The organism is Pantoea agglomerans NBRC 102470 (assembly GCF_001598475.1).
GTDB classification, from domain to species: domain Bacteria; phylum Pseudomonadota; class Gammaproteobacteria; order Enterobacterales; family Enterobacteriaceae; genus Pantoea; species Pantoea agglomerans.
Genome location: NZ_BCZA01000011.1, coordinates 56,807 through 139,865, shown reverse-complemented (window position 1 = coordinate 139,865; position 83,059 = coordinate 56,807). Strand labels below are relative to the sequence as shown.

The window sequence follows — 83,059 nt, the reverse complement described above, 5'->3', positions numbered from 1 at the left end:
GAGCGATACGAAGGAGCATACTGAAGTATGTGACGGAGTAGCGCGAGGGCGGCCAACGCAGCATCAGCACAAAAGACACAGGACAGAGCACAAAGAATTTGCCTGGCGGCTTTAGCGCGGTGGTCCCACCTGACCCCATGCCGAACTCAGAAGTGAAACGCCGTAGCGCCGATGGTAGTGTGGGGTCTCCCCATGCGAGAGTAGGGAACTGCCAGGCATCAAATTCGTTCCTTTTCCCCTGACAAGGAAAATAACAGGAACAGACGGCCATCAGCCCGTTGCTGACAGCTGTGAAAGAATCGGTGGAGCGGTAGTTCAGTTGGTTAGAATACCTGCCTGTCACGCAGGGGGTCGCGGGTTCGAGCCCCGTCCGTTCCGCCACCCTATTAGGGGCGTAGTTCAATTGGTAGAGCACCGGTCTCCAAAACCGGGTGTTGGGGGTTCGAGTCCCTCCGCCCCTGCCAGAAAACGATCCTTTGCTTCGGCAAAGGATTTTTTTTTGCCTTTAAAAAAGCAAAAAAGAAAAACCAGCTAAATCTAACTGGCCTCTGATCTTCCCTGCCTACTGTCCTGCCTGCAAATTCAGCTGTTTTGCCTGACCAGAATCGGGAATTTAAGCAACTGACGGATATGTGCCTGCTGATCGCTGTTCTGCAACCAGACAGCATAGAGCGGACGCACGGCGACGGGCGTATCCGGAATCACCATCAACTCACTGTACACACTCTGCCAGAAGTCCGGCAGAAATGCGCATGCTCCGGTGGTATGTAGCAGTTCACGGGTGACATGTGCCGACGTGGTGGTCAGTACCGGTACATCATCAGCCCCGGAGAGATAGCTCTGATGCTGATGAAAATCTGCTCCCCATTCCAGCTTGATATAATCATATTTTTCACGCTTCTCGCTCTGCCGGGCGCAGAAAAGCGCCAGTGAAATATGACCAATCTGCTGACTGGTTAACTCATCCATCTTAGGTGCTTCAGTGGTGATCAACAGATCCAGCTGGCGCTCATGGAGTTGCTTAACCAGCAGATGTCGTTGTGCCACGCGCGCTTCTAAGTGCAGGCTCTCCCGATTCTCGTAGAGCGTCTGTAGCCATGGCGTCAGATAAGCCTCCCATAGTGATGCACTGGCACCTATTGAAAGCTCATGATGCTGCTGAGTGTGAGAGACCTCCTTCTTCGCCATCATCCAGGTGCTCATCAGGCTTTCAGCATAGGGGAGCAGTCGCTCTCCGGCCGCCGTCAGACGTATGTTATTGCGATGCCGTGTAAAAAGGTTAACGCCAAGCTGATTCTCTAACTGACGGATGCGAAAACTGACAGCAGATTGCGTGAGGTAAAGTGCTTCTGCAGCACGCCCGAAATGGCGAGTTCTGCTCACTTCCAGGAAAGTTTTCAGTAATTCCGTATCCACAGCGTTCTCCCAAAAAATGTTTGTCGTATAGATTTAAATGTTTTGTTTTACACTCTGTCAAGCCTATCTAATACTCCGCGCCATTAACAGCACGGCATTAGAAAATCAGGAGCGTGTAACATGGCGGAAAGCTTCTCAACAGAGAATCGTTTCTTTGATAACAAACATTACCCGCGTGGTTTCTCACGCCACGGTGACTTTACTATTAAAGAAGCTCAGCTTCTTGAACGCCACGGTTTTGCCTTTAATGAGCTGGATTTATCAAAGCGTGAGCCTGCAACCGAAGAAGAACGTTTGTTTATTGAAGTGTGTCGTGGCGTGCGTGAGCCGCAAACGGAAGCTGAACGTGTATGGTCTAAGTATATGACCCGCATTAAGCGTCCTAAACGTTTTCATACGCTGTCTGGCGGTAAACCGCAGATGGACACCGTTGAAGACTTCACCGACAGCGACGATTAACAGAGAAGGGGCGAAAGCCCCTTTTTTATTGCAGGCTGTTATGCAGATGGATCATTAATCGATCTATCGTGCGATAGCTGAGAGCTTCCTGCAGATGATGCCGGGTGATGTCTGCTTCCCCGGCCAGATCGGCCAGGGTACGCGCCACTTTTAAAATCCGCTGCCATGCCCGTACAGATAAACCCAGCTTCTCCAGCACTGACTCCAGCCACTCCGCATCCTCTTTAGCAGGCTGACACCAGCGCATAATCTCTGCATTGTTTAAATGCGCATTTATTTTTCCTGCACGAGCCAGCTGAATGTCACGCGCTGCGACCACCCGATGACGAACCTGCTCAGATGCTTCCGCCCTGGCGCGCTGACCGCTGAGCATGCCGCTGGGGAGTAGCGGCACCTCCAGCGAAAGATCAAAACGATCAAGAAATGGGCCGGATAGCTTACTGAGATAACGCAGCACCTGCTGGGGTGAGCAGCGGTTATGCTGTCCCTGATAGTGTCCGGTTGGACTTGGATTCATCGCAGCAATCAGCTGAAACCGTGCCGGGTAGGTAACTTTTGCCCGTGCGCGTGAAATAGCGATGATGCCCGATTCTAATGGTTCGCGCAGGGAGTCCAGCACCTTGCGATCAAATTCCGGTAATTCATCCAGAAACAGCACGCCGTTATGCGCCAGGGAGATCTCACCGGGCCGTGGCAGTGAGCCGCCGCCAATCAGAGCATAGAGAGAGGCGCTGTGGTGAGGTGACCTGAAAGGCCGGGTGCGCCACTGTCGGTGCAGGGTATTGCTGTTCACCAGGCTGGCGATTGCCGCGCACTCCAGTGCTTCCTGATCGCTTAAGGAGGGCATGATGCCGGGCAACCGGGTAGCGAGCATGGTTTTACCGGTGCCAGGGGGCCCGATCAGCAACAGGTTGTGCCCGCCAGCCGCAGTGATCTCCAGTGCTCTGCGTCCTTGTTCCTGACCAATGATATCAGCGAGATCGTCAGCAGGTGCATCGCCCTGATGCTCAGGATATTGGGCTGTTGGTAATATGAGTTCATTGCGCAGAAAGGCGCACACTTCGCTGAGGTGAGAGGCAACCAGCGACGAGCCCTGACGGATTAGCCCGGCATCACACTGATTCTCAGCGGAGAGGACCAGCTGTCGTCCAGCCTGAATGGCTACCATGGCCGCTGGAATCGCGCCCTGTACACCGCACAGTGCACCGTCGAGTGCCAGCTCACCCAGAAACTCATAGTGTGTCAGCTTGTCGGCAGGAAGCTGCTCAGAGGCCACCAGAATGGCAATCGCCATAGGTAAGTCATACCGCCCGCCCTCTTTGGGTAAATCTGCGGGTGCCAGATTGATGGTGACGCGTTTTGCCGGGAAGGCAAAACCGCTGTTGATAATGGCGCTGCGTACCCGCTCACGCGCCTCTTTCACCGTGGTTTCAGGCAGCCCCACCAGCGTTAACGCAGGCAGTCCGTTACTGATGTGTGCCTCGATGGTCACCAGCGGGGCTTCCACTCCCAGCGCTGCCCGGGTCAGAACTTTTGACAATGACATACTCGCTCCTTGTTACCGTCAGTCTGGTGACAGCATCAAAGGAAAGCCAGGGCATCATCAGCACTATTCGGGTCATTGCACAACCTATCAGAAGTTTTTTCACAACCTGTTAAAACGCTGCGTGTCTGCGCGCAAATTCACCAAAAAATTATTACGTCAGTAAAGTGATGAATAATTATCATCATGTAATTATTTCTTGTATTACAAATTGATAGACCGCGATTTAGCGCCAGGCGCTAAAAAAACTCTGTAAAAAAAGTTGTGTCATGCCCCCTGACTATGATAACTCTGTAGGCATTACTTCGAACAAGCGAAAGAATTGAACAACACATGAAAGCCCTTCTACAAGTGATTAGCCTGGTCGTGATTAGCGTGGTGGTGGTTATTAACCTACCGTGCGGGGCAACGCTTGGAGAAAGAAAGGCTTAAAAATCAAGCCTCGAATCCGAAAAAACCCCCGCACCGAAAGGTCCGGGGGTTTTTTTTCGACCAGAGGAAATATCAGTAAATCCACAAGGAACAAACAATGAACAGTAGCATAAAATTCTGTTGTTCCGGTCAGGACACAGGAGAATAGCGATGACAGGTGCACAGTGGGTAGTTCAGGCTTTACGCGCGCAGGGTGTTAATACCGTATTCGGTTACCCTGGCGGCGCAATCATGCCGGTATACGACGCGCTCTACGACGGCGGCGTGGAACACCTACTGTGTCGTCACGAGCAGGGCGCTGTGATGGCGGCGATCGGTTATGCGCGCTCAACCGGCAAAACCGGCGTCTGTATCGCCACCTCTGGCCCTGGCGCGACAAACCTGATTACCGGCCTGGCAGATGCCATGATGGATTCGGTTCCGGTCGTGGCAGTAACCGGTCAGGTCACCTCGGCCTTCATCGGCACCGACGCCTTTCAGGAAATCGACGTGCTGGGCTTGTCGCTGGCCTGCACCAAACACAGCTTCCTGGTCGAATCGTTAGATGAGCTGCCCGCCATCATGGCAGAAGCCTTTGCGCTGGCGCAGTCAGGCCGTCCGGGTCCGGTACTGGTGGACATTCCTAAAGATATTCAGATTGCGCAGGGAGAACCTGCCCCGCATCTGGTTCCGGTAGAAGAGGGAAGCGCGCTGCCGCATCAGGCGATTCAGGAAGCACGCGCACTGATGGCGCAGGCCAGAAAACCAATGCTCTATGTTGGTGGAGGCGTTGGCCTGGCACAGGCTGTTCCGGCACTGCGCGCGCTGGCAGAAGAGACCGGCATCCCGGCAGTGGCCACCTTAAAGGGGCTGGGCAGCGTAAACCCCCACAGCGAGGTGTATCTCGGCATGCTGGGGATGCACGGTACTAAAGCCGCCAACCTGGCGGTGCAGAGTTGTGACTTACTGATCGCGGTCGGCGCCCGTTTCGATGACCGCGTGACCGGCAAGCTGGACACCTTTGCCCCCCATGCCAGCGTAATTCATCTCGATATCGATCCCGCTGAGTTAAACAAATTACGTCGTGCACACGTCTCTCTGCAGGGTGATCTCAACGAACTGCTGCCCGCCCTGAGTCAGCCTCTGCATATCAACGCCTGGCGCGATGAGATGAAAGCGCTTAAGGCCAGTCACCCATGGCGCTACGACCATCCGGGCGAAGCGATCTATGCACCGCTGTTGCTGAAGCAGCTTTCCGATCGCAAACCGGCCAATACCGTAGTGACCACCGACGTCGGTCAGCACCAGATGTGGACGGCGCAACACATGGCATTCAGCGCGCCAGAGAACTTCATCACCTCCAGCGGCTTAGGCACCATGGGTTTTGGTTTACCCGCCGCCATCGGTGCGCAGGTTGCACGCCCGGAAGATACGGTTATCTGTGTCTCGGGCGATGGCTCCATCATGATGAACATCCAGGAGCTGGGCACTATCAAGCGCGGCAAGCTGCCGGTCAAAATCGTGCTGCTGGATAACCAGCGTCTGGGCATGGTGCGTCAGTGGCAGCAGCTGTTTTTCGATGGCCGCTACAGTGAAACCAATCTGTCCGACAACCCCGACTTCCTCACGCTGGCCAGCGCTTTCAATATTCCCGGCCAGCGCATTACCCGTAAAGATCAGGTCGACGCCGCCCTTGATGCTCTGCTGAACAGCGAAGGTCCTTACTTCCTGCATGTTGCAATTGATGAGCATGAAAACGTCTGGCCACTGGTACCGCCGGGTGCCAGCAATGCAAACATGATGGAGAAAACTGTATGAACCAGCATCAATTGTCTATCGAAGCCCGTTTCCGCCCTGAAATATTGGAGCGCATTTTACGCGTAGTGCGTCACCGCGGTTTTCAGGTCTGTTCTATGAACATGGCCTCAGTCGCCAACGCAGAAAACATTAATATTGAAATGACCGTTGCCAGTCAGCGTTCCGTCGATTTACTGTCTTCGCAGTTAAGCAAATTGATCGACGTTGCATGCGTTCAGATTCAACAACAGACAACACAACAAATCCGCGCTTAGCCGCGAGAGGGAATAACAATGAGCACGAAGAAAGCAGACTTTATTTGGTTCAATGGCGAGATGGTTAAGTGGGAAGAGGCGAAGGTCAGCGTCATGTCCCACGCGTTGCACTACGGTACGTCGGTATTTGAAGGCGTGCGCTGCTACGACTCTCACAAAGGACCGGTTGTGTTCCGCCATCGCGAACACATGCAACGTCTGCACGACTCCGCCAAAATCTACCGCTTCCCGATTAAAAGCAGCGTTGATGAGCTGATGGAAGCGTGCCGCGAAGTCATCCGCGTGAACAAACTGAAAAGTGCTTATATCCGTCCGCTGGCCTTTGTCGGCGATGTGGGCCTGGGCGTGAACCCGCCAGACGGCTTCACCACCGACGTGATCATTGCGGCGTTCCCGTGGGGCGCATACCTGGGCGCTGAAGCCCTGGAGAACGGCATCGACGCCATGGTCTCCTCATGGAACCGCGTAGCACCGAATACCCTGCCAACCGCCGCTAAAGCGGGCGGTAACTACCTCTCCTCACTGCTGGTGGGCAGCGAAGCCCGTCGTCACGGCTATCAGGAAGGGATTGCGCTGGATACCAATGGCCTGATCTCAGAAGGTGCAGGCGAAAACCTGTTTGAAGTTAAAGATGGCGTGCTCTTTACCCCGCCATTTACCTCTTCAGCACTGCCGGGCATCACCCGCGATGCCATCATCACGCTGGCGCGCGATATGGGCATTGAAGTGCGTGAGCAGACCCTGTCGCGTGAATCTCTCTATCTGGCTGACGAAGTCTTTATGTCTGGCACCGCGGCAGAAATTACACCGGTGCGCAGCGTTGACCGCATTCAGGTCGGCGAAGGCAAACGTGGCCCGGTGACCAAACGCATCCAGGAGGCCTTCTTTGGCCTGTTCACCGGCGAAACCGAAGACAAATGGGGCTGGTTAGATCCGGTTAACCCATAATCAGATACAGCGCGGGCGTCATCTGACGTCCGCGAGCTTATTCTTACTGGAGTAAATAGAGTATGCCTAAGTACCGTTCCGCCACCACCACCCACGGCCGCAATATGGCGGGTGCCCGTGCCTTATGGCGCGCGACAGGAATGACCGACGACGATTTCGGCAAGCCGATTATCGCTGTGGTTAACTCATTCACCCAATTTGTGCCGGGCCACGTTCACCTGCGTGATCTTGGTAAACTTGTCGCCGAGCAGATCGAAGCGGCAGGCGGTGTGGCTAAAGAGTTCAACACCATTGCGGTGGATGACGGTATTGCCATGGGTCATGGCGGCATGCTGTATTCACTGCCGTCGCGTGAGCTGATTGCTGACTCGGTCGAGTACATGGTCAACGCCCACTGTGCTGACGCCATGGTCTGCATCTCTAACTGCGACAAAATCACCCCGGGTATGCTGATGGCGTCATTGCGCCTCAATATTCCGGTGATCTTCGTTTCAGGCGGACCGATGGAAGCGGGTAAAACCAAGCTTTCTGACCAGATCATCAAGCTGGATCTGGTAGATGCGATGATTCAGGGTGCCAACCCGAACGTCAGCGATGCCGACAGTGAGCAGATCGAACGCTCTGCCTGTCCGACCTGCGGCTCCTGCTCCGGTATGTTCACCGCCAACTCGATGAACTGCCTGACTGAAGCACTCGGTCTGTCGCAGCCTGGCAACGGTTCACTGCTGGCTACGCACGCCGATCGCAAAGAGCTGTTCATCAATGCCGGTAAGCGCATCGTAAGCCTGACCAAGCGCTATTACGAGCAGGATGATGTCAACATGCTGCCGCGTAACATCGCGAACAAGGCCGCTTTTGAGAACGCCATGATGCTGGATATCGCCATGGGCGGTTCCACCAACACCGTGCTCCACCTGCTGGCAGCCGCACAGGAAGGCGATATCGACTTTAATATCTCCGACATCGATCGCCTGTCACGCAAAGTGCCTCAGCTCTGTAAAGTGGCGCCAAGCACTCCGAAATACCATATGGAAGATGTGCATCGCGCGGGTGGCGTGTTCGCCATTCTCGGCGAGCTGGATCGTGCCGGCCTGTTCGACAGCAGCGCCCGTAATATCCTGCAGCAGACCATGCGTGAAACGCTGGATCAGTACGACATCATGCTGACCAAAGATCAGGCGGTAAAAGATATGTTCCGCGCGGGTCCGGCGGGTATTCGTACCACCCAGGCGTTCTCACAGAACTGCCGCTGGGACACGCTGGATGATGACCGTGCCGAAGGCTGTATCCGTACCCGTGAAAATGCTTACTCGCAGGATGGCGGTCTGGCCGTGCTCTACGGCAACATCGCAGAAGATGGCTGTATCGTAAAAACCGCAGGCGTAGACAAAGAGATCCTGACCTTCACCGGTCCGGCCAAAGTCTATGAAAGCCAGGATGACGCCGTTGAAGCGATTCTGGGCGGCAAAGTCGTTGCGGGCGATGTGGTCGTCATTCGCTACGAAGGTCCAAAAGGCGGGCCAGGCATGCAGGAGATGCTCTATCCGACCACTTATCTGAAATCGATGGGGCTGGGCAAAAGCTGCGCGCTGATCACCGATGGTCGTTTCTCTGGCGGTACGTCGGGCCTCTCTATCGGTCACGCCTCGCCTGAAGCAGCCAACGGTGGCACCATTGCGCTGGTCAAAGATGGCGACACCATCGAAATCGATATCCCTAACCGCGGTATCAAACTCGCCGTACCGGATAACGAACTGCACGCCCGTCGTGAAGAGCAGCAGGCACGTGGCGATGCGGCGTATACGCCGGTCAATCGTCAGCGTGAAGTCTCCTTTGCGCTGCGTGCCTACGCATTACTCGCGACCAGTGCTGACAAAGGCGCCGTCCGCGATAAGAGCAAGCTGGGAGGCTAACGATGGCCGAGTCTCAACCGCTACCCGAGGCGCCTTGTGGCGCCGAGTATTTGCGCGCAGTGTTGCGTTCACCGGTGTATGAAGTGGCACAGGTGACGCCGCTGCAGGTTATGGAAAAAATCTCATCGCGTCTCGGCAACACCATTCTGGTGAAGCGGGAAGATCGTCAGCCGGTGCACAGTTTCAAGGTGCGCGGTGCCTACGCGATGATTGCCGGTCTGAACGAAGAGCAGAAAGCGCGCGGCGTGGTGACGGCGTCAGCCGGTAACCATGCGCAGGGCGTGGCGCTCTCCGCCACTAAGCTGGGGATCAAGTCACTGATTGTGATGCCGCTGGCGACGGCAGACATCAAGGTTGATGCGGTGCGCGCATTTGGCGGTGAGGCTTTCCTGTTCGGGGCCAACTTTGACGAGGCGAAAGCCAAAGCGATAGAACTCTCTGAACAGCGCGGTTACACCTTCGTGCCGCCGTTTGACCATCCGGCCGTCATTGCCGGACAGGGCACGCTGGCGATGGAGCTGCTGCAACAGGATGCGCATCTCGACCGGGTCTTTGTCCCGGTTGGCGGTGGAGGTCTGGCAGCCGGCGTCGCGGTGCTGATCAAGCAGCTGATGCCGCAAATCAAAGTGATCGCGGTGGAGTCAGAAGATTCAGCCTGCCTGAAAGCAGCGCTGGAGGCGGGTCATCCGGTCGATCTGCCGCGCGTCGGGCTGTTTGCCGAAGGGGTCGCGGTGAAACGGATTGGCAGCGAAACCTTCCGGCTCTGTCAGGAATACATCGATGACATCATCACCGTCGACAGCGATGCCATTTGTGCCGCAATGAAAGATCTCTTTGAAGATGTCCGTGCTGTGGCGGAGCCCTCTGGCGCGCTGGCGCTGGCGGGCATGAAAAAGTATATCCAGCAGCACGGGATCAAAGGCGAGCGGCTGGCGCATGTGTTATCCGGGGCCAACGTCAATTTCCACGGCCTGCGCTACGTTTCTGAGCGCTGCGAGCTGGGCGAACAGCGTGAAGCGCTGCTGGCCGTAACGATCCCGGAACAGCAGGGCAGTTTCCTGCGTTTCTGCCAGACGCTGGGTGGACGGTCGATTACCGAGTTCAACTACCGCTACGCCGATGCGGACAAAGCCTGCATCTTTGTTGGCGTACGACTGACGCGCGGCGTGGAAGAGCGCAGCGAGATCATCAGCGAGCTCACCAGCGGCGGTTATCAGGTGGTCGATCTCTCGGATGATGAGATGGCGAAACTGCACGTGCGTTACATGGTGGGCGGACGTCCTTCTAAACCACTGCGTGAACGCCTCTTCAGCTTTGAATTCCCGGAGGCACCCGGCGCGTTGCTGAAGTTCCTGCAAACGCTGGGCACCCACTGGAATATCTCGCTGTTTCATTATCGCAGCCACGGCACCGATTATGGCCGTGTGCTGGCCGCTTTTGAACTTGGCAGCGATGAGCCACGCTTCGAAGAGCATCTCACCGATCTGGGTTACGACTTTCATGACGAAAGCCAGAACCCGGCATTCCGCTTCTTCCTGTCAGGCAACTGATTACAGCTGGCTCCAGAAAGCACTGATCAGCGGCTCTCCGAGCCGCTTTTTTTGCACGCAGATGCCGAGTTCGAACGGCGCAACCGAGTCAATATTCTCCAGTAGCAGCACGCGGTTACGCACCGGATCCGGGCTGTTTTCCAGCACCACATCCGGTAAAAGTGCAATACCGCAGCCCAGCGCCACCATCGAAACAATCGCCTCATGCCCCGAGACCGTGGCGTAAATCACCGGATTCGGGATGCGCTGGCGGCGGAACCAGAGATCGATACGTCGCCGTGCCGGTCCCTGCACCGGCAGGATAAACGGAATTTTTGACCAGTCGGGCTGCGGCTGTGTTGCCTGGGTACGAACGGCACAGGGCAGTGCAGGCGCGATCAACACCAGCGGGATCAGCCCCAGTGGCATAAAATCAATGCTGGCGGGCAGCGTTTCAGGACGGCCGGCAATGGCCAGATCGGCATCGCCGGAGTGCACTTTTTCCACCGCATCCGCGGCATCGCCGGTATCCAGTTTGATTTCGACCTGCGGATGTTCAGCCCGAAAGCGGTCGAGGATGGGCGGCAGATGACTGTAGGCCGCCGTCACTGAGCAGAACAGGCGCAGCTCGCCGCTGAGCGACGGACCGTTAAGATCCATCACATGGCGCAGTTGCTGATACTGCAACAGCGTCTGCTGGGCAAACTGGCGCAGGCGTTCGCCCGCTTCTGTCAGCGTCACGGTGCGGTTATCGCGCAGAAACAGCGCATGGCCGACATCTTCTTCAAGCCGCTGGATCTGGCGTGACAGCGTGGAAGGGCTGACGTGCATAGCACGCGCAGTGCGCCCGAAGTGGCAGCTTTCTGCCAGATGAAGAAACAGTTTCAGATCCCGTAAATCCATGTGCGCGTCGCCTCTGGGTGGTGTTGCATTTATTGCAATGTGACGTTGTTAATATATCAATTTAAGCAACAGAATTCCTGTCATATGATGGGGTCATTCGCGGCGCTGCATGACACGCCGTTCCTGAACAAAAAAAGCAAACACAACCTTACCGGAGTACCCATGGCTAACTATTTCAACACATTGAACCTGCGCAACCAGCTGGCGCAATTAGGCAAGTGCCGTTTCATGGCACGCGATGAATTCGCGGATGGTGCCAGTTTCCTGAAAGGCAAAAAAGTCGTTATCGTTGGCTGTGGTGCGCAGGGCCTGAATCAGGGTCTGAACATGCGTGATTCCGGTCTGGATGTGGCCTATGCACTGCGTGCTGAAGCAATTGCGGAAAAACGCCCTTCATGGCGCAAAGCGACCGATAACGGTTTCAAAGTGGGCACCTACGAAGAACTGATCCCGCAGGCTGATCTGGTGGTTAACCTGACGCCAGACAAGCAGCACTCCGCTGTAGTTCAGGCTGTTCAGCCGCTGATGAAAGATGGCGCTGCGCTGGGCTACTCGCACGGTTTCAACATCGTTGAAGTGGGCGAAAGCATCCGTAAAGATATCACCGTGGTCATGGTGGCACCGAAGTGTCCGGGTACAGAAGTTCGTGAAGAGTACAAACGTGGCTTTGGTGTACCGACGCTGATCGCGGTTCACCCGGAAAACGATCCAAAAGGCGAAGGCATGGCGATTGCCAAAGCCTGGGCAGCAGCAACTGGCGGCGATCGTGCTGGCGTGCTGGAGTCCTCTTTCGTTGCTGAAGTGAAATCTGACCTGATGGGTGAGCAGACCATCCTGTGCGGCATGTTGCAGGCTGGTTCACTGCTCTGCTTCGACAAGCTGGTGGCTGAAGGCACTGACCCGGCTTACGCAGAAAAACTGATCCAGTTCGGCTGGGAAACCATCACCGAATCACTGAAGTTTGGCGGCATCACACTGATGATGGATCGCCTCTCTAACCCGGCTAAACTGCGCGCTTATGCGCTGTCAGAGCAGCTGAAAACCATCATGGCACCCCTGTTCCAGAAACACATGGATGACATCATCTCCGGCGAATTCTCTTCCGGCATGATGGCGGACTGGGCCAACGATGATAAAAACCTGCTGACCTGGCGTGAAGAGACCGGCCAGACCGCGTTCGAAACCGCTTCACAGTATGAAGGCAAAATCGAAGAGCAGGAGTACTACGACAAAGGTGTGGTGATGGTTGCGATGGTTAAAGCGGGCGTTGAGCTGGCGTTTGAAACCATGGTAGACGCCGGCATCATTGAAGAGTCTGCTTACTACGAATCACTGCATGAGCTGCCGCTGATCGCGAACACCATCGCCCGTAAGCGCCTGTATGAAATGAACGTGGTGATCTCCGATACCGCCGAATATGGTAACTACCTGTTCTCCTTCGCCGCGGTGCCGCTGCTGAAAGAGTTCATGACCACGCTGCAGCCAGGCGATCTGGGTAAAGCGGTAGAAGGCACGCAGGTTGATAACGCGCAGCTGCGTGACGTTAACGAAGCGGTTCGCCAGCATCCGATTGAAACCGTTGGCCGTAAGCTGCGTGGCTACATGACCGACATGAAGCGTATCGCTGTCGCGGGCTAATTACCGTCATCACAGTTTTCAGCAAAACAAACCCCGGCTTGCCGGGGTTTTTTGTTGGTGAACAACGGCTGGACGGTTCTCTGTGAGACCGTGCCTGCACTGCTGTGAGACAGTGCAGGCACATGGAATACGGTCAGATCGGAAAGACGCAAAACCGCCATCCATGGCATGCTCGGCCCGCGCGATTACGCACCTCATCCCTGAGGTGCGCCCGTTTCCGGGCCAACGCTTTGCGTTGTTCAAAAACGCTCCCGGCGTTTTTGTCCCTGGCGCGGGACGCTTTCCTCTTCTGACCGTATTCCCTGTGCCCTTAAGCTTCTTTATTGCTGCCAGTATCAATACGCCTTTCAGCGAGGTCCGGTTTTTTCAAACAGAAAGCTAACCCGCTTAAGGCGTATGCTCCCTGAGCCTGTCGCCTGATATTGTTTAGCCCTTCAGAGCGATTGTACTCTGTGAGCCTGCTCCATAAAAAAACCCGGCAGCCGCCGGGTTTTCACTGACCTTCATCCAGCCGGATTAAACGTCATACAGCGTCTGATTACGCGTCTCTTTACAAGCGAGCAATGCAATCAGCGTCAGCACGGCCATCGACGCCAGATAAAGTCCCACCGCCTGCAAACCATAATGCGCATTCAGCCAGGTCGCGATATAAGGCGCAACAGAGGCACCCAGAATCGATGAGAGGTTATAAGAGAACGATGCGCCGGTATAACGCACTTCGGTCGGAAACAGCTCCGGCAGCAGGGCGCCCATCGGACCAAAGGTCAGGCCCATAATGCTCAGACCCAGCAACAGGAACGCCATCACCAGCGCCTGCGATCCGGAACCGAGCATCGCCGGGAACAGGAACGAAAACGCGATAATCATCAGCGTAATGGTAATCATCGTCTTGCGGCGACCAAAACGGTCAGCCAGCAAACCGGCAATCGGCACCATCACTCCAAAGCCAATCACCGCCAGCATCAGCATCCACAACATACTATTACGCGGAATACCCAGACCGGCCGGTGCTGCCGTAGTGCCGTAGCTCATCGAATAGACGGTCATGATATAGAACAGCGTATAGGTCGCCAGCATGATAAAGGTGCCGAGAATGGTGGCAGTCAGATGCTTGCTCAGCAGCGCTGCAATGGGCACCCGAACCTGCTTCTTCTCTTTCTGTACTTTGGCAAACACCGGACTCTCATGCAGCGAAACGCGCACATACAGGCCAATCAGCACCAGCACGGCGGAGAGAATAAACGGCACGCGCCAGCCCCACTGCATAAACTGCTCGTCGGTCAGCAGCCACGAAAGCAGCAGAAAAGTGCCGTTAGCGAAGAAAAAGCCAATCGGCGCACCCAGCTGAGGGAAGGAACCGTAAAGCGCACGCTTCTTCGCCGGGGCATTTTCCGTCGCCAGCAGCGCCGCGCCACCCCATTCACCACCCAGTCCCAGTCCCTGACCAAAACGCGCCAGCGCCAGCAGCAACGGAGCCATCACGCCGATGGTTTCATAGCCGGGCAGCAGACCAATCACCACGGTGGAGATCCCCATGGTCAGCAGCGAGGCAACCAGCGTGGCTTTGCGACCCACGCGATCGCCAAAGTGACCAAACACGGCGGAGCCAATCGGACGCGCGATAAAGGCGATAGCAAAGGTGGCCAGCGACTGTAGCGTCGCGACCGTGGCATCACCCTGCGGGAAGAAAATGTGCGGGAAAACAATCACTGCAGCAGTGGCATAAATATAAAAGTCGAAGAACTCGATGGCCGTTCCGACCAGCGAGGCAATCACCACTTTACTGCGTGAGTTAACCGGCGTGGGATCCTGCTGTTTGTCGAGCGTGTCTGTGAGGGAGGCTTGCATAACTGTTTCTTATTTGTAAATACAGACAAAGAATCTTACGCATCTGCCAGAGCGCATTCAATGAAGAAAACCCGCGCCGCGTCTGGCTTCAGCGGGCAAAAAGAGGATAATTTCTGAGGTGCGACGAATGTCGGGTGATACCGGGGTAATCCGGACGATATCTGGCGGGATACTCTACGAAAGGGCTAAATAAAAGTGACCCCTCAGCTATTCATCCTGTTATCTGGTTAAAAAATAGCCGAGGGGTGATATTTTCCGCTGTTGTTAACGGATTACGATGATTTGTGTCGTGACGCGCTGCCCGCTTCAGGCATTTGTGGGTCGTCTTTATATTTGGCGGTGGCGATCCACGCCGCACAGAACAGCGTCAGACGGGCGAAGAAGTAGAAAAACGCCATCAGGCCAAGCACGGAACCAAAGGCCGCACCAGAAGGCGAGGTCGCCAGCTTCGGCAGCGTCAGCGTCATCACAAACTTGATCACCTCAAAACCGATTGCCGCCAGCAGAGTGCCGCGGAACAGTGCTTTCTTACGCGGCTTGTGACGAGGCAGGATCCAGAAAATCCACAGGAACAGCAGATAGTTAGCCATAACGGAAATCGAGGTGGCAATAATGGTCAGGGCGGGCCGTAACCAGTCGATACCATCCAGTCCCAGTGCGCTGACGATCATTGCCTGCGCCGAACCGGCTACCGAGGTCAGCGACAGCGTAATCACCAGCGCCAGCATCAGACCGGTCAGCGACAGGAAATCGCGAATATAACGCTTCCAGATCTTCTCTTTGTCATCCGGTTTGCGTTCCCACACGTCGCGCGACTGGGCACGAATCGCTTCGCGCAGGTTACCCATCCAGTTAAGACCGGAGTAGAGCGCCAGCAGTAAACCGGTAATACCCACGGTGGCACGCTGCTGAATGGCGGTATTTACCGTATTCTTCAGCGTGGTGGCCAGCGTCGGGTCGCTGATGCTGCTGACGATTTTGTTGATGATATCGGTCAGCAGATCCTGGTTCGATGCCAGCACAAAACCCACGGCGGCAAACGACACCATCAGAATGGGGATCAGCGATAAAAAAGAGAAATAGGTAATGGCCGCGCCAAACTGGCTGCCGAGCCGATCGTTAAAGCGGTCAAGGGCGCGAATAAAATGCGCCACTGCCGGGATCGCCTGAAACCAGGCGGCAAAACGCGACACGCGCACTATCGAATGATCAACCGTCTCGTTGCCGGTTTTAATATCGATAAGCGGCTTTTGCGGCTGCGTATCCTGCGGGTTTTCCTGCTTGTCTGTCATAGACCTTCACTGTCCTGTTTATCATTAAAATCAAAGTATAGCCGCTCAGGTGACGTACTCCTGTAACACCTGACTCAGCCACTCCATAAAAACCCGCACGCGACGCGCCACATTGCGCCGGTGCGGATAGAGCAGGTGGATCGGCATCGGTCTGGCGGGAAAGCGATGCAGCACTTCTACCAGCTCGCCTCTTTCCAGTAATGTCTGAATTCCGGCGGCAGGCACCTGAATAATGCCTAACCCCGCCAGACAGGCGGCGCGATAGGTTTCGGTGCTGTTCACGGTGACCACACCGCCGGTGTGAACATAGTGACACTGCCTGCCATCAAAATATTCAAAACCCGGTGAGGCCTGACCCAGTTGCTGGCTGTAATGCACCATCGCATGCTGCGACAGCTCTTCCAGCCGGATCGGCATGCCGAAACGCGAAAGGTAGCCAGGGCTGGCGCAGTTGATCAAGGTATGGGTACCAATTTTTCGCGCAATCAGGCCAGAATCTTTGAGCTCACCGACGCGGATTACGCAGTCAAACCCTTCCCGGATCACATCTACCTGACGGTCGCTGCTGCTCAGCTCAATCTCTACGCCGGGGTAGTGCTGCAAAAATTCCGGCAGCCGTGGCAGGATAAAACTGGTGGCCATGGCCACAGACATATCAATCCGGAGTTTACCGCTGAGCGAGGCAGGCTCGTGCTGGAACAGGCTGTCCATATCGTCAATCATCGACAATAAATCCAGACAGCGATCGTAATAGACCAACCCGTCCTGGGTTAGTTGCACCCGGCGCGTGGTGCGATGCAGCAAACGTGTTGCCATTTGATTCTCCAGCGCCTGTATCTGCCGCGAAACGCTGCCTTTGGGGACACCTAAACTCTCTGCCGCGCGGGTAAAACTGCCCATTTCGGCCACCCGCACAAACACCTGCATTGCGTGAATTTTGTCCATGTTGTTCACCGATTGTTGTTTTTATTGAAACAGTGATGCGCATTTAACACTGTTTATAGATCAATAATTCGCGAATATCCTTAACCTGTGTTCAATTTTTCAACAGGTGCGAGAGATGAATCAGAAAGTGGCGTTAATTACCGGTGCAAACCGCGGTTTAGGCCGTAATGGCGCGTTAAAACTGGCGGCCAGGGGGACAGACATTATCCTGACTTACCGCAGCCATGCCGATGAGGCACAGACGGTGGTGAAGGAGATCGAGGCGCTGGGGCGACGTGCAGTGGCGCTGGCGCTGGACGTCGGCGAAACCGGTCAGTTCGATCGCTTTGTCGGCCAGGTGAAAGAGGCACTGCAACAGCAGTGGCAGCGTGAGCGTTTTGACTATTTAGTGAACAACGCCGGACACGGACACTACAAACCATTTACCGACACTACCGAGGCGGAATTTGATGCGCTGGTTAATGTGCATTTCAAAGGGCCTTACTTCCTGACCCAGAAGCTGCTGCCGCTGATCAACGACGGTGGCCGCATCCTGAATATCTCCAGCGGTCTGACCCGGCTGATCTATCCTGGCTCCTCGACCTATGCGTCGATGAAAGGGGCGATGGAAGTACTGACGCGCTACCAGGCGAAGGAGCTGGGCGAACGACGCATTCGCGTCAATATCCTGGCACCTGGCGCGATAGAGACCGACTTTGGCGGGGGCCGGGTACGCGATACTCCCGAGATTAACCATCAGATTGCCGGGCTGACGGCGCTGGGCCGGGTCGGACTGCCGGATGATATCGGCGACGCCATCAGCGCGATCCTCAGTGACGAAACCGGCTGGATCACCGCTCAGCGTATTGAAGCCTCAGGCGGGCAGGGGATTTAACCGCTGGTGGCGTCGCGGAAAGCACCCCGCGACGTCGCCGCCGCCTTTTACAGCGTAATGGTGCCATCGATGACGGTAACGGTATTACCGCCAATCCAGATGGTTTCACCATTAAAGGTTACGTTCACCCGACCGGCACGCTGCAGGGCAGTACCCTGACGCACGCGATAGGAGGTGGTATGGCCTGCGGCTGCAAAGTAACGCGCCAGACAGGCGTTGGCGCTGCCGGTCACCGGATCTTCGGTCAGGCTGCCATTTTCCACCAGCAGGCCACGCACTTCATACTGTTCATGCTCGCCCGAGGGCAAACGGCCAAAGGGCATCACGCCCGAGACACCCGCATGTTTAATCAGGCGCTGCAAATCGCTGACATTGGGCTGCAGCGCCAGCACGGCCTCGGCGCTGACCATCGGCACCAGCAGCCAGCGGATACCCATATCCACCACGGTCGGGCTTTGCGTCAGATCGAATGCATCGCTGTTTAAGGCGTTACCCATCAGCGCATCCTGCCATGGCATCAGGGTGGCAGCTGGCGCGGCAAAGGCCAGTCCGCCCGTCTCATTAATCTTCACCGTCACGTTACCGACGCCGCACTCCTGCACGATTTCACCCGGCGTACGGGTTGGCCAGCCCGCCTCCAGCAGCGCGTGTGCGGTGCCCAGCGTCGGATGACCGGCAAACGGCAGTTCGCCTTCCACGGTAAAAATACGCACCCGGTAGTCCGCCTCTTCATGTTGTGGCGGCAGCACAAAGGTGGTTTCCGACAGGTTAGTCCAGCGGGCAATCGCCGCCAGCTGGCTGTCGCTCAACCCCTGAGCATCCATAATCACCGCCAGCGGATTGCCATTAAAGGCTGCTGAGGTAAACACATCGACTTGCTTAAACGCGACCTTCATGATGACTCCTTGCGATTGGGTTCAGTGCGGCCTTTTCTCTGCCGGATGATTGCTTATAACAGCTAACAGCGTTATCAATAAGTTAAAGATTTTACCGGAGACTGTGAATGCTAACGATCCTGGGACGCGCCTCCTCAATCAACGTGCGCAAAGTATTATGGCTGTGTGACGAGCTTGACCTTGATTACCAGCGCGAAGAGTGGGGCGATGGATTCCGCTCAACGCACCTGCCCGAATTTATGGCACTTAATCCCAATGCGATGGTGCCGGTACTGAAAGATGATGACTTTGTGATGTGGGAATCCAACGCCATCCTGCGCTATCTGGCGAATGCCTATGGCGGCGAGTGGCTCTATCCTCATCATCCGCAAACGCGTGCGCCTGTCGATCAGTGGATGGACTGGCAGTCCACTGAACTCAACACCTCATGGCGCTACGCATTTATGTCGCTGGTGCGAAATTCACCGGCTCATCAGGATCCACGTTTGCTGGCCGCGGCCAGCAAAGGCTGGGCACACACCATGAGCATTCTCAATCAGCAGCTGGAAAAAACCGGTCGTTACGTTGCCGGACGTAATTTCACACTGGCAGACGTTCCGATTGGTCTGGCGGTGAACCGCTGGTTTGAAACCCCGCTCGAACACCCTGATTATCCGGCGGTACGCACCTATTACGAACGTCTGACTGAACGCCACGGCTATACCGTCTGGGGCCGCAACGGTACACCCTGAGCCTCGCCGCAGGATACTCCCGCCAGTTCACAGGCAATTTCGCCCGCGCGTCTGATCGCCCAGCTATAGCGCGCATCAAACGGATAGCAACATGAGAGGCGCAGTGCATGGTTGTAGCGCTCGCTCAGCGAATAGAGCGCGCCGGGCGTGACGCAAATCTGCTCCTGCAGCAGCCGATCAAACATCTCGGTGGTATTTACGCCGCCCGGTAACTCGACCCAGAAGACGAAGCCACCGCGCGGCAGCGTCGCGCGGGTGCCCTCCGGGAAGTAGCGGGCGATCAGCCCCCGCGCCTCATCCAGGTTGGCCGCGTAGCGACGGCGCAGCGTGCGCAGATGGTGGTCATAACCGCCGGAAGCAAGAAACTCCGCCAGCGTTTCAGAGAGCAGGGCGGATTCTGCCATCGACGACACCGCTTTCAGTCGGGCAATCGCATCATGAAAACGGCCAGCGGCGGTCCAGCCAATACGGAAATCAGGTGCCACGGTTTTGGTGAAGCTGGTGCAGTAGATCACCCAGCCGTCGCGATCAAAGGCTTTTACCGCGGGCGAGAGCGGCCAGTCGAACTGCAACTCGTCATACAGCCCATCTTCTATCAGCGGAAAGTGGTAAGTATTCACTAACTTCGCCAGCCGCTTCTTGTTCTCCAGCGACATGCCGCAGCCCAGCGGGTTCTGCGCGCTCGGCATCGCAATCAGCGCCTTAATTCGCTGCTCCTGAAGCAGCATCTCCAGCGCATCCAGCGACAGCCCATGCTGCGGATCGGTGGGGATTTCCAGCGCCTTAAGGCCCAGTGAAGCCAGCAGCGGGAAGAGGAAAAAGTAGGTCGGCGACTCCAGTCCGACGCAGTCGCCGGGCTGCGTGACCGCCCGCAGCGCCAGCTGAAGCGCCTCCATGCAGCCGTGGGTCAGGGTGATCTCATCGGCGGTGAGCGTCTGTCCGGCGTGCAGCGCCCGTCGCGCAATCTCCTCCCGTAAGCGCTCACTACCGGGCGGAAGCGCATAGCGCCCAATCATGTTCGGATGACGGCGCAGCAGTGAGGCAGTAATCCGGGCAATACGCGCCGCAGGAAACAGCTCGCTATCCTGGGGGCAGGCCAGGGAAATATTGATGTAGTCGGGATGGTTCTGCGCCGCAAATACCTTGTCGATCAGGTCGAGCTTGCTGCTGCTGGGGTCGCGTACCCGGGTTTTATGCTGACCATGGCGGGTCACGGCGGGCAACACGCCGCGCACGTAATAGCCCGACTGGGGGCGCGCCTCAATCAGCCCGCGATCTTCCAGCAACTGCCAGGCATTCAGTACCGTATTGACGCTGACCTGATGTGACTGGGCGACGCGGCGGATCGCCGGCAGGCGTTTGCCAGGTTTCAGCGTGCCCTGATGGATAGCCTCAGCGAAGCTGTCTGCCAGCTGCTGATAGAGCGGCTGTTCGGAAGTAGGAGCAAGGGACACAGTAGCCTCCGGAGTGGATGGGTACAATTGCAGTTAACAGGAACTGTAACCATAACAATAGTGATTTTGTGTCACTGTTACCATCCCTTTTGCCGCCGTAGCATAGAACTCTGTCTGTTTTCAGGAGAGTCACCATGCTCGATCCCTCTTTCTTCAGTTACGTTACCGTCATGTCGATTACGCCAGGCCCGAACAATCTGCTGCTGGCGACCTCAGGCGTCAATTTCGGCATGCGCCGCACGCTGCCGATGGTGTTTGGCATACTGGTAGGTTGTGCGCTGCAAACGGTGATCGCCGGCGTCGCACTGGAGGTCTTACTGCACTGGATGGCGGCGATTCGCCTGCCGCTGACGCTGGCAGGCTGTGCCTATCTGTTGTGGCTGTCATGGAAGATTTTCCGTGCGGCAGCACCTGAAGCGCGCAGCAAGCCGCAGCCCATGACGCTGCTGGGCGGTGCCTGTTTCCAGGCGATCAATCCCAAAGCCTGGCTGATGGCGACCAATGTGGCGCTGTTGTACAGCGCCAGCAGCGGCGTGCTGACGGTGATGATCGGCTTTATGCTGCTGAACCTGCCCTGCATTCTGATCTGGGCTGCGCTGGGCGATCGCCTGCGCAGCCATCTGCAGGTTGCCTGGAAGCGTCAGTTATTCAACAGCCTGATGGCGCTGTCGCTGGTGGCGACTACCATCTGGATGCTGACCGACGCCTTGCTGGCCGCTTAATCGGGTGCACCTGGTGCTGTGGCCGACGGCCATTTCCAGTTCTGCACCTCCGGCACATCTTCACCGTGTTCACGCACATAGCGATGATGCTCAGCGATGCGCTCCTGCAGATCGTCCAGCAGCTCAGGATGCGCATCGGCCAGGCCAGGCACGCGAAGAATCGCCTCCTGCGCCAGATGATAGCGGTCAAGCTCGTTCAGCACCGTCATATCAAATGGCGTGGTGGTGGTTCCCTCTTCATTGAAGCCGCGCACATGGAAGTTGCGGTGGTTGGTACGCGAATAGGTCAGGCGATGTATCAGCGTCGGATAACCGTGGAAGGCGAAGATCACCGGTTTATCCTGAGTAAACAGCGCGTCGAATTCCGCATCAGATTTGCCATGCGGATGCTGATCCTGCGGCTGCAGCGCCAGCAGATCGACCACGTTCACCACGCGGATACGCAGTTCGGGCAGCATACCGCGCAGCAGATCCACCGCCGCCATCGTCTCCATGGTCGGCACATCACCGGCACAGGCCATCACCACATCCGGCTCCGCATGCTCTGGGGTGGTGCCCGCCCAGCGCCACTCGCCCATGCCCGCTTCACAATGGGTTACCGCACTCGCCATATCCAGCCACTGCGGCGCAGGCTGCTTGCCCGCCACAATCACATTGATGCGGTCCCAGGTGCGCAGGCAGTGATCGCCAACCCACAGCAGCGTATTGGCATCGGGCGGCAGATAGATGCGCACAATGTCCGCTTTTTTATTGGCAACGTGATCGATAAAGCCAGGATCCTGATGGCTGTAGCCATTGTGATCCTGTCGCCAGACGTGCGAAGAGAGCAGATAGTTCAGCGACGAGATCGGCTTACGCCAGCCCAGTTTACGCGACACTTTCAGCCACTTGGCGTGCTGGTTAAACATCGAATCGACGATGTGGATAAAAGCTTCATAACAGTTAAACAGCCCGTGGCGGCCGGTCAGCAGATAGCCCTCAAGCCAGCCCTGACACTGATGCTCACTGAGAATTTCCATCACCCGGCCATCACGCGCCAGCTGCTCATCGTAAAGCTCAGTACGTTCCAGCCAGGTACGGCTGGTCACGTCGAAGACCGGCGTCAGGCGGTTAGAGGCGGTTTCATCCGGGCCAAACAGGCGGAAATTATCGCGGTTGCGCTGGAACAGCACGCTGAGATAGCGGCCCAGATGCTCAGTGGCCTGCGCCATCTGTGCGCCTGGCTCGCTGACATCGCAGGCAAACTCCGCGAGTTCAGGCGCATCCAGCTCACGGCGCAACAGGCCACCATTGGCATAAGGCGAAGACCCCATGCGTTTATCACCTTCCGGTGCCAGCGCCTGCAGTTCCGGCTTTAAGCGACCCTGTTCATCAAACAGGTCGTCTGGCTGATAACTCCGCATCCACGTCTCAAGGATCTGGCGATGTCCTTCATCTTCACGACAGGCCGCGACCGGCACCTGATGCGCCCGCCAGAAATCTTCCACTTTCTTGCCGTCGACCGTTTTGGGGCCGGTCCAGCCTTTGGGGCTGCGCAGGATAATCATTGGCCAGCGCGGCACCCCGGTGGTGGCTTTACCCTGGCGCGCCTCGCGCTGATAAGCGGCGATTTTACTGAAGGCACTATCCAGCGCCTCCGCCATCAGCGGATGCATTTTTTCAGGCTCATGCCCGCAGACGAACAGCGGCTCATAGCCGTAGCCACTGAACAACTGGTGCAAATCTTCATCGCTGCTGCGACCCAGCAGCGTCGGGTTGGCGATTTTGTAGCCATTGAGGTGCAGAATCGGCAGGACCGCGCCGTCACGTTCAGGATTCAGGAATTTAATGCCGTGCCAGCTGGAGGCCAGTGGACCGGTCTCCGCTTCGCCGTCGCCAATCACGCAGGGTACAACCAGTTCGGGATTATCGAAGGCCGCGCCAAACGCATGGGAGAGTGAATAGCCCAGCTCACCGCCTTCATTAATCGAGCCAGGCGTTTCCGGTGCCGCGTGACTGGGAATGCCCCCCGGAAAGGAGAACTGTTTGAACAGACGCTGCATGCCCGCCGCATCCTGCGTGATGTGCGGATAAATCTCGCTGTAGCTGCCCTCAAGCCAGGTATTCGCCACCATGCCGGGGCCGCCATGTCCTGGTCCGCAGATGTAGATCATATCCAGGTTTTGCTTCCGGATAACGCGGTTGAGGTGGGCATAGATAAAATTCAGGCCTGGCGTAGTGCCCCAGTGACCCAGCAGACGCGGTTTAATGTGTTCAGGCCTGAGTGGCTCACGCAACAGCGGGTTATCCATCAGGTAAATTTGTCCGACGGAGAGGTAGTTTGCTGCCCGCCAGTAGCGGTCGAGCAGCGTGAATTCCGGTGAAGCAGGGGAGTAAGACATGCAGTTTCCTCCTGATCGTGCAGCTAAAAGATGCCTTAACCCTAATAGAGAATGCCCGGATCGACCAGGTAACCGACCAATAAAAAAGGCCCCGCAGTGCGGAGCCTTTTTATCAATGGCGCTGAATTATTTGCCGACGACGAACGCGGTTTCCCGTCCTTCATCGTTTGCTGCCATCGGGGTAACCGGCGAATAGTCGAGCTGCAGAATCCGGCTGGTTTCGGCTAACACTTTCTCTGTCAGCGCTACGTCGCCGTTCAGCTTACGTCCCCAGGATGGGATCACCGCACGGATTTTGTTCTGCCATTCCGGCGAAGCCATCTGCTCAGGACAGACCTTGTGCAGCAGCTCCAGCATGATCGGTGCCGCCGTAGAGGCGCCAGGCGATGCACCCAGCAGTGCTGAAATCGAGCCATCCTGTGAGGCGACCACTTCGGTGCCCAGACGTAACACGGCGCCCTCTTTCTCATCTTTCTTGATGATCTGCACACGCTGACCGGCAGTCACTAAGCGCCAGTCCTCCTGCTTCGCCTGCGGCACATAGGCGCGCAGGGCGTCCATCCGGTCGCGATCGCTTTGCAGCACCTGATCCATCAGATATTTCACCAGATCAAAACTTTTCAGCCCCACTTTCACCATCGGCAGCATATTGCTGCTGTTCAGTGAGGTGAACATATCCATCAGCGAACCCTGCTTCAGGAACTTAGTCGAGAAGGTGGCGAACGGGCCAAACAACAGCACCTGCTTGCCATCCAGCACGCGGGTGTCGACGTGCGGCACGGACATCGGCGGCGCACCGACGCTGGCTTTGCCATAGACCTTGGCCATGTGCTGCGCGACGACCTGCGGATTTTCCGTTACCAGGAATGAACCGCCCACCGGGAAACCAGCGTAACCGTTGGCTTCCGGGATGCCAGCCTTCTGCAACAGCGGTAACGCCGCGCCGCCAGCACCGATAAATATTCTACCCGCCGTCAGTGTGCGACGCGTGCCGCTGTTCAGACACTGCAGCGTTACCTGCCAGCGACCGTCGGCGAGCTGCTTCAGCTCACGCACTTCCTGGCGCAGACGCAGCTGGAAATTCGCTTTCTTCTCTAATGAGGCGATCAGCTGACGGGTGATTTCACCGAAGTTCACATCGGTGCCCATCTCCGTCCAGGTCGCGGCCACTTTCTGGCTGCGGTCACGGCCATTCATCACCAGCGGGATCCAGCGGGCAATCTGCTGCGGATCTTCGGAGTAGGCCATGCCACGGAACAGGGTGCTTTTCTGCAGCGCCTTAAAGCGCTTGCGCAGGAAGTCGACATTGTCGTCACCCCAGACAAAGCTCATGTGCGGCGTGCTGTGAATAAAGCTTTTAGGGTTGCGCAGGTTGCCTTTCTGAACCTGATAAGCCCAGAACTGGCGGGAAATCTGGAACGATTCGTTGATCGTTACCGCTTTAGAGATGTCGATGCTGCCATCCGCCTGCTGAGGCGTATAGTTCAGCTCTGCCAGCGCCGCATGACCGGTGCCCGCGTTATTCCAGCCGTTGGACGACTCTTCGGCCACGCTATCCAGCCGCTCCACCATTTCGATGGACCAGTCCGGCTCTAAATCCTGCAGCCACGCGCCGAGGGTGGCGCTCATCACACCTGCGCCAATCAGCAGCACGTCAACGTCTTTGCGCTCCTGCGCGGTAGTAGTGGTGTCCTTTGCCATGGCACTCATCGCGAGCGCAAGGTTTACAGCTGAATTGCACATGAGGCGACATCTCCTCTTCTGTTGACCTGAAGCCCAACAGTTTTGCAGGCGAAATAGTCACGCTTCTTACGAGCGCGTTGCGCTATTTCTCAAAGGTTAAGTCTCAGGTATAGGGTTAAAGCGGTAATAACGCGTTAACTGCACGTTATGCTTTGTCATCTGAATATAACATTCTCGCATCTGAATTAAACATTTGTTTATTTTTTAAATGCAGAAATGATTCAGCATTAGAATTAATCATCAGGGCCAGCGGCGTATTAGGGGTTTTTTAGTGTGAAGTCAGTGGGTTAACGGAAATGGCATGTTGCTGAAAAGCCCCATGCTGGTGCAACGACGGAATGAATATGAACCGTGCGGAATTATTTAATCCGCTGAAATTTAGCGATTTATTATGCAGCAAGGAATAACGGGAATCGGGAGCAGAGCGCCTGAAAGGCTGCTTGTGTAAAAATAATGTTACATTTTTGTGAGTCTGAAAATGCGTGCACATCGGCGCACGCATCGGATTCACTTATGACAGACTGGCGCTGGCGGGCAACTTTTTCAGACTTATCGCCATGCGGTTGTAGGTGTTCATCAGACCAATCGCGATGTTCAGATCGACAATCTCTTTTTCACTGAAGTGCGCTTTCAGTGCGGTATAGCGGTCGTCTGGCGCACCCTGCTGAGCAATCAGGGTCAGGCATTCAGCCCAGTACAGGGCAGCCTTCTCTTTATCACTGAACAGCGTACCGGATTCCTGCCAGACCGAGGTCAGCACGATCTTATCCCAGCCCATGCCCGACTTATTCAGTGCTTTGGTATGTAAATCAATGCAGTAGGCACAGCCATTAATCTGCGATATGCGCAGGAACAGCAGTTCCAGTAAAGTGAGCGGCAGATCGGTTTGTGCCAGATAACTGTATACGCCGCCCAGCGCTTTCATGCCTGCCGGTGCTGCACTGTGAAAATCGATACGTTCGCTCATCTTATTGCCTCATTCAAGGTTGATAAGGCGATTTTCAGCCTTTCAATGGAGCAGATAAAGTGCCAAAAAATGAGAGTCTGACTGGTCCATCGCCGCTTTCCACGCTGACACTGCAGCGCGGCGCGTCACGTGGCCTCAGTGAACAATTGCGCCAGTTGATTGAACAGGCGATTGGTGAAGGACGTTTACAACCTGGCGCACGTCTGCCTTCCTGCCGCGATCTGGCGGCTCAGCTCGGCGTGGCGCGTGGCACCGTTCGCGCCAGTTATGACATGCTGGTTGATGGTCAGTTTCTGCAGGCCAGAGGCGCAGCGGGTACTTTCGTCAGCCCATTGCCGCCGTTAAAACCGGTCAATGCCGAGGCTGAACGCCAGCTGCTGGAGGGTGCAGAGGAGTATGAAGCGCCACCGCTGACCTTCCAGATGGGCATTCCTGCCAGCGATGCATTCCCGGCCAAAGTCTGGCTGCGCATTCTGCAGCGTCAGACGCGCATGCAGGTCAGCAGACCGGCCAGCTATCCCGATCCCCGCGGCAGCTTAGCGTTGCGGCAGGCGCTGGTGGCCTACCTGGCGGTGGCACGCGGCCTGCGCTGTCAGGCGGACCAGATTATTATTACCAGCGGCTATGCTGGCGCAATGGGGCTGATTGGGCTGGCAATGAATTTTCAGGGTAAAACAGCATGGCTGGAAGATCCCGGATTCTGGGTGGCGCGTCGTGCGGTTGAAGCGCTGCGCGTCACGCCGGTTGCCGTGCCGGTTGATGCCGAAGGGTTGCAGGTTGAGGCCGGGATTGCCCGCGCGCCGGATGCCGCTTTTGCGCTGGTCACGCCGGGACAGCAGGCGCCGCTTGGTATGACGATGAGCCTGGCACGCCGGCATGCCCTGCTTAACTGGGCCAGCCGCGCGCAGCGCTGGATTATCGAAGATGACTATCTCGGCGAGCTTCAGCCCGGCAATCGCGCCGCGCCGGCACTGGCCGCGCTCGACAGCCAGGGGCGGGTGTTGCACATCGGCACGTTCAGCAAGACGCTGACGCCGCAACTGCGTCTCGGTTTTATGGTGGTGCCACCCGCGCTGACGGCCCGATTCGGTGAGGTCTGCGCGTTGCTTTCGCCTGCCTCCTCCGGATTGCTGCACAACGCGGTGGCGGAATTTCTGCGGGATGGCCACTTTATGCGGCATCTGCGGCGCATGAAGCGCGTCTATCATGAGCGGCTGGAGCAGATGATCGCGGCGCTGCATCCTCACTTTCCTGACCTGCAACGCGCCGGGCTGGCGGTGATTGTCCGTTTACCCGCCGGTTCACCGGATCAGGTGATTGCGCAGCAGGCGGTGGAGTGGGGCATGGCACCGTCGCCGCTGTCGATCTGGTATCAGCAGGCGGATCAGCGCGGTGCGGGCCTGTTACTGGGGACGGCACATCTGCCACGTGAAGGTTATGCGCGCAGTGCCGAACGGCTAAAAGCGCTGGTCGATGCGCAGGCGGTCAGCCCCTGAACCAGCGACGCCAGACAAAACGGATAACAAAAAACTCCAGTGCGCCCAGCAGCAAAAACCAGACGCAAAACACCACCGTGTAGAGCTGATTCAGGTCCTGCAAATGGAACATCTGCAACAGATGCTGCGCTACCGTCACGCTAAAGGCGGGCGCGGGCAGCAGCAGCGCCGAGAGAAAGCCCAGCAGTAAAATGCCACCAGGCACGATCAACGTTTCAAAAGGGTTATTCATAACCGGTATCCCATATTTATCAGCCCGGCATTTTCCGGTAAACGGCGACACGGTTCAATGGTGGCGCGCTGCTTCGTGCGCATCCGGCATGCTACATGGCCAGAGAAATGGTCAGAAAACGCTTTGCTACCATCGACTTAGCGCGATTCATAGCGGATGATAAGAGTTATAGCCTTTGCTATACTTAAATCCCTGATTTTACTGTCTTTTTATCTTTGGGTTTGCATGGTAGACTGCGCCCACTTTTTCATAACTGAACACTTTGTGTGGTGAATTCAGCGTGAATTGCCGCTTTTTCGCCCCAGGTGAATAAATCATGACCTTTATTGCCACTTTAATTCTTGCGCTGGGCATGTCGATGGACGCGTTTGCTGCTGCTCTGGGCAAAGGTGCCACATTGCATCGTCCCGGTTTTAAAGAAGCGCTGCGTACCGGTCTGATTTTCGGCTCAATTGAAGCGCTGACGCCGCTGATTGGCTGGGCGCTTGGCCTGGCCGCCAGCCGTTACATCATGGCGTGGGATCACTGGGTTGCCTTCATCCTGCTGGCGTTTCTGGGTGGCCGTATGATGATGGAAGGCTTCCGTCAGACTGCTGTCGCAGAGCCCTGTGAAGCCCCGCAAAGCCATGGCTTTATGGTACTGGCGACCACCGCGGTAGCGACCAGCCTGGATGCGCTGGCTGTTGGTGTGGGTCTGGCTTTCCTGCAGGTGAACATCATTACTACCGCGCTGACCATTGGTGCAGCCACTACGGTGATGGCGACGACTGGCGTATTAGTCGGGCGCTTTATTGGTCCGATCCTGGGCAAATGGGCGGAAGTGCTGGGTGGAGTAGTGCTGATTGCCGTCGGCTCTACCATTCTGTTGCAGCATCTCGGCTACACCGCGTAGGGCTTTTGCACATAAAACCGCCATTTTTGTGATCTGGTTCAAATTTATTTGCTGTTAAAACGCACAGGAGCTATACTTTTTCGGTATATGTTCAACTAAATTTGAATCAGGTGTTCCATGAAACGTATTTTTAAACACGTGTTCCGCGCTTACGTTGAGACGTTCAAACACGTACCGCCGGGTGCCATGTACTAAGCACCCCGCAAGAAACCCTCGATAATCGCGGTCAGGGATCGACCTGTGATTATCACCTTTTCTGCTTTTTCTGCCTTTGCTTCTGCTGATTTAAACCCGCGTTTTTGCACTTCGGGTGCATCCTGTTTGTTGCTACTCCTCTCCTTCTGATTTTCCCGTTATGCGTCACTTTGAGCCAGAAAAGACGTTGCTGCAGTGATCTAATCTGCCCGGGAGATTTCCGGATGCCAGACAAAATGGCGGCATACCTTAAACAGGAAACAAGCACTTTTAATGGGTCACGGGATTGCCTGTGCCGAAACAAAGATTCACGGTTAACCCTGATGATTCTTCCTGAATATTTCAGTAAACCATTCGATAAAGACCCGGACCTTAGGCGGAAGATAGCGTCGGTCAGGGTAGAGTATAGAAACCGGTTTCGTCACAGTCGCATAACCCGATAATACTTCCTTCAGCTGGCCTGTTTCGAGGCAGGGCTTTAATGCCGTATATAATGCGTGAAGCATGCCGAGGCCCGCCACGCCACATGAAAGAAGGACGTCAGAATTGTTAACTCGTATGCTGCTTCCCGGATGCCGTGAAACAATTTCGCCATTCATGACAAATTTCCATTCCTGGATGTCCCGACTGTGTTCATTAAAAAAATAAATGGCTTTGTGATCTTTAAGGTCATCAGGCGTTAAAGGAGTGCCATATTTATCCAGATAAGAGGGTGCTGCACAGGTGACCATCTGCAGGCTGCCCATTCTGCGCGAAATAAAATTCGAATCAGCAAGCTCACCGAGGCGAATAACACAGTCCACACCTTCTGTAATTAAATGGGTCAGGCGATCTGAAGCGGTTAAGACTATTTCAATTTCAGGATATAAAGCCTGAAACTCGCTTAATTGTGGGATCAGGATACTGTGTGCCAGCGCCAGTGGAACATCAATGCGCAGCTGGCCACGAGGTCGCTGATTTGAAGAGTAAGAAGCCATGATATCGCTGGCATCACTCAGCAGCGTTTTAGCCCGCTGATAAATTTCCTCCCCTTCAACGGTCACACTCAGACTGCGCGTTGTGCGGTGCAATAGCTTAACGCCAAGCTTGTCTTCCAGTTGTTGTACGGACTTACTGACCGCAGGGCGATGCAGCTGCAAGGCGTCAGCGGCCCGGGTGAAACTACGGAATTCAACGACGTGAACAAAAATATCCATCAATTCCAGCATGTTCGAGCGCATCATTTAACTCCGCAAAAAATATTCCTGCCGAAATAGTGTATTGCGGATTATATCTCATTCCGATTGTTTCTCCTGCAGTAACACTGAAGTCCTTTTACGTGGCTTTTTACGCCCGCCTGCTTTTTTTATCATCACCCTATTCGATGCATACACATGGGAAATGACAAAATGAAAGCATGGTTACTGAAAGATTTTGGCCTTGAAAACTTAAAGCTTGAAGAGGTGGAAACGCCTGTACCTGGTCCGGGTGAACTTCTGGTTAAAGTTGGCGCGGTGTCTCTGAACTTCAGGGATAAGGCAATAGTAGAGGGCTTCTATGAGCCTCATCTGGTTCCAAAGCCACTGATTCCTGTCTCTGATGCCACGGGTACCGTTGTTGCCACGGGGCAGGGTGTGTCCCGTTTTAGCACGGGGGATCGCGTTAACTCGCATCTCTATTCACGCTGGTTAGAGGGTGAACCTGCGGCCGATGAGCCAGCATGGTGTATTGGAATGCCGTTACCCGGCGGGCTGGCTGAATACATGATTATTCATGAGGACAGCGCAGTTAAAGCGCCTGACAGCATGACCGATGAAGAAGCTTCTACACTTCCCATCGCTGCGCTTACGGCATGGTACTCGCTAATGGATATCGGCAATCTGCAGCCTGGTCAGACCGTGCTGGTACAGGGTACCGGTGGTGTATCGGTCTTCGCTGCTCAGATAGCGCATGCCTATGGTGCACGTGTCATTGCCACCTCCAGTAACGATGCAAACCTTGAGCGCATTAAATCACTGGGAGCCGATGAAGGGATTAACTATAAAAAATACCCTGAGTGGGAAAGAAAAGTGCTTGAAATGACTGATGGTAAAGGCGCTGACGTAACGATAGATGTCGCTGGGGGCAATGGCATCAATCAGTCAATTGCTGCGACAAAAGTTGCCGGTACGATTGCTCAGGTAGGATTTCTGGCCGGCCAGACAGCACAACTTGATTTGATGCCGTTAATTTTCCGTCAGACAACAATCCGGGGCATTGCGGTTGCACCACGCTCCTCGTTTGATCGGATGAATCCGTTCCTCAATAAACATAATATCAAACCCGTCATTGAACAGGTTTACAGCTTTAATGAGGCGGTTGAAGCCTTCCGGCACCTCTCCCGTGGTGCATTTGGCAAAATCGTCATTAGAATTAGTGACTGATAACGACTTTTTATTCCTCAATTCTGGCAGTTTTTACTGACTGCCAGATACTTTTTAATCCCACTCTCACCGCGTTAAACCCCTTCTCAAAGCGTGCTTATATTCCTTCTGCACATCGTCAAAAGGGCCGCTTTCTGTATAACCGCGACCGGCAGCGGTGAATTACTTTTGCGGGTGGATAAGGGACAATTTTCGCCCGGCAAAAACGCTCCTGTCTTAAATCGCATCGGCCACAAATTCAATAAATGTCCGTACTTTCGAATTGAGTGCCGAACGTTCGGTGACACAGGCATAGATATTCATCGGCAGGGACTCAATGGTGCTCTCGCCACTGTGACCTGACCAGGCCAAAGGCCTTAGCAGACCGCTGTCTATCAGTGGCTGAGCAACAAAACTTGCCAGACGGGCAATGCCGCCGCCGTTTACGGCTATTCTGGCGATGATATCAATATCATCGCTGATAAAACTGGGGTTGAGTTTTGCATTAACAGGCTGTCCGTTGACCATAAACGTCCATGGCAGAAACCGTCTGTCGGTGGGATAGCGGAAAACCAGGCAGGCGTGCTGGCTAAGTTCTCCAGGCGTCTGAGGCGTACCAGCGCGATCAAGATAAGCGGGAGCCGCACAGAATATAAAGGGTAACGATGCAATTTTTCTGGCGATTAGTTGATCATTCAGCTGTGCTTCGATGCGGATACTGACATCGACGCCTTCCAGGCGATGATCGACGTTGCGATCGGTACTGATCAGTTCAATATCTATATCGGGGAAAGACGCTTTGAAAGCGGGCATAAGGGGAGCCAGAACGTACCGACCAAACGCGGCTGTCGTAGCGATACAAAGTGGCCCCTGTGGTTTGGTTTCATTCGCAGCAGCCTGAGAGGCGAGTTCGATATCATGTGGGATGTGACGGACTTTCTCGAAATAGCGTTTACCGTTTTCCGTTAAGGTCATGCTGCGGGTGGTGCGCGATAGCAGTCGCACGCCCAGATGCGCTTCAAGACGGGAAAGACTCTGGCTGACTGCTGCCGGACTCATACCTTTAGCGCGTGCCGCCGCTGCAATACTGCCGTTTTCCACCACGCGGATAAAAGTGCTAATCAGCCCTAAAATGTCCATCGTATCCTCACCCGTTAATTCGTCACTTTTACTTAATAATGATTAAAGCATAACCGCTCTACAACCCCCCGCATAAGCTTGTTAAGTTAGCCACAGTCTTATCTACTTTTGTTAAACAGGATATTCAGATGACTGATGCTGCAACAAAAAAAACCTTACGAACCCGCTTGCCGGTGCGCACGACACCTTACATATTTGCGCTTTATATGGCGATCATCATGGCGTTCCTGATGAGTCTGGTCATCACGTTAGCCGAATTCGGAATGGGGCCTCATTACATGACAAATGTGATGAATGCTTACCGGGTCGCCATGCCAGCCGCTTTCTTTTGCATACTGGTTGTCCGTCCTGTTGTTATCCGGCTCGTAGGATTGACCGTTCACGGTCACTGAGACAGTCAGCATGCCCAAAATGGGCGGACAGGTAGGGTTTAGCCCGCTTCTCGCTCATCGCGGCAGGCTGCTTCTGCACCAGAATGGAGGCGGGTGGCAAACCTCCAGCATTTCAGATGCAGGGTGAGGGCGGGCAGGTCGTCCGGATACTGACCGGTATCAGGATGAAAGATACCGAAGAGCCGGGCGTACGATATGCAGCAGGTAAAGCTCACAGATGAAGAGGGCGATGACAGCGCTTCGCTGGCCGTGCGGAAATTTTTAGGCGATGTGACATTACAGGCTCTGTTTATTGTTAAGCATCAACGTTAAATCGGCACCGTCATTATGACAGGATTAGCCTGCTCCTCTTCGCACACAGCGGAGCCTGAAGCACTTCCTGAGCAGTCAAAATAAAACAGCCATTCAGCCATCTGAGCGTTTAAATGGTTAAAATAAATAAACATATACATTGCTAAATTATTATCGCTATGTCTTAATGCGTCATCGGTTTGGAACACAGACCTTATGAAAGCAGTTTTAGTAAAGTAGTCCTCAGTTCAAGTGTTATCCACAGATATCCTTCTTCGAGAGCCTCCTCCTAAGTGCCCAATAAGTAAATCTCTAACTACAGGCCATCTTCGCCGCTCTTAGTGGCTAATCGATTAAGGAAATATCTATGTCTAACAAAATGACTGGTTTAGTAAAATGGTTTAACTCAGATAAAGGTTTTGGCTTTATCACTCCCGATGATGGCAGCAAAGATGTATTCGTGCATTTCTCTGCTATCCAGGGTGATAACTACAAAACGCTTGATGAAGGTCAGAAAGTCTCCTTCACCATTGAAAATGGCGCCAAAGGCCCTGCAGCTGGCAACGTCACAGCGCAGTAAGCCGCGCTCATTATCAGCGATGCTTACAATAGCGATGAAGACATAAGTCTGAGCAGATAAGCTCTGCTGATAATAAAAGAAACCCGCCCAGTGCGGGTTTTTTATTGCCTGAAATTCGTATTATCTCTGGTCCGTTGACCTGCTCCACGTTTATCAGGCTACCCCGATGTTAATCCTCTCTTCATAAGCCCTGCCCGTGATGAAATGTTACGTTAAGCCATCGGGCAAAAGCCATAACGCGCCTTTTGAAATCAGCGATGCTCCCCTGAGGTGTATTACTGATTACCAGCAAGTAATCCATTTCTTTTGCTAACGCTGGATATCGGGCATTGAATGTAAAGCGATACTCCTCGGGTGTTTCAGTCACTGCCTTCCCGCTTACACCAGACACATCCCCCGCCAGAGTTCATCACCCGCAATGCCAGCGTCTTCTTAGGCGAAACCCCATACTTTTTCACACCATCGCGCGGATAACCCGCCTGCTGCCTGATCCCGACCTACACTGAATTATTCTCCCCAAACCAGGAGCAGCGGATGATCCAGAAGCATCGACGAAAACAGGCAGCGATTGTGGCAGGTGTTGGATTGGGTGTGGCGGCCACGTTATGGGGTATGAAACGCTGGCGGCAACTTAAGGAGACGCCGCCGGTGTCGCCGAACAGTCATCACGCCGGTCTGGCCGGTTATTATCAGCAGATTGGTGACTGGCGCATGTTTACCCGCGTTACGCCCAATGAGGATCAGGGACTGCCGGTCGTGTTAATCCACGGTCTGGTGATGTCGGGCCGGGCGATGGAGTCACTGGCGCTGGCGCTGGGGCGCGACTATCACGTGCTGGTGCCGGATCTGCCCGGTTTTGGCGCCAGCACACTGCCCCCTTCTGCGCCGATCATGTCGGTGGATCAGCTGGCGGATGCGCTGTGGCTGTGGTTACAGCATAACGGTTTCCAGCGCGCTATCTGGGTCGGCAATTCGTTTGGCTGCCAGATTCTGGCCGCGCTGGCGGTGAAACATCCACAGGCTGTAGCGGGACTGGTGCTGCAGGGACCGACGGTCGATCGTCATGCCCGCAGTCTGCCGCGTCAGCTCTGGCGCGACTGGCGTAATGGCCGGCTGGAATCCCGTCGTCCACCGGGGCCACTGGCCCGAATCGATTACGCCAAAGCGGGCCTGCGGCGCGCCTTCGGTACCCTGCGCGCCATGATGCGCGACCGCATTGAGCATCGCCTTACTTACATTAACGCACCCACGTTGCTGCTGCGGGGCTCGCGCGATCCCGTCTGTCCGGCGCGCTGGCTGGATGAACTCGCCGCCCTGATGCCGCGTAGCGAACGACTGACATTACGCGACGGGACGCACACATTGCACTACGTCTACCCGTGGAGTTTCTGTCACGCCATCCGCCCGTTCCTGGCACGTATCCAGCAGGAGGATCAACATGAGTAAACCACCAAGAGGGATTGCCCGCTTTGACTCTGCTGCCGCCATGCTGCTTGCGCTGGCCAATGCGCTGCACGACCGCCCCTTTGCCAGCCCCAGCCAGTCACCGACGCTGGATCGCCTGTTGCCGTCGCTTAACCGGCTACCGACCGGGCTGCGTGAGTGGGGCTATGCGCTGGGCGGCATGGCAGAAGGCATCAGCCTGCGCCAGGCGGGTGAACTGGATGTGGAAGGGATCGCCGAATGGATGGTGAGTGAATACCCGCAACAGGATTATCCGGCGGCCTTTATCGGTTCATCGAACGGTGCACTGGTGCATCTGGCGGCGGCGATGGGTGTGCCCTGGTTGCCCCAGACTTTTCTTTGCCCGGTGCGGGCCGCGAATAACGATCCCGATGACGCACAGACCAGCTTTGAGCAGGGCAAAGAGATTGCTGCCGCGCTGCTGGCTGCCTGGCCCCGGCTGGCGGTGCACCATATGCAGGACCCGAATCAGGATCGGCTGATGCTCGACCAGATGCGCTATTTCCGGCTGAAACTGCGCGAGCTGCCTCTGGCCTTTAACGAATTCCTGATGGGAAGTCTGCCCGCTGGCTCCACGCTGTTTATCAATCACTGCACCCGGCAGTGGCCGGTAACGCGCACCAGCGATCGTTCGTTTTTCCAGTTTGGTGCGCCGGGCGGAGCCAGCGAAAAAGAGTTTATGCAGGGTGGTCCGCGCGTGGCGGAATATCTGGCGCGCTATGGTGTTGATCGGGAACGCTGGACACCGCCGGCCATCACCGATCGGGTGCCGGAAGCGGAGTGGGGGCTGGATGGCTATCTGATCCCGCCGCTGAAAAAGCTGGCGGCGGCGCAGAACTGGAAGCTGATGGAGATTCGTTACGAAGATCCGGAGGCGATGAGTTATGTGGTGGCTGAGATCTACCGCGACTGGTATCTGGCGGCGGGAATTTTACCGACCCGGCTGACGGTGGACAGCTTCCTGTTGATGGACCCGTGGTGCACTCAGCAGCAGCAGGCGATTCCGTTCTGGCTGAGCTTCAGCAACGAATCCTCGGCCTCGGCCCTGCAACGCTTCCTGGAAAAACAGCCACCGTTCCGCAACATCGACATGATGCTCTTTTCTCACGGTACCGACAGCATCGGTCTGGCGGAGATTCACCGCTGGCGGGCGCTGCTCTCCCATGCACGTGATGAAGGCGTATTGATTGGCGTGGATGAAGAACGTTTCCCGCGTGATTTCGCGACGTTTGCCCGCTTCGACTCGGCGCTGCGTGAACGGGCGCCGCTGTTGCCACCTCCACCCGCGCTGAGCGCGGAGAAGGTGATGACGGGTATTCAGCGTTATGGTGCGAAATATGGGGTCACCCTGACGGCGCTGACGTAGCAGTCGCGCCGTCAGCCGTGATTATTCGCCGTCGGTGATCGGCTGGCGCACCAGCAGCAGGTAGGCGAGTGCGCCAACCAGCGTCACGCAGGCACAAATCATCAGCGCCATGCTGAACGATTTGGTGGTGTCGAGCACCCAGCCGGTGATGACCGGCGCGAACGAGGCGAAGATAAAGCTGGCGAAGTTCTGGATGCTGCCGACAGACGCTGTCATACGGGCGGTGACGTTGGCGTGGATCAATCCCCAGCACGACGTTCCGGCGAAGTGGATACAGAACAGCGCCATCCCAATCAGCGTTACCGCGCTGGTGGTGTTGGTCGCGCGGGTCACCACGGCGGTAAAGCCGGCGGACAGCAGCATCCCGCTGACGATGCAGACTTTGCGGGTTTTCACCGCGTTAAAGCCGCGACGCACCAGCGAGTCGACCACATAGCCATTCAGCAGCATACCCGCCGCACCGAACAGGAACGGAATCGCCGCCAGCAGGCCGGTACTTTTAAGATCGAGATGATAGGTCGACTGCAGATAGCCCGGCAGCCACGCGATATAGAGCCAGGCGGTGTAGTTGATGCCGCTGAAGCCAATCATCATTCCCCACATGGTGCGCTGCTTAAACAGGCCGCGCCACTCTTTGAAGCTGATCGGCTCTTTACGCGAGGCGACGCTGCCCGCCTGCAGATAGTGGATCTCTTCAGCGCTCAGGGTGTTGTTGTCGCGGTCGCGGTAGATCATATACCAGCCGATAGCGAGGAACATGCCGAGGATACCGATCGTGACAAACATGCCACGCCAGCCCATCACCAGCATCATCGCCGCCAGAATCGGCGGAGCCACCGACAGTCCAATCATCGAAGCCGCATTGAACATCCCCATCGGCATGCCGCGATCTTTAATGTTGAACCAGTCGTTGATCACTTTCACGCCGCACGGGTTCATCGGCGCTTCGCCAATGCCGAGGCCGATGCGCACCAGGATGAACTGGGTAAAGTTATGCACCAGGCCAGAGGCGGCCTGGAACAGCGACCAGATAAACATGCCAATGCCGAGCATAATGCGCGGCCCTTTACGATCCAGCAGCGCGCCGCACGGCAGTTGCGCCAGGCCGTAAGCCAGCGAAAAGGCGGAGAGCAGGAAGCCGATTTCGGTGGCGCTCAGCCCCATCTCCTCGCGGATGGTCATATTCGCGACCGACAGCGAGCTGCGATCCAGATAGTTGATGATGGCGGCGAACAGCAACAGCAGCATCGCCGTGATCTGAATCTTGCGGATACGCGGTGAACGCACCACGTCGCTGCGCATCGGCACGAAATCCTGGTCTGATGGCGTGTCGCCAGCTGCGCTGTCGCGGCCGGTTACTGAAGTCTTTTCCATTGCACTCTCCCGAAACTGGGTACTTATCGTTATGGTGAGAAGGGGTCTGCGCGCAGCGGCAAAAGGCCGCCGTGACGTTGCAGTCGAGACTAAGAGCAAAGGGTTAAGGATGTTGCAAAGATGTTTCTGAATCGTGCGGGAGCTAATGCTTTGTGGTTTTTAATCGGTTTTTAATTGTACTGACCGATTGAGCGCACCATCGAGGTTTTAGCGGTCGCCAGATGGTTATGTAATGCACAGAGGGCGTCGACATCCTGACGGCCAATCAGCGCGGTCAGAATCGCCATATGCTCCTCCAGCGCCACAATATTTCGCTGCTTGAGGTCGCTCTCATCCCACTGATAATGCGAGTGAAAGATCACCGAGATAATCTCCAGCGACTGATTGAAAAACGGGTTGTTGGCGGCGGATAAAATCAGCGAATGCATCTGACGATCCAGCGCGGCAAAGTGGCGATAGTTGCTGGCGATGGTATCGCGCATCGATCGGTGACGATCCAGCAGATCCCGCGCCTGAACCCAGCGCTCGTCGCCTGCGGGCAGATTCAGGAAGCGGCTCAGGGCGTGGGTTTCCAGCATCTCGCGCAGTTCAAACAGCTTCTCGGCGTAATCCTGGGTGAATTTTTTCATCCGCCACTGGCCGCGTCTGACCGGCTCCAGCAGGTCATAGCGCATAAAGCGCAGCAGGAATTCGCGCACCACCACCGGACTGACTTTCACCTGCTGCGCCAGTTGCAGCTCGCTGAAGGTATCGCCGGGCACCAGCTGCCGCTGATTAATCATATTAAAAAACATCTGCTCAAAGTGGCTGGCCTGCTGCTCAATCGGCGGCGTTAACGCGCTAAAACCGTCATCTTCGCGCGGATCGCGCACGATAACCCAGGTTTGATCCACCTTATCCAGCACGCCGCACTGATGCAGATAGTGCAGGGTGTGACGCACCGTAGTCCGGCTGATATTAAACATTTCCGCCAGTGCCGCCTGGGGCGGCAGCGGTGAACGAATGTGGTGCTGAGCGATGCTTTCCAGCATCTGGTTGATGACGTTCTGGCGCAAATTCTGGCTGCGGCTCATCTCACTCTCCGGTTTTTTATGCATTAAAAACCATTCAAAGCCCAAAAAAATCGCGGTGCTTCACACTTCCCGCAAACGAACACCGCAGCGCGTGCAGGATTCGCCATAACTGCCTGCAGGACAACCGGAGAATCACCATGACAACAATGAAAGCACTGGTCATCGCTGAACCACGTAAGATGGTATGGACCACCCGCGATATCCCCACGCCCGCCGCTGGCGAGGTAGTGATTAAAATCCTCACCGCGGGAATCTGCGGCACCGACATCCACGCCTGGTCCGGTAATCAGCCATTCTTCAGCTATCCACGGGTGCTGGGCCATGAAATCTGTGCCGAAGTCGTGGCGCCGGGAAGTGATGTGGAGGGCTTTCAGCCGGGCCAGCGGGTGGCGTTAATGCCCTACATCTCCTGCCTGCGCTGTGACGCCTGCCAGAGCGGCAAGACCAACTGCTGTGAGCAGATCTCAGTGATTGGTGTGCATCAGGATGGCGGGTTCTGCGACTACCTGAGCGTGCCGGTCAGCACGCTGCTGGCGGTGGATGATGTCGCGCCGGAAGCGGCTGCGCTGATTGAGCCGTTTGCCATCAGCGCCCATGCAGTGCGTCGTGCCGCAATTGTGGCGGATGAGCAGGTGCTGGTGGTGGGTGCCGGACCGATTGGGCTGGGTGTTGCCGCTATCGCCGCCGCCAGCGGCGCGCAGGTGGTGGTGGCGGATACCAGCGAATTTCGTCGCCAGCATGTTGCTGACCAGCTCGGCCTGGCGGCACTGAATCCGGCTGATGAAGCGTTTTACAGCGCGCTGCGCGAGGAGTTTGGTGGCCGTCTGGCGCTGAAGGTGATCGACGCCACCGGCAGCCCGGCGGCGATGAACAATGCGGTCAACCTGATGCGACACGGCGGCACTATCGTTTATGTCGGCCTGCACAAAGGCGATCTGGTGATCCCGGACAGTGAATTCCATAAAAAAGAGACCACCCTGATGGGTAGCCGCAACGCCACCCGTGAAGATTTCGATCGGGTGCGTGCGCTGATGGCCAGCGGCCAGCTGCGCGCCGAAATGATGCTGAATCACCATCTGGCCTTCTCCACGCTGGATGAAACCTTTGAGGCGCAAATCATCAACAACCGCGAGCTGATCAAAGGCGTGATTCATTTCGACCGGTAACGCGGCCAGTAGGTTCGCGTGGTTCAGGGCGCGGTGAGAGTCTGAAAGAAGTGCGCCCGCACCGCGTCAGCATCCACGCCAAGTGCGATACGCTGGGCGGTCAGGCCGTTAAAGGGATCCTGGCGGGAGGCCAGCGCGCTCAGCTTACGCACCGTCTGACCGCAGGCGATGCCCTCCGTGATCACCCGCAGCGGGCTTTCGGTCAGGGTAAACGCCTGTGGCAGAGTGAGCCACGCCACCGCCAGGGTGTCGTGCAGCGCCATACCCTCGAACCCCTCTTTCTCCAGGCTGTAAGCCAGGTAAGGGCGACAGATCGCACTCAGCACCGGCTGATTCAGACGCTGAACCTCATCGCCGCTGATCAGCACTTTGTGTGTGACATCCAGCGGGATCACCACCACATTCAGCGCCGAGGCGAGCACCTGATCGGCAGCATGCGGATCTTTCCAGATATTAAATTCGCTGAAGGGCGTCACGTTGCCACTGTGCCCGTCGGTGCCAAATGCGCCGCCCATGATCACCAGCTCTTTTACCAGCGGAATAATATCCGGCGCCTGATTAATGGCCGTGGCGATATTGGTCAGCGGACCAATCGCCACCAGGGTGATCTGATGCGGCTGCGCCCGCACGCTGTCGATAATAAACTGCACCGCGCCCGGCGCCTGATCGCTGCAGGTATTATCAAACGCATCGCCCAGCCCATCTTCACCGTGCAGTCTGGCAGGCGCAGAGGGTGGCAGCGCCAGCGGTCGTGAACAGCCGCGATAGACCTCCGCGTTAATCGCCATTTTCCCGCAAAACAGTCGGGCGTTTTTCACCGCCTGACCCACTGCCACGTTGCCGAAGACCGTGGTAATCCCCAGCAGATGCTGCGTCCGCGCCGCATAGGCCAGCGCAAAGGCGTCATCCACGCCGATATCGGTATCAAAAATCAGGGTACGCATAGGGTCTCCGCAACAGGCTGTAAACCATCAGCATTACTCCGTCTGTGGCGTGCGCGTCAAGATTTTCAGCCGCCATGACCTCACTGTTGCCAGCCTGAAACGGGCGTCGTATTATCACCGGCTCAAGGTGATGGCGTGCCACCTTTCCCAACTGCCGGTGGGCTTTACACCGGCTGATGACGCCTGACACTCAATCCTTTCGCGGGAGCTGAGGTGTCAGGCGCAGTTTATCTCTGCCTTTCCCCCTCAGCCCGGCGTCAATCTGCAATCAGGAGCAAGACATGTTGAAACCGTTATTGGCTGTGATGATCGGCGGCTCTGCCGGCTGTGTACTGCGCTGGCTCTTTGCGATGCGCTTTAATGCGCTCTTTCCCAATCTGCCACCTGGCACACTGCTGGTGAATCTGATCGGCGGTCTGGTGATCGGCGGCGCGATGGCCTGGTTTGTTCGCCATCCCGACATCGACCCGATCTGGAAACTGCTGATCGTCACCGGACTGTGCGGCGGGCTGACCACCTTCTCCTCTTTTACGGCGGAATTAATGGGGTTGCTACAATCAGGGAACTATTTCTGGGCGATGACCAGCGCGCTGGTGCATGTGATCGGTTCGCTGCTGATGGCGTTTGCCGGTTTCGCACTGGTTACGATGCTGAGCTGATCCGGCGAAGCGGCGCTTGTCATACTCCTTAAGAGGTAGATACTGTTTCAGGTTTTACGCCCGACCATCCTGCATGAACGGGCGCAGAAGCTGAACGTCACCGATTATTCCGGACGATTAAGGAGCCGAGCAATGCGAACTAACCCCACATTCCTTAACCTGGTGCTGTTAAACGGTGAGCCCGGCCAGAAACTTCAGGCGGCGCGTGACGCCGGTTTCGATCAGGTGGAGATCTGGCGCGAGGATGTCGAGGCGTGCGAGGGCGGTGCGGTGGCACTGGCTGAGATCGCTGCCCGGCAGGGACCTGGCTTTACCAATCTCCAGGTGCTGCGCGATTTCACCGGGGCACCCAGCGCGTTGCGCGGACAGAAGCGCGAAGAGCTGCGCCAGTTTATTCAGATTGCCCAGGCGCTGGGCTGCGACACCATTCAGGCGCCGGCCAGCACCCGTGAGGATTGCTGCGCCGACCAGATTGATGATGACCTGCGCTGGATGGCCTCTGAAGCTGCGCGCTACAACATGCGCATTATGTATGAGCCGATGGCCTGGTGCAGCGTGGATAACACCCTGCCGCTGGCGTGGCAGCGATTGCAGCGGCTCGATCAGCCCAATATCGGGCTGGTGGTCGATCTGTTCCATATCTGCGCGCTGGGCGGCGACGCCTCACAGCTGGACGGCATTCCAGCCGATCGCATCTATGAAGTACAGCTGTGTGACATGGCCGCCGTTCCCGCGCAGGATAAGCAGAGCCTGATGGCGATGGCAAAGCATCAGCGTCTGCTGCCCGGCGATGGCATTATCGACATTGAACGCTTTGTCGATAAGCTTAAAAGCGCGGGCTATCAGGGACCGGTGGGCATTGAAGTCTTTAATGATGCGCTGAAACGCCTGCCGCCTGAGGTTGCTGCCCGTCATGCCTGGCAGGCATTAAAGCGCTGCTGGGGTTAATCCTGTAAGCACTGCCCGATAAACGCGGCGGCGTGCATGGCACCCTGAGCGGAGATGGTGTGGCCGGTGGCGGGTTCAAATCGCGCTTCTACCGGCACCAATGCGGCCCTGAGTCGTGCTGCAGCAGATTCGCTCTCCTGCCACGGAATCACCTCATCGGCCTGGCCGTGGATCAGCAGCGCGGGCAGATGAGGCTGTGGCGTCAGCTCACCGTCAACCGCCAGACGACCCGAAAAGGCGACCACGCCCGCCAGCGGATAACGGCCAGATGCCAGCGCATCCAGCGCCATGATCGACCCCTGTGAAAAGCCGACCAGCACCACATCCTGCCAGCGGTCGGCGAAGCCGTGCTGTGCGATAACGTCGCTGAGGGTCGCGTCAAACGCCGCCCGCGCGGCCCGGACCCGGCCTGGCCGGTTCTCTGGCGTCACCTCCTCCAGGCTGAACCACTGCCAGCCAAAACCGGCGGTAAAACGTTCGGGCGCATTGGGTGAGGCAAAAATCACATCCGGCAACAGCGTCGCCCAGTGACGGCCAATCGGTGCCAGATCGTCGCCGTTACTGCCTACGCCATGCAGAAGAATTACCAGTGCTTTTGCCATTATTGCTCCTTTAAAGACCGTACTCACTCAGATCCGGGCCTGCCGGAACGATCCCGTTCGGGTTCAGTGCCTTGATCGAGTAGTAACCCTGTTTGATATGATCGATGCTGACCGTCTCACGCACGCCGGAGACTGACAGCATGCTCTTAAGATAGCGATTCAGCAGCGTATAGTCGCGTATCCGGCGCAGGTTACATTTGAACAGGCCATGATAGGCGACGTCAAAGCGAATCAGGGTGACGAACAGGCGAATATCGGTTTCAGTCAGCCGTTCACCCAGCAGGAAGGTGCGACCATCACTGAGCAGGGCTTCCAGTTCGTCGAGCTGGCTGAAGACGTCATTAAATGCCTGCTGGTAGCTGATCGATGTGGTGGCGAACCCGGCGCGGTAAACGCCATTATTCAGACGCGGATAGAGACTCTCATTCAGCGCATCAATCTCCGGGCGCAGCGCGGCGGGATAGAGGTCGATGCGGTTATCGGCCAGATCGCCAAAGCCGCTGTTGAACATACGCACAATGTCAGCGGACTCGTTGCTGACGATGGTGCCGGTTTTCTTGTCCCACAAGACCGGCACGGTGGCCCGGCCCGTGTAATCGGGCGCGACGCGGGTATAGATTTCATGCAGGTACTGCGCGTGATTCAGCGGGTCCTGCTGTGCGCCGGGAAAATTGCCAAAGCGCCAGCCCTGGGCACCGAGCTGCGGTTCAACCACCGTCACGCTAATCAGCGACTCCAGCCCTTTGAGCTTGCGGGCAATTAACGCGCGCGACGCCCATGGACAGATCAGCGCCACATAAAGATGGTAGCGATCCGCTTCTGCCGCAAATTCAGTGGAGCCATCGCTGCTGATAAAATCCCGGAAACCGGACGTCTGACGAACAAATCCGCCCTGTTTATCGGTCGACTGCACCGGGTGCCAGTCACTACTCCATTTGCCTTCTACTAACATCGCGCGACTCCTCTGTAATGTGAGAAGTAGCTTAACTGATGACTAAACGGCTGATAATCCGGTCATAAAGACAATCATTTCTTCCATTCTGGAAGAAATTACGCGGGCGGAAAACGGGTAAAGTGGCTCACCAGGAAGTCGATAAGCAGGCGCGCCCGGTGTGCCAGATGACGGGCGGGCGGATAAACCGCAAACAGGCCAAGCGGTGGCGTGTCAAAATTCTCCAGCAGCCGGACAATCTCACCGCGTTGCAGCGCGGGAGCTGCGATAAAACCGGGCAGCCGCGCAATGCCCAGTCCGGCCATCGCGGCCTGCAGGCAGGCTTCGGTGTTGGCGAAGCGCAGACGCCCGCGGACCGGTACGGTGACAATCTCGCCGCCGCCGCCGTCGCCGTCGCCGTCGCCGTCGGCAAACGGCCAGTGCCAGGGATCGCGAAAATTGGTGTCGATGATGCACTGATGCTGGGGCATCTCGCGCCAGTGCTGCGGCGTGCCAAACTGCTCAAGATAGACCGGCGAGGCGGCGATGCGCACATGCACCTCACCCAGCTTGCGCGCGACCAGGCTGCTGTCGCTGAGGGTGCCGATACGGATCGCCATATCAAAACCTTCATCGACGATGTTGACGGACCGGTCTGAAAAGCTGACATCCAGTTCAATCAGCGGATAGCGTCGGGCAAACGCCACCAGCACCTCAGATAACACCACAGTACCAAAGGAGCCGGGGGCGCTGATTTTCAGCCTGCCGGTAGGCGTGGTGGCGCTTTCACGCACGCTGGCATCCAGCGTCTCAAACGCATCGAGCAGGTTTTTGACCCGCTCATAATAGCTGCGCCCGACATCGGTGGGCGACAGGGCGCGCGTGCTGCGCTTAAACAGCTGGACGCCGAGCCGCTGCTCCAGCTTTGAAACCAGCTTGGAAGCCTGACTGCTGCTGGTGCCGAGACGTAACGCCGCCGCAGAAAAGCTGCCGGTTTCCAGCACCGTGACAAACATCCGGTCACAATCGAGTCGATCCATGGCGGTGTCCTGTGGAGATAAAGTCGCAGTATAGAAGCTGTGCTCCGCTGATGCAGCCTTCACTTTGCGTGCCTTAACCCTTTCGCTGACGCGGAAAACCTGCTTGACTGACTCTCTGCCCGACGTTCTCTGGAGTAATTCATGTCGCTGATTCACCTGACGTCACTGGCGGAGATCCCGGCCGCCGAGTGGGATGCGCTGTTGCCTGATGACCAGCCCTTTTTGCGTCACGCCTTTCTGCTCACGTTAGAACAGAGCGGCAGCGTGCGGTTAGAGGCGGGCTGGCAGCCCGATCATCTGCTGTGGCGGGAGGAGGGGGTGACCCGCGCCGCGCTGCCAGGCTACCGCAAACGCCATTCACAGGGCGAGTACGTCTTTGATCACGCCTGGGCGGATGCCAGCCAGCGCGCCGGGATCCGCTACTACCCGAAATGGCTGGGCGCGATCCCCTTCAGCCCGGTCAGCGGCGCGCGCCTGCTGGGCGAAACCGCTGCCGCGGCGCAACTGCTGTCGGCCCTGCCTGAGAGCCTGTTACAGCAGGGTTTAAGCGGGGCACATATCAACTTTACCGATGCGCAGGCTAACCAGTTGCTGGCCGATCAGCCCGACTGGCTCTCCCGGCTCGGCTGTCAGTATCACTGGCATAACCGTGGCTACCGCGATTTTCAGGATTTCCTGGATTCGCTGATGTCGCGCAAGCGCAAACAACTGCGTAAAGAGCGTGAGCAGGTGATGCAGAGCGGCTTTGAGTTTGACCGCTACCTGGGCTACCAGCTGCGCGAAGATCAGTGGGATTTTGTCTACAACTGTTACGCTAACACCTATGCGGTGCGCGGTCAGCGTCCCTATCTGACACGTGACTTTTTCAGCCTGCTGGCGGAACGCATGCCGCAGAATATTGTGGTGGTGATCGCCCGTTTACAGCAGCAACCGGCCGCGATGGCGTTTTATCTGCGGGACAGCAACGCGCTCTATGGCCGCTACTGGGGCTGTCTGGCGGAGTTTGACCGGCTGCACTTTGAAACCTGTTTCTATCAGGGAATGGATTTGGCTCTTGATGAGGGGCTGACGCGGTTTGATGCCGGCGCGCAGGGCGAGCATAAGCTGGTGCGCGGCTTCGAGCCGCAGATTACCCACTCCTGGCACTATCTGCTGCATCCCGGCCTGCGCGATGCCGTGGCAGATTTTCTGGTGCAGGAGCGGGAAGGCGTGCGCGGCTGGGCGGAAGAAGCACGCGACGCCTTACCCTATCGACGCGGCGATTAATCGATGCCGACAAAACCGCCGGTCTGATGCTGCCACAGCCGGGCATAGAGGCCGTTTTGCGCCAGCAGCTCGTGATGGCTGCCCATCTCGGCAATGCCGCCTTTATCCAGCACCACCAGCCGATCCATCTTCGCGATGGTCGACAGGCGGTGCGCGATGGCGATAACGGTTTTACCCTGCATCAGTGACTCCAGGCTCTCCTGAATCGCCGCTTCCACTTCGGAGTCGAGCGCCGAGGTGGCCTCATCCATGATCAGAACCGGCGCATCCTTCAGCAGCACGCGGGCTATCGCCACACGCTGACGCTGACCGCCCGACAGTTTCACGCCGCGCTCGCCCACGTGCGCATCCAGCCCGGTGCGACCCAGCGAGTCGGAGAGCAGCGGGATAAACTCATCGGCGCGGGCGCGGTGAATCGCAAGCTGCAGCTCCTCTTCGCTGGCGTCGGGACGACCATACAGCAGGTTTTCACGGATTGAGCGGTGCAGCAGCGAGGTGTCCTGCGTAATCATACCAATCTGGCTGCGCAGGCTCTCCTGCGTCACGGCGGCGATATCCTGATCGTCGATCACAATCCGCCCCGCGTTCAGGTCATAGAGGCGCAGCAGCAGGTTCACCAGCGTCGATTTACCGGCACCCGAGGGACCAATCAGCCCAATCTTCTCGCCAGGTTTGATGTCGAGGTTAAAGCCGTTAATCACCTGACGGCCACCGCCATAATCGAAGCGCACATCCTCAAAACGGATGTTGCCGCGCGTCACCTTAAGCTGCTTCGCCTGCGGCGCATCCTGCACGCTCAGCGGCTGCGCGATGGTTTTCAGGCCATCCTGTACCGTACCAATATTTTCGAAAATGCCGTTGACCACCCACATGATCCAGCCGGACATATTCACCAGGCGGATCACCAGACCGGTCGCCAGTGCAATCGCCCCGACGCTAATCAGCGACTGGCTCCATAACCACAGCGCCAGCCCGGAGGTCGAGACAATCAGCAGGCCGTTCAGCGCCGACAGGGTCAGATCCATGCTGGTGACCATGCGGCCGGCGTTCTGGGTTTTTTCGGTCTGCTCCTGAATCGCCTCACGCGCATACTGCCTTTCCAGATCGCTGTGGGCGAACAGCTTGATGGTGGCGATGTTGGTATAACCATCGACAATGGTGCCCATCAGCTTAGATCGCGACTCTGAGGAGACCACCGAACGCGCTTTAACGCGCGGCACAAAGAAACGCAGCGAGGCGCTGTAGGCCACCATCCACAGAATCAGCGGGATCATCAGCCGCCAGTCGGCACCGGCAAACAGCACCAGTGAGGTTACCGCGTAGATCAGCACGTGCCAGATGGCATCCACCAGCTGCACCGCGGAATCGCGCAGTGAACTGCCGGTCAGCATAATGCGCTGGGCGATGCGACCCGCGAAATCGTTCTGGAAGAAATTGAGGCTCTGGCGCAGCACGTAGTTGTGATTCTGCCAGCGGATCATGCTGGTCATGCTCGGACTGATGCTCTGATGCACCAGCATGTCGTGCAGGGCGATAAAAATCGGCCGCAGAATCAGCGCCACCGCCCCCATCCACAGCAGTATCGGCCAGTTATCCCGAAACAGGGTGGCGGGCGTGGAGTGATTGACCATGTCGATAATGCGGCTCAGATAGCTGAACAGCGACACTTCAATCAGGGCTGACGCCAGTCCCACTACCAGCAGTGCCGCGAAACTCGGCCAGACCTGCCGCAGATAGTAGAGGTAAAACGACCAGACCGTTGAGGGGGGCGAGTCGGTGGGCGCGTCATGAAAAATATTGATAAAACGCTCAAAACGGCGATACAACATAGCGATACTCTTTCCGTCCGGTAAAGAGCTACAGCTTAGTGCATGAACCCCGTTCGGCTAAAAGGAGAAAATATGGAAATCATTATTCGGGCACGGGAACCGCAGGATGCCGCCGCCTATCAGCGACTCTACAGTCATCCCGATGTCTATCCCTGGACGCTGCAGCTGCCGTTTCCCAGCGTTGCCACCTGGGAGAAAAAAATCGCCAGAATGGATGCTGAGGGGTTTATCGCCTTTGTCGCGGAGATCGAGGGCGTGCTGGCCGGTGAGCTGACGCTGTTTGTGGATAACAAGCCGCGCACCCGCCACTGCATCAGCTTTGGGCTGGGCGTGCATCCCGATTACGCCGGTCGCGGCGTCGGTGAGCGCCTGATCCGCACCGCGCTCGACTATTCCCGTAACTGGCTGGGGATTACGCGTATGGAGCTGGAGGTGTTTCACGACAACGAAAGGGCGCTGCGGCTCTATGAGCGGCTGGGCTTTGAGCGTGAAGGGGTGATGCGCCAGGCCGCCCTGCGCGACGGTCAGCTGCGCGATGTGGTGATGATGGCGAAACTGCTGCACGAGAAGTGATAACCGGAGCGGCAGCGCTGCCGCTCCGCTTTTCATTACGGATTTTTATTGCTGTATTGCTGCATGTTCTGCTGCGTTACCAGTTCAAACGGGATCCACTGGTGGGAATCGACTTTTTCCCCTTTGATCATCTGCTGCGCCACCTCGACCGATTTTTTGCCCTGACCCACGGCATCCTGGAATACGGTGACGGCCAGTTTGCCGCTTGCCAGGGCTTTCAGGCCATCCGGCGTGGCATCAATGCCGCCCACCAGAATGGTTTTCTTCGGTTTCGCCTGGGCAATTGCCATGGTTGCGCCAATCGCCATTTCGTCGTTGTTGGCGGCGACAATATCGATCTCTTCCCCGTTCGACAGCCAGTTGAGCATTAAATCCATGCCCTCATTACGCGAATAGTTGGCGGTCTGCTTCAGCACCACTTTCATGTCGGGATACTTTGCCACCACCTGCTCCACATCTTTGGTGCGCTGCAGCGCACCCGCATCGCTGAGGTTACCGATGATAATGGCGACCTTGCCACGATAACCCGCCTGCTTCGCCAGCGCTTCCATCTGCAACGTGCCCGATTCGCGTTCGTCAGAGCCGACAAACACCACGCCCGGCGGCAGGGTTTTATCGCCCGGCGTGCGGTTAACGTAGACCAGCGGAATGTGAGCCTGCTGCGCCAGCCTGGTCAGGGCAGGGGTGCTGGCGGAGTCGACCGGATCGACGATAATCGCGTCCACCCCGGAACTGATAAAGCTCTGCACCTGATCGGTCTGACGGCCCACGTCGCCGCGTGCATCTTCGAACTGCGCATCCAGCTGACGCGCTTTGGCCTCTTTCTCGATCGACTGGCGGATAATGGTCAGAAAGTTCTGGTCGAAATAGGCCATTGAGACGCCAATCTTCTCTGCCAGCGCCGACGTGGAAAGAGAGAGCAGACAGAGTATTGCCCATGCACGTTTTTTCATTGCAGACTCCCGAGGTTAACTAAGTGGAATAGATTTTTCATTTATTATAAAAATGGACAAAGATTATCATTTGCAGCTTATGAACAGTCGCCGGGTTTGACAACCGGCCCTTTTCACTCTTGCTAGCGCCGCCACACTTTGCCGTAAAATCGCCGCGTCATAGCTGCCAGCGCCGATGAAATCCTCGACGTGGCGCACACTCTGCGGCAGTCAGCCGCGGCTTTTTGCGCTTTTGTGCAGCATCGCACTGGCCTTTGTGGTGGTTGTCAGAAAACCGTTGAATCGGGCCTGACGATCTCAACATCCGCACAATGATCCATCGTTAGCCTCCTATCTATATTTCCTTAAGCGGGAAATCTCAGCGTTATTCCTGAAAAAAACCTCGTGGCGCAACCTGCCGCTTTTTAAGGAATTCAGCTCATGCTTAAAGACCAAATGACTCACCGGACGTCTCATGTGCGCATCTGGATCCTCTGCCTGATCCTCTTTCTGTCGGTCGTGGCTTATGCCGACCGTTCGATCCTCTCGATCTCCGGATCGGCAATCAAAGAGGAGTTCGGCCTGTCAGCGATCCAGCTGGGATTGATCCTCTCTGCCTTCAGCTGGGCCTACGTTATCGGTCAGATCCCCGGCGGGCTGTTTCTAGATCGCTTCGGGGCTAAAAAAGTGTATGGCGTCACGCTGGCGCTCTGGTCAGTCTCGACGCTGGCGATGGGATTCGTTGGCGAGTTCTCCAGCGGCATGACCGGCGCGCTGATGCTGATGTTTGGTCTGCGCTTTATGCTGGGATTGATCGAGGCACCCAGCTTTCCCGCCAATGCGCGCGTGGTGATTATGTGGTTCCCTGGCGCAGAGCGGGGACGGGCTTCATCGCTGTTCAGCTCGGCGCAATATTTTGCCGTCGCCATCTTCTCGCCGCTGTCAGGCTGGCTGGTGTCGCGCTTTGGCTGGGAGTGGCCGTTCTTTGTGCTGGGCGGCATCGGCCTGCTGGCGGTGTTTGTCTGGGCTGCCTGGATGCGCGAGCCGCGCAATCACCCTGGCGTGTCAGAGAGTGAACTGCGCCACATCGTTGACGGTGGTGCGCTGGTGGATATCGACTCGGCGCAGACGCTGAAAGCGCGGCCACCGGTCAGTAAAGCGATGTTCAGAAAGCTGCTCACTAATCGCATGCTCTGGTGCGCCTATCTCGGTCAGTACTGCATCATCGCGCTCAGCTACTTCTTTATTACCTGGTTTCCGATCTATCTGGTGCAGGCGCGCGGCATGAACATCATGGAGGCGGGCTTCGCCACCGTTGCTCCGGCGCTGTTTGGTTTTCTGGGCGGGATCAGCGGCGGCTACCTGTCAGACAAGTTAATCGCCCGGGGCTGGAGCGTCTCCTGGGCGCGTAAAACGCCCTATATCGTCGGCATGCTGATGGCGTCCAGTCTGGTGCTGGCGGCGATCATTCCGGGCAATAGCGGCATTATCGCCATTATGTCCTTCGCCTTTTTCGGTAAAGGCATAGCGGCCGGGGCAGGCACCTGGACGGTGATCAGCGACACCGCACCCAAAGAGGCGGTGGGCCTGGCAGGTTCCATTTTTAACGGCATCGGCAATATTGCCGGTTTCACCACGCCGCTGCTGTTCGGCATCATCGTCGGTCTGACCGGCAGCTACAGCATCGGGCTGGCGTTTGTGGCGGCACACTGCGTGGTAGCGGCCCTGCTGTTCCTGCTGGTGATGGGGCCGATTGAACGCGTTGGTGAAGAGAGCGATCGCCCGGCATCCTATAACAATCAGGAGAAAGAAGATGGCATTAAAGCAATGTAAGGTGCTGATCAGAGGGAAATTCCTGCCACCGCAGCTGATAGAGAACATTGAAAAGACGTTCACCGCGTTCCGGCTGTGGGAGGCGGAAGATGAGGCAGCCTTTCTGGCTGAGCAGGGCGCAGATATCGACATGCTGGTCACCAGCGGCAACGCGGTGATGGGCGCACCGGCCGCGCTGATCGCCGCGCTGCCAAACCTGAAAGCGATCTGCAGTAACGGCGTCGGTTATGACAGCATCGATACGGAAGCCGCCCGGTCGCGCGGCATTGTGGTGACCAACACGCCGGAGGTGCTCAATGATTGCGTCGCCGATCTGGGGATGGCGCTGCTGCTGGATGTGGCGCGCCGCATCAGCGAGGCCGATCGCTTCACACGCGCCGGTCACTGGACGCAGGGCCGCTTTCCGCTGAGCAGCAAAATCGGTGGCAAGGTGTGCGGTATCGTCGGGCTGGGCAATATCGGTCAGGCGGTAGCAAGGCGCGCGCAGGCGTTTGATATGGCGATTCACTATTACAACCCGCGTTCACGCCCCGATGTGCCCTACACCCGTCATGAGAGCCTGGTGGCGCTGGCGCAGCAGGCCGATTTTCTGGTGCTGACCCTGCCGGGCGGTGCCGCGACGCGCCACATTATCAATGCGGAAGTGCTGCAGGCGCTGGGACCGCAGGGCTATCTGATTAACATTGCGCGCGGCAGCGTGGTGGATCAGCAGTCGCTGGTGGATGCGCTGGAAACCGGGCAGATCGCCGGTGCCGGGCTGGATGTGTTTGAACAGGAGCCGCAGGTGCCTGACGCACTGCGCCAGCGCGACAATGTGGTGATCACGCCGCATATCGCCAGCAGCACCCGCGAAACCATGGCGGCGATGGCTGACCTGGTCTTTGAGAATATGCTGGCGTTTGCCCGTGGTGAGCCGGTGCTGACCCGGGTAGTGTAACCACAGCGGCGCCTTAACCCCCTGCTGAAACGGGGGCGAGGCAGGACGCCTCTCCTCTGACCACTCACCAGACCCTCACCTTCGCACAAAACAGCCTGAAGAAAATTTGTCCGGCTGCCGATATCACCTTACCACCCGCTGATATTAAAGAGTGATAGCGTGATAAAGCTGATTACCATTGATGAATTGCGCCCAGGGATGTTTATCCACAAGCTGGAGGTCTGGTGGATAAAAGACCAGCGCATTCATAATGAGATGCTGATCACCGATCCCCGACAAATCGCCATGCTTCGCACTGAAGGGATCCGCCAGCTCTGGATCGACCTCGATCGATCGGTGCAGGCGCCGATCGCCTCCACGGTCGCGAAGAGAACCATTGGCCGCACCCCGTTTTTCCAGGAACTGGATCAGGCACAGCAGATCTTTTTGCAGGGCAAACCGAAAGTGCTGGCGATGTTCAATGAAGCGCGGCTGGGCAACGGCCTGAAGCTCGATTATATGATGGATCTGGTGGATGAAATCGCCGGATCGATCACGCGTGAACCCTCCGCCATGCTGAGCGTGGCGCGACTGAAAAATCATGATGACTACACCTATCTGCACTCCATGGCGGTCTGCGGGCTGATGATTGCGCTGGGTAAAAAACTCGGGCTGGATGAGCAGGAGCTGCGTCGGGTGGGCATGGGCGGTTTACTGCATGATGTCGGCAAAGCGGCTGTGCCGCTGGCGATCCTGAACAAAGCGGGCAAGTTGACTGAAGAGGAGTTCAGGGTGATGCGTGAGCATCCGGTGGTCGGTGCGCAGATGCTGATAGAAGCCGACGCCGATGACGATCTGCTCGATATCACCCTGCATCATCATGAGAAATATGATGGCAGCGGCTATCCGCACCGCCTGAAAGGCGAGGCGATTTCGCTCTACGCCCGCATGGCGGCGGTGTGCGATGTCTATGATGCCGTCACTTCGACCCGCTCCTATCGCAACGGCTGGACACCCGCCGAGGCGATGCACCAGATGCTGAGCTGGCGCGGCCATTTCGACCCTGGCTTGCTGCACGCCTTCGTACGGACCATCGGCATCTATCCGGTGGGATCGCTGGTGCGTCTGGCCTCCGGCCGGGTGGCGCTGGTGGTGAAAGCGGGCGAAAAATCGCTGATGCGTCCCTGCGTGCATGTCTTCTGGTCGCTGCACGCCCAGCGTGAAGTGAAACCGGAAGAGCTCGACCTTGGCGACAGCTTCTGCACCGACAGCATTGTGGGCGCAGAGGACAGCACGCTGTGGGGTAACGTCGATCTCAATCGTATCTGGGCGCTGGAAGTCGCCTGATTTTTCGCCATTTTTACACTATTTTTACGCCCGCCCGCTGCATTTTAACCCCTTCTTTATACGCCTCCGCGCAAGCTAAGCCATAAATCCAATCCTCTGGAGGTTCCTGTGAGCGTGGGCGTAATAACCGGCATTGTGCTGGTGGTGTTGTTACTGGGCTATCTGATCTATGCCCTGTTAAATGCGGAGGCCTTCTGATGGCGGCCAATGCTTTTTTACTCATCGCATTCTATCTGCTACTGCTGATGGTGCTGGCGCAGCCGCTCGGACGGGGTCTGGCGTCGTTAGTGGCTGACAAGCCGGTGTTTGCCCGCCTGGAAGCGCCGCTGTGGCGACTGCTGGGCGCGCAACAATCGGACATGCGCTGGCCGCACTACCTGCTGGCGATTCTGCTGTTTAATGCGCTGGGTTTCGTGGTGCTGCTGGCAATATTGCTGATGCAGGGCGCGCTGCCGCTGAATCCGCAGCAGCTGCCTGGCCTGAGCTGGCATCTGGCGCTTAACACCGCCGTGAGCTTCGTCACCAACACCAACTGGCAATCCTACAGCGGCGAAAGCACCCTGAGCTATTTTAGTCAGATGGTGGGCCTGACGGTGCAGAATTTCCTCTCAGCCGCGACCGGTATCGCCGTGGCGTTTGCATTGATTCGTGGCTTCGCTAATCGCAGCTCTGCGACCCTGGGTAACGCCTGGCGCGACCTGACGCGCATCACGCTCTATGTCTTACTGCCTATCAGCCTGCTGATGGCGCTGTTCTTTGTCAGCCAGGGCAGCATCCAGAACTTCGCGCCTTATCACAGTTTCTCCACGCTGGAAGGCGTGCAGCAGACGCTGTCGATGGGGCCGGTGGCGTCGCAGGAAGCGATCAAAATGCTGGGCACCAACGGTGGCGGCTTCTTTAACGCCAACTCCTCCCATCCATTTGAAAACCCAACGGTGCTGACTAACCTGGTGCAGATGCTGAGCATCTTCCTGATCCCGGCGGCGCTCTGCTTCGCGTTTGGCGAAAGCGTGCGTGACCGTCGTCAGGGCCACATGCTGCTGTGGGCGATGACGCTGATGTTTGTGGCGGCGGTATCGGTCGTCATGTGGGCCGAACTGCAGGGCAACCCGCACTTCCTCCAGATGGGTGCTGACAGCGCCATCAACATGGAAGGTAAAGAGACGCGCTTTGGCATTCTTAACAGCAGCCTGTTCGCGGTTATCACTACCGCCGCCTCCTGCGGTGCGGTGAATGCCATGCACGACTCCTTTACCGCGCTGGGCGGCATGGTGCCGATGTGGCTGATGCAACTGGGCGAAGTGGTGTTTGGCGGCGTCGGTGCCGGTCTCTACGGCATGCTGCTGTTTGTGCTGCTGGCGGTGTTTATCGCCGGGCTGATGATCGGTCGTACCCCGGAATTCCTGGGCAAAAAAATCGATGTGTGGGAGATGAAGATGACCGCGCTGGCGATTCTGGTCACACCGGCGCTGGTGCTGATCGGTACCGCACTGGCGATGATGACCGACGCCGGACGCAGCGCCATGGCCAATCCCGGCATTCACGGCTTCAGCGAAGTGCTCTACGCGGTCTCCTCGGCGGCCAACAACAACGGCAGCGCCTTTGCCGGCCTGAGTGCTAACACGCCGTTCTGGAACCTGCTACTGGCTGCCTGCATGCTGCTGGGCCGCTTCGGCATCATCATTCCGGTGATGGCGATTGCCGGTGCGATGGCGGTGAAAAAAGTGCAGCCGGTGGGTAACGGCACGCTGCCAACCCACGGTCCGCTGTTTATCGGACTGCTGATCGGCACGGTGCTGCTGGTGGGTGCACTGACCTTTATTCCTGCTCTGGCGCTGGGCCCGGTGGCTGAGCATCTGCAACTTGTTCAGGGACAATCCTCATGAGTCGTCAACAACAGGCGTTATTTGACGCAGCATTGCTGCGTACCTCGGCCTGGGATGCAGTGAAAAAGCTCGATCCCCGGGTGCAGTTCCGTAACCCGGTGATGTTTGTAGTCTACCTCGGCAGCATTCTGACCTCGCTGCTGGCGCTGGCGATGCTGACCGGCCGGATCAGCGGCAGCGCCAGCTTTACCGGGGCGATTGCGGTCTGGCTCTGGTTCACCGTGCTGTTCGCCAACCTGGCGGAGGCGCTGGCAGAAGGGCGCAGTAAGGCCCAGGCCAGCAGCCTGAAAGGGGTGAAAAAGACCAGCTTTGCCAAAAAACTCTCAGCGGCGCGCTATGGCGCCGAGTGGCAGCAGGTCAGTGCCGATGAGCTGCGCAAAGGCGATGCCGTGCTGGTGGAAGCGGGCGACATCATCCCCTGCGACGGTGAAGTGATGGAGGGCGGTGCCTCTGTGGATGAGAGCGCTATTACCGGTGAGTCCGCACCGGTGATCCGCGAGTCGGGCGGTGACTTCGCCTCCGTCACCGGCGGGACCCGCATTCTCTCTGACTGGCTGGTGATCACCTGTAGCGCCAACCCGGGCGAAACCTTCCTTGACCGGATGATCGCCATGGTGGAAGGCGCGAAACGCCGTAAAACCCCGAATGAGATCGCCCTGACCATCCTGCTGGTGTCACTGACCATCGTGTTCCTGCTGGCGACCGTGACACTCTGGCCGTTCTCGGCATGGGGCGGAACGCCGGTCAGCATCACGGTGCTGGTGGCGCTGCTGGTCTGTCTGATCCCGACCACCATCGGCGGCTTACTGTCGGCGATTGGCGTGGCGGGGATGAGCCGGATGCTGGGTGCTAACGTCATTGCGACCAGCGGGCGTGCGGTGGAAGCCGCGGGCGATGTGGATGTGCTGATGCTGGACAAAACCGGCACCATCACGCTGGGTAACCGTCAGGCGACCCAGTTCCTGCCCGCGCCGGGCGTCAGCGAAGAGCAACTGGCCGACGCTGCACAGCTCGCCTCGCTGGCCGATGAGACGCCGGAAGGGCGCAGTATCGTGGTGCTGGCAAAACAGCGATTTAATCTGCGTGAGCGCGATCTCAGCAGCATGGGTGCCAGCTTTATTCCGTTCTCTGCGCAGACCCGCATGAGCGGCGTGAACGTGCAGGATCGACTGATCCGCAAAGGCGCGGTCGATGCGGTACGGCGCCACATCGAAGCGAACCATGGCCGTTTCCCGGCCGAGGTCAATGCGCAGGTGGAAGAGGTGGCACGCAGTGGCGGCACGCCGCTGGTGGTGTCAGAGGGCGCGAACGTGCTGGGCGTGGTGGCGCTGAAAGATATCGTCAAAGGCGGCATCAAAGAGCGCTTTGCCGAACTGCGAAAAATGGGTATCAAAACGGTGATGATCACCGGCGATAACCCGCTGACGGCCGCGGCGATTGCCGCGGAAGCGGGCGTGGATGACTTCCTGTCAGAGGCCACGCCGGAAGCCAAGCTGGCGCTGATCCGCCAGTATCAGGCGGAAGGGCGTTTAGTGGCGATGACCGGCGACGGCACCAATGATGCGCCTGCACTGGCGCAGGCGGATGTGGCGGTGGCGATGAACTCCGGTACCCAGGCGGCGAAAGAGGCGGGCAACATGGTCGATCTCGACTCGAACCCAACCAAGCTGCTTGAAGTGGTGCACATTGGTAAACAGATGCTGATGACACGCGGTTCGCTGACTACCTTCAGTATCGCCAACGACGTGGCGAAATACTTCGCCATCATTCCGGCGGCGTTTGCGGCGACCTATCCGCAGCTCAACATGCTTAACGTGATGCACCTTCACTCGCCAGCCAGTGCGATTCTGTCGGCGGTGATCTTTAACGCTCTGGTGATTGTCTTCCTGATCCCGCTGGCCCTGAAAGGCGTCAGCTACCGCCCACTGAGCGCTGCTGCGCTGCTGCGCCGCAACCTGCTGATTTACGGTCTGGGTGGCCTGCTGGTGCCGTTTGTCGGCATCAAAGCGATCGATCTGCTGTTAGTGTTTTCAGGCATGGCCTGAGGAGAGAAAAATGAGTCAGTTACGTCCGGCAATTTTACTGTTGTTGCTGCTTACGCTTATTACCGGCGTGGTTTATCCTTTGCTCACCACCGGTCTGGGGCAGTGGCTGTTTCCGTCCCAGTCCAGCGGCTCGCTGCTGGAGGAGGATGGCGTGGCGCGCGGGTCGGCGCTGATTGGCCAGAACTTTACCCAGCTCAACTATTTCTGGGGCCGCCCTTCAGCCAGTGGTGATAAACCTTATAATCCGCTGGCCTCAGGGGGCAGCAATCTGGCCGCCAGCAACCCGGCGCTGGACAAAGCGGTAGCCGATCGCGTCGCTGCGCTGCGGGCCGCGAATCCGCAGGCACCGGCCGCCGTCCCGGTTGAACTGGTCACCGCGTCAGCCAGCGGGCTGGACCCGGATATTTCGCCACAGGCCGCCCTTTGGCAGGCACCGCGTATCGCCGCCAGCCGCCAGTTGCCGTTGCCGCAGGTCGAGGCGCTGATTGATAAGATGACGCATCGTCCGCTGCTGCCATTCCTCGGCACCCCGACCCTCAACGTGTTGCAGCTGAATATGGCGCTCAACGAACTGTAATGGTGTTAAGAGCCTATCCCATTAGGCTATTTTATTTGTCAGTCTGAACCTGGGCAGTGCTCACACAGGCTGCTTTAGCAACCTGAACGCCCGTCAGGGCGGCCCTGAAGGGGCGAGCGCAGCGAGTCATCCTCACGTACTACGTGTACGCTCCGGTTGTTCCGCGCTGTCCGTGTCCAGACTGTCTGCAACAATTACGCCTACTGGCATAGGCTCTAAGGAAGCGATGAACCACGAACCCCAGCGTCCCGATCCCGACGCGCTGCTGCAGGCTAACCGCGAGACTCATCGCGGGCAGCTGAAAATTTACTTTGGTGCCTGTGCGGGCGTGGGTAAAACCTACGCCATGCTGCAGGAGGCACAGCGGCTGCGCGCGCAGGGTCTGGATGTCTTAATCGGCGTGGTAGAGACCCATGACCGGCCGGAAACCGCGCAGCTGCTGACAGGGTTAACTCTGCTGCCGCGTCGCGCAACCGGCCGCTCGCGTCATGCGGAGTTTGATCTTGATGCCGCGCTGGCTCGCCATCCGGCGGTGATCCTGATGGATGAGCTGGCGCACACTAACGTGCAGGGCTCGCGCCATCCCAAGCGCTGGCAGGATATTGAGGAGCTGCTGGAAGCGGGCATCGATGTACTGACCACCGTCAACGTACAGCATCTTGAGAGCCTCAACGATGTGGTAGGCGGCGTCACCGGCATTCAGGTGCGCGAAACCGTGCCCGATCCCTTTTTCGACAGCGCCGACGAAGTGGTGCTGGTCGATCTGCCGCCCGACGATCTGCGGCAGCGGCTGAAAGAGGGCAAAGTCTACATTGGCGACCGCGCGGAACGCGCCATCGAAAACTTTTTCCGCAAAGGTAACCTGTTCGCCCTGCGTGAGCTGGCCCTGCGTCGCACCGCCGATCGGGTGGATGATCAGATGCGCGCCTGGCGCGATCAGCAGGGACGGGAGCGCGTCTGGCACACCCGCGACGCCATTCTGCTCTGCATTGGCGACGACAGCGGCAGTGAAAAGCTGGTGCGCACCGCCGCCCGACTGGCGGCGCGGCTTGGCAGTGAATGGCATGCGGTCTATGTCGAAACGCCCCGGCTGCACCGGCTGCCGGAAGCGCGGCGACGGGCGATTCTGCGTACGTTACAGCTGGCGCAGGAGCTGGGCGCGGAAACCGCGACTCTCTCTGAGCCCGATGAAGCCGAAGCGGTACTGGGTTACGCCCGCGCGCACAATCTGGGCAAAATTGTCACCGGTCGTCGCCCGCTGCGGCGCTGGCGGCGTGACAGCTTTGCCGAACGGCTCGGCCAGCTGGGGCCGGATCTCGATCTGCTGGTGGTGGCGCTGGATGAGCCGCTGAAGGATGCGCCGCATCCGCTGCCGGATGGCCGCGTCACCAGCGAAAAATGGCGTATTCAGCTGCGCGGCGTAATGATGGCGCTGGTGCTCTGTATCCTTGTAACCGCCGCCGGACAGTCGGTGCTGATCGGTTTCGATCCCGCCAACTGCGTAATGATCTATCTGCTGGCGGTGGTGATCGTGGCGCTGCGCTATGGCCGCTGGCCGTCGGTGATCGCCACGGTGATGAATATCGTCGCCTTTGACCTCTTCTTTGTTGCCCCCACCGGCACGGTGGCGGTCTCCGATCTGCAATATCTGGTGACCTTTGGCGTGATGCTGGCGGTGGGCGTAATCGTCGGCAACCTCACGGCAGGCGTGCGTTATCAGGCGCGGGTGGCGCGCTACCGCGAGCAGCGGGCGCGCCAGCTCTATGAGATGGCGAAATCGCTGGGCAGTGCGTTAACGCCGCAGGATATCGCCGCCACCAGCCAGCGGGTGCTGGATGCCACGTTACAGGCGCGCTGCCTGCTGCTGCTGCCGGATGAGCAGGGCGAACTGCAACCGGTGGGCGATGCGTTACCGGCCAGCGAGCCGGATCGCGCGATTGCTAAATGGAGTTACAGCAAAGGCCAGCCTGCGGGTGCGGGCACCGATACCTTACCGGCGGTGCCTTATCAGATCCTGCCGCTGAAAAGTGGCGCGCACTGCCGGGGTTTGCTGGTGGTGGAGCCGCAGAACCTGCGTCAGCTGATGATCCCCGAGCAGCAGCGGCTGGTGGAAACCTTTACGGTGCTGATTGCTAACGCACTGGAACGGATGGCGCTGTCGCATAGCGAGGCGGCGTCCCGGCTCTCGGCGGAGCGTGAACAGCTGCGCAATGCGCTGCTGTCAGCGCTGTCCCACGACCTGCGCACTCCACTGACCGTGCTGTTTGGTCAGGCGGAAATGCTGATGCTCGACCTGGCCAGCGACAACTCAAAATATGTGCCGCAGGCCAGTCAGATCCGCGAGCAGACGCTGAGCACCATCCGGCTGGTGAGCAACATGCTGGATATGGCGCGCATTCAGTCGGGCGGCCTCAACCTGCGTGAGGAGTGGCTGGCGCTGGAAGAGGTGGTCGGCGGGGCGCTGAGCAGCATGGCACCATCACTGAAAGGGCATGAGGTCCGGCTCGATCTGCCGGACGACATCGTGCTGATCAAAGGCGACAGCACGCTGCTGGAGCGGGTCTTCACCAACCTGATTGAGAACAGCCTGAAGTATGCCGGTAACAGCGCACCACGCGGCATTCGCGCCTGGCGTGCGGCATCACGGCTGGAGATCTCGGTCTGGGATAGCGGACCGGGCATTGCCGAAGACGACTTAAGCCGGATATTCGATAAATTCTGGCGGGGCGACAAAGAGTCGGCGGTGCCGGGCGTCGGACTGGGTCTGGCAATCTGTAAAACCATTATCGAGAGCCACGGTGGTCAGATCTGGGCAGAGAACAGGGCCGAAGGCGGCGCGGCATTTCGTCTCTCGCTGCCGCTGCCGCCGGTCCCTGAAATTTCTGACGAAGGGCTGAAATAACTTCACAGTTGATCGGTTATACTCCCGGACCTGTTTGATTATTCGTGGGATTGTATGGAACGTTTTACCGAAAACCTGATGTATGCATCGCGCTGGTTGCTGGCCCCGGTTTACATTGGACTTTCGCTGGGATTGCTGGCGCTGACCATTAAATTTTTCCAGGAAATTTTCCACCTGCTGCCCAACATTTTCAGCATTGCGGAAAACGATCTGATCCTGCTGCTGCTGTCGCTGGTGGATATGACGCTGGTTGGCGGCCTGCTGGTGATGGTGATGCTGTCGGGTTATGAGAACTTCATCTCTAAGCTCGATATCGACGAAGATAAAGAGAAGCTGAGCTGGCTGGGCAAGATGGACTCCGGCTCGCTGAAAAACAAAGTCGCCGCCTCCATTGTCGCCATCTCCTCGATTCACCTGCTGCGGGTGTTTATGGAAGCGCGCAACGTCGAAAACGACAAGCTGATGTGGTACGTGATTATCCACCTGACCTTTGTGCTCTCCGCCTTTGTGATGGGCTGGCTGGATCAGATGTCGCGCAGCGATAAAAAACCGAAGTAACCTCTCTGGCGGCCCGCTGAGGCGGGCGCCTGCTTTACCCTTTCCGCTCTGCTCCCCCTGAACGACCCGCTGGCTGTGAGGCCGGACGCGTGCCCGCCAGCTGCGGCATCACCTCTTTGATCATGGCAAAAAAGTGTTGCAGCCTGGCCGGGTAGTAACTCGCCCAGGGATAGGTCAGCCACACCGGCAGCGGCGGTGCCTGCCACGCAGGCATCAGCTGAACCAGGCCGCCATCCGCCAGATCTTCCTGCACCGCCCAGGACGAGACGATCGCGGCTCCCATCCCCGCCAGTGCCGCTTTACGCACCGCATATAAACTGTCGCTGCTCAGCCGGGGCGTAATCGCCAGGTTCACCGGCTGGCCATCGTCAATCTTCTGCAACGCCACTTCGTTACGGTAAAAACTGGTCAGTGCCAGCCACGGCAGATCGCGCAGCTGTTCAACCCGCTCTATCGGTGGCTGCTGCGCCAGCAGGTGCGGGGCGGCCACCACAATACGTGGCACTTCTGCCAGCAGTATCGCCACCACCGAAGGATCGGTTGGCGCGCCGACCTGAATGGCGCAGTCCACATTCTCCGCCATAAAGTCGGGCGTGCGATCATTCAGCATCCACTCAATATTAAGCCGGGGGTAGCGGTGCAGATAATCCACCAGCGGGGCGATCAGCTGATCCTGGCCAAAGGCGTGCGGGGCGCGAACCCGCAGCGTACCGACCGGGTCATCGCTGGCCCCGGTCAGCTCATCTTCCAGCGCATGCCAGGTCGCCAGCAGCTGCCGCGCCTGGGCGTAGCAGCGCTCGCCATCATCGGTAAGCTTCAGCGCATGGGTGGTGCGCAGGATAAGCTTGAGGCCCAGCCGCTGCTCCAGGCTCTGCAGTCGGCGGCTGACGGTGGGTTGTGTCGTGCCGAGCTGCGCGGCGGCGGCGGATAAGCTGCCGCTCTCCACAATACGGATAAAAGTCTGCATCAGATCGATGCGATCGCTGCTGTTAGGATTGTTCATACGCACCACGTATAACGGTTTTGCCTGATGTCAGTCTACCGCGTATAACCGCAATGCGCTTTAATGGCAGGACGAAATGATGAGGATTACAGCATGTCAGCCATACAGACCCAGACTCAAAATGAACCGCTCTCTGCGCCGCTGGTGTTTACCCTGGCCGCCGGTGCCGGACTCAGCGTCGCGTCGATCTACTACAGCCAGCCGATGCTGGATATCATCAGCAAGCAGTTTAACGCCGGCATCGGCGCGGTCGGCATGGTGCCGATGCTGACCCAGGCGGGCTATGCGCTGGGCATCCTGCTGCTGGCCCCGCTGGGCGATCGCCATGACCGGCGCACCATTATCTTTATCAAAGGCTTAATGCTGGTGGCGGCGCTGCTGCTGTGTGGTTTTTCCGGTGGACTCAGCGCGCTGCTGATTGCCAGTTTTATCACCGGCCTGACCGCCACCGTGGCGCAGGATATTGTGCCCGCTTCGGCGGCGCTGGCGCCGGAACGCAGTCGGGGTAAAACAGTCGGCACGGTGATGACCGGGCTGCTGGTGGGCATCCTGCTGTCGCGGGTGGTCAGCGGGGTGGTGGCAGAGTATTTCGGCTGGCGCACCATGTATATGATTGCTGCGCTGGCGGTGCTGCTGATTACGCTCACGCTGTGGCGGGTACTGCCGCGTTTCGCGCCAGGCACCTCGGTGAGCTATCCGCGCCTGTTGCTGTCGCTGGTTCACCTGTGGCGTCACCATCAGACGCTGCGTCGTGCCGCACTGGCTCAGGGGCTGTTGTCAGTGGGTTTTAGCGCCTTCTGGTCGACGCTGGCGTTAATGCTCAGCGACCGCTTTCATCTGGACAGTGCCGTGGCCGGGGCGTTTGGTTTAGCCGGTGCGGCGGGTGCCATGGCGGCACCGCTGGCGGGCAGTTTTGCTGACCGCATCGGTCCGGCAAGGGTCACGCAGGCTGGCGCCGCGCTGGTGACAATCTCCTTTGCGCTGATGTTTCTGCTGCCGCTGCTGCCAATGCCAGCCCAGCTGGCGCTGATTGTCCTCTGCACCATTGGCTTCGATTTAGGGGTGCAGGCCACCCTGGTGGCGCATCAGACGCTGGTCTATGGCCTGGCGCCTGAAGCGCGCAGTCGCCTGAATGCGCTGCTGTTTACCGTGGTGTTTATCGGTATGGCCACCGGTGCGGCGCTGGGAAGTCTGGCGCTGGCACACTGGGGCTGGAATGGCGTGGTTGCGCTCTCGACCTTAGCCGGTGCCGCCGCGCTGGCGGTCCGCTTCGCCAGTCGTCACCTGAAAAACTGACACCTCGCCCGTCAAAAAATGTGCCAGGCTTATTCATAAACCCGAAATAATCTGGAGTATTATGAACTTTTTAGCCTGGACAGCAGCGACGGGCGGCCTCTTGCTGCTGATGTCGCTGGCTTCCGGTTGGATTCACCGGGGGCCAGTCACCTCATTTGGTCTGTTCCTTATCGCGGGCATGCTGTGCGGCCCGTGGGGATTTGATGTTATCCACATCGATATTGTTACCCATTCCGAAGCCGTGGCGCACATCACTGAAATCACCATGGCTGCCTCGCTGTTCATCACCGGCCTCAAGCTGCGTCAGCCGCTGCAAAATAACTGCTGGCACACCGGGCTGAAACTGGCTTTTCCCGCCATGCTGCTGACCGTGGCCGCGATGACCCTGCTGTCGCACTTCCTGGTGGGATTAGACTGGCCGATTGCACTGGCGTTTGGTGCCATTGTCGCGCCAACCGATCCGGTGCTGGCGAGCTTAATCTCGGTCAACGATGCGCAGGATGATGACTCGCTGCGCGTGGCGATCTCCAGCGAAGCGGGTATGAATGATGGTTCCGCGCTGCCGTTGCTGATGCTGGCGCTGCTGCTGTTTAATGGCGAAAGCCTGAGCGTGGCGATGCTGGGGCACTGGGGTGCGGTCGAGGTGCTCTGGGCAATTGGCGGCGGTCTGATCATCGGTTTCGTGCTGGGGCAGTTGATTGGCCTGCTGGCGACCCGACTTCGCAATGCCAATGGCGATGTGGCGCCCAATGATTTCCTGGCGCTGGCGCTGATTGCGCTGAGTTATTCACTGGTGGAGTGGCTGGGTGCCTCCGGCTTCCTGGCTGCCTTCGCCGCCGGGCTGGGATTACGCCGTGCTGAGATGGGCGTATTCCGTCGCCATCAGCCGGACGATCTCTCTGACGACGAGCGCGTGCTGCCCTCTGAAGCACTGGTGAACCCTAATAAACGCCTGGCGCATCAGGGCGACAACAATATGGTGAAGTCGATAGGGTTTGTAGTAGGCGACGCCCTCTCTTTTGGCGATACTATTGAACGTTTACTGGCGGCTGGCATGATGGTGGTGCTGGGCGTCACACTGGCGCAGCACTGGAACATCTACGGCGTGCTGATTGGCCTGGTGCTGTTTGTGGTGGTGCGGCCACTGGCCGTCTGGCTGGTGACGCTGCGCGCCGGACTGCCGCTGGGGCAGCGTCTGCTGATTGGCTGGCTGGGCATCCGCGGGATTGGCAGTCTGAACTACATCGCCTATGCCTGGACGCACGGTATGGAAGGCCCGCAGATGGAAATTATGACCAATATGGCGTTAACGCTGGTGGTCTGCAGCGTGGTGGTCCACGGCACCACCGTGTCGCCGCTGCTGAACTGGCGTCAGAAACGCCTTGAAGCCCTTCAGCGTAAGGTTTAACCCGAACTAACAGGAGTTAAGAATGAAAGTAACTCAGATAGTGTTGCTGAGCATGCTCGCCACCGGCAGCGCGCTGGCGGCGGACGAGGCTGACACTGAGCAGAATGTTTATGCCAGTCAGCTGTGCCATATTGTCAGCGGCGAGAAAAAGGTCGCCAGCGCGGATCAATATGTCGACCAGATGAAGTCCACCGTGGCGCGCAGTCAGTCGTCGTCGGCGATGAATCAGCCCGAGTTCGATGAAGAGTCCGCGCGTGAAGTGGCCAGTGCCTGGCTGCAGCTGGGTGATGATGAGCGTGCCAAACTGCGCGTTAACGAACAGCAGTGTGAGCAGGCCGTGATGGCGCAGTTCCAGCAGGAAGATTAACCGCATCGGATTAAATAAAAACGCGCCTGCCGGCTAATACTGATCAGTTAAGATTAAATTTATAAAGGCTGTCACGTTCAAACGTGGCAGCTTTTTTTCCGGGCGAGCGAGCCGCAGTGCGGGCCAGCGCACCTCTGCTGCTGCCGGGCCGTCCTCGCGCCGCTCACGCGGTACCTTCGGCTTTGACGCCGTGCCGACGAACCGTTCGGGGATCGGCCCTCCCTGGCCGGCCCCGACCTGTCCACGCTTCCCGGCGTGGACTTCTGGCCCGCCGTCACGCCTCAGCGCTGCGGATAGCCCTTTCAGCAGCAGAGGCGCTCAGGCCTCCACTCTCGTGCCCTTTTTAACAATACACACTGAAGTTTCAGAGCAGGCTGGGGCCGGGCAGGGGCAGGTAATCCGCAGCGCTGAACAGAATGAGTCTGCCAGGAGAGCCCGCAGGACGCGGGCGAAAGGCGGGGCGGCACAGGATGTGCCATCCCCGGCGGTCCGTCAGGCAGAGGAATGAAGTGAAGGAACCGCGCAGCGGCGCGAGGACCGCCAGCCCCTGCCCGGCACCAGACTGCGTTATCACCTGTCGCTTAACTGACTGACATTACGCCTGGCGGGCGCGTTTTTTTATGGCTTTTCAGGGGCCATTGCGTACATAATCGCCAGCCATGGCACCCGACTTGCATCTGTTGATTCTACTGCAGCCTGCCGCAACGGTTTGCTCACTCTTCTGGTATCACATAACAGGCATTATGATTACGCGTCGACGCTTTATTCTCGGCACGGGAGCGCTCGGGCTCTCCATGACCACCGGCAAAATATTTGCCCGCGATGACATTATTCCCCTCTGGCCGGACGATCCGCCCGGCGGCGGCGGCCCATCGGGCCAGTTGCATATTAACAGCACCGGTTCCTGGTCAAATATCGTCAGCCCGGCGATTCAGCGCTTTAAACCTGAAAATCCCAATGGCGAAGCGGTATTAATTGCAGCGGGTGGCGGTTATCGCTGGATCGGCATGGGACGCGAAGCCTGGCCGGTCGCGCGCTGGCTCAATGCCAATGGCTATACCGCCTATGTGCTCAGCTACCGGCTGCCGCATGAGAAGTGGCAGGCGGGGCGGCTGGCACCGCTGCAGGATGCGCAGCGTGCCATCCGGCTGGTGCGATCCTTTGAGCGCAAGGTGCATGTGCTGGGCTTCTCGGCAGGTGGGCATCTGCTGGGGCTGGCGGCGGCGCGTCCGGACTTTGAATCCTATCCGGCCATCGATCCGCTGGATGAAGTGGTGCCCAAAGTCGACAGCGTGGGTCTGATCTATCCGGTTATCACTCTGGAAGCGCCTTATCAGCACACCAATACCCATCTGATGATGGTCGGCAAAAATGCCACGCCGCAGGATGAGGCGAACTGGTCAGTGCAGAACTACGTAACCCGGCAATATCCGCCGACGTTTCTGGCGCAGGCCGAGGACGATCACACCTCAAATCCGTTTAACACCGAGCTGATGCGCGACACCTGTCGCCGTAATCGTGTGCCGGTTGAGCTGATTCAGATCAGCAAAGGCGGGCATGGCTTTGGCCTTGGCAAGGCGGGCACGCCAGCGGCGTTATGGGATCAGGCTTATGTTCGCTGGCTGGATCGCGTGAGCTGAGTTGCACTGGCGCGGTGCACGACTGCACCGGGGGATCCGTTCTCACCCTGCCTGGCGCAAGGTCACCAGATCGAAGGTGACCCTTTGTCCCGGTCCCGGTTAATGCTGCGCCCTCTGCCATCTTAAATCTCCCAATCCAGAGCCAGACCCAGCCCCTCAATATTGATATCAGTGGACTATAATGACAGATCAGGGCGCATTAATAACTCATTCTTATTTATCACGTTAACGAGGGTATACGGAGCTAAGGGGCACTCACGCTTATTTCTGACTCTGTATACAATAAGATGACAATTCCCTGCCGTTAGTACGATACGAAATAGCTTAATAAGGACTCTTTAATAATTATCTTAATAAACATACGGATCTGATTGATTCCCGGGTAAAGAACATTCCGATCTCATATCTTTTGCTTCTGTTTTTCCGCAATTACTTCGCTTTTTCTACCGATATATTGCCAGTTGATACAGATCAAAAATTGGCCAGAAATATCAGATCTTATGGATTATAAAAAAACTAATGAAAGCGTTGAAGCGGACGTTTTCGGATGACGCAATCGTCTTTCAATCCAAAGTGATTCTTCTTTTAAGCTTTGTTTTGGCCGATTCTGCTACAGATGGTCGTGATAAAACCCGTAAGTTTTGAACTAAAATAAAAATCCCACTTTATTGTCTTCGTTAACGTTAGATGATTTCATAACGGCCACGCATAAGAGGAGGAAAATCAGACAGCAATCCATCCTGGTCAGTTTATCGGTGGTTTCTGATTTATCTAAGAAATGTTTGAGATTTTCATTCCGGTGATGATAAGCAACAACAACCTATTGCATTCTGTCAGATGCGCTTTAAGGTCAGCCTGCTTCTCCGTCAAAATATGCTTATTTTATTATTATTTTTCTTAACGATGTGGCGAGGTGGATAGTCTGGATTTTAACACACAGCAAAGGGTTATATGCATGACCATCATTCAGGCATCGTTATAAAAGACAAGGAACAATAGAAAGGAGCGGCCAGTGCTTATTAAAAGTGATGTAAAAATAATGAAGTGATTTTTTAAATTCCGGGATAAAAGTTATTATCTTGTTTTTCATCATTGTTCTGGAGAACAACATGCTAACGGGTAATGAAGTAAATTTTATTGGCTATCTTATTGAAGGGAATGTGGTTTATTTACACAAGACAAAGCGGCTGATTTGTTTGAATGGACATGGTGAAGATATCATCCTGAGAAAAACCATGTCGCACGTATTAGAGTATCTTTTTGAAAATGCCACTATTGATGTTGTCACGGATTCGGAACTTATGGAGAACGTCTGGGATAAACATGGACTGAGTTCTTCTACGCAGCGGGTCTGGCAGGTTATGTCTAATTTAAAGTCGAAGTTCTTTTTTCTGGGTTTAAGTGATGATGTGATCCTGAGAGTTTCGAAGAAAGGCTATCTCCTCAAAAGCGACAGCGTGGAGAGGTTATTTAGCAGTCGTATCACTTCAGGCATTCATTAAGCACAGCGATAAATTCACTAACGATAATCCTGTGGAAATGGACGCCGGGCCTGTGAATATAATCGGTAGTCATTAAATAATTTCATATATAAATGGATTTAATTACTGTCGGTTCGGTTTTTTCGCTGTTAATCAGCCTGGCTCTTGCTGGGTGTTGATAATATGAAGAGAAACGCAGGTTTTACATTTCGCGTCAGCGGGCGCATTAATTTTCGTTGAGCGAAGTTGCAGGAAAAAACTGGCCCTGATGACCAGTTTTTCCCAATAGTATTTTGTTCGGGGAATTAACGCATCGTCACGAACTCTTCGGAGGCGGTCGGATGGATCGCCACGGTGTTATCGAAGTCCTTTTTAGTGGCACCCATTTTCAGCGCCACAGCGAAGCCCTGCAGCATCTCATCCATGCCGAATCCGATACCGTGAATGCCGACAATCTTCTCATCTGCACCCACACAGACCAGCTTCATGCGACACGGCTGACGATGCTGGGTTACCGCAGTGTACATGGCGGTAAATGACGATTTATAAACCTTCACCTGGTCGTCGCCATACTGTTCCCGTGCCTGCGGCTCGGTCAGTCCCACGGTACCAATCGGCGGATGACTGAACACCACCGTCGGAATATTGCTGTAATCCAGATGCTCGTCCGGTTTGTTGTTAAACAGACGCTCAGAGAGACGACGGCCCGCCGCGACCGCAACCGGCGTCAGCTCAACCGCACCGGTGTTGTCGCCCACGGCGTAGATGCCTGACACATTGGTGTTCTGGAATTTATCGACTTTGATATAGCCTTTGTCGTCCAGCGCGACGCCAGCGGCGTCAATATTCAGGGCATCGTTGGCGGGCTCACGGCCAATCGCCCAGACCAGGCAATCCACGGTATATTCGCTGCCGTTTTCCAGCTGCAGCGTCAGGCTACCATCGCCGTTTTTAATCACAGCTTTTGGAATAGATTCGGTGTGCAGCGCCGGGCCTTCGCTGTTCATCACTTCGACCAGCGTTTCGGTGAGCAGCGGATCGAAGCTGCGCAGCGGCGCGTGTTTACGGACGAACAGATGCGTTTCCGATCCCAGCGCGTTAACCACGCCAGCCAGCTCAACCGCAATGTAGCCTGCGCCGATGACCGCAGTGCGTTTTGGCAGCGCGTCCAGCTCAAAGAAACCGTCGGAATCAATGCCGTACTCTGCACCCGGGATAGAAGGGTGGACCGGACGACCGCCGGTGGCGATCAGAATATGGTTAGCCGTGATAATCTCGCCGTTGACTTCAACACTGTGCGCATCGACAAAGCGGGCAAAGCCTTTGATCACTTCAACTTTGTTTTTACCCAGCACGTTGTCATAGGAGTTGTGGATGCGATCGATGTAGGCGCTGCGGTTTTTCACCAGTGTGGCCCAGTCGAAGCGATTCACGGTGGTGTCGAAGCCATAATCCGGTCCGTAGAGATGGATCGCTTCGGCGATTTGCGCGGCATGCCACATGATTTTCTTCGGCACGCAGCCCACGTTCACGCAGGTGCCGCCCAGCTCTTTCGCTTCAATCAGGGCACATTTCTGGCCATACATAGCCGCACGGTTAATTGAGGCGATGCCGCCACTGCCGCCGCCAATGGCGAGATAGTCGAAATGTCGGGTCATTGAAGTATCCATCCGGTTGCATAAAAAATTGGGGTTGAGTGTAACGCTGCGGGTCGAAATGACGCAAAGTTTGCGCCTATGATTGTAATAGGGTTCTGTTTTTTCACTCGCTTACAGGGAAGCATACCATGCACCTTACTTTTCTCGGCACCGGCGGCGGTGCTCCCAGCCTGCAACGTAATGTCACGTCTATTGCTTTTACCCGTGCGCTGAGTGGTGAAACCTGGCTGTTCGACTGCGGGGAAGGCACACAATTACAGTTTATGCGCTCCAGCCTCAAACCGGGCAAGCTGGATAAGATTTTTATCACCCATCTGCATGGCGATCATATTTTCGGGCTGCCGGGATTACTCACCAGCCGGTCAATGGCCGGGCTGACCACACCGATGACGGTCTATGGCCCCAGGGGATTAAAAACCTTTGTTGAGACGGCGCTGTCGATCAGCGGCTCCTACACCGACTACCCGCTGACCATCGTTGAGATTGAGGCGGGCTGGACGCTGGACGACGGTGAGTTTCGTATCAGCGCCTGGCCGCTGAGCCATCCGGTGGAGTGTTTTGGCTATCGCATTGAACAGCATGACAAACCCGGCCTGCTGGATGCCGCCCGGCTGAAAGCGGAAGGGGTGCCACGCGGCCCGTGGTTTCAGCAGCTGAAGCAGGGTGAATGCGTGACGCTGGAAGATGGGCGGGTAATCAACGGTGCTGACTATCTTGGCCCTGCAACACCCGGCAAAACGCTGGCCATCTTTGGCGATACGGCACCTACTGAGGTCGCGCTGCAACTGGCGGCCAATGTTGACCTGATGGTGCATGAAACCACGCTGGAGGCCGCGATGGTGGAAAAAGCCAACGGGCGCGGGCACTCCACCACACTGCAGGCCGCCGAAGTGGCAAAACGCGCCGGAGCAAAACGGCTGATCGCCACCCATTTCAGTTCACGCTATCTGGCAAAAGACATGAACCGCCTGCTGGCGGAGTGCCAGACGATTTTTCCCTGCACCGAGCTGGCCTGGGATCTGGCGGTTTTTAACCTCTAATGATGCAGTGCGGGATAAGTGAAAAACAGCAGATGGGTCAGGTTAAGGCCAAAATGCAGGGCGGTCGCCAGCCATAAGCGGCCGCTCCAGTGCCACGCCAGCCCATATAACAGCCCGGCCAGGGTGGCGAAGATCACCAGCAACAGGCCGCCGCTCAGATGCACCAGACCAAACAGCAGCGCGCTCAGTAACAGCGCCGGGATGCCGCCCACTACCTGCTTTAATCGCTGCTGCAGATAGCCACGAAACAGGGCCTCTTCCGCCAGCGAAACAAAGAACAGGTTGGCGAGCATAAATGGCCCCAGCCAGTCCGGTGCATGTCGCTCAAACGCTAATCCGCCCAGTAATACCGCGCAGTACAGCAGCAGCGGAATGGCGGCGATCAGCGCCAGTGCGGCGGGTAGTCGATAGCGTGGTGGCGTGGCAGGCGCGCGAAACAGCGTCGGCAGGCAGGCCAGCAGTACAAAAGGAATAAGCGCTTTATCGAAGTTAAACCCGAAGCTGAAAGGCACGCTGCGCGGTCCGGCCTGCACATCCTCTGCCTGAAGGGGGTTATTAAAGCCTGGAAAAAGATGGAGGAGCAACCCGATGGCGATCAGCACCAGCAGCGCTTCGGTCACTATTTGTCGTCGATGATGGTCACGGTCATAAATACGGAGTGCCACCACAGCGGCGGTGCCGGTAAACAGCAGCAGCACCGGCCACGCTAACACGTCCTGATAAAAACCCAGCAGTGTGGTGAGCGCCAGTAATAATAATGCCAGCCGTCGGGCCGGTTGCAGCGCGGCTAGCGCGCCAGCCAGTATGATCCACATGGTAAAGACCTGGTACAACGCCGCCGCACCGATAGTGAGCGGCGTAGAAGACAAAGAGAGTTATTCGGGTACGATCTGGTTAACCGCGTAGTGGCCGGTACCCGCCGGAACCAGTTTCTGGTGCAGCCACGGCAGCAGGGTATTCATCTGCTGGGCCAGCTTCCACGGCGGGTTAATCACGATCATGCCGGAGGCGGTCATGCCGCGCTGATCGCTGTCGGGACGGGCCGCCAGTTCGATCTGCAGAATATTGCGAATGCCGGTCGCTTCCAGGTCGCGCAGCATATGTTTGATCTGCTGACGTAAAACCACCGGATACCACAACGCAAAGACGCCGGTGCCAAAACGTTTATGGCCTTCCTGAATCCCTTTCACCACTGCCTGGTAGTCGCTTTTCATCTCATACGGCGGATCGATCAGAACCAGACCGCGACGCGACGGCGGTGGCAGTTTCGATTTTAACTGCTGATAACCGTCGGCACGATCGACGCGGGCGCGGTCATCTTTGCTGAATTCGTTACGCAGCAGCGGATAGTCGCTGGAGTGCAGCTCAGTGAGTTGCAGTTTGTCATCTTCACGCAGCAGATGGCGGGCAATCAGTGGCGAACCCGGATAGTAGCGCAGCGTGCCGCTACGGTTCAGCGCACGAATCGCATCAAAATAGGGTTGCAGCAATTCCGGCGCATCGGGCTGCTGCCAGATACGTGAGATGCCTTCCAGATATTCACCGGTACGCTCGGCGTGCTCGCCGCTCAACTGGTAGCGACCTGCGCCCGCATGGGTATCCAGGTAGAAAAACGGTTTCTCTTTCTCTTTCAGCGCCGTGATGATCAGGCTCAGAACGGTGTGCTTCAGCACGTCGGCGTGATTGCCAGCATGGAAGCTATGGCGATAACTCAGCATTGTTTATCCTGTTGAATGTATAAGGTTTTAATTGATGGAAAATCAATTTATACCAATTATTACCTCACGTATTACCCACAGAACGACGCACAGCAACCGACGCAGGAAAAGCATGAGAATCCGCGATTATATCAGGGATGTCCTGTTGATGTGCCAGAAGCGTGATAACAAATCGGGATTACCGCGAGCCGCTCAGGGCGGGGCGTGTGGTTCCCGGCACGCAGTCACGGAAAGCGACCGCAAATCCTCCCCGACGCGCCAGCCAGCATTACGTGCATGAGATAAAAGCGTGCATCTTCCGTGCTGCTATTCGCGCGTTTCTTCCCCACCTCATCCTGGCTGCCATTGATTTTCGCTACACTAAGCCGCATGTTACTTAGATTGCGTTGCGCGACCCGCTGCGCCCCATACATCTATAAAGGACTGCGCTATGACCAATCCGCTACTGACATCTTTTACGCTCCCTCCTTTTTCTGCCATCAAACCTGAACATGTGGTGCCTGCCGTGACGGAAGTGCTGAGCCACTGTCGCGCAGAAGTCGAAAAAGTCGTGGCGCAGGGTGCCCCGTATACCTGGGATAATCTGGTTCAGCCGCTGGCGGAAACTGACGATCGCCTGAGCCGTATCTTCTCACCGGTCAGCCACCTTAATGCGGTGAAAAACAGCCCGGAGCTGCGTGAAGCCTATGAGCAGACGCTGCCGCTGCTCTCTGAATACAGCACCTGGGTTGGTCAGCATGAAGGGCTCTATCAGGCGTATCGCAACCTGAAAGAGGGCGAGCAATACGCTGCTCTGGATCTGGCGCAGAAGAAAGCGGTGGATAATGCCCTGCGTGATTTCGAACTCTCCGGTATTGGCCTGCCAAAAGATAAACAGCAGCGCTACGGTGAAATCGCCGCGCGCCTCTCTGAGCTGGGTTCGGCTTACAGCAACAACGTGCTCGATGCCACCATGGGCTGGAGTAAGCTGATTACCGATGAAAGCGAGCTGGCCGGTATGCCGGAGAGCGCGATGGCGGCGGCTAAAGCACAGGCTGAAGCCAAAGAGCAGGAAGGCTGGCTGCTGACGCTGGATATCCCAAGCTATCTGCCGGTCATGACCTACTGCGACAACGCTGCGCTGCGTGAAGAGATGTATCGCGCCTATGCGACGCGCGCCTCCGATCAGGGTCCGAACGCCGGTAAGTGGGATAACGGCCCCATCATGGCGGAAGAGCTGGCGCTGCGTCACGAGCTGGCACAGCTGCTGGGCTTCGACTCCTACGCTGATAAATCGCTGGCGACCAAAATGGCGCAAAGCCCGGCTCAGGTAATCGACTTCCTTAATGACCTGGCGGAACGCGCCCGTCCGCAGGGTGAAAAAGAGCTGGAGCAGCTGCGCGCCTTTGCCCGGAAAGAGCACGGCGTGACCGAGCTTAATCCGTGGGATCTCACCTATTACGGTGAAAAGCAGAAGCAGCATCTCTACACCATCAGCGATGAGCAACTGCGCCCTTACTTCCCGGAAGAGCGTGCGGTCGCCGGTCTGTTTGAAGTGGTGAAACGCATTTACGGCATTACGGCAAAGCAGCGTAACGACGTTGAGGTTTACCATCCTGACGTGAAGTTCTTCGATCTGTTCGATGAAACCGGCGAACTGCGCGGCAGCTTCTATCTCGATCTCTACGCCCGCGAACATAAACGTGGCGGTGCCTGGATGGATGACTGCGTCGGTCAGATGCGTAAAGCCGATGGCAGCCTGCAGAAGCCGGTTGCCTACCTGACCTGTAACTTTAACCGTCCGGTGAAAGGCAAACCTGCGCTGTTCACCCATGACGAAGTGATCACCCTGTTCCATGAGTTTGGTCACGGCCTGCACCACATGCTGACCCGCATTGAAGCGCCTGGCGTCTCCGGTATCAGCGGTGTGCCATGGGATGCGGTCGAACTGCCAAGCCAGTTCATGGAAAACTGGTGCTGGGAACCGGATGCGCTGGCCTTTATCTCGGGCCACTTTGAAAGCGGCGAACCGCTGCCGAAAGAGCTGCTGGATAAAATGCTGGCGGCGAAGAACTATCAGGCTGCGCTGTTTATCCTGCGCCAGCTGGAGTTCGGCCTGTTCGATTTCCGCCTGCATACCGAGTTTAATCCGGAGAAAGGCGCACAGATTCTGGAAACCCTGCGCGAAGTGAAAAGCCGCGTGGCAGTGGTTCCGGGTCCGGAATGGGGCCGTTTCCCGCACGCTTTCAGCCACATCTTTGCGGGTGGCTATGCGGCGGGTTACTACAGCTATCTGTGGGCAGACGTGCTGGCGGCGGATGCCTACTCCCGCTTCGAGGAAGAGGGCATCTTCAACCGTGAAACCGGCCAGTCATTCCTGGATAACATCCTGACGCGTGGCGGTTCTGAAGAGCCGATGGAGCTGTTCAAACGCTTCCGTGGCCGTGAACCGAAGCTTGATGCGATGCTGGAACATTACGGCATTCAGGGATAAGTCGGTTCGTGAAAATCTGTTTGATCGATGAATCAGGCGCCGGAGACGGCGCCTTATCACGTTTAGCGCAGCGCTGGCAGCTGGAGCATGATGAAGACGCACTGCTGGCGCTGGTGCAGACTCCGACGCACCTTGAACTGCGCAAGCGTGATGAGCCAAAGCTGGGCGGTATTTTTGTTGATTTCGTCAGCGGCGCAATGGCACATCGCCGTCGCTTCGGCGGTGGACGCGGCGAAGCCGTTGCCAAAGCGGTCGGCATCAAAGGGGGTTATCTGCCGGATGTGGTCGATGCCACCGCCGGGCTGGGACGTGATGCGTTTGTGCTGGCGGCGCTGGGCTGCCGGGTGCGAATGCTGGAGCGTCATCCTGTTGTCGCTGCGCTGCTGGAAGATGGATTGCAGCGCGGGTATCAGGATGCGGAAATTGGCCCCTGGCTGCGCGATCGCCTGACGCTGATTCACGCGGCCAGCGCACAGGCGCTGGGGGATATCACGCCGCCGCCAGATGTGGTCTATCTCGATCCGATGTATCCCCATCGCCAGAAAAGTGCACTGGTGAAAAAGGAGATGCGGGTATTTCAGTCGCTGGTTGGGCCGGATGAGGATGCTGACGCATTACTGGAACCCGCCCGCCGCCTGGCGAAGAAACGCATCGTGGTAAAACGGCCAGACTATGCACCGCCGCTGGCGGGTGTGGTAACGCAGGCTGCCGTAGTAACCAAAAGTCATCGCTTTGATATTTACCCACCGCTGGTCGGGGCTATATAGCCAGTAACGGTGCGATGCGGTTGCTTCAGGTCATAATAACCGGCTTGCCAGTTATCTGGCATCATTCAGCACGTTGCGTAAAAATCGTCTGAAAGTGAATGGTTGATGATATTGCGCTAAATAAAAAAGCATGCCTGAAATATTTCAGGCATGCTTCAGAAAGCCGCATTCACTTTATAGCGTCAATACGGTGATTCGGATTCTGAATCAGGCAGATAATTTAGTCAGAAAACCTGAAAAGGCGCTCAAAAAGTTTTTGGCAAAGTTCAGACCAATCGCTTTGTAGGTAAGGCCCAGGGTTTCGCCCAAATCACTGCTTTCCTTAATTGATGCGACGGTGGTGTCGAATAAGCCCGAAACTTCAGTCAGTGCGTTATTGACGTCACCCAGGAATTCAGTCAGGCCCGCGCCGCTAACTGCAGCAATCTCTGTCTGGTTAATTTCTCTCATTTTTTAATATCCTTATTGGTTTCTTAAAATCATATGGAGCGTGATTTATTCTGCTTTATCTGTTGCGAACTCAGCAGATAAGCAGGCGAAAGATAACGGATGAATTAAACTTTTCCTATAGTAAAAATTTGATAAGTTGCGTTTTGCTATCAGTGATTTTTCGCAATAACATCATGAGATGAGTCAGTAATGTAGCGATGATTTTGATTTTATGTAGGGGTCTTGAGATTATATTTCTATAAGCGGCGTTTTATCTGATATCCAAAATCAGAGAGCAGTCGTTTATCTGGATGGCATTACTCTGGCGAATATCCGGGTAATAATCTTTTAATAAAGATGTATTCGGTCGACGTCAGTGGCGAATTATAAGGGTAGATATCGACGCTGAGCCTCCTCTGAATCGACGCCGCAGATAAGAAAGCCGGCTTACGCCGGCTTTCAGCAACATGGTTACTCGTCGTCCTCATCGCGCAGCGGCACAATCAGCATGTCGATATGCACGGTGTTGATCAGCTGACGGGCTGAGGACATCAGCTTGCTCCAGAAATCCTGATGATGACCACATACCACCAGGTCAACGTCATATTTTCTGATCGCGTCAACCAATACCTGGCCGAGATCGCCACTGCCGCTCAGCGTCTCACTGATCGGGTAGCCTGCCGCGTCTGATAACCCTTTCAGCGCCGCATGCGTCTCTTCAGAGATACGCTTCTGCATATCCCCTAAGTTGACATCAATCAGGCCGGTGTAGAGGTCGGAGTAATTGACATCAACGTGAATCAGGGAAATTCTGGCATCGTACGGACGAGCCAGCGAGACGGCCTTATCCACCAGTAACTGGCTTTCGGGAGAAAGGTCTACTGCAATCAGGATATGTTTATAAGCCATGATAAAACTCCTTTCACGAGGTTAAGGATGGCATCCGGTGTTCCTGCCGCGTCACAGCTTAGCGAAATCCCTTGCGCGAGCGGGCGATGAGCGCCACCAAATTGTCTACCTGCATTGCAGGTGATGATGTTGTTATGTCCTCAGTATAGCCTTCTCCCACTGTAAATGCTGCCGTTGCCGCCTGGCTTATGAATAAGATCAAGGCTATGCCAGATTTACTCGCGCTGAACGAAAATCATCGTTGGAAAAAATGTAAAGATTTCTCCTACACTGAAAAAAGGCGGTCCGATTCGCAGCCGCTCAGGGGGTCGAAAAACTTTCGCAGTCCGGTGATTCAGTGGCTGGTTATTTCTGCAGGTGGACTCAGTGTCTGACGCTGGGACTGTTGCTGCGATTCCAGCCGGGAGGGGGAGAATATGATCAGCACTATTGCGCTTTTTTGGGCGCTTTGCGTGGTGTGTATCGTGAATATGGCGCGCTATTTTTCATCTCTGCGCGCTCTGCTGGCGGTCTTACGCGGTTGTGATCCGCTGCTGTATCAGTATGTCGATGGGGCGGGTTTTTTCACCTCTCATGGTCAGCCGAGCAAGCAGGTGCGGCTGGTCACTTATATCTGGGCAAAACGCTATCTTGATCATCACGACGATGAGTTTATCCGGCGCTGCGAGCGGGTGCGGGGGCAGTTTATGCTGACCAGTGCGCTGTGCGGACTGGTGGTCATTAGTCTGGTGGCGCTGGCGATCTGGCATTAAAAAAGGGCGACTTGCGTCGTAATGCCAGTCAGTTAAGCGACAGGTGATAACGCAGTCTGGTGCCGGGCAGGGGCTGGCGGTCCTCGCGCCGCTGCGCGGTTCCTTCACTTCATTCCTCTGCCTGACGGACCGCCGGGGATGGCACATCCTGTGCCGCCCCGCCTTTCGCCCGCGTCCTGCGGGCTCTCCTGGCAGACTCATTCTGTTCAGCGCTGCGGATTGCCTGCCCCAGCCCGGCCCCTGCCTGCTCTGAAACTTCAGTGTGTATTGTTAAAAAGGGCACGAGAGTGGAGGCCTGAGCGCCTCTGCTGCTGAAAGGGCTATCCGCAGCGCTGAGGCGTGACGGTGGGCCAGAAGTCCACGCCGGGAAGCGTGGACAGTTCGGGGCCGGCCATGGAGGGCCGATCCCCGAACGGTTCGTCGGCACGCCGTCAAAGCCGAAGGTACCGCGTGAGCGGCGCGAGGACGGCCCGGCAGCAGCAGAGGTGCTCAGGCCCGCACTGCGGCTCGCTCGCCCACAAAAAAAGCTGCCACGTTTGACCGTGACAGCCTTTACAAATCTAATCTTAACTGATCAGCATTACGACTTGCGTCGCCCTTTTTTAGCTGGTATCACACCAGTTTTAAGGCAATCCAGTAGAGCGAACCTGACAGCAGAATACAGACCGGCAGGGTGAAGATCCACGCCATGGCGATATTCTTGATGGTCCGGCTCTGCAGCCCGCCACCGTCGACCAGCATGGTACCGGCAACCGATGAAGAGAGGATATGCGTGGTGGAGACGGGCATGCCGGTATAGCTGGCGACACCAATCGACAGCGCTGCTGTCACCTGTGCTGACATTCCCTGCGCATAGGTCATGCCTTTTTTACCAATCTTCTCACCAATGGTGGTAGCAACACGACGCCAGCCAATCATGGTGCCGATGCCCAGCGCCAGCGCGACGGCCACAATAATCCAGATAGGCGCATACTCGATGGTGCCAAGCAGGTCGCTTTTCAGCTTATTGAGGAAGCGTTTGTCATCTGGCGAGGTTTCCTGCAGACGGGCCGCTTTATCTGCGGTATCGGAGATACACAGCAGCAGACGACGCATCTGACCGCGCTGATCAACCGTCAGCTGATCGTAGCTCTGCAGATTATTCAGCAACACCTGCGCACCCTGTACCGCCTGTAATGCGCGCGCGCTGTCACAGTGGAACTCCTGCGGGCTGCTTGCTGGCACTTCTTCCGGCGTTGGCAGCTTAGGCGGTGCCATCTGGATGATGTGGGTCAGCGAAGCGTTATGCTGCTGATAATACTGCTCCAGGTGATTGACCGCATCGCGGGTTCGCGTGATGTCGTAACCGGAGGCATTCATATTCACCACGAAACCAGCAGGTGCCACGCCAATCAGAACCAGCATGATCAGGCCGATCCCTTTCTGACCGTCATTCGCACCGTGGGAGTAACTCACGCCAATTGCCGAAACAATCAGGGCGATACGGGTCCAGAACGGCGGCTTTTTCTTGCCGTCGATCTTCTCACGGTCAGCAGGCGTCATATGAATACGCGCACGCTTTTTGGTATTGCTCCAGTAGCGACGCAGTATAAAGATTAAGCCGCCCGCCATCACCAGACCGACAATCGGCGACAGGATCAGAGAAAGGAAGATGTTCAGCACTTTCGGGATGTTGAGCGCATCCACCACCGAGGTTCCGCTCATCAGGGCGTTGGTCAGACCGATACCGATAATGGCGCCGATCAGCGTATGGGAGCTGGAGGCCGGCAGACCGAGATACCAGGTGCCGAGGTTCCAGATAATCGCCGCCAGCAGCATAGAAAACACCATGGCGAGACCGTGAGCCGATCCAACATTTAACAACAGATCGGTGGGAAGCATATGAACAATAGCGTAAGCGACACTCAATCCACCGAGCAGCACGCCAAGGAAGTTAAATACACCCGCCATGACCACAGCAAGCTGGGCACGCATGGCACGCGTATAGATGACCGTCGCAACTGCGTTGGCCGTGTCGTGGAAACCGTTGATCGCTTCGTAAAACAATACAAACAACAGGGCAAGAACCAATAACAGGCTAGTACTGAGGTCTAGACCAGCAAACAGATGTAGCATAAACGTTACGCCATTTTTGGAGGACATGAACGCGGCGCATTATCCGCGACAACGTGCTGTATGGGAAAGGAAAATATAGCGCTAATTTAACCTTTCGATGTAAAGCGTAAGGGTAACTCAGAGAAAAAGGGTTAGATATTAGTCAGTTACAATATGACACATTTGCGGCATTTTTTTGACGCTGGCGTCTCAGTGAGCAGATCACTACAATCTGCGCCTTTCCAGTTAAGTGAGCGAGTCGTAGTGGAACAGTTTGACGTTATCATCATTGGTGCCGGTGCCGCAGGGCTGTTCTGCGCCGCCCAGGCCGGGCAGCGGGGACGCCGCGTGTTACTGCTGGATAACGGCAAAAAGCCGGGACGTAAAATTCTGATGTCTGGCGGTGGCCGCTGCAACTTCACCAATCTCTACACCGAACCGGCGGCGTATCTGTCGCACAATCCCCATTTCTGTAAATCGGCGCTGGCGCGTTATACCCAGTGGGATTTTATCGATCTGGTTAACCGCCACGGTATCGCCTGGCACGAGAAAACCCTGGGCCAGCTCTTCTGCGACGACTCCGCCCAGCAGATTGTCGATCTGCTGCTGGCCGAATGTGACAAAGGCAATGTCACCCTGCGGCTGCGCAGTGAAGTGCTCAGCGTGGCGCGCGATGAAAGCGGCTATACCCTGCAACTTAACGGCAGCACGGTTCAGGCGGAGAAGCTGGTCATCGCCAGCGGCGGTCTGTCGATGCCTGGCCTGGGTGCCACGCCGTTTGGCTATAAAATAGCGGAGCAGTTCGGGCTGAGCGTCTTTCCGACGCGGGCGGCGCTGGTGCCCTTTACCCTGCACAAACCGCTGCTGGAGCAGTTGCAGACGCTGTCAGGTGTCGCGCTGGAGACCACTATCGATGCGCAGGATGGCACCCGCTTCAAAGAGGCGATGCTGTTTACCCACCGCGGCCTCTCCGGCCCGGCGGTGTTACAAATCTCCAGCTACTGGCTACCCGGAGAATTCGTCACCATCGATCTGTCGCCTGCCACGCCGCTTGAGGCGTTTCTGACGGCGCAGCGTGAAGCACACCCGAATCTCAGCCTGAAGAACAGCCTGGCGAAAATCCTGCCGAAGCGTCTGGTGGAAGTATTGCAGACGCTGAAGGTGGTGCCGGATATCACTCTGAAGCAACTTAACAGCAAACAGCAAACCGAGCTGGCGCAGACGCTGCACGCCTGGCGCATTCAGCCAAACGGTACCGAGGGATATCGAACTGCTGAAGTGACACTGGGCGGCGTGGATACCACACAGCTCTCCTCGAAAACGATGGAGGCGCGTGCGGTGCCGGGACTTTACTTTATTGGTGAAGTGGCTGATGTCACCGGCTGGCTGGGCGGCTATAACTTCCAGTGGGCGTGGAGTTCCGCCTGGGCCTGCGCCCAGGCGTTGTAAGGCGCTTACCAGCGCTGATGCACGTGAGGTGCGATCTTCTCCTGATAGATCTGCTTCAGC

73 protein-coding genes, 2 tRNA genes, 1 rRNA gene and 1 riboswitch (1 of these 77 only partly in view) are annotated in these 83,059 nt (G+C 56.9%); of the genes, 46 read left to right on the top strand and 30 right to left on the bottom strand.

Features of this window, described 5'->3' with window-relative positions; genetic code table 11:
* Window positions 1–101: 101 nt before the first annotated feature.
* From rrf to PAG01S_RS19170, 3 genes are all read left to right on the top strand, one after another.
* Window positions 102–217, top strand: a 5S ribosomal RNA gene (gene rrf / locus PAG01S_RS19180).
* Window positions 218–304: 87 nt separating this feature from the next.
* A tRNA-Asp gene (locus PAG01S_RS19175) sits at window positions 305–381 on the top strand.
* Between the two features lie 7 nt (window positions 382–388).
* Window positions 389–464: transfer RNA gene (locus PAG01S_RS19170), tRNA-Trp, on the top strand.
* Between the two features lie 118 nt (window positions 465–582).
* On the opposite strand, the gene hdfR is transcribed toward PAG01S_RS19170, so the two are convergent.
* Entirely contained in the window at window positions 583–1,416 is an 834-nt protein-coding gene (hdfR, locus tag PAG01S_RS19165) for an HTH-type transcriptional regulator HdfR (protein ID WP_010253571.1), read from the bottom strand.
* A gap of 120 nt (window positions 1,417–1,536) precedes the next feature.
* Between hdfR and PAG01S_RS19160 the strand changes: the two genes are divergently transcribed.
* Window positions 1,537–1,875, top strand: a complete 339-nt coding sequence (locus PAG01S_RS19160) for a MaoP family protein (RefSeq protein ID WP_010253568.1) — start codon at window positions 1,537–1,539, stop codon at window positions 1,873–1,875.
* 25 nt (window positions 1,876–1,900) lie between these two features.
* Here PAG01S_RS19160 and PAG01S_RS19155 read toward each other — a convergent pair whose 3' ends face one another.
* Window positions 1,901–3,421 (bottom strand): YifB family Mg chelatase-like AAA ATPase, encoded by a 1,521-nt coding sequence (locus PAG01S_RS19155; RefSeq protein WP_062759591.1) that lies wholly within the window; start codon window positions 3,419–3,421, stop codon window positions 1,901–1,903.
* A gap of 330 nt (window positions 3,422–3,751) precedes the next feature.
* Between PAG01S_RS19155 and ilvL the strand changes: the two genes are divergently transcribed.
* From ilvL to ilvA, 6 genes are all read left to right on the top strand, one after another.
* Entirely contained in the window at window positions 3,752–3,850 is a 99-nt protein-coding gene (gene ilvL / locus PAG01S_RS22320; RefSeq protein WP_072101316.1) for an ilv operon leader peptide, read from the top strand.
* Window positions 3,851–4,000: 150 nt separating this feature from the next.
* Window positions 4,001–5,647 carry an acetolactate synthase 2 catalytic subunit gene (ilvG, locus tag PAG01S_RS19150; protein ID WP_062759590.1) on the top strand — a complete coding sequence of 549 codons (1,647 nt, stop codon included), beginning with the start codon at window positions 4,001–4,003 and terminating at the stop codon, window positions 5,645–5,647.
* The gene (gene ilvM / locus PAG01S_RS19145; RefSeq protein WP_008926359.1) at window positions 5,644–5,901 is read left to right on the top strand and encodes an acetolactate synthase 2 small subunit; all 258 of its coding nucleotides are present in this window, start codon (window positions 5,644–5,646) and stop codon (window positions 5,899–5,901) included. The genes ilvG and ilvM overlap by 4 nt, the downstream gene beginning before the upstream one ends.
* Window positions 5,902–5,919: 18 nt before the next feature.
* Window positions 5,920–6,849, top strand: coding sequence for a branched-chain amino acid transaminase (locus PAG01S_RS19140; RefSeq protein ID WP_010253558.1), 930 nt, complete (start codon window positions 5,920–5,922; stop codon window positions 6,847–6,849).
* 62 nt (window positions 6,850–6,911) lie between these two features.
* Window positions 6,912–8,762: a dihydroxy-acid dehydratase gene (ilvD, locus tag PAG01S_RS19135; RefSeq protein ID WP_010253556.1), complete on the top strand. Its 1,851-nt coding sequence runs from the start codon at window positions 6,912–6,914 to the stop codon at window positions 8,760–8,762.
* Window positions 8,763–8,764: 2 nt separating this feature from the next.
* Entirely contained in the window at window positions 8,765–10,312 is a 1,548-nt protein-coding gene (gene ilvA, locus PAG01S_RS19130) for a threonine ammonia-lyase, biosynthetic (RefSeq protein WP_010253553.1), read from the top strand.
* Here the strand turns inward: ilvA and ilvY are convergent, their stop codons facing one another.
* Window positions 10,313–11,194: an HTH-type transcriptional activator IlvY gene (gene ilvY / locus PAG01S_RS19125; RefSeq protein ID WP_008926355.1), complete on the bottom strand. Its 882-nt coding sequence runs from the start codon at window positions 11,192–11,194 to the stop codon at window positions 10,313–10,315.
* Between the two features lie 162 nt (window positions 11,195–11,356).
* Here ilvY and ilvC point away from each other — a divergent pair, with 162 nt between their 5' ends.
* Entirely contained in the window at window positions 11,357–12,832 is a 1,476-nt protein-coding gene (ilvC, locus tag PAG01S_RS19120; protein WP_010253551.1) for a ketol-acid reductoisomerase, read from the top strand.
* Window positions 12,833–13,348: 516 nt separating this feature from the next.
* On the opposite strand, the gene PAG01S_RS19115 is transcribed toward ilvC, so the two are convergent.
* From PAG01S_RS19115 to PAG01S_RS19105, 3 genes are all read right to left on the bottom strand, one after another.
* Window positions 13,349–14,680, bottom strand: a complete 1,332-nt coding sequence (locus PAG01S_RS19115) for an MFS transporter (protein WP_010671462.1) — start codon at window positions 14,678–14,680, stop codon at window positions 13,349–13,351.
* Window positions 14,681–14,952: 272 nt separating this feature from the next.
* Window positions 14,953–15,972: an inner membrane protein YhjD gene (yhjD, locus tag PAG01S_RS19110; RefSeq protein WP_010671463.1), complete on the bottom strand. Its 1,020-nt coding sequence runs from the start codon at window positions 15,970–15,972 to the stop codon at window positions 14,953–14,955.
* 45 nt (window positions 15,973–16,017) lie between these two features.
* A complete protein-coding gene (locus tag PAG01S_RS19105; protein WP_010253546.1) occupies window positions 16,018–16,917 on the bottom strand; it encodes a LysR family transcriptional regulator in 900 nt (299 codons plus the stop codon).
* A gap of 115 nt (window positions 16,918–17,032) precedes the next feature.
* Between PAG01S_RS19105 and PAG01S_RS19100 the strand changes: the two genes are divergently transcribed.
* The gene (locus tag PAG01S_RS19100; protein ID WP_010671464.1) at window positions 17,033–17,791 is read left to right on the top strand and encodes an SDR family NAD(P)-dependent oxidoreductase; all 759 of its coding nucleotides are present in this window, start codon (window positions 17,033–17,035) and stop codon (window positions 17,789–17,791) included.
* 47 nt (window positions 17,792–17,838) lie between these two features.
* Here the strand turns inward: PAG01S_RS19100 and PAG01S_RS19095 are convergent, their stop codons facing one another.
* Window positions 17,839–18,687: a PhzF family phenazine biosynthesis protein gene (locus PAG01S_RS19095; RefSeq protein ID WP_010253539.1), complete on the bottom strand. Its 849-nt coding sequence runs from the start codon at window positions 18,685–18,687 to the stop codon at window positions 17,839–17,841.
* 107 nt (window positions 18,688–18,794) lie between these two features.
* On the opposite strand from PAG01S_RS19095, the gene PAG01S_RS19090 reads away from it, so the two are divergent.
* The gene (locus tag PAG01S_RS19090; RefSeq protein ID WP_062759589.1) at window positions 18,795–19,418 is read left to right on the top strand and encodes a glutathione S-transferase family protein; all 624 of its coding nucleotides are present in this window, start codon (window positions 18,795–18,797) and stop codon (window positions 19,416–19,418) included.
* Here PAG01S_RS19090 and PAG01S_RS19085 read toward each other — a convergent pair.
* Window positions 19,385–20,872, bottom strand: a complete 1,488-nt coding sequence (locus PAG01S_RS19085) for an aminotransferase-like domain-containing protein (RefSeq protein WP_062759588.1) — start codon at window positions 20,870–20,872, stop codon at window positions 19,385–19,387. The genes PAG01S_RS19090 and PAG01S_RS19085 overlap by 34 nt on opposite strands.
* A 134-nt stretch (window positions 20,873–21,006) precedes the next feature.
* On the opposite strand from PAG01S_RS19085, the gene PAG01S_RS19080 reads away from it, so the two are divergent.
* The gene (locus PAG01S_RS19080; protein WP_062759587.1) at window positions 21,007–21,594 is read left to right on the top strand and encodes a LysE family translocator; all 588 of its coding nucleotides are present in this window, start codon (window positions 21,007–21,009) and stop codon (window positions 21,592–21,594) included.
* Here PAG01S_RS19080 and PAG01S_RS19075 read toward each other — a convergent pair.
* From PAG01S_RS19075 to PAG01S_RS19065, 3 genes are all read right to left on the bottom strand, one after another.
* The gene (locus PAG01S_RS19075; RefSeq protein ID WP_062759586.1) at window positions 21,591–23,975 is read right to left on the bottom strand and encodes a phosphoketolase family protein; all 2,385 of its coding nucleotides are present in this window, start codon (window positions 23,973–23,975) and stop codon (window positions 21,591–21,593) included. The two genes, PAG01S_RS19080 and PAG01S_RS19075, sit on opposite strands and share 4 nt — an antisense overlap.
* Before the next feature lie 126 nt (window positions 23,976–24,101).
* Complete coding sequence (gene mqo / locus PAG01S_RS19070) at window positions 24,102–25,718, bottom strand: malate dehydrogenase (quinone) (RefSeq protein ID WP_062759585.1); 1,617 nt, start codon at window positions 25,716–25,718, stop codon at window positions 24,102–24,104.
* Between the two features lie 511 nt (window positions 25,719–26,229).
* Window positions 26,230–26,685: a carboxymuconolactone decarboxylase family protein gene (locus tag PAG01S_RS19065; protein ID WP_062759584.1), complete on the bottom strand. Its 456-nt coding sequence runs from the start codon at window positions 26,683–26,685 to the stop codon at window positions 26,230–26,232.
* Between the two features lie 59 nt (window positions 26,686–26,744).
* On the opposite strand from PAG01S_RS19065, the gene pdxR reads away from it, so the two are divergent.
* Window positions 26,745–28,181, top strand: coding sequence for a MocR-like pyridoxine biosynthesis transcription factor PdxR (gene pdxR / locus PAG01S_RS19060; protein WP_062759583.1), 1,437 nt, complete (start codon window positions 26,745–26,747; stop codon window positions 28,179–28,181).
* Here the strand turns inward: pdxR and PAG01S_RS19055 are convergent.
* Window positions 28,171–28,413 (bottom strand): DUF1158 domain-containing protein, encoded by a 243-nt coding sequence (locus PAG01S_RS19055; RefSeq protein WP_010253517.1) that lies wholly within the window; start codon window positions 28,411–28,413, stop codon window positions 28,171–28,173. The two genes, pdxR and PAG01S_RS19055, sit on opposite strands and share 11 nt — an antisense overlap.
* Before the next feature lie 316 nt (window positions 28,414–28,729).
* Here PAG01S_RS19055 and mntP point away from each other — a divergent pair, with 316 nt between their 5' ends.
* Window positions 28,730–29,305: a manganese efflux pump MntP gene (gene mntP, locus PAG01S_RS19050; RefSeq protein ID WP_010253515.1), complete on the top strand. Its 576-nt coding sequence runs from the start codon at window positions 28,730–28,732 to the stop codon at window positions 29,303–29,305.
* 117 nt (window positions 29,306–29,422) lie between these two features.
* Window positions 29,423–29,500 carry a stress response protein AzuC gene (azuC, locus tag PAG01S_RS22755; RefSeq protein WP_111534772.1) on the top strand — a complete coding sequence of 26 codons (78 nt, stop codon included), beginning with the start codon at window positions 29,423–29,425 and terminating at the stop codon, window positions 29,498–29,500.
* A gap of 314 nt (window positions 29,501–29,814) precedes the next feature.
* On the opposite strand, the gene PAG01S_RS19045 is transcribed toward azuC, so the two are convergent.
* On the bottom strand, window positions 29,815–30,720 hold the full coding sequence (locus tag PAG01S_RS19045; RefSeq protein ID WP_033781012.1) for a LysR family transcriptional regulator: 906 nt from the start codon (window positions 30,718–30,720) through the stop codon (window positions 29,815–29,817).
* A 168-nt stretch (window positions 30,721–30,888) separates the two neighbouring features.
* Here PAG01S_RS19045 and PAG01S_RS19040 point away from each other — a divergent pair, with 168 nt between their 5' ends.
* Window positions 30,889–31,902 (top strand): zinc-dependent alcohol dehydrogenase family protein, encoded by a 1,014-nt coding sequence (locus PAG01S_RS19040; protein WP_062759582.1) that lies wholly within the window; start codon window positions 30,889–30,891, stop codon window positions 31,900–31,902.
* A gap of 216 nt (window positions 31,903–32,118) precedes the next feature.
* Here the strand turns inward: PAG01S_RS19040 and PAG01S_RS19035 are convergent, their stop codons facing one another.
* Window positions 32,119–33,021, bottom strand: a complete 903-nt coding sequence (locus PAG01S_RS19035) for a LysR family transcriptional regulator (RefSeq protein WP_045139525.1) — start codon at window positions 33,019–33,021, stop codon at window positions 32,119–32,121.
* Between the two features lie 128 nt (window positions 33,022–33,149).
* Between PAG01S_RS19035 and PAG01S_RS19030 the strand changes: the two genes are divergently transcribed.
* The 4 genes from PAG01S_RS19030 to PAG01S_RS19015 all read left to right on the top strand — a co-directional run bounded on the left by PAG01S_RS19030 (window position 33,150) and on the right by PAG01S_RS19015 (window position 37,114).
* Window positions 33,150–33,413 (top strand): DUF2798 domain-containing protein, encoded by a 264-nt coding sequence (locus PAG01S_RS19030; RefSeq protein WP_010253502.1) that lies wholly within the window; start codon window positions 33,150–33,152, stop codon window positions 33,411–33,413.
* A 658-nt stretch (window positions 33,414–34,071) separates the two neighbouring features.
* Window positions 34,072–34,284, top strand: a complete 213-nt coding sequence (gene cspE, locus PAG01S_RS19025) for a transcription antiterminator/RNA stability regulator CspE (protein WP_010671477.1) — start codon at window positions 34,072–34,074, stop codon at window positions 34,282–34,284.
* A gap of 534 nt (window positions 34,285–34,818) precedes the next feature.
* Window positions 34,819–35,730, top strand: a complete 912-nt coding sequence (locus PAG01S_RS19020; protein ID WP_010671478.1) for an alpha/beta fold hydrolase — start codon at window positions 34,819–34,821, stop codon at window positions 35,728–35,730.
* Window positions 35,723–37,114, top strand: coding sequence for a hypothetical protein (locus PAG01S_RS19015; RefSeq protein ID WP_062759581.1), 1,392 nt, complete (start codon window positions 35,723–35,725; stop codon window positions 37,112–37,114). Before PAG01S_RS19020 ends, PAG01S_RS19015 begins: the two co-directional genes overlap by 8 nt.
* Window positions 37,115–37,135: 21 nt before the next feature.
* On the opposite strand, the gene PAG01S_RS19010 is transcribed toward PAG01S_RS19015, so the two are convergent.
* Window positions 37,136–38,488 (bottom strand): MFS transporter, encoded by a 1,353-nt coding sequence (locus PAG01S_RS19010; protein ID WP_062759580.1) that lies wholly within the window; start codon window positions 38,486–38,488, stop codon window positions 37,136–37,138.
* Window positions 38,489–38,658: 170 nt separating this feature from the next.
* Complete coding sequence (locus tag PAG01S_RS19005) at window positions 38,659–39,561, bottom strand: GntR family transcriptional regulator (protein WP_010671481.1); 903 nt, start codon at window positions 39,559–39,561, stop codon at window positions 38,659–38,661.
* Between the two features lie 137 nt (window positions 39,562–39,698).
* Between PAG01S_RS19005 and PAG01S_RS19000 the strand changes: the two genes are divergently transcribed.
* Window positions 39,699–40,727, top strand: coding sequence for a zinc-binding alcohol dehydrogenase family protein (locus PAG01S_RS19000; RefSeq protein ID WP_062759579.1), 1,029 nt, complete (start codon window positions 39,699–39,701; stop codon window positions 40,725–40,727).
* Between the two features lie 23 nt (window positions 40,728–40,750).
* Here the strand turns inward: PAG01S_RS19000 and PAG01S_RS18995 are convergent, their stop codons facing one another.
* The gene (locus PAG01S_RS18995) at window positions 40,751–41,671 is read right to left on the bottom strand and encodes a nucleoside hydrolase (RefSeq protein WP_062759578.1); all 921 of its coding nucleotides are present in this window, start codon (window positions 41,669–41,671) and stop codon (window positions 40,751–40,753) included.
* A 117-nt stretch (window positions 41,672–41,788) separates the two neighbouring features.
* Window positions 41,789–41,864: riboswitch (Fluoride riboswitch) on the top strand.
* A gap of 88 nt (window positions 41,865–41,952) precedes the next feature.
* On the opposite strand from PAG01S_RS18995, the gene crcB reads away from it, so the two are divergent.
* Entirely contained in the window at window positions 41,953–42,330 is a 378-nt protein-coding gene (crcB, locus tag PAG01S_RS18990) for a fluoride efflux transporter CrcB (RefSeq protein ID WP_062759577.1), read from the top strand.
* Between the two features lie 132 nt (window positions 42,331–42,462).
* Entirely contained in the window at window positions 42,463–43,278 is an 816-nt protein-coding gene (locus PAG01S_RS18985) for a sugar phosphate isomerase/epimerase family protein (protein ID WP_062759576.1), read from the top strand.
* Here the strand turns inward: PAG01S_RS18985 and PAG01S_RS18980 are convergent.
* The 3 genes from PAG01S_RS18980 to PAG01S_RS18970 all read right to left on the bottom strand — a co-directional run bounded on the left by PAG01S_RS18980 (window position 43,275) and on the right by PAG01S_RS18970 (window position 45,851).
* Entirely contained in the window at window positions 43,275–43,880 is a 606-nt protein-coding gene (locus PAG01S_RS18980; RefSeq protein ID WP_062759575.1) for an alpha/beta hydrolase, read from the bottom strand. The two genes, PAG01S_RS18985 and PAG01S_RS18980, sit on opposite strands and share 4 nt — an antisense overlap.
* Window positions 43,881–43,890: 10 nt before the next feature.
* Window positions 43,891–44,832 carry a glutathione S-transferase family protein gene (locus PAG01S_RS18975; RefSeq protein WP_062759574.1) on the bottom strand — a complete coding sequence of 314 codons (942 nt, stop codon included), beginning with the start codon at window positions 44,830–44,832 and terminating at the stop codon, window positions 43,891–43,893.
* A gap of 98 nt (window positions 44,833–44,930) precedes the next feature.
* Window positions 44,931–45,851 (bottom strand): LysR family transcriptional regulator, encoded by a 921-nt coding sequence (locus PAG01S_RS18970; protein WP_062759573.1) that lies wholly within the window; start codon window positions 45,849–45,851, stop codon window positions 44,931–44,933.
* A 141-nt stretch (window positions 45,852–45,992) separates the two neighbouring features.
* On the opposite strand from PAG01S_RS18970, the gene PAG01S_RS18965 reads away from it, so the two are divergent.
* Window positions 45,993–47,117, top strand: coding sequence for a GNAT family N-acetyltransferase (locus PAG01S_RS18965; RefSeq protein WP_062759572.1), 1,125 nt, complete (start codon window positions 45,993–45,995; stop codon window positions 47,115–47,117).
* Here PAG01S_RS18965 and PAG01S_RS18960 read toward each other — a convergent pair.
* A complete protein-coding gene (locus PAG01S_RS18960; protein WP_010253459.1) occupies window positions 47,114–48,946 on the bottom strand; it encodes an ABC transporter ATP-binding protein in 1,833 nt (610 codons plus the stop codon). The genes PAG01S_RS18965 and PAG01S_RS18960 overlap by 4 nt on opposite strands.
* 72 nt (window positions 48,947–49,018) lie before the next feature.
* On the opposite strand from PAG01S_RS18960, the gene PAG01S_RS18955 reads away from it, so the two are divergent.
* Window positions 49,019–49,519, top strand: a complete 501-nt coding sequence (locus PAG01S_RS18955; RefSeq protein ID WP_010253457.1) for a GNAT family N-acetyltransferase — start codon at window positions 49,019–49,021, stop codon at window positions 49,517–49,519.
* Window positions 49,520–49,554: 35 nt separating this feature from the next.
* Here the strand turns inward: PAG01S_RS18955 and PAG01S_RS18950 are convergent, their stop codons facing one another.
* On the bottom strand, window positions 49,555–50,472 hold the full coding sequence (locus PAG01S_RS18950; protein WP_061704377.1) for a sugar ABC transporter substrate-binding protein: 918 nt from the start codon (window positions 50,470–50,472) through the stop codon (window positions 49,555–49,557).
* A 420-nt stretch (window positions 50,473–50,892) separates the two neighbouring features.
* Here PAG01S_RS18950 and PAG01S_RS18945 point away from each other — a divergent pair, with 420 nt between their 5' ends.
* The 9 genes from PAG01S_RS18945 (at window position 50,893) to PAG01S_RS18905 (ending at window position 62,515) form a co-directional block, all read left to right on the top strand.
* Window positions 50,893–52,284, top strand: coding sequence for an MFS transporter (locus PAG01S_RS18945; RefSeq protein WP_062759571.1), 1,392 nt, complete (start codon window positions 50,893–50,895; stop codon window positions 52,282–52,284).
* Window positions 52,265–53,221, top strand: coding sequence for a 2-hydroxyacid dehydrogenase (locus PAG01S_RS18940; protein ID WP_033785708.1), 957 nt, complete (start codon window positions 52,265–52,267; stop codon window positions 53,219–53,221). The genes PAG01S_RS18945 and PAG01S_RS18940 overlap by 20 nt, the downstream gene beginning before the upstream one ends.
* Before the next feature lie 159 nt (window positions 53,222–53,380).
* Window positions 53,381–54,547: an HD-GYP domain-containing protein gene (locus PAG01S_RS18935; RefSeq protein ID WP_062759570.1), complete on the top strand. Its 1,167-nt coding sequence runs from the start codon at window positions 53,381–53,383 to the stop codon at window positions 54,545–54,547.
* Between the two features lie 108 nt (window positions 54,548–54,655).
* Window positions 54,656–54,745, top strand: coding sequence for a K(+)-transporting ATPase subunit F (gene kdpF / locus PAG01S_RS18930; RefSeq protein WP_010253443.1), 90 nt, complete (start codon window positions 54,656–54,658; stop codon window positions 54,743–54,745).
* Window positions 54,745–56,433: a potassium-transporting ATPase subunit KdpA gene (gene kdpA, locus PAG01S_RS18925; protein WP_062759569.1), complete on the top strand. Its 1,689-nt coding sequence runs from the start codon at window positions 54,745–54,747 to the stop codon at window positions 56,431–56,433. Before kdpF ends, kdpA begins: the two co-directional genes overlap by 1 nt.
* Window positions 56,430–58,478, top strand: coding sequence for a potassium-transporting ATPase subunit KdpB (gene kdpB / locus PAG01S_RS18920; RefSeq protein WP_010671495.1), 2,049 nt, complete (start codon window positions 56,430–56,432; stop codon window positions 58,476–58,478). Before kdpA ends, kdpB begins: the two co-directional genes overlap by 4 nt.
* A gap of 10 nt (window positions 58,479–58,488) precedes the next feature.
* Window positions 58,489–59,055, top strand: coding sequence for a potassium-transporting ATPase subunit KdpC (gene kdpC, locus PAG01S_RS18915; protein ID WP_062759568.1), 567 nt, complete (start codon window positions 58,489–58,491; stop codon window positions 59,053–59,055).
* Between the two features lie 226 nt (window positions 59,056–59,281).
* Window positions 59,282–61,957: a two-component system sensor histidine kinase KdpD gene (kdpD, locus tag PAG01S_RS18910; protein WP_010671497.1), complete on the top strand. Its 2,676-nt coding sequence runs from the start codon at window positions 59,282–59,284 to the stop codon at window positions 61,955–61,957.
* A gap of 54 nt (window positions 61,958–62,011) precedes the next feature.
* Entirely contained in the window at window positions 62,012–62,515 is a 504-nt protein-coding gene (locus PAG01S_RS18905) for a TIGR00645 family protein (RefSeq protein WP_010253431.1), read from the top strand.
* Between the two features lie 34 nt (window positions 62,516–62,549).
* Here PAG01S_RS18905 and PAG01S_RS18900 read toward each other — a convergent pair whose 3' ends face one another.
* Entirely contained in the window at window positions 62,550–63,518 is a 969-nt protein-coding gene (locus PAG01S_RS18900) for a LysR family transcriptional regulator (protein WP_062759567.1), read from the bottom strand.
* Window positions 63,519–63,611: 93 nt separating this feature from the next.
* Between PAG01S_RS18900 and PAG01S_RS18895 the strand changes: the two genes are divergently transcribed.
* From PAG01S_RS18895 to PAG01S_RS18875, 5 genes are all read left to right on the top strand, one after another.
* Window positions 63,612–64,814: an MFS transporter gene (locus PAG01S_RS18895; RefSeq protein WP_010253427.1), complete on the top strand. Its 1,203-nt coding sequence runs from the start codon at window positions 63,612–63,614 to the stop codon at window positions 64,812–64,814.
* 61 nt (window positions 64,815–64,875) lie between these two features.
* Window positions 64,876–66,222, top strand: a complete 1,347-nt coding sequence (locus tag PAG01S_RS18890; protein ID WP_010253425.1) for a cation:proton antiporter — start codon at window positions 64,876–64,878, stop codon at window positions 66,220–66,222.
* A gap of 22 nt (window positions 66,223–66,244) precedes the next feature.
* Window positions 66,245–66,589 carry a hypothetical protein gene (locus PAG01S_RS18885; RefSeq protein WP_022623982.1) on the top strand — a complete coding sequence of 115 codons (345 nt, stop codon included), beginning with the start codon at window positions 66,245–66,247 and terminating at the stop codon, window positions 66,587–66,589.
* A 743-nt stretch (window positions 66,590–67,332) separates the two neighbouring features.
* Entirely contained in the window at window positions 67,333–68,229 is an 897-nt protein-coding gene (locus PAG01S_RS18880) for an alpha/beta hydrolase (protein WP_022623984.1), read from the top strand.
* Window positions 68,230–69,338: 1,109 nt separating this feature from the next.
* The gene (locus PAG01S_RS18875) at window positions 69,339–69,731 is read left to right on the top strand and encodes a winged helix-turn-helix domain-containing protein (protein WP_245006268.1); all 393 of its coding nucleotides are present in this window, start codon (window positions 69,339–69,341) and stop codon (window positions 69,729–69,731) included.
* 284 nt (window positions 69,732–70,015) lie between these two features.
* Here the strand turns inward: PAG01S_RS18875 and gorA are convergent, their stop codons facing one another.
* The gene (gene gorA, locus PAG01S_RS18870; RefSeq protein ID WP_062759566.1) at window positions 70,016–71,368 is read right to left on the bottom strand and encodes a glutathione-disulfide reductase; all 1,353 of its coding nucleotides are present in this window, start codon (window positions 71,366–71,368) and stop codon (window positions 70,016–70,018) included.
* 128 nt (window positions 71,369–71,496) lie between these two features.
* Here gorA and rnz point away from each other — a divergent pair, with 128 nt between their 5' ends.
* A complete protein-coding gene (gene rnz, locus PAG01S_RS18865) occupies window positions 71,497–72,408 on the top strand; it encodes a ribonuclease Z (RefSeq protein ID WP_010253411.1) in 912 nt (303 codons plus the stop codon).
* Here rnz and PAG01S_RS18860 read toward each other — a convergent pair.
* The gene (locus PAG01S_RS18860) at window positions 72,405–73,223 is read right to left on the bottom strand and encodes a CPBP family intramembrane glutamic endopeptidase (RefSeq protein WP_062759565.1); all 819 of its coding nucleotides are present in this window, start codon (window positions 73,221–73,223) and stop codon (window positions 72,405–72,407) included. The genes rnz and PAG01S_RS18860 overlap by 4 nt on opposite strands.
* Window positions 73,224–73,283: 60 nt before the next feature.
* Complete coding sequence (locus tag PAG01S_RS18855) at window positions 73,284–74,126, bottom strand: 23S rRNA (adenine(2030)-N(6))-methyltransferase RlmJ (RefSeq protein ID WP_010671504.1); 843 nt, start codon at window positions 74,124–74,126, stop codon at window positions 73,284–73,286.
* 430 nt (window positions 74,127–74,556) lie between these two features.
* Between PAG01S_RS18855 and prlC the strand changes: the two genes are divergently transcribed.
* Both prlC and rsmJ read left to right on the top strand, forming a co-directional pair.
* Window positions 74,557–76,599 (top strand): oligopeptidase A, encoded by a 2,043-nt coding sequence (prlC, locus tag PAG01S_RS18850; protein ID WP_062759564.1) that lies wholly within the window; start codon window positions 74,557–74,559, stop codon window positions 76,597–76,599.
* An 8-nt stretch (window positions 76,600–76,607) separates the two neighbouring features.
* Window positions 76,608–77,366: a 16S rRNA (guanine(1516)-N(2))-methyltransferase RsmJ gene (rsmJ, locus tag PAG01S_RS18845; protein ID WP_062759563.1), complete on the top strand. Its 759-nt coding sequence runs from the start codon at window positions 76,608–76,610 to the stop codon at window positions 77,364–77,366.
* 207 nt (window positions 77,367–77,573) lie between these two features.
* On the opposite strand, the gene PAG01S_RS18840 is transcribed toward rsmJ, so the two are convergent.
* Window positions 77,574–77,816 carry a hypothetical protein gene (locus PAG01S_RS18840; RefSeq protein WP_062759562.1) on the bottom strand — a complete coding sequence of 81 codons (243 nt, stop codon included), beginning with the start codon at window positions 77,814–77,816 and terminating at the stop codon, window positions 77,574–77,576.
* 450 nt (window positions 77,817–78,266) lie between these two features.
* Window positions 78,267–78,704, bottom strand: a complete 438-nt coding sequence (gene uspA, locus PAG01S_RS18835; RefSeq protein ID WP_039388007.1) for a universal stress protein UspA — start codon at window positions 78,702–78,704, stop codon at window positions 78,267–78,269.
* A 416-nt stretch (window positions 78,705–79,120) separates the two neighbouring features.
* Here uspA and uspB point away from each other — a divergent pair, with 416 nt between their 5' ends.
* The gene (gene uspB, locus PAG01S_RS18830) at window positions 79,121–79,456 is read left to right on the top strand and encodes a universal stress protein UspB (protein ID WP_010253393.1); all 336 of its coding nucleotides are present in this window, start codon (window positions 79,121–79,123) and stop codon (window positions 79,454–79,456) included.
* 612 nt (window positions 79,457–80,068) lie between these two features.
* Here uspB and pitA read toward each other — a convergent pair.
* A complete protein-coding gene (gene pitA / locus PAG01S_RS18825; RefSeq protein WP_031292107.1) occupies window positions 80,069–81,571 on the bottom strand; it encodes an inorganic phosphate transporter PitA in 1,503 nt (500 codons plus the stop codon).
* Window positions 81,572–81,814: 243 nt separating this feature from the next.
* On the opposite strand from pitA, the gene PAG01S_RS18820 reads away from it, so the two are divergent.
* Window positions 81,815–82,999 carry a BaiN/RdsA family NAD(P)/FAD-dependent oxidoreductase gene (locus PAG01S_RS18820; RefSeq protein ID WP_010253390.1) on the top strand — a complete coding sequence of 395 codons (1,185 nt, stop codon included), beginning with the start codon at window positions 81,815–81,817 and terminating at the stop codon, window positions 82,997–82,999.
* A 5-nt stretch (window positions 83,000–83,004) separates the two neighbouring features.
* Here the strand turns inward: PAG01S_RS18820 and PAG01S_RS18815 are convergent, their stop codons facing one another.
* Window positions 83,005–83,059, bottom strand: partial view of an aldo/keto reductase gene (locus PAG01S_RS18815; RefSeq protein ID WP_010253389.1) — the end only. Its footprint extends 932 nt past the window's final position; only the last 55 of its 987 coding nucleotides appear in the window; the start codon falls outside the window, past its right edge; it ends in the stop codon at window positions 83,005–83,007.

Bases quoted from the DNA above. Each gene is read 5' to 3' on its own strand.
- PAG01S_RS19005 (WP_010671481.1), bottom strand. From the start codon at position 39,561: ATGAGCCGCAGCCAGAATTTGCGCCAGAACGTCATCAACCAGATGCTG.
- yhjD (WP_010671463.1), bottom strand. From the start codon at position 15,972: ATGACAGACAAGCAGGAAAACCCGCAGGATACGCAGCCGCAAAAGCCG.
- PAG01S_RS18975 (WP_062759574.1), bottom strand. From the start codon at position 44,832: ATGTTAGTAGAAGGCAAATGGAGTAGTGACTGGCACCCGGTGCAGTCG.
- PAG01S_RS19010 (WP_062759580.1), bottom strand. From the start codon at position 38,488: ATGGAAAAGACTTCAGTAACCGGCCGCGACAGCGCAGCTGGCGACACG.
- PAG01S_RS19065 (WP_062759584.1), bottom strand. From the start codon at position 26,685: ATGAGCGAACGTATCGATTTTCACAGTGCAGCACCGGCAGGCATGAAA.
- PAG01S_RS19160 (WP_010253568.1), top strand. From the start codon at position 1,537: ATGGCGGAAAGCTTCTCAACAGAGAATCGTTTCTTTGATAACAAACAT.
- PAG01S_RS19140 (WP_010253558.1), top strand. From the start codon at position 5,920: ATGAGCACGAAGAAAGCAGACTTTATTTGGTTCAATGGCGAGATGGTT.
- cspE (WP_010671477.1), top strand. From the start codon at position 34,072: ATGTCTAACAAAATGACTGGTTTAGTAAAATGGTTTAACTCAGATAAA.
- PAG01S_RS19105 (WP_010253546.1), bottom strand. From the start codon at position 16,917: ATGGACAAAATTCACGCAATGCAGGTGTTTGTGCGGGTGGCCGAAATG.
- PAG01S_RS19055 (WP_010253517.1), bottom strand. From the start codon at position 28,413: ATGAATAACCCTTTTGAAACGTTGATCGTGCCTGGTGGCATTTTACTG.
- uspA (WP_039388007.1), bottom strand. From the start codon at position 78,704: ATGGCTTATAAACATATCCTGATTGCAGTAGACCTTTCTCCCGAAAGC.
- PAG01S_RS18955 (WP_010253457.1), top strand. From the start codon at position 49,019: ATGGAAATCATTATTCGGGCACGGGAACCGCAGGATGCCGCCGCCTAT.
- PAG01S_RS19030 (WP_010253502.1), top strand. From the start codon at position 33,150: ATGACTGATGCTGCAACAAAAAAAACCTTACGAACCCGCTTGCCGGTG.
- kdpB (WP_010671495.1), top strand. From the start codon at position 56,430: ATGAGTCGTCAACAACAGGCGTTATTTGACGCAGCATTGCTGCGTACC.
- PAG01S_RS18855 (WP_010671504.1), bottom strand. From the start codon at position 74,126: ATGCTGAGTTATCGCCATAGCTTCCATGCTGGCAATCACGCCGACGTG.
- PAG01S_RS19095 (WP_010253539.1), bottom strand. From the start codon at position 18,687: ATGAAGGTCGCGTTTAAGCAAGTCGATGTGTTTACCTCAGCAGCCTTT.
- PAG01S_RS18875 (WP_245006268.1), top strand. From the start codon at position 69,339: ATGCTAACGGGTAATGAAGTAAATTTTATTGGCTATCTTATTGAAGGG.
- PAG01S_RS19035 (WP_045139525.1), bottom strand. From the start codon at position 33,021: ATGGACATTTTAGGGCTGATTAGCACTTTTATCCGCGTGGTGGAAAAC.
- PAG01S_RS19045 (WP_033781012.1), bottom strand. From the start codon at position 30,720: ATGCGCTCGAACATGCTGGAATTGATGGATATTTTTGTTCACGTCGTT.
- ilvM (WP_008926359.1), top strand. From the start codon at position 5,644: ATGAACCAGCATCAATTGTCTATCGAAGCCCGTTTCCGCCCTGAAATA.
- kdpA (WP_062759569.1), top strand. From the start codon at position 54,745: ATGGCGGCCAATGCTTTTTTACTCATCGCATTCTATCTGCTACTGCTG.
- PAG01S_RS18960 (WP_010253459.1), bottom strand. From the start codon at position 48,946: ATGTTGTATCGCCGTTTTGAGCGTTTTATCAATATTTTTCATGACGCG.
- PAG01S_RS18970 (WP_062759573.1), bottom strand. From the start codon at position 45,851: ATGGATCGACTCGATTGTGACCGGATGTTTGTCACGGTGCTGGAAACC.
- PAG01S_RS18860 (WP_062759565.1), bottom strand. From the start codon at position 73,223: ATGTGGATCATACTGGCTGGCGCGCTAGCCGCGCTGCAACCGGCCCGA.
- uspB (WP_010253393.1), top strand. From the start codon at position 79,121: ATGATCAGCACTATTGCGCTTTTTTGGGCGCTTTGCGTGGTGTGTATC.
- PAG01S_RS19075 (WP_062759586.1), bottom strand. From the start codon at position 23,975: ATGTCTTACTCCCCTGCTTCACCGGAATTCACGCTGCTCGACCGCTAC.
- PAG01S_RS18885 (WP_022623982.1), top strand. From the start codon at position 66,245: ATGAAAGTAACTCAGATAGTGTTGCTGAGCATGCTCGCCACCGGCAGC.
- pitA (WP_031292107.1), bottom strand. From the start codon at position 81,571: ATGCTACATCTGTTTGCTGGTCTAGACCTCAGTACTAGCCTGTTATTG.
- ilvD (WP_010253556.1), top strand. From the start codon at position 6,912: ATGCCTAAGTACCGTTCCGCCACCACCACCCACGGCCGCAATATGGCG.
- kdpC (WP_062759568.1), top strand. From the start codon at position 58,489: ATGAGTCAGTTACGTCCGGCAATTTTACTGTTGTTGCTGCTTACGCTT.
- ilvG (WP_062759590.1), top strand. From the start codon at position 4,001: ATGACAGGTGCACAGTGGGTAGTTCAGGCTTTACGCGCGCAGGGTGTT.
- PAG01S_RS18980 (WP_062759575.1), bottom strand. From the start codon at position 43,880: ATGGCAAAAGCACTGGTAATTCTTCTGCATGGCGTAGGCAGTAACGGC.
- prlC (WP_062759564.1), top strand. From the start codon at position 74,557: ATGACCAATCCGCTACTGACATCTTTTACGCTCCCTCCTTTTTCTGCC.
- PAG01S_RS18985 (WP_062759576.1), top strand. From the start codon at position 42,463: ATGCGAACTAACCCCACATTCCTTAACCTGGTGCTGTTAAACGGTGAG.
- PAG01S_RS18905 (WP_010253431.1), top strand. From the start codon at position 62,012: ATGGAACGTTTTACCGAAAACCTGATGTATGCATCGCGCTGGTTGCTG.
- kdpD (WP_010671497.1), top strand. From the start codon at position 59,282: ATGAACCACGAACCCCAGCGTCCCGATCCCGACGCGCTGCTGCAGGCT.
- PAG01S_RS19040 (WP_062759582.1), top strand. From the start codon at position 30,889: ATGAAAGCATGGTTACTGAAAGATTTTGGCCTTGAAAACTTAAAGCTT.
- PAG01S_RS19115 (WP_010671462.1), bottom strand. From the start codon at position 14,680: ATGCAAGCCTCCCTCACAGACACGCTCGACAAACAGCAGGATCCCACG.
- PAG01S_RS18945 (WP_062759571.1), top strand. From the start codon at position 50,893: ATGCTTAAAGACCAAATGACTCACCGGACGTCTCATGTGCGCATCTGG.
- PAG01S_RS18965 (WP_062759572.1), top strand. From the start codon at position 45,993: ATGTCGCTGATTCACCTGACGTCACTGGCGGAGATCCCGGCCGCCGAG.
- PAG01S_RS18880 (WP_022623984.1), top strand. From the start codon at position 67,333: ATGATTACGCGTCGACGCTTTATTCTCGGCACGGGAGCGCTCGGGCTC.
- PAG01S_RS18900 (WP_062759567.1), bottom strand. From the start codon at position 63,518: ATGAACAATCCTAACAGCAGCGATCGCATCGATCTGATGCAGACTTTT.
- PAG01S_RS19155 (WP_062759591.1), bottom strand. From the start codon at position 3,421: ATGTCATTGTCAAAAGTTCTGACCCGGGCAGCGCTGGGAGTGGAAGCC.
- PAG01S_RS19020 (WP_010671478.1), top strand. From the start codon at position 34,819: ATGATCCAGAAGCATCGACGAAAACAGGCAGCGATTGTGGCAGGTGTT.
- PAG01S_RS19080 (WP_062759587.1), top strand. From the start codon at position 21,007: ATGCTCGATCCCTCTTTCTTCAGTTACGTTACCGTCATGTCGATTACG.
- PAG01S_RS18895 (WP_010253427.1), top strand. From the start codon at position 63,612: ATGTCAGCCATACAGACCCAGACTCAAAATGAACCGCTCTCTGCGCCG.
- PAG01S_RS19015 (WP_062759581.1), top strand. From the start codon at position 35,723: ATGAGTAAACCACCAAGAGGGATTGCCCGCTTTGACTCTGCTGCCGCC.
- PAG01S_RS18995 (WP_062759578.1), bottom strand. From the start codon at position 41,671: ATGCGTACCCTGATTTTTGATACCGATATCGGCGTGGATGACGCCTTT.
- crcB (WP_062759577.1), top strand. From the start codon at position 41,953: ATGTTGAAACCGTTATTGGCTGTGATGATCGGCGGCTCTGCCGGCTGT.
- PAG01S_RS18840 (WP_062759562.1), bottom strand. From the start codon at position 77,816: ATGAGAGAAATTAACCAGACAGAGATTGCTGCAGTTAGCGGCGCGGGC.
- PAG01S_RS19000 (WP_062759579.1), top strand. From the start codon at position 39,699: ATGACAACAATGAAAGCACTGGTCATCGCTGAACCACGTAAGATGGTA.
- mntP (WP_010253515.1), top strand. From the start codon at position 28,730: ATGACCTTTATTGCCACTTTAATTCTTGCGCTGGGCATGTCGATGGAC.
- azuC (WP_111534772.1), top strand. From the start codon at position 29,423: ATGAAACGTATTTTTAAACACGTGTTCCGCGCTTACGTTGAGACGTTC.
- mqo (WP_062759585.1), bottom strand. From the start codon at position 25,718: ATGTGCAATTCAGCTGTAAACCTTGCGCTCGCGATGAGTGCCATGGCA.
- gorA (WP_062759566.1), bottom strand. From the start codon at position 71,368: ATGACCCGACATTTCGACTATCTCGCCATTGGCGGCGGCAGTGGCGGC.
- PAG01S_RS18950 (WP_061704377.1), bottom strand. From the start codon at position 50,472: ATGAAAAAACGTGCATGGGCAATACTCTGTCTGCTCTCTCTTTCCACG.
- ilvC (WP_010253551.1), top strand. From the start codon at position 11,357: ATGGCTAACTATTTCAACACATTGAACCTGCGCAACCAGCTGGCGCAA.
- ilvL (WP_072101316.1), top strand. From the start codon at position 3,752: ATGAAAGCCCTTCTACAAGTGATTAGCCTGGTCGTGATTAGCGTGGTG.
- ilvY (WP_008926355.1), bottom strand. From the start codon at position 11,194: ATGGATTTACGGGATCTGAAACTGTTTCTTCATCTGGCAGAAAGCTGC.
- PAG01S_RS18890 (WP_010253425.1), top strand. From the start codon at position 64,876: ATGAACTTTTTAGCCTGGACAGCAGCGACGGGCGGCCTCTTGCTGCTG.
- rnz (WP_010253411.1), top strand. From the start codon at position 71,497: ATGCACCTTACTTTTCTCGGCACCGGCGGCGGTGCTCCCAGCCTGCAA.
- PAG01S_RS19100 (WP_010671464.1), top strand. From the start codon at position 17,033: ATGAATCAGAAAGTGGCGTTAATTACCGGTGCAAACCGCGGTTTAGGC.
- PAG01S_RS19090 (WP_062759589.1), top strand. From the start codon at position 18,795: ATGCTAACGATCCTGGGACGCGCCTCCTCAATCAACGTGCGCAAAGTA.
- PAG01S_RS18940 (WP_033785708.1), top strand. From the start codon at position 52,265: ATGGCATTAAAGCAATGTAAGGTGCTGATCAGAGGGAAATTCCTGCCA.
- ilvA (WP_010253553.1), top strand. From the start codon at position 8,765: ATGGCCGAGTCTCAACCGCTACCCGAGGCGCCTTGTGGCGCCGAGTAT.